Source organism: Acidobacteriota bacterium, assembly GCA_029861955.1.
Taxonomy (GTDB): Bacteria; Acidobacteriota; Polarisedimenticolia; order Polarisedimenticolales; family Polarisedimenticolaceae; genus JAOTYK01.
This window is the reverse complement of sequence record JAOTYK010000006.1, coordinates 1-115,343: the sequence shown is the minus strand read 5'-3', so window position 1 is coordinate 115,343 and position 115,343 is coordinate 1. Positions and strand designations below refer to the sequence as shown.

The following is a 115,343-nucleotide window of genomic DNA, read 5'->3' as shown; positions in this document are numbered from 1 at the left end:
AGATCCAGGACCTCAAGGGCCGATAGTTGGCCAATATCGTCGGGGAGCTTTTCGATACCGTGTCCGGGGGCTCTCAATCGGTTGAGATGAGTCAGCTCGAGGATCTCATCCGGAAACGTGTCGAGCTTGTTGCCGTAGGGCATCAGGAACAGAACGAATCCCTGTGTCGAGGTATGCATGACCTGGTTCTCGTACCGGTTCACGACACCCTCATCGGTTGCCTTCTCGGTCGCGATATCCTGAACCAGACGTACTGTCGCCTGCTCGAGATGAACAGCAGAGAGCGTTTCGTACCGCTCTCCACCGAAGACGGTGAGCGGAATTTTGCCCCGGTATCGATCCGCCAGGTCCAGTCGGTGCTCGGTCTGCTCGGCATCAAAGACTTCGGAGGACTGCCGCGCTTCGCGCTGCCTGCGCTCGGCGATGCGCGCCAGTAGATCGGCGTTCCCCGTTCCATTCGAGCGGCTGACAGTCGCGCCCCACATCCGTGACGAGGTTTCGAAACTCCGCTTGGCCTCGATGGTCTCCCCCATCATCATCTGCGCAACGCCGATGTTCGCGTGAAGCCGGGCGGCGACCTTGCGACTGATGCGCGCCTGTTTGTCTTGCATGTCAGCCTGATCGAGTGCCTCTGTCCATCGTGCAATCGATGCTTCGAGGCGCTCACGACCTGTTGGTCCCAGGACCAACGCACCATCGTTCAGCCCTCGATAGATCGTTGCCGCTCCCCCGGCGGCCGTATTCTCCTGCTGATAGTCGTGACGTTTGTCGCGGAAGGAGAAAAGGGGAATTTTGTCTTCGCGAACGACCGCGAACAGAGCCTCGTCGACCGTCCGTTCAGAGATCGTTCTGTACAGGTCTCGAACGTCGTTATCGATCTCGCCGGGAATGCGTTTCATGCCGACGGCCCAGTCTTCATCAAGCTGTGACTGAAGCCAGTAACGGCATTGGTCGTAGCCGAAACGCACGTGCCCATCGTGAGGGTCCAGTCGTTCGGAATGAACGACCGACCCGTCTCCGGATCGAACCACGATGACGGCGCCGTCAGTGTGGTGCGGGATCTCGTAGTAGTGCGTCGGAACCTCGACGGCGTCCTTGAGACTCTTGCTGCCATTGGGCCTACACCAGGTCTTGGTCGTGCGGAGCTGAGGTTCACCTATCTCCGGCACGTCGTGAGCAACCTCGACGGTTAGCGTCCCGTAGTCGATGCGATCCACATCGAGCAAGGGCATCTGTACGGTTCGAACTTTGAACGTCTCACGTTCGAATCGGGTCGCTGTGGCAGGGGTTCCTGCGGCGACGAGGGTCGCAGCGCAGAACACGACAAACGCTTTCATGGTCAGGCCTCCGGGTCACTAGTCGGACCGGGCCAAACATAGGTTGCGCTTGAGGGCGAGGCCAGTTTGCGGTCGTTCCCGACTTTACGTGGCGGCGGCCACCTGAACGATGCGATCCTCGTCCTGACACCAGGCCGTCAGCGTTCCGCCGTAGACGCAGCCGTCGTCGAGTCCGAGGGTGCGAGCCGTGCGGTAAAAACCTCGGCGAGCCCAGTGCCCGTGAACGACGAGTGTGGAGCCGCGATAGAACTGATCCCAGGGGCGGAAGCCCTCGGGGCAGTCTTCGGGGAATCCGGTGAAGCGGACCTGGTTTCCTGCCGCGTCGCAGCATCGGAGACGCGTCGCGAGCGCCGTGTCGTTGGACGACAACCACGCGTCGTCATGTGCCTGATCCGGCGACTCTTCTCCGTTGATACGCCGAGCCACAGCCTCTAGATCGAACCACATCGGCGCGATCCCCCCGTGGACGAGCCAGACGGAATTATGGAGATTCTCGGCGGGAAGGTGGACGAGCAACGGCAAACGTCTCAAGCCCGCCAGAAGAGCGTCGCAATCGGGCGAACCGAACACGTCCTCGAGGGTGTCAGGTTTTCTCGGAATCGAACCGGCGTGGGCGCGCAACGCATACACATCGTGATTGCCAAGCACTCCGCGTCCACCCAGGTCATTCCACAGGCGCAACGCCTGGAGCGAATCGGGTCCACGGTTGACAATATCTCCTGCCGCCCACAGCTCGTCTCTGGCCGGGTCGAATCGAATCTCCTTCAGGAGCTGCTCGAGTTCGCGAGCACAACCCTGAATGTCTCCCACCACCCAACGCATCGGACTCTCCACGGAACGGTCAGTGAATCTGGATCGCTTCCAACTTACAATGGATCGAAACGGAGACGTGATGAAAACCGTAATCTTGATGCGACATGGGGATGCCGAGGCGAACGGCCCGGGTGGCGACGACGAGTGGCGCCCACTGAGTTCACGGGGACATCGTCAGGCCAGAGATATCGGACGGCAGTTGGCCCACCTCGGCGTCTCGTTCGATCTTGGGCTGGTCTCTGGCGCCACTCGGACCTCGGAAACCGCCGACGACGTATTCTCGGTCGCCGGGCGTCCTGCCGTCGTCGAATGTGATCGCTGTTTCTACGTCGGTGGCCCGTCAACCTGGACGGATCGCCTACAGACCCTGCCGACCGACGTCGCCACGGTCATCTGTGTCGGACATCACCCATCGATGGGGATGCTGGCCTCGATGATCGGTGGTCGTCGTGTTGCCTACGAGACCGCAACCACGGTCATCGCGGGCCTCGAAATATCGGACTGGACGTCAGTGTTCCACCCCGACGTGACGGTCGAAGCAAAGGTCCTTCGCCCCGAACGCAGCTAGCGTCGACGAGACTCGGGGCCATCTTCGACCTCGACACCGGGATCGTCGTCTTCGAGGATCCGTATCAACTCTACGTCGAAGACCAGGTTTCCCTCGGGCCGACCCTCAGCTCCCGCGTACGCCAGTGCCTCGGGGATCCACATCCGTCGCTTCTCACCCTCAACCATCCGAAAGACGACGTCGTTCCAGCCAATGGGCGTCTGCTGCCCCAATTTGAAGACACCGGCCCGGCCGTGGCTGTACGACGAGTCGAACATGGTCCCGTCACTTGTCCATCCCGCATAGATGATCTCAACTCGATCACCCTTTCGTGGATGACGGGTCCCGTGTCCGTCGGCCAGGATCCGATACGGAACACCGAGCGGTGACTCCGCGGACTGAGTCGGAGCCATGAAAACGTCGACGGGAACATCCGGACGGGACATGACCTGAATCATGATGACATCGATGATCAGGTCCCCCTGACTGTGGATTCCGATACTCTGAAACTCACCCGCCAGTTCCTTGGGTGCCCAGAGAGTTCGCCGCTCGCCGGGAACCATGGTGGCGAAGCTCTCTGCGAACACGGGAACTGTGGCGTCGATCTCGAAATTAGCCGCCTTACCGTCCAGCACGGTGCTATCGAGTAAAACCCCATCTCGATTCCAAACGGCGAAATCGGCCAGGACCATGTCGTCGCCCTGAGGCGACACGCCGTCGTCGGGGCGCTCGACAACCAGCCATGACAGCCCGGTCTCGGACTGCTGAACGCCGTGCTTGCTCTTGCGGCGCGGCATACGAAGCGGTTCCGGGGACGGAGGGGCGAAACGGGCGTGCTCGATCTCGAACTCAATCATCACCGGCACGTCGAGTGCCATGGTGTTGCGCATCGCCGTCGCCGATGCCGGCAGCCAGGCCTGAACCTTGTCGCCGACGCGACAACGCTGGACGAGAGCCGAGAGTCCGCTCATGAGACTGTGAACGTCGAGACGACGCCCATGGGCGCGCCCGTCGGTCGTCCCCAACGTCGTTCCGTCAGGTGTCCAGGCGCTGTACTTCAGCCAGATACGATCGTTGGGGCCGATGGATCGGTCTCCGTCTCCATGCACGGCGTGGACGTACCTCACGCGCTCCGACGATTGCTTCGCATCGGCAGGCGGATCGAGCAGATTGTCCGGCGGCGGGATCTGTTTGGAACCCGGCCCGGAATTTCGGAGGCTGCCGGGATCCTTCAGCGTAAGTTTGCCACGCCGTGGCGGTTCCGCCCCCTGCACGCCGACCGTGATCGCTGCCGAGAGGAAGAGTAGGAATAACGAACTGGTCACACCGTGCCGTCTCATCTGGATACTTTGCCCTCGCTCAATCGATTGTGCAACCCGAACTCATCAAGTCAGCGTCGGTCAGTTGACCCCCGAATGGCTCCGGGAGTGAGCGCGGTAGTCGAGCGCCAGGCGGATCAGCTGACCGATCGATGCAGGCTTGACCCCCGCTTCCCGATTCGCGGCCCCGATCTCAAACGCGAGGCGCCACTGCTCGAACAGCGTCCGCCACGCCTCGAAGACCGATATACGAGGGTCGTAGATGTGGGTTGCCTCGGACGTCACACCGTTCAGCTCGATCACGCGGATGCCGGTACCGGAGGAGAGCGCGGCGGCGTCGGGGACGATCACATCGTAGCGTCCGAAGTAGAACCCGTCGTAGGTCTTGCTGATGCGATCGATCTCTCTCGTGAGTTCTTCCCCTCCCAACGAGCGGCCGTCACGGAAGATTGCGCCGCGGCAATGGGTCCCCAGTTGGACCAACGGCAACCGTTCGCCATCGTGGAGAACCTGCGACAGGCGTTTCGCCTGCGCGGCAAGATAACGATCGGCGAGGGCAACGGCCCGCGAATCCCGGAGGATCAACTGCTCGACGGTATGGACACCATCGCCGATGACTTCCGGGATCGTCTTGTCGGTGATCGAGAAGATCTGTCCGGTCTCGTCTCCCGGGCGGCGATAGTAGAAGACACCGAATTCGTGGCCTTCGATGAACTCCTGCACCAGCGCCGCGGAGGTCATCGTCTCGAAGTACGACTGGACTTCGTCGTCCGATCGGATCACGGCGACACCCGATCCCCGTTGCCCCGCGTCCGGTTTGAGGATGACGGGATAGTCCAGCGAGTTCGCTTGCATGAACGTGGCGACGATGGCCGATCGCTCGTGGGCCTCGCCACCGGCGGGAATCCAGCCGGTCTTCGCGATGGACGCGCCGGCGTCGGAAAGCCCTTGCAGGATTTGCCATTTTGACTCGGCCACGAACCCCGATGCCGGCATCGCCGGGTTGGTCGATGTGAAGAGCAACGGACCGCGGTAACGCACGCCGAGGTAAACGAGATACAGGATCACGGGCGGGTAGAACAGCCACGGTGGCCAGAACTCCCAATGCGTCCAACGCAACCATCTCCCCCGCCACATCCGGCGTCCCCGCCAGCTGAAGAGTGGGACAACGACCCGAACGACGATGAACATCCAGAGCCCCAGCAAAGCGGTACCCGGGAGGAGCCAGCGCCGAAGCCCTTCGAACCAGAACATCGCCCGCTCACCGAGCAGCACGGCGCAGAAGACCAGCAGGGGTGTCCAGATGGCGACCGCCATGAAGAAGTAGGTCGCGAACCAGAGGAAGCGTGTCTTCAGGACGCCGGCGGTGAAATAGGTCGGAAGCCGAGTCCCTGGGATGAACCGGCTCACGAAGATCACCATCGGGCCCTTCAACTCGAACCACCTGGACGAGATGTCGATCTGCTCGTCGCGAATGAACCACCGCAGGGGTGCCCGCCGAACAGCCGCGCGACCCAACCAGCGCCCCGCGAAGAAGAGCAGTAGATCGCCCAGAAAGATGCCCAGGAAACACGCGAGGCCACCGGCCAGCCAACCGACCCGACCCTGCGCGATCATCAGTCCCGTCGCGATACATGCAAGATCTTCCTGAACAAACGTCGCAAGCACGATCAACGAGAGCGCGATCAGCAGAGCGGCACCGATGAAGGGTGGAGCCGATGCGGGATCCCACGGTCTGGCTGCGGCGGCGAGACGGGAAGCCGTAGCGTCGGCACGGTGGGGTGCTTCTCCGATGGCGACTCGATCGAACCACCGCCGGAGCTCCCCGGCAGTCTCCGCAGGCTCTCTGAAAACCATGAAGTGATCCGAGTCGGTCATCACCAACTCGCTCTGCGGAACGATCCGGTGGTGCTCTTCCGCAGCTTCCGGCAGGACCAGGAAGTCGTTCCGGCCGTGCAGCACCAGAAGCGGGGGCTCGAAGCGTTCGAGGATTTCGCGAAGCGGACGCTGATCGGTATCGTAGAAATTTCGAGCGTAGGGTCTGCCAAGAAAGACGCCGTCGAGGAGACCCATGTGGGGCAGGCCTTCCTGGGCCATCCAGATCGCCGACAGCTGGGCACCGTGAACCGCGTGATTAAGGTCGTAGCGCCCAAACAACTCCAGCTCCTGCACACCGATCGCGGAGATCAGGACAAGAGACTCTACTTGCCTGGGACGTTCGTCGTAGAATTCGAGAGCGACTCCACCCCCCATGCTGAACCCGACCAGATGGGCTCGGGGGATATCCAACCGGTCGAGGAGTTGCCCGACGTATTCGGCGTGGGCGGCGATGGAATAGTCGGGCACCCATGCGGCGGACTCTCCGAACCCCGGAAGATCGACGGCCAGGATACGATGCGTCTCGGTCAGCAACGGTGTGACGCCGTCGAAGACCTCCTTTGAACCCGGGCTACCGTGGAGCATGACGATGACCGGTGCCGAGGGGTCATCCCTCGGCCCTCGATCGGTGTAGACCAACCGGGTCTCCCCGGCCGATCGCTCATCGCCGGCGACCGTCTGAACGTCGATCTGTCGGGATTCCGCGCGAGGCTCGAACGGAGCACGGTGTATCCGACGAACGCCGTGAGAGATTCCGAGCGTTACGAGGTAGAGCGCCAGGAGCCAAACGCCCCAATCCCGTTTCCTGTCTGCCATAGACAACTGCTGGCGCGGTGCGGGCTAACCGGCAGCTCTGTCCGTGGACTGCCAGTGGCTCAGCGTCGACGGCGCGATACCGAACTCTGAGAACTCCGCTGTGGGCTTCCAGCCAAGTCGAACCAGGATCGACACGATCAGCGCGAAGTGATGGATCGTGTGACTTGCAAGGAACTGGAGTTCGCGCTGAAGCGTCGAACCGCTCCAGTCTGCGTCCAGCGCGTCTGCGGAATGGGAGTCCGATAGTACTTCAAGGCTCTTGCGAGCCATGTCCTGATGGATTGTCTCCAATTTATCGGCGAGTTGACGCATGCAATCGGCGGCAACCGCCCGGTCGGTCTCGACTCGGGGGTCTCGCTCGCGTTTGGCGTAGTTGATCCGGCCGCCGTCCATGTCTCGCACAAGACACGCGTAGAAATCGATACAGTGCCGAAACTGCCCCCCGACACCACCTCGGAAGAACGTGTCGGGTTGCTCGGTGAACATTGGGTCGTCGAGCTGCTCGATAAAGGTCGCCCCCTGCCTCAGGCAGCGGATGTTTTCTTCAGCGGGATGATCGATCAACCTCATCGTCCTCTTTCCTTTCCCTCAGACCACGGGTTCGAATGACTCCGCCACCGCGTTGCGGAGAGCTCTCGCCAAGGCTTTACGGTCCGTATGCTCAATCGGTTCCGCAGCGAAGACCACCTCGGCATCGATCGACCGCACGGCCAGCATCCCCCACAAGTGAGGGAAGAAGGGTGCATCTCCCCACCAGCAAACTGTCGTGGACGCCGGCGGCGAACCAAAACGGGTCTGATAGCGAAGGGCAGCGTAGTGTACTCCGCGACCACTCCGGGCCGGTAACTCCAATAATGACGGGCGGAAGCGTACCACCTCGTCCCCCTTCGTGCTTGTCCCTTCCGGAAACAACACCACACCCCGACCGCTTCCCAAAACCGCCTCAATTCTACCCATGGTTCGCGGAAGATCCCGTTTTTGCTCCCTGTCCAGGAAGATGGTCCCCACGGCGGCGCACAATCTTCCGATGATCGGCCAGTTTCGCACGTCGGCCTTGGAGACGAACACGCATGGAGCCAGGGAGGCCATGACGACGATATCGAGGTAGCCGAGGTGGTTGGAAACAAGGAAAAACGGAGGTGCAGGTGGAGTACCGCGGAGCTTCGGCCGCACGCCGATCACCCAGCAGGCGACACGAGCCCACTGGCGGAAGGCGAAGGTCGAAGCTCGGTCACGGATGCGGGCGGACCGCCCGGCCCCGGGGACCATCCAGGCCACGATCCGAATCCCGAACAACGGCACGAGCAGCAGTCCGATACTGACTGCCAGAAGAACCCCACGAATGGATGCACGAAGGAACGTCACGAATCGTGTTGGAAATACATCCTTCTGGTGTCGTCGTCGATATCGTCGGTGGACAACAGAACGAGATAGTCGATGGTCTTGAACTCCCGGTCCAGAGCCGGCGGTCCGCAGACCTTGGCCCCGTAACGGAGGTAGAGTCTGAATAGCTTGGGAAGATCGACGGCACGGTCCGACCACGTCTCGCTAACCGTGAAGTCCGAGCCGTAGCACTCCCAGCCGGATTGTGGATCTACACGATAGGCGTCGTGAACGAAACCGTTCTGTTCCAGGTACTGCATGACCCGATAACCCTCAGACGGCTCCTGGCTTGTCAGGGAACAACAGCCAAACAGCGAACTCTTGTCGTTGTGCAGCATGTACGCTGCCAGTCCTTTCCAGAGCAGAAACAGGACCTGGCGATTTCGATAGTCGATATGGACCGCGGCTCGACCGATCTCTATCGATCGGGTCCGAACCTCGTCGGGAAGGCCACCGAGGTCGAACTCTCCGGAAGAGTAGTAACCTTCGTATTCGCGCGCCATCTCATCGGTCTGCATTCGATAGGTGCCGATGATCCGATCGTCCCGCTTATCGACCACGATCAGATGATGATTGACCACGTCAAATCGGTCGGCATCGCGTCCCGTTTCAAACGAGGAGTCGAGTCCCTCGCCGAGCTCCACATTGAAAATCTCGAAGCGAAGTTGCTGGACGAGGTGAAGCTCTTCTTCGGTGTTGGCGAACCGCACCTCGAAGTGCTTGGTCTCGGAGACCGTGCCTGGTAGTGCGTGCGGGAACACCGGATAGGTCGCGACGTCTGACACCTGATCGTTACTCCTTGAGCGGTCTTGAGACCCTCCCGACCCGCCTAGAATACCCTAGAACAGCCGCCCGGAGGCTTATGATGGGTTCATGCAGGCATCCATGGCACCCGTCCGACCCGGTGAGCGGTGGGAGATCCTCGACCTGCTCCGTGGGTTCGCGCTGTTCGGGATCCTCGTCGTCAATTCGATGCTCTTCTTCGGCCCCCTCCACGACCTGGTCCTCCCGGACCCCACGTGGGCACGACCCGCGGATCATTGGGTGCGGAGCTTCGTAACTATCCTCTTCGAGGGGAAGTTCTACACGACGTTCGCGTTTCTGTTCGGGGTGGGCGCTGCGCTGCAATACCGTCGCTGCCGGCGGCAAGAGCGGGCGTTCCTTCCGTTCTTCTGGAGACGCATGTCGGGACTCCTGTTGATCGGTCTGATCCACGCAACGATGCTGTGGTTCGGGGACATCCTCGTGATGTATGCGATTTGCGGTTTTGCGCTGGCCGTGCTGGCTCTGCTCCCGCAACTCTTTCAGCGGCTCCTGGCACTGACCCTTGTCCTGTTACCCATCGCGCTAACGGTCTTAATCGTTGTCTTGTTCGCTTGGATGTCGGCGATCGATGAGACCGGTGACCTGGCGGCGATCCAGGCAGAACAGGTCGAGACGAACCGATGGCTTCGTGATCACGCCCTTCAGACCTACCCGGGCGGGTCGTGGTCGGAGATCCTCGAGGTGCGCCTCGCCGAACTCGGGGCCATCTACCAGTTCTCGATCGTGCTGTTGCCGGCGATTCTCGGACTGATGCTGATCGGATTTCAGTTCGGTCTTACCAATTTCTTCCGTGACGTTTCCCGGTATCGCGGCCGACTCATGCGCTGGCTTCCGGCGGCGGCGATCGTCGGCCTGGGGTTGAGCATCTCGCTGGGTTGGGCCGAACGGAACGGCGACCCGATGGGCGCAGATGGCTACTCCGTGCTCACCGTGGTGGCCATGCAACTTGGAGCACCCGCGCTTGCCGCGACCTACGGGATCGTGATCTGGCATCTGCACACGACGACGGTCTTCGGATGGATCGGACCGCTCCTGGGCCCGGTGGGTCGGATGGCGGCAACGCACTACCTGCTGCAGTCGGTCGTCATGACGACGATCGCCAATTCATGGGGCCTCGGACTGTACGGGCAGATCTCACCGGCAGCAGGGATTGCTGTCGCAGTGGGTCTCTTCGCGGTGCAGATCTATCTCAGTCAACTCTGGATGGCGCGATTCACGATGGGGCCGGTGGAATGGGTGTGGCGTGTCTTGACTTATGGGACTCGACCGGCTCTGCGACGTCCGTGCTAGCGTGACGCGTAACGGAGGCAACCGTGACAGAACGATCCGCAGACAAGCGAGACGGTGCCCCTCAGGCACCTGCGCTCGAGGGTAACCACAGCAAGGTCATTCGCTTTGACGGTCAGTTCGGCTGGGAGGGCGTCGACCTCGAGGACTACAAGTCCACCACCGAGAGTTGGCGTGGCGTGACGCGAACGGAGTTGGCCGGCAAACGTGGCGAGTCGCCGAGGTTTCACGTCCGTTACTTCGAGATCGCGCCCGGTGGCTTTAGCACGCTCGAGAAGCATCAACACGAACACGTCGTCATCCCGCAGCGCGGCGTGGGTGAGATTCAGTTCGGCTGCTATCAGTATCGCGTCGGCTTCGGCGACGTCGTCTACGTCGCACCTGAGGACCCACACCAGTTTCGCTGCCCCGAGGACGCCGACGAACCCTTCGGCTTCCTCTGTATCGTCAATGCGGAGCGCGATCGCCCCCAGGCAGTGGACGGCATGGGCGCCTGCCACATCTGCGAATAGCCCGTTACAACCTGGTAATCACCGAGCCCTACGCTGCGATATTCCGGTCTTTCCGGGCTGGTTGCCTCGGCCGATTCCCGACCGTAGATTCTGAGCGGAGATTCAATTTCGTCAGGAATCTGCCGGACGGCGACCTGTGGGCACGGAGAATAACGATGAGAAGACAGGATGGCTTCAGTCTCCTGGAGCTACTTGTAGTCGTCGCGATCATCGCAGTGTTGTCGGCGATCGCCATTCCCATGATGCGAAACGCCCTGACCAGCGCGCACATCGGCGCGGGTGCGACGGACGCGCATGTCATCTACACGGCTTTCAAGAGGTACCACGTGGACCACAGTGGTTACCCCTACGCGAGCACCGCGCCGGCGTTTGAACTCAACTCGTTCGAACCACTCGTCAGCGGCGGCTACTACGATGGCCGCGTCCTTTCCAGACTCGTCAATCAGGAAGCCGACGGCTACGACTCCCCGGACGATGACTACGGTCCGAACCAGGAGTTCTGGCTAGAGCTGACGCTTGACTACGATACTTCCGTTCGATTCCTGATCTCGGACTCCGATGACGCCCCTCTTGGCGGCGGGGCCTGGCATGACGGGATCTTTCTCTTCCGGAACGGCGTCCTGACGGAACTCTGATGTTCACGATCGACAACGAGAGAAACGCACTTCTGGCGCCCTACCTGGCGCAGCTGTTCGACCAGTTTGGTGCCGCGCCGACATCTCCCGAGGCGGACACCGCGTCGGATCTCGCCGATATCTGGGAGACCGAGATCATCCGTCAGGTGGTCGAGTCGGAGGAGGGCGACGGCTGGACGCAACTCGTTGTCGAGGGAACTGCCTGGAGAATGAAGTTCGACGACGAGGCGGAACAACTCGAGAACGACCGCGAGAGTCTCGCTACGAAGGACGTCGATGCGCTGAACGCCCAACTGATGACCAATGCCGCTATCGGCATGACTCTGATGAAAGAGACCCAGCGCGTCATCGACGGGATGATCCTGTCAGGACACTTCGATCTGGCAAAACGGGTCTCGAACTTCCGCAATCGGATGGGTCAGACTCTGAACCAGATCGAGCATTGCATCGGGCCGTCGGCCTACGCGGCTGCGGAATTGATGTCAGAGAGCATGACCGTACCGAAGCCCGACACGAAACTCGTCAGCAGCGTGATTCGCGAATCCCATCCATTGGGTCATGGCGCGAAGCGGGGAGCGAGGTGGGAAGCGAGGCGGGAAGCGAAGCAGGAAGAGACGCAACAAGCGAAGCAAGAAGAGAAGCAGGAACAGAAGCAGGAAGAGAAAGCTCGAAAGGCACTACCAATCGAACGTCTCCCGACGATCACCTACGACGACGAGGAGACGCGCTCGCATCTCCCCAAGATGCTGATGGTCCTCGGCGTACTCGTCGCGATCTGGGGTGTCTTCGTCCTGCCGAAGGCGACAAGTGACGGGATTCCGGTCCTGACGATGGATCAACTTCCGCGAAACTCTGCGATCGTCCGAATAGAAGCTCGTCCCCCAAGCCTGTTCTTGGCCGTCTCCGACGACGAATGGTGGAGCATGGCACGCGCGGAGCGCGAGGAACTCATGACGGAGATCGGCGCGACAGCGTCGGTTGCAGGCTACAAAGGGGCCCAGTTCTTCCTCCACGACGGGACGACGGTCGGCCGCTGGCTGGAGTCGACAGGGTGTTGGTTAGCCAAGCCGATCAAGCCCGGGTCGAAGGTTCGTAGCTAGCCCAGCCCTTTCTTCCGTTCCGCGACTCGTCTAACCTATCGACTCAACATCAGGAGTCGATCCCATGCCAGGACCGTACGTCGAACTCATGCTGCTGCTTCGTGAGCAAGCGCAACTGACCTCTGTCTACAACCTGCTGAGCTGGGACCAGGAGACAGGGATGCCACCCCGGACCGCCGGGCCGAGGGCGGAACAGTTGTCTCTTGTGGCACGCCTGGCCCACGAGTCGGGAACCTCGCCCCGTATCGGAGAGTTACTGGACCTCTGCGACCAGGATTTCGACACTGGCGACGATGAGAGGAACCAGCGCCGCCAGGCCAACCTTCGGGAGATCCGGCGGGACTATGAGAAGGGATTGAAACTACCCCCCTCCCTGGTGGCAGAGATCAGCGAGACGAGTTCGCGGGCCATGGAAGTCTGGAAGGTCGCCCGGGAGCAGGCGGACTTCGACACGTTCGCTCCACTGCTTGAGAAGCAACTCGAATTGACTCGTAAGAAAGCCGAGCTCCTGGGAACGCCCAAGGGCGGTGAGGCGTACGACGCTCTTCTCGACGAGTACGAACCGGGGATGACGGCCGTCGACGTCGAGGCGATGTTCGCGCCGCTCCGACGCGAGTTGGCACCGTTGATCTCCGCGATCTCGGAATCGGGGCACGCACCCGACCAGACGGCGAACGAGATCCCGTTTCCGCTCGACGCGCAGCAGGTCTTCAATGCTCGGGTAAGTGAACGACTCGGTTTTTCGTTTGACGCCGGACGCTTTGCGGTATCCGTCCATCCGTTCTCTACTGGGATCGCTCCGTTCGACACCGGGATCACGACCCGCTACTCCGAGACGCAGTTTGCCGAAGCCCTGGGTTCGACGATGCATGAGGTCGGACACGGCCTCTACGAGCAGGGCCTACCCAAGGACAAGTACTGGGGACAACCGCTCAGCGAGTCACTGGGTCTCGGGATCCACGAGAGCCAGTCACGGCTCTGGGAGAATCACGTCGGGCGCTCGCTCCCCTTCTGGCGATGGTGCCTGCCGTTCGCCCGTGAGACGCTGGGCTCGGCGTTGGACGGTCTCACGGCGGACGATGTCCATCGCACGATCAACACCGTTCGGCCGCACCCGATCCGTGTCGAAAGCGACGAGGCCACTTACAACCTGCACATCATGATTCGATTCGACCTGGAGCGAGCGATGTTCCGCGGGGAGCTCGCCGTCGCCGATCTTCCGGATGCGTGGAACGCGCGCATGGAGTCGGACCTGGGTCTGATGGTGGAAAACGACACTCAGGGATGCCTCCAGGATATTCACTGGTCGATGGGATCGATCGGCTACTTCCCGACTTACACGCTGGGAACTCTGTATGCCGCTCAGTTCTGGGAGACGCTCTGTGAACAACTTGACGACGTCGATGGTTCGATGGAGCGGGGCGAGTTTGACGGCATCCTGGATTGGTTGCGCAGACATATTCACGGGTTGGGCCGTCGCACACCGTCCGCTCAGCTCTGTCACGATCTCACCGGAAAACCGTTGGGGCATGGTCCCCTGATGCGTCACCTGACTCACAAGTACGGCGAGATCTATGGCCTCGGAGACGACTTCTCGTCGTGATGCGATGAGCGGACCGACCGGCGATCGAGTACGCATCCTGGGTGCCGCGCTGCTGTTTTCTACCGGCGGCGCCATTATCAAGCTGACGACGCTCAGCGGTTGGCAGGTCGCCTGTTACCGATCTGGCCTCGCGGCGCTAGCCCTCTACGTTTGTGTCCCCGGCTGGCGACGCGGCTGGCGTCTCGATCAATTCGTCGTCGGCACCGCCTACGCCGCCACGATGATTTTGTTCGTCTGCGCGAACAAACTCACGACGGCCGCCAACACGATCTTCCTGCAATCGACGGCACCGATCTATCTTCTGTTTCTTGGGCCGCTGGCTCTCCGCGAGCGAATCGGGCGCGGCTCCTTGATTCACGCCGGCATGCTGGCCGTCGGGCTTGGACTATTCTTTCTGGGCAACGAGGCGCCGCAGGTGACTGCTCCGCGACCCTTGCTGGGAAATATCCTCGGGGCGATTGCGGGAATCACCTGGGCACTCGCAATCGTCGGGTTGCGCCGGCTCAGTGTCGCCGGTTCCGGCTCGACGGAATCGGGAAGCGGGGCCGCAGTCATCGTCGGCAATGGCCTGGCGTTTCTGTTCTGTCTCCCGTTCGCCGCCGGTGGGCCGGCCCCGTCGGGCCTGGATCTGACGATCGTCCTCTACCTCGGGTTCTTTCAGATCGGACTGGCCTACGTCTGGATGACTCGAGGACTTCGCGGAGTTCCCGCACTCGAAGCCTCCCTGCTGTTGATTCTCGAACCGGTGGCCAGTGCACTCTGGGCGTGGTGGATTCACGGCGAACGTCCGGGAGATCTGGCGCTTGCGGGGTGCCTCCTGATCCTGGTCGCGACGGTCCTCCACACCGTTCGGAAGCGCTAACTGCGGAAACGTTTGCAACCGGGAGCGGGGTCCGCTATGACGGGTGCATGAAACGGGAAGGCTTCAGCGATCTCCGCACGTTTCTCGACCGCCTGCGACGAGACGGCGATCTGGTCGAGGTCGACACCCCCGTCGACCCCGCACTCGAGATTGCAGAGATCCATCGACGGGTCATCGCCGCCGGTGGACCGGCGCTCCTTTTTCGCAATCCGAAGAATTCGGACTTCCCGTTGGTCTCCAACCTGTTCGGAACCCCCGAGCGGGCGATGTTGGCTTTCGGCGATCGCCCGCTACGTCTCGTGCGTCGCGTCGTCGAGTTGGCCCAGACTCTCTTGCCACCGTCGTTGGGAAAACTCTGGGGTGCACGCGATTTCATGCTTGAGATCCCGAGGGTCGGCACTCGATCACGTCGTACGGGGCCGGTCCTCGATCGCACCCATGACGGGGTCGACCTGACCCGTCTACCGGCGCTGACCTCCTGGTCCGACGACGGCGGCCCGTTTCTCACGCTTCCGCTCGTCTACACGGAGCATCCCTCCACGGGCATTCCGAACCTCGGCATGTACCGCATGCAGATTCACGACGAGCGCACGACCGGAATGCACTGGCAGATCGGTAAGGGAGGTGGGTTCCACCATTCCGTTGCAGAGGCGAATAACGCGCGACTCCCGGTGACCGCCTTTCTGGGCGGCCCCCCCGCACTCATCCTCTCGGCCATCGCGCCGCTCCCGGAGAACGTACCGGAGATTCTCCTCGCCTCACTCATCGCAGGCGAACGACTGGCGACCTGTCCGGGGCCGGCGGAGCATCGGTTGCTCGGTCAAGCGGAGTTCGCCCTCGTCGGCAGTGTTCCGCCACAGATCCGTCGAGACGAGGGACCGTTCGGGGATCACTACGGCTACTACTCTCTCAGTCATCCCTACCCACAGTTCGAAGTCTCGCATCTCTGTCATCGACAGGACGCCGTCTTCCCCGCGACGGTGGTCGGGAAGCCACGACAGGAAGACTTCTTCATCGGCGACCTCCTTCAGGATCTCTTGTCACCGCTGTTCCCGCTGGTGATGCCCGCTGTCGAGGATCTTTGGTCCTACGGCGAGACCGGATACCACTCCCTCAGTGCGGCGGTGGTCAAGCAACGTTACAAGCGCGAGGCGATGGCCTCGGCATTTCGCATCCTCGGCGAGGGTCAACTCTCGTTAACGAAGTTCCTGCTCGTCACGGATCGTCCTGTGGATCTTCGAGACTTCCGTGCGACCCTCACTCACGTTCTCGAACGCATGCAACCGGAAACGGATCTCTATATTTTCCCCAATCTCTCGATGGACACGCTGGACTACACCGGTCCCCAGGTAAACGAGGGCTCAAAGGGTGTCCTGCTCGGTCTGGGAGACCCACGCCGCGACCTACCGACTAGATTCGAACCGTCTACACCAATCCCGACCGATGTCACCGATGTGCAGGTATTCTGCCCCGGCTGCCTCGTGATTGGAGCGCGAGCGCGTCGCGAGGACCCCGCCGCCGGTGAGCGGCTCGCGGCCCACGCGGCGTTCGCTGATTGGCCGTTGATCATCTTGTCGGACGAACCTCGACGGGCGGCGGCCAGTTCGATGAATTTCCTCTGGATGACGTTCACTCGATTCGACCCCGCGGCCGACATACACAGCGCCGGTCACTCCATCGTTGCAAACCACGTCAGCCATCACGGCCCGCTCCTGATCGATACGCGACTGAGGGATGAGTTCCCCGACGAGTTGTTCTGCGATACCGAGACGGCGACTCTCGTCGACCGCCGTTGGAGCGAGTATTTCCCGGACGGCATGGAGATGGGAGATTCGGCGGCCGCCCATCTCGATCCGCCGCGTACACGGAGTTGAGGATGCAGACCCACGCCATACGAATTCACGAAACCGGCGGCCCCGAGGTCCTGCGCTGGGAATCCGTCGAACTCTCCGAACCGGCCAATGGGGAGATCCGTGTCCGACAGGCGGCCATCGGACTCAACTTCATCGACACCTATCATCGCAGTGGCCTCTATCCGTTACCGACTCTTCCTGCCGTTCTCGGGCGCGAGGGTGCGGGAATAATCGAAGCCGTAGGAGTGGGTGTGGCGGCCTTCCAGGTTGGCGACCGCGTCGCCTATCCGATGCATCCCGGCGCCTACGCGGAACATGTCACCCTCCCGGCGGATCGTGTCGTTCCGTTACCCGATGAGGTGACGTGCGAACAGGCGGCGGCGATGATGCTGAAGGGATTGACGGCGCACTACCTCCTGCGACGAACATTCCGAGTCGAGGCCGGCCAGACGATTCTTTTTCATGCGGCGGCCGGCGGCGTTGGGTTGATCGCGTGTCAGTGGGCCCACGCACTGGGCGTCGAGGTAATCGGGACGGTCGGCTCCGAAGAAAAAGCGGAACTGGCGCGGAATCACGGCTGCCGACACATCATTCGGTATGACCGCGAGGACTTCGCTGAACGTGTCTCGGAGATCACCAGTGGAGTCGGCGTTCCGGTGGTCTACGACTCTGTGGGCGTCGATACCTTCGAACGATCGCTCGACTGCCTGGCACCGCTTGGAACCCTCGTAAGTTTCGGCCAGTCGTCGGGTGCCATTCCGCCCGTCGATCTCGGCATCCTGGCCGCGAAGGGATCGTTGTTCGTCACTCGTCCCACGCTTGCGACATTCATCGCGGACACCATCTCGCTTCGCCGTGCGGCGGCCGAGCTTTTTGAAGTCGTCGCCATCGGCGACGTCAAGGTCGAGATTCGCCAACGGTACGCCCTTCGGGAGGCCGAAACGGCCCATCGTGACCTCGAAGCGCGGCGAACACGCGGATCGACGATTCTGACTCCCTAGACTCATCGCGGTCTGGTATCGTGACGGTGCACGCACGGGAGAAACATCTTGATAGCATCGATGACGCGCCCAACGCGCGGTATTTTGTTGGCCTTGGTGACGGCAGTGGCCCTACTTGCGGTCCTGTTGCTAGGTAGCTGTGACAGTCCGTCAACCACGGAGGAGGCTGCCGGCGCCGTGCTTCCGGAGCTACAACCGATCCCCGCAGATGCGGAACAGTTTGCGATCGGTGGAACCAGCGGCGTCTTCTTCGCGGCCGCATCCGAGCGCACGAAACCTCTGGCGTCAGCACGGGGGATGAACGGCGCGCTGGCGCTGACGACCGGAACAGCCGATGGTGCCGTGCTGCAGTTTGACTTCGATCCGCGAACGATCTCGGGTATGAGCGACGACGCGGCCGCCGCGTTGGGCGGAGCGGATTTCCTCGAAGCCGGCCGGTTCCCATCGGCATCGTTCCACTCGATTGACGTTCGGACCGCCGACACCGGATTCGAGGTAGAGGGCGTTCTTGAGCTGCGTGGCGTCAAACAACGCGTGACCTTTCCTGCCCAGATCGTCGTCGGCGAATCCCAGGTCACGGCCCAGGCCGAATTGGCGATCGACCGAGATTTGTTCGGTCTGCCCGCCGGGCCCGACCCGGAGCTGATTCTTCGGCTTCACCTCGAGGCTTCCCGGCTTTCGACGTCCTAGCGGGCAGGAACACCCACGTCAGAATTCTGTCGGCCGATACGGGCTGGATGGGGTCTGGCGTATTGTCCAATTTGTGGAATGGCGGTATAGAAGCACCGGAAGAGATCCGTTTTCGTTCGTTTTACGGAGAAACCATGCGCAAGACCCATCTTCTGTTCATCGCAATTCTGTCGACGCTGCTCCTGGCTAACTCGGCGAGCATGGCTCAGGGCGTCTGCGATGGCGTCTCCCCGACTAACAACCTCACGATCGACAGCGTGGTGGTCGCGACGGGTCTCTCTCAGCCGTTGCTGGTAACGGCCCCTCCCGGGGACACTGATCGAATTTTCATCGTCCAGCAACACGGCGTCATTCAAGTCAAGCAGCGCGGCACCGCGGCGAATGCCCATACGACGTTCCTGGACATTCAGACACTGATCAACACGAGCGGCAACGAACGCGGACTTCTGGGGATGGCGTTTGATCCCGACTATGACATCAACGGGTACTTCTACGTCAACTACACACGGTCCGGTAGCGGCGCCACGGTCGTTGCACGATTCAGCGTGACGGTCGATCCGGATGTTGCCGATCCAGCGTCCGTCGTTTCTCTTCTTACTTTCACACAGCCTCAGTCGAACCATAACGGCGGTCATCTAGAGTTCGGCACCGACGGATTCTTGTACATCGGTACCGGTGACGGTGGTGGAGCAAACGATGCGGGTACGGGGCATGCCAGTTGTGGCAACGGGCTGGCAACCGACACGATGCTCGGCAAGATTCTTCGCATCGACCCCACTCCCCTCCCTGGCGACGAGGGTGGCGACTGTGGCGGCGGTGCGGCCCTCTACGGCATTCCCGCGACGAATCCGCTGGTCGATGGCGCCGGCGGAGACTGCGACGAGATCTTCGCGTGGGGTCTTCGCAACCCGTGGCGCTTCGATTTCGACGGGAACGGTGATCTCTATATCGCAGACGTCGGTCAGAACTGCTGGGAAGAGGTGGACTACGCGACGCCGGCAGACGCCGACGGCAACTACGGCTGGCGGAGCAAGGAGGGGCTGGAGTGCTTCAACACGTCCAACCCGTTTGACTGCAACCCCGTGTCGGTCGTCGGTTGTTTCGGCGCACCGGCGTGCACGGACCCGAGCCTGATCGACCCGGTTCTCGTCCTCAATCACTCCGGACCCTGCTCGATCACTGGTGGAGGTGTCTACCGTGGCTGTCGGATGCCTCAACTGGATGGGTACTATTTCTACGGCGACTATTGCGCCGGAATCGTTCGCTCCTTCGAGATGGACAACGGTATTCTCAAGAACCCCATCGACTGGACTGCCCAGGTCGATCCCGGCGGCACGCTCCCGTTCGATCTGACCAGTTTTGGATGGGATGGCCAGGGCGAGATGTACATCATGGATCGCGATGGGTCCGTTCTGAAGATCGTCCCGCCGTTCACTGCCCTGGAGGTCGCCGGCAATGGAGTACTGGGGGCGGACCAGTTGATCCTTGGTGCCGCGGGCAACTGGTCATGGGAAGACCTGGAATACAACACGATGGTCCCGACCGAATACTATCGTGTCTATCGCGGCACGCCTGACAACGACTTCTCCTGCATCCACTCAACGCTCGCAAACAACTGGGCGACGGGCGACGTAACGAATCCGAACCCCGGCGAGTTGTTGGCTTACCTGGTGACCGCCGTCTCGGGATCCGATGAGTCGAAGAGCGGAGACCCGGATCGGTCGCTGATCAATCCCTGTGCGGCGCCTTAGGATCCTTCAGCCAGGAAAAATCCGTGTTCCCACCGCTGAGGATGGCGCCGAATCGCATCCCGGCGATGGAGTCCCTCGTTCTTCGTAGCGCGGCGAGTACCGTCGCCGCGGAGGGCTCGACGACGATTTTCATTCGCTCGACGATGGTGCGATTGGCGTCGATGATCTCGTCCTCCTCCACGCGGATGATCTCGACCCTGCGATCGGTCAGGATGGCGAACGGCAGCGCTCCCAGGCCCGTCAGGAGACCGTCGGCACATGAGTCCGGGCGGTCGGGTGCCGGCTGACGCCGGCCGGATGTCAGAGACCGGTAGGCGTCGTCCAATCTGAACGGCTCGGCGCCGAGAATTTTCGCCCGGGGCAACAGCGCCGAGACTGTCACCGCCGTGCCGGAGAGCAATCCCCCCCCGCCTACCGGCGCGATCACCCCATCCAGCTCACCTAGCTCCTCGATCAACTCGAGAGCTGCCGTTCCCTGCCCGGCGATGATGGCCGGATCGTCGTAGGGATGGATCAGCGTGCGGCGGGACTCAAGCCTGATCTGTTCACAGATGGTCGGGCGATCGGCCTGCGGACAGAACACGATTTCTGCACCATAGCCACGCACGGCATCGATCTTGATTTGAGGAGCCGTATCGGGCATCACGACGATACATGACACGCCGAGGGCTCCTGCGCCATAGGCCAGGGCTGCTCCGTGATTGCCGGACGAATGCGTAAGGACACCCTGAGCGCGTTCGGCCGGGTCCAGGGAGAGGATCGCGTTCAACGCACCGCGGGCCTTGAAGGCACCCACCTTCTGGAAGTTCTCGCACTTGAAGAATACCCGTGCACCGAGTTCCTCATCGATCGACCGGCTACCGAGGACTGGAGTCCGGTGGATATAGGGGCGGATGCGCTCGTGGGCCGATCGAACCGCGTCGATATCGGGCGTCTTCATCGGCACAGTCTAGCGGGATCCGGGGCCTCGACTCGCTCCAACACCAACACCCCACGCCAGGCCCAATGCCCCAACGCAGGCGCCACCCGAAGGAGACCTCGATCCAACGGCTCGAGCAAGCGTAGCAACCTGCGGTGCCAGTGGACACTCCGCAGTCGAAAGAGCACCCACCACGCGGGCAACGAAACAAGCGTGTGGGCACTCTTCTTGACGGTACGCAAACCATCCGAGTGTCCACGAAGCTCCGACCAACTCAGGTAGTTGGCGTAACGACTGTGCTCGGATGCATCGACCCGATTGCGAATCCATGCCAGCGCAGGGTTCCCACGTAACGCCTCGACCAACACGAGTCGACCTCCCGGTCGTAGCACGCGGGCGGCCTCGCCCTGGATCGACGAAGGGTCGTTGTACATGAGGACATCCTGTGCAACGATCGCATCGAATGTCGCCGCGCGGAACGGCAGCAGGTTTGCGTCCGCCGCACACGTCAACACGCTTCCCGTGCCGGACGACTGCCGCCCGAATCGTGTCTGAGCGACCGCTACGCGTCGTTCCGCCAGATCGATCGCCGTGACATCCGCACCACGATCGCGCAGATCGGAAGCAAGGCCCTCCACGCCGCAACCTAGTTCCAGGATTCTCTGAGCGGCGATCGGCCGGAGGGCCTCGACGGCGGCCGTCAACGCCGACCCACGACTGGCCCGTGGCGGGGCGTCGCCAGCGTCACCGACATGATTCCATTCAAGGGGATCCAGCCGTGCGTTCCAGAATCGACGTAGAGCGCCCCGATCCGGCGTGTCCGACCGCTGCCTCAAGCGTCGTCGATTCCAGTCTCCGTCTCTTCGATCACGCGATCGACAACGGCCTCCAGGCTGCCGGTCTCCTTGTAGACCGCCAACTGTCGATCTGCGCTCGTGCCGCGTTCGAGAATTGTGTGAACGTAGTCGACTTCGTCGCGGATTTGAAGCTCGTCTACAACGTCATCGACCAGTGCGAGGATCTCGTGAACGAGTTCACGCACCGGGAGTTCAGATTTGCTGCCAAAATCGATCAGGCTCCCTTCGATTCCGTAGCGGGCGGCTCGCCATTTGTTCTCGGTCAATAGGTTTCGACGATAATCACGCCACGAGAGGTTGGCCCTGTGAAGCTTGATGAGTTTCGCGACGATCGCCAGCTGCAACGCCGCGATACACATCACCTCGTCGATCCGCGTGCAGATGTCAGAGTAGCGAAACTCGACGGTTGGATATTTCGGATTGAGTCGAATATCCCACCAGATCTTGGTCGCCTCGTCGATACAACGTGTGCGGAGCAGCGTGTCGATGAACTGCTCGTGCTCGGCCCAGGAATTGAAGCTTGGCGGTAGCCCGGACCGTGGCAGATTCCCGAGGATGATCGTGCGATAGCTACGAAGACCGGTATCCCGTCCATGCCAGAACGGCGAGCTGGTCGAGAGCGCCAACAGGTGAGGCATAAAATAGCGAGACTGATTCATGACATCGACGCGCAGCTCGGGATCATCGATGCCGACATGGACATGCATACCGAAGACGAGCATCTGCCGTGCGACGTCCGCCATATCCTGTTCGTGGCGTGTATACCGTTCGCCTGCGGTCACCTTCTGTTGGCTCCACTGCGAGAACGGATGGGTTCCTGCCGCGGCGACACGCAATCCCTGCTTCTTGGCAAGACCGATGACGGTGCGCCGGAGACGGGCGATTTCTGCGCGGGCCTCACGCATGTTGCTGCAGATGCTGCTGCCAACCTCGATCTGAGAAGTAAGAAATTCCGGTTTGATCTGGTCGCGTAAGATCACGCGACCCTCGTCGAGGAACTCCTGGATATAGGACGTCAACTCCCGCGTCTCGGGGTGGATGATCTGATATTCTTCTTCAATCCCGATGGTGAGGTCCGGGAGACTCATGGCGATGACCCCTCTCCAATTGGAGCCGGAGTGTAGCACGGCCGGACAAGGAGAATCGCGAGGAGACGCGACACGTGGCCGGAAAAGCTAGACGAATTCTGATCGGTTGTGGGATCGGTTGCGGTTCGCTGATTCTCATCACGATGATCGCCGTCATCTCGTTCATCGTCTGGATCAACCGGCCCGGAACGATCCCCGATCACGACGAGCGGTTCGGGCCGCAATCGACCGCGTTCGTCGAGTGGACACTCGATCTCGATGATCCGGGAACGGCCCGTGTCATCGACGAATTCATGACCGGGGCCGAACAACTCAATCAAAACGTCGGCGGTGATTCGTCCATCGCACAGATGTTCATTGCGATGCAAAATCGCGGCAACCGGAAACAGATAGATAAACTATTTCCCGCTCTATTCACGTGGGTCCACGACTCCGGCACCGACGGCGAAGATCTGATCACGATCAGCGCACGAGGGTTTGGCAATCAGCTTCGTTTCATGGATTGGTTGGCTGGACTATTCGTTGCAAATGACTCGGACGATGTCAATCGTTATCGCCAGGAGACCATTTACCTCCTTCCTCAGGCCGGACTCCGATACAGCGCCGGATTCTTGCGTCGAGCCACACTGTTCATCTCGAGAGACCTTGAAGCCGCGAAACGCACGATCGATCGTCTGGATTCCCTTGAGGTACACGAGGGGCCGGTGCAACTCGACGAGTGGCTGGATCGGATCTCGGGCGACGCGCGCATTCGCGGCGCGATCCTGAACGTCGACGGCGACCTACAGGCCGTCTGGGAATCGATTCTCGGGCCGGATGAGAGCATCGACTGGGATCGGATTCGTGCGGTCGTCGTTCACGGTGGATTCGACGAGCAGACCAATCTTCGTCTTCAACTAGACTTCGTGTGTTCAACGACTGGTTGTGACGGCGTGGACCTGTCGTCGCTATCTGACTCGATGAAACTCAGCATCGGGAACGCCAAGATAGAGGTCGATACGGAGGAAGCAGGACCGGCGGATGCGCGACGGGTGACGGTGCAGATCGCAGATGCCAGCGGCTGGGTTCGCGGGATCTTCGAGCGCGAAGGGTCGGACTAACCGTCCTTGCCACCGAGATCGTCGAACCGATCGAAGTGCATCGAAAAAGTGGCTCGCCCACGGGTCAACGAACGAACGTCAGTGGAGTAGCCAAACATCTGTCTCAGGGACACCCGCGCCTCGACGACTCGGTCCGCACCCCGGGACCCGATCTCCTGAATCACCGCGCGTCGCGCCTTCAAATCGCCGATGACGGCCCCGAGACTGTCGTCATCAACGACCACCTCCACATTCATGATCGGTTCCAGTCGAAGCGGACTTGCCTTGCCAACCGCCTGACGGAACGCCTCACCGGCTGCCACTTTCAGGCCGATCTCGGGCTGGGACTCCTCGCGAAAGCCGACACCGAGCAGGGTGACGTGCAGGTCCTCGAGCGGATAGCCGTCGGGGCCCGCGTTGGTCGCCTCCTCGAGTCCGGAACGGGCCGCCAGCAAATAGGCCGGCGGGATCGAGTCGTCGACGACTTCAGATTCGAAGTGAACGCCTTCGCCTCGACCTAGCGGCTCGATCCGACAACTGACCTTGCCGAAGAGCTGCGCCTCCTTGAGTTCTCGCTCGAAGACCGAAACCCCCTCGGCAGCCACACGGATCGTCTCGCGGAACACAACCTGAGGCTTACCCACCGACGCGTCGACGCCGTACTCTCGCTTGAGTCGATCGACGATGACTTCCAGATGCAACTCACCCATGCCGCTGATGAGCGTTTGCCCCGTCTCGCTATCGATACGCACGCGAAACGTCGGATCCTCCTCCACCATCTTGTTGAGGGCATGGTCTAGTTTGGCTCGAGCGGCCTGGGTACGCGGCTCGATGGCGATCGAGATCACGGGCTCGTAGGAGTCGATCCGTTCCAGAAGGATCGGCTCATCGGGATCGCAGAGACTGTCGCCGGTAGTGGCCAACTTGAGCCCCGCGGCGGCGACGATCTCGCCGGCGACGGCGTGGTCGAGCCGCTCTCTCTTGTGGGAGTGCATGCGAAAGAGTCGGGCGACCTTCTCCTTCTTGCCTTCGCGGACGTTCAGAACCTCCCCACCGGCGATCAGCTTTCCGCTAAAGACACGGAGAAAGACCAGCTTGCGCCCATCGTCAATCGCAACCTTGAACGCCAGTGCCGCCAACGGGGCCTTGGCCAGCGGGGGACGCTCGAGCGAGGTCTCCGGATCCGAAGGGTCGATACCCGCGACCGGTGGAAGGTCCTCCGGACTGGGCAGATAGTCGATTACAGCATCGAGGAGCGGGCGAACTCCACGATTACGAAGGGCCGCCCCACAAAGAACGGGAATCATCTCCAGCGATAAACATGCACGACGGAGAGCTGCGCTGAGTTCTTTCTCGTCGAGGGGCTGGTCATCCAGAAACTTCAAGGCAATCTCGTCGTCGACGTCGGCTATCGCCTCGATCATTACGTCCCGTGCCGCCTGTGCCTCGTCTTTCAACGCGTCCGGTATCGCCGCAACGACATCCGGTTCCGTGATGTCACCGCTGGAGTAGACGGCATGCATCGCGATCAGATCGACGGCACCCTCGAAGGTATCCTCGGTGCCGATCGGTATCTGGACCGGCACTGCAGGCCCCTTCAATCGTTCTCGAATCTCCGCGACGACGGCGCCGAAATCGGCGCCCACACGATCCATCTTGTTGATGAAGGCGACCCGCGGAACGCGGAACTTGTCTGCCTGTCGCCAGACGGTTTCGGATTGTGGTTCGACGCCACTGGAGGCACAGAACACGACCACGGCGCCATCGAGCACCCGAAGGCTACGCTCGACCTCCATGGTGAAGTCAACGTGACCGGGTGTGTCGATGAGGTGGATCTCGTGATCGCGCCAGGGGATGGTCGTCGTGGCCGCCGTGATCGTGATGCCACGCTCTTTCTCCTGCGGCATCCAGTCCATCTGCGATTCCCCGTCATGAACCTCGCCAACGCGATGGATCTTTCCGGAGTGATGCAGAAACCGCTCGCTGACGGTCGTCTTGCCGGCGTCGATATGCGCAACGATCCCGATGTTGCGGACATGCTGGATTCGAGACACGAACAACTCCACGCCCGCCGCCCCTGGGCCTGCGGGTCGTCGCACATTCTAGAGGATTCCGGTTGGCTTGGCGCGCCCGCTCAGGTTTCCAGACCGGACTCGCTGGCGGTGATCGTCCGAAGGGCGATCGCGCGGAACTCGCGAACCTCCTCGACGCCCTCATGCTGGTCGAGATGGAGGTAGAGCTTGCGGAGGTAAGCCAGTCGATGGCGATCGGGAAGGTCCGGCGATCGCTTGCGAGCGATGCAGTGGCAAAGCCACTCCGCCTGGAAGGTCGTTAGCTGAAGTTCCCTCGGCTTCGAGATCCTCATCGCCGCGTTGGCGAAGCTCTCCGCCTCGTCGAAGGCGGTACTCTGGAACGCGATCTTGCCCAGTGCAACAAGCCAACTGGCCTCGAGCGACGGCTGCGAATGTTCGCGGGCCAGGTCGACGGCCCGACGCACCCATTTCCGGGCCTCGTCCGTTCGTCCCATCCCCAGCCAACACATCCCGATGTCCCCTTCGATATGGGTCATGTGGCTCGTGTCGCCTGCGGCTCGCGCTTGCTTGCGCGCCTCGAGGAATGATTGTCTGGATTCCTCGAACTCTTCCGAGATGTACTGGACCCGTGCCCGGACCATCCAGGCCCAGCCCTTGGTCTGTGGCCCACTCTCCTCGGAAAGTTCGATTGCGCGACGAGCGGCGTCGCCTGCCAACGGAAGAAGGCCCCGCTGGCACTGGAGATCGCTGAGAGCGATGTACGCCTCGGCCTGGATTCGCTTGTTACCGCTCGACAACGAAATCGCTTTCTCTGCGGTCGCGATGGCCGAGAGCAGGGCACCGGCTCTCTTCAGTGCCGTGGCGCGCTTGACCTCGACGGCCGCGATCCGATGCGCCAGCGGCTCGTCGGCGTCATCCTTTTGTAGGGCGAGGATCTCGAGCATCGCATCGTAGATGGAGATGGCCTTACGAAAGTCGCCGGTCCAGAACGCGTCGGCCGCCTGCTGGTTCAGGTCAGCAAAATCGATATCGGTCGCGTCGATCGGAACTTCCGTCGCCAGTCGCGCCCGCTCGACCAGTTGCTTCGGGTCGACAAAAAGAACGTTGGACAGCGCGAGCATCGCTTCCATGCCGGGGAAATTCTGACCCCGCTCGATGGCGCTGATGGCGGCCCTGGAGAGTTGCCACGGGCCGTCCTTGGTCATGGCGGCGACCTGCTCCTGAGTCAGCTTCTGGGACTGTCGGGCCGAGCGCAGAAATGCCCCTACGGCCTCCTGGGCCGCGATAGACCTCCCGGCAGGATCGGTCGCCGAAAAGCCCGCTGGACGATCCGAAGTCGCTCCGTCGGATCGCGTGCGCACTTTTCTGGCGGGCCGATTCTTCTTTCCCGTCGGCGAATCTCCGTCCACGGGTTGTCCCCTCCGCGCGAAACACCTACAAAGGTCAGGGTAGGAAATCCCGCTGCGGTCCCTTGGAGTTACCCCAAGTTCCGTGGCAGGTCAAGTATTCCGCGGTCCGCCCCCGGGAAGGACGCGGAAAGTCCACGTTTTAGCGTGGTTTCTTGGGATATGAGATCGCTCCCGGTGGGTAGAAGCAGGCCAGCCGCGACTACCTCGATACGTCGGTCCACTTGTTGTGCGTTCGGAGTCGAATCTCCGCGTTCTCCTCCCAGGAACGGGCGCACGGCAGCGGTCGTCCTCTTGCCGGGACCTCGGTTCAGAATCGAGGTTCCGGCGTTCTTTTTTTAGGTTAGCGACGGAAGTTGGAACCGACCGAGAGTTTTCGGTACTGTCTTCATCATGGTTCAACGGACGCGTCTCCTCTTCACGTTGCTCGCGATTGGCGTTCTGCTCGTCTCGTGTGGCGATGATCCCCTCCCACCCGAGGAAGACGTCGCGGAAGGTCCTCGCGATCTTCCGTCTCTCCTCGCGGCGCCGCCGCCGGAGTTGGCCGAGCTGGCCGCACAGGTTCGCAACAATCCCGACGATCCCGATTCCATCCGGCAATATGCGAGACGTCTCTACTCCTCTGGCGCCCGAGAGGACGCGTTGTTGTTCTTCGAGAGAGTCGTCGAGATCGACGCGGACACGGAGGGACTCACGGATCTCGGGCTGGCCTATGGATCGCTGGGTCGTCTTGACGAGGCCGAACAAGCCTACCGACGCGCCCTGGTCGACGTGCCTGACAACCCGGTGCTTCTCCACAATCTTGGGAACATCGCCTATCAGCGAGGCAACTACCCACTGGCCTCGCAATTCTACAATCAGGCCATCAGCCATCGCCCGGGCTACCTCATGGCGTGGTTCCATCTGGGAGACGCGTTCCGCATGGGCGAGCGATATCGGGAAGCCTATCGCTGCTACGAGCGGGTCCTCGAACTCGACCCACAGGATGAGAAGGAACTCGCCGCGGTCGATGACGCGCTCTATCGGTTGGGCGCACTCGATTTACAAATGGGTGCGACGGACCGAGCGCTGACGTTCCTAGCCGAGCTGGTCGAATTGAATCCAGAACATCCAAAAGGCCACTACGCGCTCGGACAGGCCCTGATGCAGGTGGGTCGCGTCGAGGAAGCGGAGGAACACCTGCGAATCCACCAGGAGTTGCAAGCGGCCAGACCGTACACGTCGCCGGCGGCGATGGAGGAGTAGGTGCGCCCCCTTCTGATAGCAGCCCTGATCGCATTGGCCGCCGACGCCATGGCCGCCGATCTGCGGTTCGTCGATGTCACCGCGGAGGCCGGTGTCGCCGTGAAGAACGTGTGTGGCGAGTCACCGGCCAAGAAACGATGGCTCGTCGAGGCCATGGGTGCCGGGGCGGCGTGGTTGGACTTCGATGGCGATGGAAATCTCGATCTCTACGTCGTAAACGGATCAACCTTCGACCGACCTGCCGACGGCGGTGAGCCGAACCGCCTGTTCCGTGGCGACGGCCAGGGAGGGTTCAGCGACGTCACCGCGGCCGCCGGCGTGGGCCATCGTGGCTGGGGTTTTGGCGCCGCGGCAGGCGACGTGAACGGCGATGGGCTCGTCGACCTGTTCGTGACCAACCTCGGTCCGAACGTCCTGTATCTCAACAAGGGAGACGGCACGTTCCGCGATGCGACAAAGGCCTCCGGAGTCTCCGGAGACCAGTGGTCCAGTTCCGCGGCGCTCTTCGACATGGATCTCGATGGTGATCTGGATCTCTACGTCGGGAATTACATGGTGACCGACCCGAAGCTCGTACCCGCTCGCGGCAGCAAGAATGCCGACCACTGTCAGTACAAGGGCATTGCCGTCGCGTGTGGCCCACGGGGCGAACGGCCGATTCAAGATCAACTCTATCGGAATAACGGCTCCGGTGTCTTCACCGATGTCACCGCTCGGTCGGGGGTCTCGCTCGAGACTCCGCGCTACGCGCTTGGTGTCGTCACGTTCGACTACGACAACGACGGGGATCAGGATATTTACGTCGCCAACGACAGTGTCGCCAACTCCCTGTGGCGCAATAACGGCGATGGCACGTTTAGCGATCAGGGGCTGCGGTCGATGGCCGCACTCAACGCCGATGGCCGAAGTCAGGCTGGAATGGGAACCGATGCAGGCGACTTCGATGGCGATGGTTGGATGGACGTCGTCGTCACAAATTTCGCCCACGATCTCAACACGCTGTACCGCAACAAGGCCGGAAAGTTTTTTGTGGATGATTCACAATTGGCCGGCCTCGGGCCGACCTTCCTCACGTTGTCCTGGGGAGTCGGGCTCCGGGACTTCGATCGCGACGGCGATCTGGACCTGATGATCGCCAACGGGCATGTCTATCCGGAGGTCGACGGGTACTCGGTCGGCACGAAGTTTCGACAACGGAACCACCTCTTCCTCCAGACCGAGGGAAGGCTGAAACCACACAACGCCGCTGACGGAGATGGATTCTCGCTGGAACGATCGTTTCGTGGCGCTGCGTTCGCGGATTACGACAACGACGGCGACATCGATATCTTTCTGACAACGCTGGACGAACCGTCCGTTCTCCTGCGTAACGAACTTGATGACGACAGCCGGTGGTTCGGGGTGAGACTCATCGGCGAGAAGAGCAATCGGAGCGCCATCGGTGCTCGCGTCCGGCTTCGGGTCGGAGAGCGCAGCTGGGTTCAGGAGCGCGTGGGTGGAGGCTCGTATCTCTGCGGCTCCGATCCACGAATCCTGATTGGACTCGGCGACCTGAAGCAGCCGGTCTCCGCTGAGATTCAGTGGCCCGGTGGTGGTCGAGAAACGATCGCCGATGTGCCGCTTGGTCGCTGGCTGACGTGGCGCGAGGGCGAGAATTCGCGCTGATCCGGGTCGAATCCGACGCCCTTGCCTCACTGCACCCGGGGCCCCATCTTTTCCGTAAGCGCTGAGCGGGCCAGGTCCGATCGCGCCCCCCTCTTCGGCACAACGGGAGACGCAAGAGATGAAACGAAACGTGATGACGATTCTGGCGTTGTGGGTGGCTATCGCGGTCACCCCTGCCCTCGCCGCGGGCCCCATCGACGGCGAGATCGGCGCCATCTGGTGGGCCAACGACTTCGAGACGACGGGGGGCTCGACGGTGGTCTCCGGAGATGCCGGAGCGCCGGGCTATCGTGCGGAAGTCTGGCTATTCGAGGACTACGGATTACGCGCAGGGCAATACCGCTCGTCCCTGGGTGACTTCTCCTTCGATGATGCCGAATCCGTCAGCGTCGATTTCCTCTGGCGGGTACTCTCGCCCACCGAGAATAACTTCCTGGCGGTCGGCGCCGGATGGCAAGACATGGACCTTGCGACCGTCGGCTTGGCGGGCGACACGTCCGGCGCTCGTTTGACTGCAGAGGGGCGCGCCGCTGCCGCAGGATTTGTCTACGTCTACGGACAGGTCAGCTACCTACCGAGTCTCGCGGACGCCGATGCGACGATCATCACGGACGGCACATTCGAGGATCTATCCGGTATCGAGACCGAGGTCGGGGCGTCGTTCAAACTTGCACCGTTCGTCTCCCTCCGTGCCGGTTATCGCTCGCAGACCATCGACTTCACGCGGACGGGTTTCGTACCGCTACCGGGTCAACCGACCTCGGTCGACGGCGAGATTGAGTCGTCCGGTTTCCTCGCGGGACTGACTGTCCGATTCTGAGCGCGGTCGACAGTCTCGATCACAGCCCCTACGATGAGGGCCATGGCCGAGCTCCTGCAGATCCGAGATCCCCTTCGCTCCCTGGCGCGTACGATGTCGAGGACGATCGAGACGTTCGACCTGATCCGTGATGGCGATCGCATCCTTGTCGCCATTTCCGGCGGCAAGGACAGCTACACCATGCTGCAACTGCTCGATCGTGCTCGTCGTCGTGCTCCAATTCGGTTCGAACTCGTCGCGTTTCATCTCGACCAGAAACAACCGGGGTACGACGGAGCGCCACTGCGAGCCTGGCTGGAGGCGGCCGGCATCGAATTCGTGATCCATGGGGAAGACACGTACAGCGCGGTGCTCACGACACAGGAGCGGACGGGCGAGCATACGTATTGTCGTGTCTGTTCTCGTCTGAGACGGGGAATTCTCTACGAAGCGGCCGATCGGTTGGGCTGCAACAAGATCGCACTGGGTCATCATCGAGACGATGCCATCGAGACGCTTCTTCTAAACCTGTTCTTCTCGGGTCGGCTGCAAGCGATGCCGGCCCGCTACACGACCAACGACGAACGATTCGAAGTCATCCGCCCTCTCATCGAGTGCTCGGAGAGTTCCATTGCGGCCCACGCGGAACAGGCCCGCTTTCCGATTCTGCCTTGCAACCTTTGCGGGTCTCAGAGCGATCTCAAACGAGTCGAGATCAAGCGCCTGCTGACGGACCTCGAAGAACGCATCCCCGATCTTCGCTCCGTGATGACCGCGGCGCTCAAGAACGTGCGTCCAAGTCATCTACTGGATGCCGAGGTTGCAGAAGCCTGGAGCCGATCGGCCGATCAATACGAGCCGCGTCGCTAGCCCGCGCGAGCTTCCAGCAAAGCATCCGCCAGCGAACGGAGGTCTGTGTACTCCCAATCGGGAACCGGCGAGTTCGGTCGGGGTTCCGCTTGACGGTTGATCCATGCCGACGGCAGTTCTCTCTGGTTGGCAGGCTCGATATCGTGGAACAGACTCTGCGCGGCATGGAGCCAACTCCTTGCGCCAATCTTCTGCGCCGCGGTCTCGAAGTGTGCGGGCCCCGGTTTGTAGCCCCGGACCTCCTCCGCGGTGACTCGAAGATCGATCGGAACACCCAGAGACTTCAGCGTGCCGTCCAACAACTTGTCGTCGACGTTCGAGAGGATTCCCACCTCGATCCCGCTGCCACGTATGGCGCCTAGCGCAGCGATCGTATCGGGAAACACGGGCCATGTCGGCAGGCTATCGGCCAGGAACTCAGCCTCGGCCCCAGTGAGCGTCCAACCCAGGCGTCGACCGATCTCCATCGCAGTGAGACGCAACACGTCGCGATAGGAGCGATAGGCCCCGGCCTCGAAGCCGGCCTCAATCTCGATGTAGTGATCCAACACCTCGGGGACGTTCACAACGTGCCCTGCTCGCCCGGCTACGGTGCGAAACGCGTCTGCGATCCCGCCACGCCAATCGACCAGAGTCCCGTAGCAGTCGAACGTCACAACGTCGAAGACGGGTAGTCTCGCCGACTCCATCAGGGTTTCTCGAGGACCTCTTCGACTGCAGCCACCAGCTCGTCCATCGAGAACGGCTTTCGAAGCACCCGGGCCGCCCCTAGTACCTTCGCGCTGTTGAGGAATACATCGTTGGGCGCGCCGCTTATCGCGATGAGTCGGATCGACGGGTGGCTCTTCCGCAATGAACGAATGACCTCGATGCCGTCGAAGTCGGGCATGAGGATGTCTGAAATGACAACGTCCGGTTTGAACTCGTCGACAATACCAACCGCCGCCGCCCCGTCTGCGGCGTCGCGCACCTCGTACCCCGATTGTTCCAGCCGAATCCGCACGAGCCGACGAATCATCGGCTCGTCGTCGACGATTAGAATCGTTCTGGACACGCGAGTCACCCCCAGTTTTCCCGATCTTATGCTATGGCCCTTCTTATCGAGGGAGAACGACCGGAGACGGCGTCACCACCCGCTCGACCGGATTCTCGCCTAGCATCTCAAGTAGATACGCAACGGCGCGCTCGAGGGTGGGGTCCTGGCCCTGACTCACGAGAGTCGGATGATCGACAACCTCCTCATCCGGTGCAACGCCCTCGTTCTCGACAGCCCAATTTCCGTCGGTATCGATGAACCGAAATGTGGGTACGTTGATGGACCCGCCGTCGATGAACCCGGGATTGCCGGAAAGACCGATGAGCCCTCCCCATGTCCGTGTCCCCAACAGTGGGCCAAGTCCGAGCTTCTTGAAATAGTACGGGAACGCATCTCCGCCGGAACTTGAATAGTGATTCGTCAGGCAGACCTTCGGACCGACATGCGAATACTGAGGCGTCGGGTTCGGCTCTACCCCGCGAAACTTCCAGTAATTGAGACGCTCTCTCGTGAGCAGTTCGACCATTCGATCGGGAATGAAACCACCACCGTTGTAACGAACGTCGATCACCAGGGCGTCGCGATCGGCCTGCGGGTAGAAATACTTTCGCAGTTCGCGATTTCCATCGGTGGCGGTATTCGGTAGGTGGATATAGCCGACTCGACCACCGGAAAGACGATCGACGAGATCGCGACGGGACTGGGTCCATTTCAGGTATCGAAGGTTGGTCTCTCGGGCCAACGGGCGAACGATTTCGACACGTGCCCCCTCTTCTTTCGGTCGATCGTTGACGAGCAATTCGACCTGATGCCCCGCGGTCCCCTCCAGAAGTCGATAGAAATTGTCGACTCCCTTCGTGCTGACGCCATCGACGGCGAGGATCCAATCGCCCTCGTGAACGTTCACGCCGGTCTCCGTCAGGGGCGAACGAAACGCGTCGTGCCAGTTCTCGCCGGGGAAAACTTCGGCGACCCGATAGAAACCTGACGGTCCTTTCTGGATCTCCGCCCCGAGAAGGCCTCCGTCTCGACGCGGCACGGTCGGCATGTCTCCGGAGTTGACGTAGTAGTGACCGGCGTTGAGTTCCCCACCCATTTCGCCGAGGATATAGTCGAGATCGGCGCGATGATGCACATGCTCGACCAGAGGTTCGTACAGGTCGTGAATGGCATCCCAGTCGACGCCATGCATCTCCGGGTCGTAGAACCAGTCCCGTGTAATTCGCCACGCGTCATTGAAAATCTGAAGCCACTCGGCAGCCGGGTCCACGCGTGCCACCAGTCCGCTCAGATCCAGGCCCCCGGATGACGCGTCCTGCCCGGCCTTTCGATCGATGATCCGCCAGTTCTCACCCTGAGCGACCAGGAGCTTCGATCCGTTGGCGGAAAGCGCGTAGTTCCCGCTGCCCTCGAGGATCGTCTCGGTCTCCTCACTCTCGACGTTGAACTGTCGGATCGACGGAGGCGAGTTTTGGTCGAATTGCGCGAACACGAGTCCGTCTTCGGTTCCTGCCAGGCTTCCGTAGTTCCCTGCCGACGCGGGAAGCGCCACCACGCGATGTGCGATTCCTTCCACATCGATCGTGACACGCACGTCCTCGCCCTCCGCCTCGTCGTCGTCGGCCTCCTCCTCTTCCGATTCCTCCGATTCGGTGAACGGCTCCTCATCGCTTGTTGCCTTGAGGAGCGACGGACCGTCGCTACTCAGTGTCGCCGCGTAGATCCTCGTCGGTCGTGTGTAGAAATAGTTGAACTCGTAGCCGCTGAACGTGAGGTTGTAGTCGCGGTCGGAAAGGAAATAGAGAAAGTCGCCCTTTCCTCCGAATACCGGCTGGTAATCATTGGTAAATTCGTCCGTCAGGCGATGTTTGTCTCCGGACTCCAGATCGTGGACGTAAACCGATGAGAACTGGCTGGCGTCGTTCTTCGTATAGGCGAGCCAGCGGCTGTCGGGAGACCACGAGTAGCTGGTGATGTCGTTGTAGTCGGAGTGATCGACGTCCGTCACCCTTCCGGTGTCGATCGTGACGTAACGCAACCGTTGGCTTCGGTCCCCCCACGCCAACATCTTCGAGTCGGGGGACCAGACCGGCGGGAATCGCCAGACGTCTCCGCCGCTGGTTACCCGACGCTCCTCCCCCTTGCCGTCCTGTCGTCGGACATAGATCTCGTACTCGCCGCTGCGGTCACTCTGGTACGCGAGCAGACGACCGTCCGGCGACCAGGCGGGGTGCAGCTCCCGGACCCCGGCAGATCGCGTGAGATTCCTCGCCGAACCATCTTCGGCCGGGACGGTGAACATCTCGCCGCGGGCCACGAAGACGGCGCGCTTCCCGGTCGGAGAGATATCGCCACCGGTGACCCAGTCCGACACATTCCGCAACCCGGCAATCGTACCGACAAAGTTACCGTTTAGCCGGATGTCGATCCGCTCACTCTCATCCGCGCCCGGATCGAAGCGGTGCAGACTGCCTCCCGCCTCGTAGACGACCTGCTTCGGCCCCGCACTGGGCCACAACACATCGAAGTTTTCGTGGTTGGTCACTCTGCGAAGATCTTCGCCTGACGTCGTCATTGCGTAGAGGTTGAGCCGCTTTTCTCGATCCGACGTGAAGTAGATGCTGTCTTCGACCCAGACGGGTTGGTTGTCCGTGGCGACGTGATCGGTCAACTGGCGCGCATCGTGCGATTCCAGATCGAAGATCCAGACGTCCTGTGCACGGCCGCCTCGGTAACGCTTCCACGTGCGAAACTCGCGATCGATGGGGGTGTAGACGTACTGTTTTCCGTCGGGCGACAACATGCCGCCACCCGTCTCCGGGACGGCGAGCGGTTGCTCCATACCCCCATCGACCGGAACGACGTAGGGGCGCCCCAGTCGAACACCCCACGGCAGCCGGTTGGCGCGAAACACCACGTGCTTCCCGTCGCGGGTCCAGTCGAGAACCCGGTAATCGAATCCACCACGCGGTGGCATGGGCCCCACATCGTTGTAGAAGGTCAGCTGTCGCTGGTTGCTCCCATCCGCATCCATGACCCAGACCTGGCGATTTCCGGAGTACTCGGCGGAGTAAGCGACCCGGCTTCCGTCCGGCGAGAACTTCGGAAAGAGCTCCTGGCCCGTGTGTCCGGTTAGTCGATGGCCCTCGCCTCCTCGGCTACTCGCTATCCAGATGTCTCCCGCGTGCACGAAGACGACACGATCGCCGTGGATGTCCGGGAAGCGCAGTAGACGGGTACTCTGTTTGTCCGCTGCATGGAAGGACCCGGTCACGAGCCCAATTGCTATGACCATCACGAACCGGGCGGCCCACAGGGCGGTGGCCCTGCGATCTTGGAAACGCATCGTTCATCCCCTTATGGTCTGGGTACGTACCGCACGGCTGGCGGAGTCACCCGCGGGGATGATACTAGAGTGAGACGGTGGGCCGCCTCTCGATCAGGTCCGCTTCTTACGCTTCCGAGCGGCGGCGCGATGCTGCCTGCCGAAGAAGACGTTAATCGGATTCGACCGCGACAGGAAGGGCACGGTCAATCGCTGACGATGTCCTAGGCGTGCCAACTGGCGTCGAAGCTCGGTGTGCTTGGGTTCCTGGCGCAGGCCGCTGATGACGGCCTCGTGAGCCTTTCCGCGGAAGCCTGCGGCCAGGAGCGTGTGGCTCAGATTGAGATACAGATCCGGGTTGTAACGCTCGATCCGTGTGGCCCGTTTGCAACAGCGAACGGCTTCATGTCTCTTGCTCCGAGTCTTGCTCAGACACAGGCCGTAATAGCTGAGGTAGCGAGCCTGAGGGTCCTTGACGTTGAACCGTTTCTCCAGCGAGACGGCGGCCTCAAAAAAGGCGAGCGCCTCGCGCATTCGGTTCTCCCCAAGCGCAGTCACCCCGTGCTCAAAACTCTCTTCTGCAGCGCGCATCAGCATCCGACGGTCCCTCCACCCTCTTGTATCAATTCCAATATCGGCCCCTGCGGACGGACGTTCCATACCCGATTTCGTGGGCTGAATAACGGAATCGTGACCGCGCCTGGAGAATTTCGGAACCCGTCACGGAATTCTCCCGTATCGTCTAGTGACACGTGGAGCGGAGAGTCAAGAAATGACACAAGAACCTAGGCGTCTATACCGCAGCCGGCGGGGCCAGATATTGGGCATCTGCGCCGGTCTCGGAGAGTATTTTGACCGTGATCCGGTTCTGTTCCGTCTGGCGTGGGCCGTCGTGACCCTGACGACAGCGGTGGTCCCCGGTCTTCTGGCCTACGGGGTTGCCTGGCTCATCATGCCGGCCGAGCCGATTCGTCTGCCTCGCTCGACGACCGCCGCGCCGTCCTTCGTCGATCCGCAACCGTAGAGCCGATCAGGCGAATCGGCGGCTCAGGTGATGAAGGGCCTGGCGCTGCCACCATTCCCATTGATGATGGGAATCGCGGCCCCAGAGATCGCATTCGTGTGGAATGTCCTTCGCCTCGAGAAGGCTGGCGAGTTGCTGGGTCTCCTCGATATTGCCGTCCTCCCATCGGCCCTGCCCGCAGACCAGACTTAGATGGGTATGACGACGTATGGCTTCGAGTGGCTCGCCTTCGAGTCCGGGAACGTACGCGAGCGGATTCGAAAAATAGATGTCGCCGTCGGAATACCCGTCGGTAAGCCACGTGGCATCGTAGCGACCACTCATACAAAGTGCGTACTGGAAGGTCTGCGGGTTCTTCAGTGCGAAGTTGGCAGAGTAGAGAGCTCCGAGGCTTGTGCCGGTAACGGCGATGGGGATCTGTTCACTCTTACAATCTTCACGAATCAACTCTGCCAGCTCTTCGTTGATGTAACTCTCGTATGCACGATGGCGGGCCATCCTCTCCTGCGGCGAACCTTCCTTGCGGGTCCACGCCTCGGCGACGTTGGATTCTGTGCAGAACAGCTTGATCTTGCCGCCGTCGATCAGATCGGAGAGGGCGTCCACCATCCCATTGGCATCCCACTCATGGGCCATGCCGGCTGCCGACGGGAAGACGAGCACCGGCATGCCGAAGTGCCCGAAGCGCCAGAGGTGAACGCGGCGACCCATCGCGGCGCTCTCAATCAACTCGTGCTTACGAAACATCCGTCCTCTCCGCTCCTGGGGTTCGGGGCGACACCTTACACCAGCGTCGTGTACCGCGCCCGACGACCCGGTCAGTCCTGCAATAACTTGTCGAACTGAAACTTGCGACCGCCCAGAGCGGCCCACGCGGCGAAAACGGTCAGTGCAGCCGGCAACAACAACGTCAAGTATGCGGTGGACGCGTACCACGCCCCTAGGTTGGCCGTCAGCGGAATCGTCGACAGGATATTGGCGCTGATGATCGTCACCGCAGCGGCCAGCAGTCCGCGACGGACGATGATCGTCACCAACATCAACCAGACGAGCGCCGAAACGACGATCGTCAACGTGATCACGAGCGGATCGGAGATCGTGGTCAGGGCCCCCGCGGCCTGAATCACCGTCATCATTACGAAGGTGGCGGCGACAGAGATCTTTCGCCCGCGAAAGACGATGCGAAAGATGACCAACAGGAACAGAACGGCCACCGGGAGGATCATAGCCTGGCGCACCTGACCGATCGTGATCCCCATGGCCTGTCGGTAGCCGTCAAGCGCGGCGACGCTTACGGCGCTAGGAGCGATCGCCGTCTTCCCGAGCCACGACGGCAGGAGAGTGGTCAGGCTCCCAAGAACGGACATGATCGCGCCGCCCGCGACGCCCACGAGGAGATCTCTTCCGACCCAGGGATCTTTCCAGCGTCCGGTCAGGAGCCTGGTCCACGAAATCAGGGTGTCCGGCCACAGCTTCCGCATGTAGGGCTCGACGGCCACGTAGAACGTCCAGACCATCGCTCCGAGAAACAACGACGTCTTGATAGCGTCGATCAGGAGGAACAGCTCAGCCCCCACGGTGGCCACGTGGTGGGCCACCAGGAGCCAGGTCGCCAAATTCACGCCGACCATGAACAGTGCCAACCGCAAAGCTCCACGTGTGTCACTGCGTCCAAGGCGAATGTGTCGGCGAGCGACAAGTCCTGCGATCAGCACCAGTACCGCGACAATCGACAGAATCACGATACCGACCGTCTGATTGGCCCCTCCGGTGGTCTGGGCGGTTCGCGTTCTTTCGGTCCAATCGGCCGTCACACGCATCCAGTTGACCCGTCCCGCCGTGGCCCCGACATCCACATGGACGATCTCATCGTTGTCGGGATAGTGTGCCGTCCACGCTTTGCGCACGTCGGCATGAACCACCGGGCTCCAGACCGGGGCGACCTCCTGCAGCGTTTCGAGGTCAAGACCCGCGAGACTTATCGGCTGAATCCAGTCGGGTTCGGCAATGTCGACAGGCTCCTCCTTCCCGCCCTCGCTCTCGTCGGGAGTTCGCTCGTCGGGAACCGCGACGAAACTGAGGAGTCGTCCGCTGCTGTCGGTAGTGACGCTGATCATGCCGGCCAGCACGAGAGGTGGATTGGTTGACGACGGAGCGCCGGCTGCTCTGGACGCGACCAGCCGATTCGGGCTCTGTCGATAGATAAAGATCAGCGGCGATGGTCGAACCATGTGAAGGTCACGCCACGCGTCGCTGCCACTCAATGTGTCGGTTCGGTCGTTTTGATAGTCGTTGTCGTAGGCGTAGCCGCCGATCCGATCCAGCGCAGCGTCGCTATAACCCATCTCCGTGATGATGTTTCGCGCATCGGCCATCAACGCAGCGGGTGGTTTGGCCTCGGGGAAGAAGTTCGGTAACCGGAGCTGGTCCGACATCCAGATCAGCATCGCCAACGCAACGAGCGAGGTTGCGACAAGCCCCAGGACGATACCGGGATGCAGTCCCTCGCTACGCCCCGCATCCGCCACCATTTCTGGAGACGGGGTCTCCCCTGCCGCCAGGGCTGCAGCCAGCGGATCTCCACCCGGCAGTGACGCCGCGACGTTCAGGGCGGACGCCGGTCTCCGTGACGAGTCCTTTTCAAGACAACGCAGGATCGCCTGCTCGACAAGCGGGTCGATATCCGGCACAAGCGTGGTGGGCGTCGATGGCATGGACTCTTGTTGCAGCCGGCTGATCTCGGCGACCGAGGATGCGTCGAATGCCTTGTCCCCGGTGAACAGTTCGTAAAGCACGAGGCCAAGTGCATAGACGTCACTCTGGACCGTGACTTCCTTGCCGGAGAGCTGCTCGGGAGACATGTACGCCGGTGTCCCGACACGGACTTCATTGCCGGAGAACTCCTCCGCGAGGCCAGCCAGCCCGAAATCCGTAATCCGGACCTGACCGCGCCCATCCAGCATGATGTTGGCCGGCTTGAGATCTCGATGAATGATTCCCTGCGTGTGGGCGGCGTGAAGCCCCGCGCAGATCTGACGCGCGATCTGGGTTGCCTTGTCGCTTGAGATCCTGCCGATGCGACGGAGCAGCGTCGACAGATCTTCGCCGTCCACGAATTCCATCGAGATGAAGTGTTGGCCGTCGATCTCACTGATGTCGTAGACACGACAGACGTTGGCGTGGGAGACCTGACGGGCGATGCGGACTTCGTGAAGAAACCGCCGGAGTCGATCCGGATTTTGCGCCAACTCGATCGGCAAGAATTTCAGCGCGACCGATTGGCCCAGCTTCACGTCGTCGGCCCGATAGACCTCCCCCATCCCTCCCTTGCCCAGCGGGCCGATGATGCGGTAGCGGTCTGCCAGCAGAACACCCGGTGCGAACCGGTCCCCGGCGGTCGTCTGAATTCCACTCACCGAGGACGTGGTCGAGGAGATGCTGGTCTGGGTGATATCGGCCGAAGTGGGGACGTCGGCTCCGCAGTTTCCACACGATGTCGAATTGCCGGTGACAGCCGATCGACAACTCGGGCACGATCGCATGAACTGGCTCATCGCTGTTGAACCCGGGAGCCACCCACAACGGCCAGACGCTGCCCCTCGTCGAAACGGACCCAGCACTTCGTCCCGCCGTCGTAGTCCGGCGCCTCCAGAAGCAACGACGCCGGCTGCCCGCCGACGGTGCATGGACGCTCCGACGCCGTATCGAGACCGCGCCAGGTGCGGATGAATGGGTTCTGCTCCCACTCCTCACCGATGGTCGAGGAATCGGTGTGTCCGGGATACACCTCTGTTCCGTGAGGCAGTCGCATCAGGATGTCCATGATCGAGTACTGAAGATCCTCAAACGAGGCGTGACCGGGTCCGACCGTTCCGCCGACGGTTCGTCGAAACAGGGTATCGCCGGTGAACACGCGCTGCTCGTTGACGAGATACGCTAGTTGCCCCACCGTATGGCCGGGAGTGAGAAGCGCGCGGATATGTAGATCCCCCACGACGAGCTCATCGCCGTCCTCGAGTTGTTGGTCCAGGCGACCGAATAGCTCTCGCTCGTTACGATGGCCGCAGACGGGACAACCAAATCGATCGCGATAGGCATCATTGAATTGGACGTGATCGATGTGGTGGTGGGTGCAAAGGACGTAGGTCAGTTCCAGTCGGAGGCTCTCGAGCTTGTGCACGATCGGCCCCATCGGACCGCCGGTGTCGATGAGCACCGCCTTCCCACCGGGACGATCCGCCAGGAGATAGGTGTTCGATAACCAGCCGTCGCTCATGCTCTTTTCGACGATCATCGAACGTTTACCCTCACCCAAGTGCGCGCCAATCTATCACGACACGCTGATTTCCCCGTGGTCTCGGTGCTATTGTGGGTCAGCGGACGTTGCACACCAGGCGGAATCGGACCGGACCATGAAAGTCCCTCTCGGCGAGAAGCAGGCGCAATCGGTTCTGCTGGTACGCGCATTCGAGGAATCGGATCGCAAGGGGCAACTCCTCACCGAGAATCTCCGATCCGGCGCGACTCGACGCGCTTTGATGGTAACCGGGTTCTCCAGGTCGGGTCCGAAAACCCAGATGGCTGACTCGGTTCGCAACAGCGAGACCATTTCCCGCCGGGCCCGCATCATCTACGAAGCCCTACGACGGCGAGTTCCGATCCTGGTCTCGATCATGCATCTCGTTCGACTCGGTAGCGGAACCACGCCCTCGTTGCTCGGACTATCGCTGCTGCTTGGCATTCTCCTCATGCGCGTGGCAACGCGGGACGGGATCGACCTGTTGGCCTGGCCGATCTACCTGCTCCTATTCTGGAACCTGCTGGCCTATTTCATGATCTTTGTGATGGAGCTTCTCCGACGATGGGTTACCCAGGTCCACGCCGCCAGCGAGAGAATTCGTCATCGACTCCTGCGTCGCGGTATTGCCACGTACCTCGCGGCGACCTTTCTGCGGTGGGCGTTGTGGCGACGGTTGCAACGATGGAAATTGAGTCACGACGGTAATCCACGTCGAAGAGAGATCGTCACACGGGCGGTGATCCGGTTCGCCGCACTCTGGCATCGACTGGCCGGCGACCTGCTTTCGGCGCGAGTACGAGAGCTTCTTCACTGGTCGGTGGTGTTTCTCGCTATCGGCATTTGTCTCGATCTTCAGATTCGGGGAAGTGACTCGGGCGCGAGGATCAGTTGGCACGGCTCGTGGTTGGAGGTCGGGCACGCCCACGTGTTCCTCGAAACGGTCCTCGCTCCGGCGTCGTGGATCACCCGTTTGCCCGTGCCGGATCTGGCCGCCGTCTCCGCGCCGGGAGACGTCGGGCGCTGGGTTCTTCTGCTCTCCGTGACGCTCGCCCTTTTCGTCATTCTCCCGCGAACGTTGCTTGCCATCGGTGAACGACTGCGATCGCGACGGCTTGCGGCGGGTCTCGGCGTCGATACCGACGACGGGTACTATCGTCGAGCGTTCGTGGAGTGGCGTGGTGACAGCTCGAGAGCCGTCATCCATCCGTTCGGCTATCGCCCGCCACCGCCGACCATCCCGTCCGTCAATGCGGTGCTCTACGATCTACTCGGAGCCCGCGCGGCCATTCAGTGCGCCGAGCCTGTCGACTCCACACGCTTCCAGACGATGATCCACGAACTTCGATCTGCGGGCGACGAGCGTCGTCGTACGCGGGTCGTACTGTTCAACCTGTCTCAGGACCCGCATCCCGAGATCCACGGTCGGTTTCTCATTGATCTCAAACAACGCCTCGAACAAACGGGCGAGAGGCTGTTGGTTCTCGTGGATCCCGCCCATGCTCTCCAGACGCGCACGCCGTCGCGGGAGAGGAAGCGCCGCATGGAGATCTGGCGCTCGGTCATCGCCGGAACGGGACTCGAGACAGAGGAATTGAACGTCGGGCGACCGACGGGAGACGATTGGCTGGGGCGGGTCGCCAAGAACGCGTGGCTCCCCGCATCCAACCCCTAGCGACCAGGATCTTAGGACCGTCCCTTCGACGGCGTCGTTGCTCCGCCCTCGGGACGCGAGTCCTCGCGAAAGTGACATCCTCGACTGGTTGGATTGCGGCCGGCCGCGCGGGCGATCACCGACGCCACCAGTACCGAATTTCGCAACCCGATCAGATCGTCGGTGAGATACGCGCGGCCGTAGAATTCCTCAATGTGGAGGAGGAGTCTCTGCAACTCGCGGTTGGCGCGATCGAGCCGATGGGCGTTGCGAACCAGGCCGACGTAGTGCCACATGACGTTGCGAATCGCCTGAAGATCGACCTGGATGAGGGCTGGATCGGCCTCGTAGGTGAGATCGCTCTCGTCCCATTCTGGAATCGTGCCGGTGGCGGTTCTGGGCAGCGACGGCGCCTGCCGAATGTGTTCCGCGGCTTGCTGCCCCCACACAAGCCCTTCGAGAAGCGATGTACTGGCCAGTCGATTGGCACCATGAAGACCGGTGCACGCGACCTCACCTATCGCATAGAGATTGCCCAACGTGGTGCGGCCATGGAGATCCGTCAGGACTCCGCCGCACGCGTAGTGAGCCGCGGGGACGACAGGGATCGGCTGGCGGGCGATATCGATGTTCACGGTCAGGCAGGCGGCATGAATCCAAGGGAACCGTCCACGAATGTAGTCGGCGTCTCGCTGCCCCGCGATATCGAGGAGAACGTACGGATGATCGCTCGCCAGCATCTCGGCGTAGATGGCCCGTGCGACGACGTCGCGGGTCGCCAACTCCAACTTGTCGGGTGCGTAGCGAACCATGAACCGTTCGCCGTCGGGAGTTAGCAGCCGTGCTCCTTCACCCCGGACAGCTTCGCTGATGAGGATCTTCATCACCCCGGGCATGTGCAGCGTCGTTGGATGAAACTGAACATACTCGGAATTCACGACGCGTGCTCCGGCGCGATAGGCCATCGCCAGACCGTCACCACGGGCCCCCGGTGGGTTCGAGGTATTGAGATAGATCTGCCCGAGCCCTCCGGTAGCAAGGACGGTGGCATCCGCTACGATCGGCTCGACCCGTCGCGCTTGACTATCGAACACGTAGGCACCGCGGCAATCCGGTGGATCGTAGACGGCCAATGGGTCGCGAGAGTGATGAGGGAACGTCAACAAGTCGACGGCGGTGTGGGAGGTCTTCAGTTCGACGTTGTCTCGCTCGGACAGTGACCGCAATAGAGCCTGCATGATCGCGCGGCCGGTCCCATCGCCGACGTGCAGGATGCGACGCTGTGAATGGGCAGCCTCGAGTCCATATTGCAGACTACCGTCGTCCGCCCGATCGAAACCGACACCGGCCTCATCGATCAGGACGGACTGCAGAAGTTCGGGACCGCGCCGCGCAAGTAGATCTGCCGCGCGGTCAAGAGTGAGCCCTGCACCGGCCTTGAGAATATCGTCACTCAGCAGAGGCGAAGAATCGCCATCGCCGATCCCGACGATGCCGCCCTGTGCCAGGCTGGAGTTGCAGTCCTCGGGTTCGGCGGCACGAGTCAGAACGGTGATCTGTCGCTCGCCGTCTCGGGACAACTCGAGCGCCGCGGTCAGACCCGCAAGCCCCGAACCGATGATCAGGACATCTGTTTGGTGGGGCATTCAGGTCCCGACGTCGCCACACTCGGTGGCACCGCAAGCATTTTTCTGATGGACACCTCGGCACGTACGCGGATGTCGTCGGGAACCTCGATCTTGTAGCGATCGTACAAGAGAGCGTCGCGGGTCTCCTCGAGTGTGATCTCGTTCATGTGTGGGCAGCGAACACTACACATGCGTAGCATCTCTTTATCGGGGTTGGCGCCGGCAATATTATCGCCCATCGCACATTCGGTGAGGAGAAGGTAGCGACCGGCGCTGGACTCCTCGACAGCCTTGATCATCGCGGTCGTGCTTCCCGAGTAATCCGAGGCTGCAACGACCTCCGGGCTGCACTCGGGGTGCGCCAGGATCATCGTATCCGGGAACTGCTTGCGGACGTTCTCTATATCCTCGACGGTAAACTTCTCATGAACCTCGCACCGACCATGCCAACCGATGAGATCCGGTCGTGAATCCTCCGAGACCACTTCGAAGCTGCCGTCTTTCGCCGGCAGCAAGATGGTCTTGCCGGTTTCGATCGCGACATTTCGGGCGAGGAACTCATCGGGGAGGAAGATGACCTGATCCGAGTCCAGACTCTTGACGACCTCTGCCGCGTTCCCCGACGTACAACAGACATCCACTTCCGCTTTGACATCCGCATACGTATTCACGTAGCAAACCACGGGAATATCAGGAAACTGTTCTCGAATCCGACGGACGTCTGCTGCCGTGATGCTCGAGGCCAACGAGCAGCCTCCGGCGGCAGACGGCAAGAGCACCGTTTTTGTTGGACTGAGGATCTTCGCGGTCTCGGCCATGAATCGAACACCGCAGAAGACAATCACATCCTGCTCGACCGCGGCGGCACGTCGGCTGAGTTCGAGTGAATCCCCACGAATATCCGGAACGGAATGAAATAGTGCCGGCTCCATGTAGTTATGAGCAAGGATGACAGCATTGCGTTCACGCTTGAGAACCTCGATCTCCGCCGCGACCTCGGCCTTCATTCGCAACTCGAAGTCAGGCATGACATCGGAGAGGCGCCGCTTCAGATTCTCGTAGATCGAGTCGATCATTTTGCTCCACCATCCATCTAACGAAAGTACCAAAGCGGGGTACGGATCGCAATTTGAACACCGTTATAATCCCCTCGCGATACGGTGCCCCTCTGGCGAGGTTTATCGTGGAATAATAGACCGTTTCCCTGAGGAGCCGAGATGAACGTTCTGGTGGTTTCGCCGGGTTATCCCGGCGAGGTTGGTTACTTCACACGTGGCCTGGCTGCGACCGGCGCTCGCGTATTCGGGATCGGTGACCAGCCGCGTTCAGCACTCGCCGAAGAAGTTCAGGATTGTCTCACCGCCCATCTTCATGTGCCGAACCTTTGGGACCTCGATCAAACGGCCCAACGGGTTACCCACGAGGCCCACTCCAACGGAATCCGTTTCCACCGCATCGAGTGCCTGTGGGAACCCGGCATGATGCTGGCGGCGAAACTTCGTGAGGTCCTCGGGGTCCCCGGCCTCAACATGGTGCAGACCCATCCGTTCCGCGACAAGGAGGCCATGAAGCAGACGCTGGATGCGGCCGGGATCCGGACGCCGCGTCATCGGCACGCACGGACACTCGACGAATGCAGGGACGCCGCACGCGAAATCGGTTACCCGCTGATCATCAAGCCGATCTCCGGCGCCGGCTCGTCGGACACGCATCGAGTGGATAGCGACGATGAGTTGTCGCGCGTTCTCCCCTTGCTGGGCCACGTGGAAGACGTCAGCGTCGAGGAGTTTATCGACGGCGAGGAGTTCACATACGACACCATCTGCGCGAACGGGGAAATTCTCTACGAGAACATCGGCTACTATCGTCCACGCCCACTCCAGCAGAAACAGTTCGAGTGGATCAGCCCAAGTTGCGTCTGCGTTCGGGACATCGGCGTCTCCCATCTGGCGGATGGACGACGCATGGGCCACGAGGTCATTGCGGCGCTGGCGTATGACACCGGATTCACCCACATGGAGTGGTATCGAAAGGCCGATGGCGAAGTGGTCTTTGGCGAGATTGGCGCTCGACCGGCCGGGGCACGACTTGTGGAAGCGATGTGTTTTTCAAGCGACGCCGATATCTTTCGCGCGTGGGCCGAGGCGATCTGCCACGGGCGCCTGCTGCATCCGGTTGAACGACACTACAACGCCGGGATCGTGTTCAAGCGTGCCCGTGGCGAAGGAAGGATTCGACGGATCGACGGTGTCGATAAGATCCGCGAAGAGTTCGGTCATCATCTGGTGAAGGTCGACCTGCTACCGATCGGAGCACAACGACGGGACTGGCAGCAGGCACAGATCTCCGACGGCTATCTCATCGTTCGTCACGAGGATCTCGATGCGACGTTCAGCATGGCCGATCGAATTGCCGATGAGGTTCAGCTGTACGCGGAATAGCGTCGTCTCTAGACTGGAATGGTGGCCGTACCGTTGTCCGCCTGCCCGCCGCGATGCTGACCGTCGTGAACGCGGACCCACACGCCGAATACGAATAGGTAGACGTGGTCTCTTCTCATGACCGGCCACTCTCGACCGTCGGTCCAGCCCCCGGACGTCGACGGATGCATCGTGTAACCGGTGGTCGCGCGCGCTACGAACGGATAGATCCAGCGTTCGGAATAGCCGATCGCGATGCAGCGCCGACAGAGGTGCGGGTCGGAGAACGCGCTCCAGGACTGCTCGTCGGCGAACATCTCGCCGTTGTATGCCGAAAATGTCCTTGCCAGGTCATTCTGCTTGTGAACGCTGAGCACCGACGCGATTCGCGGGTGAACCATGAATCGGCGGGCCGGCAGTCCATCGTCGACCAACAGATCGCGATCGGACCCGACGTTCACGAGGAATGCAAGATCGTCGGCCACCATTTCGGGCATTCTCCGAATCAGTGCACCGCGCCCGACCCATAGCCACAGACCGGCCTGGACCAGAACCACGATCAGAAGGACTTGAGCCACGCGGCGAATCGGGCGACGCCGCCGCGTCTGATCCCGTCGCTCTGGCTGCTCTTCGCCCTCGATCATCGTGTCCTCCTGGTGTTTGCCATTTTAGACCGTCTGACCGGTCGCGCTGTTAGAATCCTTCGAGGGGAGGTCTCGATATTCGAATCTCGCACCTAGTTGCCGTCGGTCTCGGAGGTGGGGTCGGCTCGATCCTGCGGTTTGCACTCACCCGGCTCGCCGAACGTACCGTGATCGCCGCCGGTCTCCCGCTCGGAACGCTCATCGTGAACGTCACTGGCTGCCTGGGCGTTGGTCTCCTGTTCGGCTGGGCGCCGTGGCGTGGGAACACCGACCACGTCCTCCATCGTCTTCTTGCATTCGGGTTTCTTGGCGGGTTTACGACCTTTTCCGCGTTCGGCCTGGAAGCGGTGCAACTGGTCCGGCAGGGAGAGACCTGGCGAGCCGTCAGCCACATCGGGCTGCACTTGATTCTGGGTTTCGTCGCTGTGGCGGTTGGCTTGATCTGCGGAGGCCAACTGCGCGGTGGCGAGTGAGAGGCGCGCCCGTCGCCCACGGGGTACGATGAACAGATGAGCTTCGAGGACTGTGAATCGCCTTCCGTCCCGTGGAAGGTCTTGATCCAAACGACCGACGATTTTCATCTTCAACTCGTCTGTTCGCTTCTTGGAGTGGCCCAGATTCCTCATACCGCTCAGGGTCAGTCCGCTCTTCGCCTCTATCCGTTGGGTGCCGCAGGCACGAAGACGACGAATCGGATGCTTGGCGCGACGGTGAAGGTTCCGGAGGATCGGCTCGAGGAAGCACGCGCACTGATAAGCGAGCCCGCGGTGGACATCGAGGACCCGTCATGAAGCAACGACTTCGCATCGTCCTTCTTCTCTTGCCACTGCTGGTGATCGGGAGGGTCGTGGGTCAGGAATCACCCCAGCCGGACCAACGCACGATCGAAGAGACGATGCGACAGCTCGAACAGGATATTCCCGGGCCGACCATGCGACTGGCTGCCGGTCGCCAGGCCGATGGAACGACTGACGTCAACGCCGTCCAGAGATTTGTCGAGTCGATGGTTGGAGAGACCTATCAGCGGGACGGCAATCGTACTTACTTCAGGTTGGCGGACAGCGAGATTCTTGTGATCTGCGATCCGGATGCGAACCGAATGCGCGTCATGACGCCGGTAGCCGAGGCGGACGGTCTATCACCGAACGACGTGGTTCGGATGCTCGAGGCCAATTTCGACGAGGCGCTCGACGCAAGGTACGCGCTCTGGAGTGACGTCGTGTGGGCGATCTTCGTTCATCCGCTTGCGGAACTCACACAACTCGAGTTCACAAGCGCGGTTCGCCAGGTGATCAACCTACAATTGAACTACGGAAGCACTTTCAGTAGCACCGATGTACAGTTCGGCGGCGAGACGGAAACGCCCTAGCAGCCTCGGGAATCTACCTTCGCCCCCGACGGCGAATCGGGGCACGCGTCGAGTCCGTCGTAGACTCCGTCGCCGTCGCCGTCCAGCGGGCAGCCGTTGCGATCGACTTTGGCGCCTGCCGGTGTTCCGAGGCAACGATCCATGCCAAGTCCGTCATGAACGCCGTCGCCGTCATCATCCCGCGGGCATCCGTCGGCATCGACTTCAACACCCTTCAACGTCCGGAGACACTTGTCGGCGCTATCCAGGACGCCATCCTCGTCGGCATCTCGCGGAGTGGCTAGACGCCCTCGCGTCGGCAGCAACGAGGCCGGGACGGGAGTTGTCTGCGGATAGTTTGGCGTGATTGCCGGGCACCCGAAACGATCAACGCCGGTCCCCGCCGCGGTGTGAGGGCAGCGATCTCGGGAGTTGACGACGCCGTCTCGATCTCCGTCTCGGACTCCGCCGACGGTCCACCCCAGACCGACCAGAGCGTCGATGGTCGTCAGATCTTCCCCGACAAAACCGTCCTCGGCCAGACTGCGGGAAACTCGGAGCTCCCAGCGTAGGCCGGCTCTGCGCCCGACCGGGACTCGCTGGCCGATGCCCGCCGATGCGACGCCAGTGGTGAAGTCAAGCGCGTTGTCGAACGTCAATTCGGACCAACCCCAGCCGGCGGAAACAAACCAGCGCGAATACCCGTCACGTCCCCACGTGTACGCGATCGCCGCTCGGCCCGTGATCGAATCACCGTCTCCGCGGAACCCGACGGTCGTGAACTCCGAAAGCAGCAGGTCCGTATACCAGTCCCAGTTCTTGAACAACGGCCCGGAGAGAAACGCGCCGAACGAGGGCTCAAAACTCTCCGCGCCGTCGCCCACGACGACATCGTCCGACTGGGTGAAGCTGCCGAGCACACCGATCTCAACAGGTGCACGATCTTGCGCCGCCATGGCCAGAGTGGATACCGACAGACCGGCTAAAAGCATCCACAGCAACGATCGTGTTCTCAATTTCGACATCGGCGAGGCTCTCCAGTGAGTGATGTGAGGAGGATAGCAGACCTCCGTGACCCCTATTCTACGAGTGACGACGGGAGTCGCGGAGATGAGAGCAGATCGACGAACACGCTCCATCGAGAGGCGGCCTCTTCTCCGCCCTCCCGCTCAACAAACGCCCGGACCATGTCCTGACCTAGGTTGTAGTTGATCACGTAGCTGCGGTACTTATCGATAAAATCGATCCGCTGTTCGGCTCGCGCCCGCGGCATCATCGCGTAAGTCGTCATCCAATCGATGGCCTCCTGGCTGGAAATAGTCCCATCCAGATAGTCTCGAGCCGCTTCGTTGCCTGCGTGGGCCAGCAACTCCTTGGCCTCTTCGACGGCGTAGTACGTCTCGACTCGTGTGGCATCTAGACCAGCCTTCGGGAACAGGACCTCACGCTCGTATTCGATCCGCTGGTCCCCCGGAAACGCCATCGTGATGCCGAAGTTGGCCGTCCCCTCCGCGATCAACGACTGCGGGCTGAAGAGCGGGTAGATTGAGAATTCGATCCATCCATTTTCCTTCAGCAACGTCTTCTCGAGTAACACGTTGTAGACGTGATGACCCGGATAGCCCTCGTGGCAGGCGAGATCGATGGCGCGATCGATATAGATCGGGAGGTCGGTATTGACTTGAATCAGGCTTCGAAACTCACCCTGATACCAGTTGTACCCACTCCACGCCTTGTCTGTCACATACTCGATCGTGAAACTCTCATCGGGCGGCAGATCTACATGGACCGCGGTTCGTTCGCGACATGCGTCGATCGCAACGCGAAAGACCTCGTCCAGTCGGTCCGACGGGATGATGAAGTCGTTCTTGAACGCCTCGTAACGATCGATCAATTCCCCATCACCCGGAAGCAACGGGGCCAGCCGATCGAGAATCGCCTGGTAGTACTCGGCACTACGTCGCGGTGCCACGGCGTCGTAGAGAGCCTTCGACTCTTCATCGAAGGTCAGCACCTCGCCGCGCAAGCGACGAGCGTGGGCCTCGAGGGCGCGCAACTGACCACTGAGATACCGCCGACGCAGATCGTCTGGACCGGCGAGGTCGGCCTGAAGTTTGCCGGCCTCGTCAACGATATCGTCGAGTGTGCGACCCTGCTCATCGGCTCTCCACGCCTCGGGCCCGTGGTAGGCGTCGACGTAATCCCCGTCATGCTCGCCAAGGGCCAAAACCAACTTCACGTAGGATTCTGCGATGGTTTCCATATTCACTCGGTCCCCGCCACAGGATGTCACGCCCAGCAGGGCAACGCCTATCAGGACGGAGGAGAAGATCGACAGCGGGTGCGACGTGGAACGGTTCACTTGTTCGGCTGCGGCGTCGTCCGGAGGTACGGACGCTGCTCCTCGTGACCCTTCGGGAAGAGTCGCTCGATATCTTCCTTGTCCGTGATCGAGGGAAGGATGATGCAGTCGTCGCCATCGTTCCAATTCGCCGGTGTGGCGACCTTGTAACCATCCGTCAACTGAAGGGAATCGATCGCACGCAGGATCTCACCGAAGTGGCGCCCCGTGGGAGGCGGATAGGTGATCGACGCCCGAAGCTTCTTGTTGTTGTCGATGATGAAGACGGATCGGACGGTGAGCGCCGGATCAGAGTTGGGATGGATCATCTGGTAGGCGGTGGCGACGGTCTTGTCCTCGTCCGCAAGGATCGGAAAGTTCATAGTGACGCCCTGAGTTGCCTCGATGTCGCCAATCCAACGACGATGAGCATCCACACTGTCGACACTGACCGCCACGACCTTGACGCCGCGTTGATCAAATTCGCCCTTCATGCGGGCAACCTGACCGAGTTCGGTTGTACAGACCGGCGTGAAATCCTTGGGGTGAGAGAAGAGAACCGCCCACTGGTCGCCGATCCACTCATGGAACCGGATCGAGCCCTCTGTCGAGTCCTGTGTGAAATCAGGCACGATGTCGCCTAGCAATAGTCCCATGACGATCTCTCCTTAGTGCTTACTGGCTGTCAGGTCTTGAAGCCCGTCCGAGCGGCGAGTGTAGCGCGGGCAAGGGCGTTTGGCGACAACAGGACCCGCCCCCGAGTCTCTACAACTCGAAAACGCTGCAAAAGTATATTTCTTTGCAAACGGCCGCGGAAATGAAGGATTGTCGATGGTTCGGGTCCGATTCGTCCGTACTTCTTACCCAAACCCCGGGGGGACCGGTCCGTGCTTCATCACATCATCCTGGCCGTACGTTGCGTTCTGTTTTTCTTCATCGGGATCTCTCTCTGGGTCACGGGAACGCTATTCCATGGATTCCTGTGGTGGACGCTGGGTCTTGCGGAATTACCGCGCTACCTTCCGTTTGCGAACCTGATGTTCCTACCGGTCGCGTTCTGGTTTAGTTGGCAAATCGTTCTCGGAACGAAACTGCTGACCTGCCCGAGCTGTAGAACGGACCAGGAACTCGCGAGTACCGGCCCGCCCATCGACGATCGACGCGCGGCGGCGTAGCCAGAAGAAAAGGCCGGACCCCGAAGGGCCCGGCCTCTGTCATTCCATCGCGCTTACGAACCGTCTACTCGTCGATCGGCTCCATCGTCAACGGGTCTCTCAGGGGAAGCGCGGTCGCCTCTCCGCCGAAGAACTGCGCCATCGATGCCCGCCCGTCGGCGTCTCCCGGCTTGATCGCTTCCCAGTCACCGATGATCAACATGACCAACTTCTCGGGATCGAGATGGGCGCGCGCCGCTTCGCGGATCTGCTCCCGCGTCACCGCCCGCGCGCGGTCGCGGTACTTCGTCCAGTAGTCTGCCGGACGGCCGGAATACTCGCCCGAAGCGAAGATGCTCGCGACGGTGGACGGGGAATCGAAGTTCCCCGGGAACGCATCGACCAGTGAGCTCTTGGAGATCGCGAGTTCCTCATCGGTGACCTCTTCGTCTCTCATGCGCCGCATCTCCTCGAGGGCGATCTGGGCGGCGAATGCGACCGTCTCGCTCTTCGACTGATAGCCCATACGGAAGACGCCTCGCCAGTGCTGGGACATCCCGAACGATGACCCGGCACTGTACGCCAGCCCTTCGTCCGACCGAATTCGCTTCACCAGACGTGACGTAAATCCACCACCTCCGAGGATGTCGTTCATTAGCGTCAACGGAAACTCGCGGGCGTCGTCCCAGCCGTCGCGTTGCACACCAAGGTGTCCGATCGTCACGCGACCCTGAGGGATATCTTTCTGGACGTAGTAGAGGCCGGGTTTCGGAGTGTGTGTCGGAGCCGGCGGCGGCCAGGGCACATCCATTGCCTCGACGTCCCATTTAGCGATCTGAGCGTTCAGCTTCTCGATGATCGCCTTTGGCTCCACGTCCCCCGAGACCGCCCAGATCATGTTCTGCGGTCGAAAATACTTCTTGTGGAATGCGACCAGATCTTCACGGCTTAAACCGTCAAGATCCGCCTTCGTTAGAACCTTCGCCGTGAAATGGTCGTTTCCTCGGATCAGCCAGCTCCACTCTCGATTGGAGATTCCCGCTGGGTTGTCGTTTCGTTGCTTCAGACCCTCGAGTCGTGAATCGAGGCTTACCTTGAGTCGTTCTTCCTCGAAGCGAGGCGTCTTGAGCATGTCGAAGAACAGGTCGAGGCTCTCATCCAGAGCGCCGGTGATCGAATTCATCGAAGCGCCGCCACGAGTTCCCCCGACAAAGCTGCTCATGTTTGTCGCAAGGAACTCGATGCGTTCGTCGAACGACTCGGCATCCAATTCCCCGGCACCGCCCTGACGCATGATCCGTCCGGTCGTCCCGGCGACACCCATCTTCTCTTCCAGGTAGCTCCCGGTTCGAATCGTGACCGAGATATTGACCAGAGGTAGAGATCGATCCGGTGCGATATAGATCGAGGACCCGTTGGCCAGCTTGTGCTGGTAGTCCGCAACATCCGGAACCTCGAATTTCAACGGGCCAAACTTCAGTTTGTCGGGATGATCGACAATCTTCTTGTTGTCCTTGGCCGGGAGGCCGGACACGGCGAAGACAATGGCAAGACAGGCTCCTACGACAAACGACAAACGCTTAAGACTGGTGTGCCCGATCATTGCTCACTCCCCTCTTCGGAGCGAAGCTCCTCGATGCGAGCCCGGATATAGGACTCCATGATCTCAAACGCCCGGGCCATCGGTGGAGGTGCCTGGGTCTTTTGTTGCTCAATCTGTCCCAGTATCGTCGTGAGCTGCTCGGGATCACCCATGCTTTTCAGTTGCTTTAGCTGCTGGCGAAGCGGACCCTGCAACTCCGGTTCGAGCTCTGCGAGCTCCGGGAACTCCTCGTCACCCCCGCTACCCGCCTTGCGGTAGTACTGAGCCACGGCCCGATTGTCCTCTGCGAAATACTTCTCGGCGACCCGTTTGACGTCTTCGGCCGTCACGGCCAGCGTCAAGTCCGACCAGACGTTCATGTACTCCCAATCTCCGAGACCGTCATAGAACATCAACTGCAATGCCAGAAAGAACGGATTCTCCAGGTTGCGATACGCATCGGCTGCGATCCCGTTCTTGACCTTCTGCAGTTCTTCCGCAGGAATGGGTTCTTCAACAATCTTGCGAAGTTGAGCGTACCAACCATCCTCGAGTTGCTGCGGGGTCGCATCCCCCTTGGTCTGGGCGCCAAACGAGAAGGCTCCACCGTACTTTCGCGAGTCCTGACCGGCGAATGCCGATGCCGCGATCTCGCTATCCAACACCATCGACTTGTAGAGCCGACCGGTGCGACCGTTCAGAAGGCCCGCCAGCACGTCGAGCGCGTAGGAGTCCGCGTGCATGAAGGGTACCGTGTGATAGCGCACCTCGACCTGGGGTTGGCAGTCGCATTCGGCCTGCATCCGCTTCTCGGCCTTCTGCTCCATCTCGAGCGTCACGACATCCGGTGCCTTGGCGCCGCGATTCGGGAGTCGCCCGAAGTACTTGTTGGCGAGCTTCTTGACCTCATTGACGTCAAAGTTGCCAACGAGAGCTGCCGTAAGGTTGTTGGCCGCGTAGTACGTCGAGAAATACTCATCGGCCTCTTGCTTGCTGATGACACGGAGATCCGAGGGCCAGCCGACGACCGGCCAGTTGTATGGATGAGATTGCCAGAACATGGACTCGAACTGCTCATCGAACTCGCCCGTCGGAGTCGACTCGGTTCGAAGTCGTCGCTCTTCATACACCACGTCCCGTTCGCTATAGAACTCACGCATTACAGGCGAACTCAACCGATCCGACTCCATCCAGAACCACAGTTCCAGCTTGTTGGCAGGAACGGTGATGAAATAGAGAGTCAGATCATTGGTTGTACCGGCGTTCATCCCGGTCGCGCCGGCCTTCGTATAGATCTTGTCGAACTCGTCCTTGATCATGATCGAGCGTTGTTCCTCGACGAGGGCCTGGAACTGCTCTTCGAGCTTGATCTGTTCTTCCGTTCGGTTCTCCGGCGCAAACGGATCTTCGATCTCGCCGCGCCGCCAGCGCTCGCGCTGATCTCGATAGATCAAGCGAATCTGCTCCTGAAGGCGCTCCTGTTCTTCGATGATCTCGAGATCCCGTTCGATGTCGGTCGTGCCGATCGTCGTGGTTCCCTTGAACAACATATGTTCGAACAGATGGCTGATTCCGGTAATCCCCGGTCGCTCGTTGGCGGAACCCACATGTGCAACCCACCCGGCTGCGACGGTTGTCTTGTCCGTTCTCGGCACGAGCAGGAATTTCATTCCGTTGTCGAGCTCGAGAATCTCGACGGGCACCTTGGCCTCGCCCGCGGCGTGACCGATGCCGATCGCCGAGACGATCGCCATGCAGGCGATGACGATGGTCGGTAACCATCGTGATGCTCGGTTGGTCATCGTACTTTCCCCCTGAGGCATCGCCGGTGAATCCGAGTGGACCCTACGATGTCTCGGTTTCGTAAATCTATTCGTGTGGGACGGGTGCAGGATAACAAGGCAGGCGACTGCGCGCCGCAGATTCACCGCAGCAGGCGCTCCAGGAGCTTCTTTTTCAGCTGTTTGCGCTTGGATTTGCGCAGTTGCGAGGCATCGACTGAGACGTCTGGAGCCACAACCGAGCCCTGAATCAGCACGGGCAGTGAGATTCGGCCCTCCGAGTCTTGCAAGGCCTCCAACTCACCGTACTCCTCCAACCAGCGGGCGCTTCGTTCCGGAGAGAATTTAGCCACGATGGCCAGATCCAGGTGATCCTGGAGGGGATCGAATGTTCCACGACCCTCCGAGATCAGATCACCTGCGGCCAGCAACAGGTGAGAGATTTCCCATGGCATCGAACCGAAAGCGATCGTCGCGGCGAGTTGATCGATCAGGGGTGGCTCGCCCGTTTCATCTGCTGTCTCCTCGCTGTCGTCCGACGGTGTGTCATCCCGATCACCAAGAAGATCCTGCAGCGCTCCCAGCGATGCCAGTTTGGCTTCGACTCCCTCGCGCACTGCGTTCTCCAGATCCCAACCCGGGAGGTCGACCTCCGTCGAGAGGATCGAGAGACCGCCACGGAGAGCCGACGCATCGAGTTCCCCCGAGAGATCGAGGCCGAGATCGAGGTCCAGCGCGGTGACCCCCAGGATTTCACTGTCAGGATCTGCCATGAAGCCGCCGATCAATTTTCCCAGGACCGCCGCCTCGACTTCGCCGTCGAAGCTGAGCAAGCCCGGCGGCGCGATCGCATCGAGATCGGCCTGCCCTAGCAGCTTGCCGCCGGCGACGGTGGCATCGATGACGCGAGTCGTCAGTTGGCCGGTCTCGTCAAGTTCGAATTCGGCACGGACATCGTGAAGCGCCGGAAGCGGGTTCCCGGGCGTCACCTCGGCCGCGTGCAGTTGCCCCGCACCGGTTAGCACGACGCTGCCGTCGCCCTTCGTTCGCAGGGCGAAGGTGGCCGTCATCGAGCCGGGTGGCGACACCGGTACCGGAAGCGGCATGACGGCGTCACTCCATAGAATCAGGGACTCCAGAGATGTCTCCTCGAGGCTCAGATGCAGATCCATGACCGGTTGCACGCGACCGCTGCCGACGATGCGGACACCGGACCCCTCGATCTCAACGCGATCGAGCATGAGCTGCCCATCTTCGGTCACGAGGGTGAAGTCGGCACGGACGTCTTCGAGGGGTTCGATACCGTCCAGCATCAACAGCGGTCGGACTTCGATCTCTCCTGCGACGGAAGACGGCCAATCGATGTCGATCATGCCGTCGATCCGTGTCTCGCCGACAAAGAGCCCGGAACCAAGCCACGGTTCGAGCAATCGCGCGTCGATCTTCTCGAGGGTGATGGAGAACGGACCTTGTGGATCGCCCTCCACCCGCACGCGGCCACCGTCATCGGGTAGACCCGCGGACCCTTCGAAGCGGTCCTGTTCGACATGCCACGCGACCACGACATCTTCCAGCGTCACCAGGCTGGGGGTGGTTGCGTTCCGATCGTCGAGGGTTACATGACCACGAATGAGTCGGACCACCGAGATCGTCGGTCCTTTGGCCGTCTCGTTCTCACTCACGACCGCTGACGAACCCGTAGCATCGGGAGTCCCGTCCGTGTCGTCAGTCTGTTGTGGTTGCGACGAGGAGGTCGACGATGGCTTGCCCGGCATCGGCCACTCTTCGGTTCCTGCCCCCTTGACGAGCGTCACGTTTGGCTTGTGGAGCGTGACACTGCGTATTGCGAGATCTCCACGCAGGAGTCGGAAGAGCGCGACACGAATGGAGATCCGTTCAACGTCGACGGCGGATTCGCCGCGGGGATCGTGAAGACGCGCCGGAGCCACCGACAGCGAACCCTTCCAGATCGAAAAATCGATCTCACCGATCTCGCACGACCAGCCGGTGGCATCCGTCAAGCCGCGCTCGATCCGGCCACGAAAGGATTCCGGATCGACCAGCATTGATGCCGTAAATCCAATGATCAGGATCAATACAAGAAAGGCCCCGGCCAAGAGGATCCATCGTCGCCGTCGTGCCGTGGGTTTGCCGCGATCTTTCATGGGGATTTCTCGGTAAGCAGATCGATCGCGATCAGGCGATCTCTGCCGCGCAGGAACAAGAGACCATGGGACAGGACCGGAGCGTTCCAGACCGGTCGCCGCAATAGCGACTGTCCGTCCTCCGCGAACCGCCAGGTGTTCAGCTTCTCGTAACTCTCCGCCTGAGCCTTCACGAGATGGACCTCACCACCCTCCTCCGCAACAACCAGGAGATCATCGACGAGTAAGGCGGTGGATCTCTCGAGCAACGGAGACTTCCAGATCAGTCTTCCGGTCTTCCACTCGATAGCACGAAGGTGGACGTCCGCCGTCCCATAACCATGGATACCAAAGAGACGACCGTCCCGATGGATAGGGGTCGACCAGTGACTCAGCAGACTCTTGTCACGCCTGGCGTCCTTCCAGACGACCTCGTAGCCCCCGGGTCGCACTCGCAGGAGCGCCGAACCCGGCCCGTACGCCTCGCTGATCAGCACCTCGTTGCCGACGACGACGGGATTGGCAGCATTGACACTCAATACCCGGGAGGCACGCCACGGGAATTCGAAATCGATCGCCCCGGTCGTGGGATCGAACGCGATCAGTCCCCCGCGGGCAAGGACAAACGCCCAGCGGCGGCCATCGATGGTCGTGAGCACCGGGCTCGCGTAACTTGCCAGCTCGTTACTAATCGCGTAGCGGGTCTCTCCGGTCTTGCGGTCGAACGCAACGACACCACTTCCGTTCCCACGAGTCTCACCACTGTCGAAGGGTGGGCTATCGGGAGGACTCCCGCCGACAGGAACGATCAGTAGGTCGTTCTCGATCACCGGCGTGCTTCCTACGCCGAAGCAGTTCTGGACGACACCGAACTTTGCGGTCGTGTCGATCTCCCACAGCAGCCGGCCGTCATCAGTCGAATGGCTTCGCAGCCGTCCTTCGACGCCGAACGTGTAGACCCGGCCGTCCGCGATGACCGGTGAGCTGCGCGGCCCGTTACTGAACTGATACGTATCGACATAGTCCGTCGGGTAGCGGCTCTCCCAGATCGTCCTGCCACTTGACGCGTCGATGGCCCGCAGCCGGGCCTCGGCATCCACGCGGTCAAAGAAATAGACCGTGCGGTCTGCGATCGAGGGGGCGGCGTACCCCTCGCCTGCCTCGACGTGCCAGCGTACCGGCGGCGTCTCTTTCAGGTAGCGCTTCGGCAACGGCCCTTCTTCGGAGACGGGACGACCGTTCCGACCAAGGAACCCGGGCCAGTTCTCACCCTTGGCCAGGGGTAATCGGGGATGCCTGACCTCGAGTTCCACGTCATCGTCCGAATGAACCACCGGTGCCCCGCACCCGATCGTCGATGAAGGCGTGAAGTCGATCGACGCCAGAAGCCAATTCTCCGCATCGTGCCTGGCGTCGAGGGTTCGACGTCCGCTCTTCAAGGCCGCCCGACAGAATGTCCGTTGGCCCTCATCGGTCTGCAACACTCCCGCAACGACCGAGACTCCGTCGTCGGTACGAAGCAGTGTCCCCGTCTTGGCGACGATTGTTGCCGCCGGCAAGGACTCCAGCCCGGGGAAGTTCTCGAGCGTGCCGGGATCGCAGCCGTTGGCGGGAAGGAGGTCGGCCAGTTCCGAATCGTGTTGCGCTACGAAGGACGCGTATGCATCCAGCAGAGAAACGATGGAATCGCAGCTGAGCCGATTAGTCTCCAGACCGGAGAGCGAACCGACCTCGACACGATCCTCGGACAGATTCAATTTGCTCGTCAGAAACCGCCCGAGCTCGGCCGGCTGCCCCAGCGTGTCGGACAGACGATCGATGTCGTTGTTGGAGTAGCTCGTAAAACGCTTCAGGAGGATCGGTAACGGGTTGGACCGATGCACGATCGATGCGGACAACCCATCGATCGGCGGTTCGGCAGAGAGCCCGACCACATCGCCAGCGAATCGAATAGAGGGAAACGACTCGAGCGAACGTCCGCTCCTACCCGCAAACTCTTCGAGGCCACGACGTGTGGAACGATCCCAGCGGTCCGGGTCGAGAGCATCCCTGAGTCTCCGGCCCATCGTCTCGCCGCGTAGAACGGAATTCGTCTCGTACGGGATCCCGCCCTCCCAGCCCATGTAGAACTTCGGCGTCACCCTCAGGTCGCCGGTCACCCGCCGGACGCCGAGCCGTGCCAGCGCCTCGGCAACAAGCCAGCCATTCTCGCCGTGAAAGTCCGGATCGCCACCGCCAAGGACCACGAGGTCGCCGATGAGAGTGGATCGCTCGCGATCGATCTCTCCGGCCAGAAAGAACCGCGTCTCGAATCGATGATCGAAGCCCAGCGTCTCGAGGGCCCACCAACTGGTGGCGATCTTCAGCACGGACGCCGGATTCAGTAGACGGTCGGAGTGCCGGGAGTCGAGAGTCTGACCCTTCGTGTCCTGAAGCAGCCAGACATCGTGCGAAGACGGCGCGGCCGCCACTCCCACGAGCGACGAGAAAACCAAGAGGGAACAAAGGACAATGGGCCGCACGACCGCCTCCGGAGTCCGCCGACTAACGCTTGAGTACGACGATCGCTCCGATCGTAACCGCGACAGCGAGAATCGCAAGTGTGATCTTGACCCAGCTGACGGGTCGCGCACCCTGAACCTCCCCGGTTGCCGCGTTAATCACGATCTGAAACGGCTTGTTCCTGTAGCGCAAGACCATCATCCAGACCGGTAGAAGCAAGTGCGTGAAGGTCATGGCCTCGTATCGAGTGTCGATCGAGTGGACCTGCTGAACGTCGCCGCCGATTCGACCGCGCACGTCACTGCGGAGGGCGGCATCAATCTGTGCCTTCGCGTCGACAAAACCCTCGTCGAGAGGGATGTCATAGGTTCGCGCCTGAAACCCGGAGAGAAACTCCGGTCGATAGGGACGACAGGATTGCAGAGGCCACGGCTCGAGTTTCTTCAACCAGCCGTCGGGTAAACCGCGGGCCGCGACCGCAAGGACGTCGTCGAAGAAACGACTGAAGGTTCCGCTTGCCGGCGACCAACGTGTATGGCGAACGCGGCGACGGTTCTTTCCGCTGCCGACGGATACGTAGTAGTGATCGCCACGCATTCCCTCGTACTGATTCATCGTCATCGAATCGTAGGTCCAGTACGGCGTGTAGACCCCGTTGAACTGCCCCTGGTCGCTGCGCTTCTTGAAATCGTTGGGTGCGAACCAACGGCTGCGCACCCATTTCCGGAAAGCCTCACGGGCGGCGTCGCGGGTCACCTTGAAGGGCAACACCCCGTCGGTCGGAACCCGACTCTCGGCCTCGTGGACGTTGTCGATCTGGTGCGGCGCACCGCAGTAGGCACACTCCGAACTTGTCAGGGTGCCCTGAAAACGGATTCTCGCTCCGCAATCGTCGCAAGCGACCTCCTTGAACGCGGTGACTTCCTCTTCGTCGTTACGAAGTTCGGCCAATCGCGACAGGGTCTCGTGATAATCCTGCTCCTCCGGCGAAAGTTCCCCGTCAACGGACAACTCACGAATCGACCCGCAGAAATCGCAACGTAGATGCTGGGTCGCGATATCGAAAACGGCGTCGGCGCCGCAGGCCAGGCACGGGAACTGACGACCTTTCTCAAGGCTTGCACTCAATCGAACAAACCGATCAACACGTCCATCACGTCGAACGTGGTGGACGCGCTCTTGGGATCCGTCTCGCGCTTCCGCGCCTCGATCTTGTCGAGTTGTCGCTTGAAGTTCTCTTGTCGTTCGGCAAGCCGCTGTTCCTCGGCAACGACGTTTTCCTGGTGCTCCGGCCCGCCGGCGCGAAGCCAGGACAGGACTCGACGGAGTTCGCCACCATCGAGCCAGACACCATGCTCCTTGCACGTATCAACGACAACGCCGGATCGACGACCGTAGTTCACACGGTTCATCAGGTTCTTGCAGACGGGACACGGGACGTAACGAATTTCCTGCATGTCATCCAGCGGTGTCTCTTCTTCAGCGATGCGCTGCAGTCGCTCGCGATCGGCCAGAGGCGAGGAACCGGAGTCGTCCCGCAGGATACGATCCAGCTCACCGGGATCGAAGAACAGGCCTAGGCAGTTGCCGCACCGCTCGATCGGGAACGGTGCCGACCGACCGATGTCGATGGTCGGCATCTCTTCCGAACAACGCGGGCACGGGCGCGTACTCTGCTCGTCGTCTCTTGGCGTCCGGCGGGCGCTGCGTAGATCCAACTCGTTGGCGGTCGTGCAGAATCGGCAGATGATCGACTTGGCGTCGAGCGGTGCTCCGCAACTCGTGCAGTTCATCGGTTAATCCGTCACGCCGGTGGCGGCGGTGGCGGGGGCGACAACTGGGATGACAGACCTGGCACTCGGCCTGCCGGCATCCAGTTCGCCATTCCCGCGCTCCACACCAGAGTCTCAACGGTGACGATTCCCGCGGCGATCCGCTCCTGCATCTGCTGGATAGAGAATGGGCCTATCGATTGACCCTTCTCGACAATGTGGAACATCGCGGTCGGAACGTTCGGGGGTGCGCCGCCGCCCCCCTGAGCGTTTGCCGCGCCCATGCCCTGCATCATCTGACTCGCCATGGCGAAACCCATCCCAAGTCCCATTCCCTCGGCAGCACCGCCGCCCGACGGGTTCTCCGCGGCCGCCGTCATGGCGCGCCCCATCTGGAACTGCTGGAACCGACCCATGTCGCCGATGACGCCCATGCTCGATCGCGTATCCAATGCCTTCTCGACCTCCTCGGGGAGCGAGATGTTGACGATGAACAGCTGCGGAATATCCAGGCCGTACTCATCGTCGACACGCGCAACGACTGCAGCACGCAGCGTTTCCGACATCTCCTGATACCTCGACGCCAGATCCAGAGCCGCTATGTCGGACTTCCCGATGATTTCCGCAAACGACGTATTGATGAACGAGCGAAGAAGCTCGTGGATCTCATCCGCCTCGAACGAACCGTCGGTACCGACGAGTTCCTTGAGTAGCGCACGGGGCTCGATGGCCTTCAGAGCAAACGTACCGAAGGCTCGCAGACGGATCGGACCGAAATCGGGATCCCGCAGCATGATCGGGTTGGGGGTTCCCCACTTGAGCTCGGTGACCTGCCTTGTGGTGACGAAGTAGACCTCCGACTTGAATGGGCTATCGAACCCGAACTTCCAACTCTGCAGCGTGCTGAGGATCGGAAGGTTGTCTGCCGTCAGCGTGTAACTGCCGGGCTCGAAGACATCGGCCAATTCGCCACGATGAACAAAGACAGCCATCTGGCCGGGCCGAACGATCAGCGCGGCACCGTTCTTGATTTGATTGTGGTAGCGAGGGAAACGCCAGACGAGTGTGTCACGGGTGTGATCAACCCATTCGACGATATCGACAAGTTCGCCGCGAAGTTTGTCCAACAGACCCATCGTGATTTCTCCTTGAATTCCGAATTGCCGGTGCGATCGGTAGATTTCTCGTTACGCAAGCCTAAGGTTGACAGGCAGAGTCCGTCAACCCGTCGAGCGCCGGAACCGCCGCATCGCGGGGGAATACACGGCAGACGTCGCGTTATTCGGTCAGGAGCTCCGACCGACGACCTACGAGCAGCACCTGAAGATCCGAGACGTTGGTTCCCGTGGCTCCACTCACGATCAGATCGTCCAGCGACGCGAACACGGCATGGGAATCGTTTTTGTCGAGACTTGCCCCGCAATCGATGCCTCGTTCCCGAGCCCGGGAGACCGTCGAGCCGGTGGCGAAGGCTCCGGCCGCCTCGGTGGGACCGTCGACTCCGTCGGTGTCCATGGAGGCCACCAGGGTCTCCTCCAGGCCATCGATTCCGATGGCGGCTGCAAGCGCCAGTTCCTGATTGCTCCCGCCGTGCCCGTCACCACGAAGGGTCACCTGACTTTCCCCGCAGCAGACCATGCAGCGGGCGCCGTCGGGAGGACCGACGCTCGTCGCGACCAGGCGTGCGGTAGCGGCAATGAAGCGCCCCGCCTCGCGGGCCTCGCCGGCGAGGTTCGGAGAGAGGATCTCGGTCTCGTAGCCAAGCCGAATCGCTTCCGTTGCGGCGGCGCGGGCTGCGGTCCAGCCGTTGCCGATTACGCGAGTGCGCACCCTGGCAACCACTGAAGGGGCGAGACCCGTGGGCTTCTCCGCCTTGCGTTCCCGAAGGAAACGCAGGATTCGGGTCGGCGTCCGACCCTCGAGTCGATAGAGCCTCAGAATGTCGAGCGCTTGACGGGGGTGGGTCCGGTCGGAGGCCAGGGGGCCCGACCCGATGACATCTTCCGCGTCGTCGATGACGTCCGAGAGGATCAGACCCAGGGCCGTGGCGCCGCCGAGGGCGGCTGCCAGGCCGCCGCCCTTCAGACGGCAGAGCTGCTTCCGCACGCAATTCAGCTCGTGGATCGTCGCTCCGGAGTGGTGCAAGGCGTGGATGGTCTCCCGCACCTCGTCATGACCGACACCGTCGCGTGGCATCTCCATCATCGACGAGGCCCCTCCGGACAACAGCAAGACGAACCGATCCGAGGGACCGCTCGCCTGCGCAAGGCGATAGATCTCCTCGCCGGCAGCCACCGACTCCGGGCCCGGAAGCGGATGGCTTGTGACGTGATGACTCAGATTGCCCAACGGCTGCGTCGGCAAGCCGGAGAGCGTGCAGACGATCGCCGCGTCGACATGGCGATCGATGGCCGAGACGAACCCCTCGTACATCGATGCGGCGCCCTTGCCCACAGCGACGACATGGAGTCGCCCGTCTCCACCGGGGAGCACGCCAGTGCCGTCCTCTTGCAACGCCCGCCGTACCAGGGCGGCCGGCTCAACAGCGGAGACCGCCTCGCGCAGTATCTGCTCGGCATCTCGGCATAGGGCTTCTTCAACGATCTGATTCATGACGCCGCCGGATGGTACACCGGCAGGCCCGGTCGTAGCTCACCGGGCGAAACCTCGAACCCTATGACAGAATGTGGTCGAAATCGGAGCATCGAATGGCAAGCAGTACCGTCGAGGACTACCTCAAGCGAATCTACCTTGAGGAACAGAATCAGCCCGGGGAGCTTATCTCCACCGGTCGGATCGCGTCGGCTCTTCTTGTTGCGCCGGGAACCGTGACGGCCATGATGAAGGCTCTCGCGGAGTCGGGACTCGTCGAGTATGAACCGTACATGGGGGTTCGTCTGACCCCTGCGGGTACGAAGCTGGCGACCCATGTGCTTCGTCGTCACCGCCTGATCGAGCTGTTCCTCGTGGAGTTCATGGGTATCGACTGGAGTGAGGTCCACGGCGAGGCGGAGGTCCTGGAACACGCATTCTCCGACCGGTTGATCGAGCGGATGGATGAGATGCTGGGCTTCCCGTCTGTCGATCCCCACGGGGACCCGATCCCTAACGCCGGCGGACAGATCGAGACGGTCGACTACTCGGATCTTCTGGATTGCCCGCTGGGTGAATCGCTGCGGGTGGCGCGGGTCGTCGATCAACGTGCCGAGTTCCTGCGGTTGCTCGAATCCCACGCCCTCGTGCCGGGTGCGACCGCCACGGTCGAGAGTCGGGATCCGGTCGCCGAGACTGTCAGAGTCGTGACGTCGAATTCCGATGGCCTCCAACTCGGCTTCCAGGCGGCGTCGAAGGTTCTCGTCGTTCCCGCGGGATAGCCCTGAACAATCAAGGGCTGAACGAAAAAGGGGTGCCCGGTCAGGGGCACCCCGCGAATCGTCATTGGGCGTGAGTCACTAGTATCAGTTGCCGCCTCGCTCACGAGCCTCGTTCACCGTGAGAGTTCGGCCCCCCATCTGATGACCGTTCAACTCCTCGATGGCAGCGTTGGCGTCATCCTCGTTGCCCATTTCAACGAACCCGAAGCCGCGCGGGCGACCGCTCTCACGATCGGTCACCAGATAGATCTCCGAGACACTGCGGCCGTTTTGCTCGAAGAGCGCGCGAATCTCGTTGTCATCGGCGCTGAAAGGAAGGTTGCCAACATACAATCTCGTTCCCATTCCACGGACTCCTATCGCCCTGTTTGCGGCGATCGATACACGGGACCGGCCACCCGAGCCAATCGACAAAGATCCTGGGGACGACCAACCATTGGTCGCAGCACACCAAACTCTCGGGCAATAAACACTGGCCGACTCCTGAAGCTACGCTAACGAACCGTTATGGGGAAGTCAATTGGCTTCCCGATCCCGGCCGTCTCAGTTTGAATACATGTCGATGACGCGGGTGATCGCATCACTACAGACCGGGCAGAACCCGACCTCATCGCGGGTAAACATGATGCAGTCGGCGGTAGGTCGATAGAGGCCCCTGGCCTCGTACATCGCTCCCTCGAAGGCACCGACTTTCCTCGAGAATTCGTGCTCTTCCAGCATCGAGGTGAACAGCTCGCGTTCGTCATCAAACAGCCCCTCCAGTACGTCCTCCGCCGCGCCCTGGGATCGAAGCATCCGGCGACGCTCCTGACTGGCGTGTGAAGCCTCCTCGTAGCGTTCCTTGGGCCACGGCGTCGGCAATGGCGTCGCCGCATCGACACGTTCGCCCCACTTGAGAGCGGCGGGATCCAGGAGCGCCGTCACGTTGGCTTCCCACGGCTCGACACTTGCGGGCACGAACTCGTCGTAGGCCACATCGGATGTGTAGTACTCGTCCGCCAGCCCGGCGAAGTGGTGACCGAATTCGTGAATTACGAGGTAATCGAAATACGACGATCCGCTGGCCGCCGTCGAATAGAGACGGAAGATGCCGCCACCTCCATACTTTCGTTCAGGGGCCAGAATCAGGACGAAGTCGTAGGGAACCGCCGCCGCGACATCTCGCCATCGTCGATCATCCAGCGTCAACATGTAACGCTCCGAATCGAAGGAGTTGTAACGAGCTCCCAGCGGTGTATCTCTAAAGACCCCCGCTCGAGGTCGTGAGATCCCACGTTGCGTCGCCGGGGTGAAGACGGAACGCACGTTGAAGTCCGACTTGCGCGAGCGAAAGGGCTCGACCGAGAACAACGCATCGGTAGCCTGCTGTACATCGCTCTTGAAACGCTCCGCGTCGTCGTCGGTGTAGCCGTCGCCGAGGATTACGAGATCCACGTGGTTCGCCGGCGCACCGTTGTCGAGAACCACGCGAACCCCCGCCGCATCTTCCGGCTGTCGTTCCGGGCGATCCACGAATCGGGATGTCGGGTCGACGTCGAGGGACCAGACTTCCTGAAAACTCATCGTCGCGTCTCGCTTACGAATTCGGAGTTGGAACGGTGCGCGCGGTTCCGGAATGCGAACGGCCTCCTCAAACGCACGCCACTGACCGCTCCGCGCCTCGCCGGTGGTTTCCCACTCACCGTAGATACTGGCGAAGCCCCGGCTGTACAGGAGACGTTGACTGCCGTGATCGACGACCTCGATCCGGTACTTGCCCAGGTTGGTGGAGTCCAGCAGTTGGGTCCGGCTCCCGGGCCACTCCCCCTCCACTCGGATACGGCGCAACGCAAACTGCTCGTCCGTGGCCGTCCCGGTGTGGACGTAATCGATTCGCAGGGTTCGCCAGACGAAATCGTCCGGACCGTCGGCCACGGCCACCGTACTCACGAGTCCTACCAAGACCCAAAAAGCCCATTTTTTTAGCACTTTCTACTCCTCCGGCGATTTCGCCGAACCGTAACGGGTTTCGGGGGCACGCCGATTGCCGGTTGCCGGGCCGGAACCTATGTTTTGCCCTGTGTGGAGGTCGCGGAGCCCAAGGCCCGTCGCCACCATCTCGCATGGGGCCAGTGCAAAATGACGAAGCAGACCATCCTTTTAATCGAGAACGACCCGTCTGCGATCGAGGGAACCCTCGAGGCATTTTCGGACTCCGGTCTCAACGTCCAGATTGCCATGGACGGCGAATCCGGGCTCGACGCCTTTCGGGAACTCCATCCAGATCTAGTCATCGTCGAGACCATGGTACCCAAACGGAGCGGGTTCGACGTCTGTCGGGCGATCAAGGCCGAAACCTCGGGGGCAGGAACTCCGGTCATCGTCACTGCGGCGACCTATCGCGGCGACCAGTTTCGGACGAAGGCGCTGACCGAATTCGGTGCCGATGAGTATTTCGAGAAGCCCGTCGACCCCGCCGCCCTCGTCGAAACCTGTCGGCGTCTGATTCCCGACCCGGGCAGCACGACCGCGTCACAGGTGACAAAGGCCGCGCCGAAGAAGAAGACCCACAAGTCGTTGGCGCTGGATCATCTCTCCGAAGACGAGATCATGAATCAGCTCGACAACATGATCGATTCAATCGTCGGCGACGAGACTGACGCCGAGGCCGAACCCGAGGCCGAGGACACACCGCAGGCGACGCAGGAGTCGCACGAGCTACCGGCCACCCCCGCCGTGACTCCCCCGCCAGCGCCGGCGGTGAGCAAAGACGCGGAGCGCGAAATCGACTCGGCTCTGCACGCACTGATCCCCACCGACGCCGCGCGTTCCGTCGCACCGCCCGTCCCCGAGACCAGCCCCACCGCGTTCGAGGACGCCGTCAAGGATCTCGAGCTGGAAGCCGTCCGAGATCGATCCGAGTCAACACCATCCCCGACTCCCCCCTCGCCCCCCAACCGGATCGGGCTGTGGGTCGGGATCGTCGTCGTGTTGGCAATGATCGCCGGCGGCGGCTACGTCTTCCTCTCGCCGAACTCGACACCGGAACCGCCGTCAAGGGAACCGTTCCAGGCGGAACCGGTACCGCTGCTCGCCGCGAAGGCCGAACCCCTTTCGGAGGACAAGGTCGCCGAACCGATCGTAGAGAAGCCGGTCCAGCAGGATCCGGCACCCGTCGACCCGGCACCCGTGGACGTTGCACCCGTCGACGTTGCACCCGTGAAGGTCACGCCGGCTCCTCGTAAGACGCCGGTCCGGAAATTCGTGCGGAAGACACCGGTCGCGGTCGAGACTCCCAAATATCTCGCGGAACCGATTGCGAATCCCAGCGTTTCGAACGCCCAGCTACAGGACCTGACCGCGGAAGCTCTGGACGCAGAACTCGAGGCGATCGAACTCACGCCCGAGGCCCCAAGAACGATTCGGGGTGCGCTCGTTGAGATGGGATTGGTCGATGTCAAGCCCACGCTCGTCCATCGTGTTTCCCCGACCTATCCCCCGCTTGCGCGACGGATGCGCCAGGAAGGCGTGGTCACGTTGACAGTGCTGGTGAAGGAAGACGGAACCGTCGGCGACATCCTGAATCCCGCGGGCACCAAGGGGTCGATGCTGGACAAGGCCGCCATCGATGCCGTGCGGGGTTGGAAATACGAACCGGCCACCAAGAACGGGGTCGAAGTTCAGACCTGGCTCCAGGTTCGCATCAAGTTTGCTCTGTAGCGGGAGTTACTTCCCCGGAGATCGGTCGGTCAAGCCACTGCCGCACCGCCGCGGGCTCTTGGTGGGTTCCGAGCAGGTACATCAGCTTCACAACGGCCGCGTCGAGGGTCATGTCTGCGATCCCGACCGCCCCGGCCTCTGCAGCCGCACGACCTCCCGAATAACGACCCAGGTCCACACGGCCGTGCGCGGCCTGGGAGCCGATCGCGACCACCACACCTGCGGACGTCAACTCGCGGATAAGATCCTGTAGGTCGCTCTTCGCCAGGGCGATGTTCCCGGTTCCGAAGCCGACGAGCAGGACGCCGCGGGTCTCTGCGTCGATTACGGATCGAGCGGCCTTGATCGACTGACCGGGCACAAGACGTAGTACGACGACTCGCGGGTCGAACGACCCCTCAACACGAAACTCCCCCGTCACGGGCCAGGTCGGCTGAATTTGGCGGACCTCCGCGCCCACCTCGACGAGCGGGAGTGCGTTCGGCGACGAGAACGCGCCGAACGCGAACGAGCTTGTCTTCGTCGCTCGATTGCCTCGAAGAAGGAGTCCGCCGAAATAGATCCCGACCTCGGGGATGGCCCGGGTCGCCAGATCGACGGCGCCGATGAGGTTGGCCCGCCCATCGGTCTTTATGTCCGCGAGGGGGCGCTGTGACCCGGTCAGGACCACCGGGAACGGCAGCCCCCGTAGGACGAAGGACAGCGCGGCCGCCGTGTAAGCCATCGCATCCGTCCCGTGCGTGATGACCACCCCGCGGCAACGGTCGGCGCAGCGGTGGATCGTACGCGCCAGCTCCATCCAGTGTGTGGGGGTCAGATCGCAGGAGTCGATGTTGTAGACGACCTGAGCCTCGATCTCCGCAATCCGCGATAGCTCCGGCACGTGCTCGAGGACGGTCGTACCGAATTCGTCTGGCGCGAGCGCACGGTCGGGTTCGCGGGGCCGCATACCTAGCGTCCCGCCGGTATGAACGATTCTGATCGTCGGTTTCATGCGGCCAGTGTAGCCGTTCCGGGCTAGTCCCAGTGGAAGGCGACGTTAACCAGGCCCCGTCGCGCCAGCAAGTCGCCACCGAAGGACTGCCAGTGCTCCTCGTCCAGGAGGTTGGCGACGTTGGCACCCACCGAGATCGTATCGTTGATCTTGAAGTTCCAGTTGAAATCGACGGTCGTGTAGCTCTCGACAGAGCCCTGGAACGGCCCGACCACCCAGAAGAAGTCGTCCACCCAGCGAGCGCTTAGATCGGCGGAATGTCTGGAGTCCACATAGCCGACTCCCAGGACAAACTTGTGCTCTGGAGAATTTGGCGACAGTTGATCGGGACTAGCTCCGGCGGTCTTGATATCGAAGTCGAAGTACGAATACGCGGCATTCAACGACCAATTGCCGTTGAAATAGTGATTCAGACCGATATCGAGTCCCTGGGTGTCGACCTCGCCAAAGTTCGTGTAAGTGAGCGCTCCCAGGATCGGTGCTCCATCAAAGTTATTGGTCAGGAGACCAAGGCTTGGATTCATCATTGCGGCGGCTGCCAGCGTCCCGAGCAACGTGGCCTCCGCCGTCGGTGTCAGGCCGGCAGGCGCCTGATAGGGGCCGAAGTCGGGATTGACCCGGCCGCCGGGACCGATCTGCGAAACCAGGTCGGTAATGAAGTTTTCGTTGTTGCTGCTGTAGTAATCGACGGTGAAGTAGCTGTTCTCACCAAGGATGCCGCTGTAACCGAATTCGATTGTCTTGATCTCTTCCAACTCGAGATCGTCGTTGCCCAGAGCGTAGACCGGTGTCATCCCGTTACCGAAGCCGCAGTCGACCGGCGTGGTGGGCATTCCCATGCTGTCGGGGTTGGCCGTGCAGATCGGCTCGACTGCGGACAAATCGACAGGTAACGCCACCGACGCCTGCAGGAAGAACTCTGAGTAGTTGGCGACCTGGAAGGCCTCGTTATAGGTGAAGCGGAGTGTGTGATCCCGGGAGGGGCTGAAGACCAGAGCGGCCTTGGGCGAAACCTGGGAATCGTGCAACGTGCTGTCGTCCCACCGAGCCGCGAGAACCACCTTGACCTTCTCGTTGGCGCGAATGTCGACCTGAGCGTAAACCGCCTGGGCGTCTGCGCTCACCGGCGCAAACATCAGAGTCTGCCTGCCGGTTGCGGGATCCAGACTGTCGATGTCCTCATCCGTATGCGATGCACCCGCGACGACCCGGAAACGGTCGTCGCCGAATTCCCAGTTGGTTTGAACCTCGAATTGAATGCGTTCCGTGTCAAGCGCCACGTTTTGCGCGCTGGCGAGCGCTAACTGCTTATCGGCCTCTCGAGCCGTGTAGCTCGCCGTTATATTCAAGTGCTCGCGGTTGTAGTTGAACCGGGCCCACGGCCGCTTGACATCGATTAGCTGGATACGACCGATGCCCGATTGAAAAACGGGTCCCTGGACATCTGCCGTCCCGCCCTCGAACGTGAGGACACTCTCGTCGTTGAAGTACTTGTCGAATCGAACACCACCGAAACTGATCTCGTCGTCGTCCGACAACAACAGGGGCAGAGGCTCCTGTGGCAGACAGTTGGTCTGGCCGCTCATCGTGCATGGAACGGAATACTCGGCCGCGCCGTTACGCGAAACGGTGAAGTCTCCGCTGTTTCGGATTCCGCCGGCCACCTTGTAATACCAACCGGCCCCCGCTTCGTTCGCGAAACGAAAGTCGACGTTGGTCGTCGACAGTTCGCCACCGGAGATACGCACGGTTCCGCCCTGACTGTGGCGGGGCGACTTCGTCGACAGATTCAAAACGCCGCTCGAGGCGTTGGCGCCGTACAACGCAGCACTGGGCCCACGGACGAACTCCAGGCTCGCCAGATCGTCGAGCGGAAACGACACGGCAGCCCACTCTTGAGCACCCAGGAACGGTACCGAGGCGTTGCGACCGTCGATGAGGGTTGCGACTCGCCGATTCAGCGAACTGTTGAAGCCGCGAGTGTTGAAGTTGTAATCGTAGATCCCGCTCTGGGTAACCTCGGCGCCGGGAGTGAATTCCAGCAGCTTGGGCACCTGGCCATGGGACGCCTCGCGTTCGATCTCCTGCTCACTGATGACCGAGATCGAAGCCGGCGCCTCGACGATGCGTTCCTGCCGTCGGGATGCGGAGTAGACCGTCAGCGACTCGGCGTAGGAGATAGACCAGTCGACCGTCTGCCGGATCTGAGTCTCCTCGCCGGCTTTCACGACGACGTCCTCTGCGCCGGTGCTCTGATCGCCGAACGTAAACGTCACGGCGTAGGTGCCGGCCGGAACACCGGAGAAGCTGAAGTTCCCGTTGTTGTCGGTCAACGTTGCCGCGGAGGTCTGCGCGATCACCACCACCACGCCACCCACGCCGGACCCGTCTTCGCGAACCACTTGCCCGCCAATTCGTCCAGTGGACTGCGCGACGACAAGCGTCCCGAACAACACGATAAGAATCAGGAAGCCCAGTACACGACGGGTGGCCATGGCGATCTCCTCATCAGCTTCGTCACCTGAGTGGTGGACGACGCCGAAGTATAACTTAAGGAGACCGGTTATTCGTCGCGTGTTGCCCAGCGCTCTATGATTTGACGGAAAGCGTCGGGCTTGATGGGTTTCGAGACGTAGTCGTCCATACCCTGTGCGATGCAGTGTTCACGATCCCCCATCATCGCGTTGGCGGTCATCGCGATGATCGGTAGGTGGCGACTGCCGTTGGATTCATCCTCCCGCGCGCGAATACGTGCGGTCGCCTCGTATCCGTCCAGCTCCGGCATCTGGCAGTCCATGAACACGACGTCATAGTTGCACCGTCGAGAGCGTTCGACGGCGGCGAGACCGTCCGCGACCACATCGACGTCGCATCCGAGTTTCTCAAGAATCAGCTTGGCAAGACGCTGATTGATGCGGTTGTCCTCGGCGACGAGGGCGCGCACGCGTGGCCCTGCGCTCTCCGGATCCGCTTTCGGATTCGTGACCGTCTTCTCGTCCGATAGAGAGTCCTGACGGGCGAGCATCTCGGCAAGGGTATGTCGGGTTACAAGATCCAATTTCGATCCGGCGCACTGTGCGCCCCAGATGATCCCCAGCAAGTCCCGCAGTTGGTCATACATTACGGGCTTCAGCAGATAGCCCACGAAGCCGGCTTCCGTTAGGCGGCTGGCGTCCCCCTGTCGACCGACGGAGGTCAGCATCACTAGCGCGACGTCCCTGAGACGTAAGTCGCTCTTGATACGACGCCCCAGAGACTCTCCATCTTCCTCGGGCATCTGGTAATCGATCACGGCGATATCGAACGGCTCGTCCCGGAATTTGGCGTCGAGCAACTCGGTCATCGCGTCATCGGCGTTGGCGACGTCAACGTCGAGTACCCCCCAGTCGGAGAGTCGTTCGTGCAACATCCGCCGATTGACGTCGTTGTCATCAACGATTAGAACTCTCCGCCCCCTCAGGTCCGCCAGCGGCAGACACATCTTGACGGGCGTGTGATCGATCTCGAGAGGAACCTCAAACCAGAACGTGGACCCTTCGCCTTCCGTGCTCTCGATGCCAATCTCGCCACCCATCAATTCGACGAGTTGCTGGGAGATCGAGAGCCCCAAACCGGTCCCCCCGAAACGACGCGTGGATGACGCATCGACCTGGGTGAACTTCTCGAAAACGGACTTCAGCTTCTGGGTCGGAATACCGATTCCGGTATCCCGAACCGACACGCGCAACTGGCTGGTTTCGCTCTGCCGTTGACGTTCCTCGACGCGGATCAGTACATGCCCTTGCATCGTGAACTTGAGTGCGTTTCCGACAAGATTTGTGATGATCTGGCGTATCCGTCCGGCATCGGCGACGAACCGTCGGGGAGCATCCTGGACATACTCGACGATCAGTTCGATCCCTTTTTCTGCCGCGTGCGGGGCGAGGAGATCGGTGACCTCCTCCAGGGAGACGCGAAGATCGAACGGGATCGGCTCGAGGTCAATTCGTCCGGCCTCGATCTTCGAGTAATCGAGAACGTCGTTGATGATCGCGAGCAGACCGTCTGCCGACTTCCTTACGGTCTCGGCGTATTCCCGTTGTTCGGCACCCAGGTCCGTATCCAGAAGAAGTCCTGTCATGCCGACGACGCCGTTCATCGGAGTTCGGATCTCGTGCGACATGTTGGCGAGGAACTGGCCCTTCGCCGTCGCGGCCTGTTGCGCTTGCTCAAGTGCCTCCTCGAGCGCGGCGTTGGAGCTCTGAAGCTTCTCGCTCTGCGTCGACAGTTCACGGGTGCGAGTGCCGACCATTCTCTCCAACGAACGATTCGTCTCGACGAAACGACGGGTCCTCCAGCGATAGAGGGAGCTCGCCACGCCGAACACCCCGATGGACGCCAGGGCGTAGAACCAGGCGGTCATCCAGAACGGTGCCTTGATGGTGAAAGCCTGCGACACCGGCTCCTCGCTCCACACTCCCTCACTGTTGGCGGCCAACACCTTGAATGCATAGTCGCCGGGAGGAAGATTGCTGTAGGTCGCGGAACTTGCGTCGGTGGTCGCTAGCCAGTCGTTGTCGAGTCCCTCCAGCTTGTACCGGTAACGGACCCGATCCGGTGCTGTCATCGAAATACCGACGAAATCAAACGTTACGTGGTTATCGCGATAGCCGAGCTCAAGATCGTTCATCACCGCGATCGGCTCTAGAAAGATCTGCATGCCGGCGATGTGGGTCAGCGGCGGTACGAGGTTGCGACGATAGGCTCCCGGAGAGTATCGGGTGGCGCCGTTGATCGTGCCGAACAGGACGTCGCCGTTGGCTGCGTGGGTCACCGCGTTCACGTTCGCCTCGATGCCCCAGAACCCTTCTTCCCGGCCGAAGTAGACGAAACTTTCGGTCAGGCGGTTGTACTTGTAAAGGCCATAGTTGGTACCCGCCAGGATCGTGTTGGTCGCATCACACGCGACCAAATAGACATTCTCTTCCTGAAGGATTGAACCGGTCGCGATATCTTCGAATCGTTCTCCGTCAAATCGGTAGAGGCCGCCATCGTCGGCGGAGACCCAGATGAACCCATCGTGATCCTCTGCGATCGAGTTGAGTCCCAGATGATGGATCCCGAACTCCTCGCCATAGATTTCGAATCGACCTCGCGCGCGAGGAGTCTCGCCGGGAATGAACTTCGCAAGACCGAGATCGGTGGCACCGACCCAGATCGTGCCGGCGCTGTCCTCGAAGACGGTGTAGACCGCAGCGCCGTCGGAGTCATTCGTCAATCGGTAGTGCTGGACGTCGCCAATTCCCTCACGGAGATCGCCGTCCGGATGGGGAAAGACACGAACGACCCCTTCCGTCGAACCGACCCAGAACTCGTCTTGACTCGACGAGCCGCGTGCCCGGATCAGCGATAGGAGGTTCAACGTGGGGAACCCCTGTGCAGGACCCACCAGATCGACACGCCCTGTCGTCGGGTCGAATCGATTGAGGCCACCGCCCTTGGTGGCCAGCCACAGTTTGCCGTGGCGGTCTCTCGCGATGGCCCTTACGGAGTCTTCGGACAATCCATGGTGCGTGTTGTAGACCTGGGATTCGGACGATCGCTCTCCCGCGATGGCGGGTCGGAAATGGATCAGCCCACCGTCGGTGCCGAACCAGAGAGTGCTGTCCGGGTCTTCCAGAATCGACCAGACACCCAACTCCAGCGGGTTGTCGCTGTGTCGCGTGGTCTCGAACAGTCCACCCATGTAACTCGAGATCCCTCCACCGAACAGCGCAAACCAGACGTTGCCCTCTCGGTCGACAGTGATCTCTTTTACGTGGTCGTAGCTGAGTCCCTCGTTGACGGAGAACGAGCGCAGATTGACGGGGCGACCGGAGTCGAGTCGATCGTCAAACGCCCATACGCCTTGCGATTCGGTCGCCACCCAGATCGTCGTCCGTCCATCGCCGCGGATGTCCTCGATTCGCGACTCCGGGAGACCCTCGACGTTCATCGCTGCCGGTGGCCGGCCACCGGGCTCGTGACGGCTCAGGCCCGGGAGGAACCAGACCCCATGTCGGCTCGTGGCAATCCAGCCGTTCCCACGCTCATCGATCCAGATGGCTCGGACGGTCTTGCCGCGGAGACGTCGTAACGCCGTGTTAACCCGATAGAGCGGAGGGAAACGTCCGTCGGACGCCGAACCGACATCCGCGATCCAGAGACCGTCATCGGTTCCCATCCAGAGTCGTGTGGGAGCCGTCCCGGGCCCGAGGGTCAGGGCGTGAACCCTTCGCGGAGAGCCGGGTACCAGTTCAATCGATCGCTGCTCAGAACGTCCTCGCCACAGTCCGCCACCATCGGTGGCGATCCAGACGTTGCCATCGTGGTCTCCCACGAGATCGGCGACTTCGTCGTCGTCCATCGCTGTCGCTCTCGGGTGAGCGACGAAAGCGGAGCCATCCCAGCGGGTCACGGAGCCACCGGGGTGTCCAAACCAGACCTGGCCGTTCGCGTCAACGGTACTGGCGGTCACGATGTTTTCGGCCAGCCCGTCTTTCCGGGTGAAGTTCTCGAACTGCCGTCCATCAAAGCGAGAGACGCCGTGGTAGGTCCCGGCCCACAAGAATCCGTGACCGTCCTGGACGACCGTCTCGACCTGCGATTGGGACAGACCGTGTTCGACGGTCAGATTTCGGAAGCTGGCGCGCTGAGCCAGCAACGGCGTGAAGACGATCAGAAGACCGCCGACCGCCCAGAGCGCCCAGAGCGCCCGGGTCCTTTGTAGATCTCTTGCCATCCAGGGTCCTCGCCGACCGATCGGAGACACCAACCGGGCACCCGGTCAAACTTATGGATCTGGAGGCGCGAAAACCAGCTTGAGGGAGCGGTTAGTTGAGAATGTACTTATAATAATTTAACTGGTCATGAGGGCGTGCCACTGGTTCCAGCCCAGGAGCAGACAGAGCCCGATCACCAGGACCGTGAGCGCATTAAAACCCCGGGAATTAACCCCCTCGGGGCCCAGCAGTTTCCGATCGTTGCCCAGCACCAGGAGGAGGATCGCCACCATCGGCAGGATCGCTCCGTTGAGGGCCTGCGCAGCGACGATGACGGGTACGGGCCGGACCCCACTCAGGGCGACGCCGGCCCCGATCGCCAGGATCGTCATCCAGACCCCTCGGAAATGAGTCCCCGCGAACGCCCAGCGCTTCGCACCTGCATCGCCGACGAGGCTTCGTACGGTCAGCGCGGCAGCCCACGGAGCCGTCACGGCAGACGTCAAACCGGCGGCCATGAGGCCGGCGGCAAACAGGCCCCGTCCTGCGGCCCCCCAGCGATCTCCGAACAGGTCTCCCAGGACGGAGAAGGAAAACGGGCCCTCGAGTCCTGACGCCGCCACCATGACCGACATCGAGATCACTCCACCCAGGCCGACGGCGATGGCAATGCCCCATCGGGTGTCGGCCAGGTCCCGTCCGCGCGCGACGCCGGATCCGAGAAAAAGGTTGTAGGGCACGACGGTCGTGCCCAGCAGCGCGAGGATGAGGGTCTCCGACCCCGGAGGCACCGTCGGAATCAACCCATCCTTCAACAGCTTGCCCACCCCGGGGTCGGCCGAGATCGCAAGGCCGACGAAGGCGAGACCCATGATCGCCACGAGCGCGGTGAGACCTGCGGCGATTCGTCGTGGCGAGCCGAGAGCAAGAAGAAGACCGGCGAGCACCACGACGACGCCGGTCATCCACGAAGCGTTCAGCGGAAAGACAGTGCCGATCCCGGCGACGGCACCCAGGAGGTTACCGGCCTGATACGCGGTGCAACCGATGACCACAGCCGCCAGGACAAGAACGACCAGAACTCGGCGCAATCCGTCGGCCACCGCAAGGTCCGAACGAAAACAGGTCCCAAGTTCACGCCCGGAGAGAATCGTGATCCGGGCACTCATCTCCTGCAGGACAAAACAAGCGACCACCGAGAACGTCATCGCCCACAACAGCGTCGAACCAAACTTGCTGCCGGCGGACGCGGCCGCCGTTACGGTGCCTGGCCCGATGAATGCAGCCACGATGACCGCGTTGAGGACAACGGCGGCCCACCGTCGACTCATCTACCATTCTCGACGATCAGCGCCTGCCACAGGTGGCTCTCACGAATGGCGTTGGCAAATTCGTCGTGACCTGCGTCGTTCCAATGGGCATCCTCTTCGAATTCGAACCGTTCGGCGGTCCGGCGAAACCTCTGTACGAAACGTGGCTGCATGTCGAGCATCTCGAAGCCGGCACTGGATCCACGTTCGAGAAGGTAGCGGCGCATCAGCGCGAAGTAACTACTCGAAGCTTTCTCGAGCTGACGGTCCTCGTAGAGTTGAGGGCGGATCCCGTCGACGACGATCAGGACGCGCTCGGGAGTCACTCCCGCGGCAGCCGGAAGTCGCGCAAGGAACGTGTCGACCGCACGCCGTGAATCCTCGACTCGTTGTTGTTCTGCCGCGGCGACGGTGTTGCCGACCCAGGAGTCCGAACCCGAGCCCCTGGCCGCAAGCTGGGATCGCACATTCAGGATTTTAAGGTTGGCCACGAGATACATCCCGAGTCTGGATCGCCGCACCAGATGTCGTGCGGTACCGATCTGGAGCGGCTGAAGCTCGAGTGAAAGAGAACCGTCGGGCTGCTCGCGAAAGTAGTGGAAGCCCGGGTCCTGCTTGTACTGCGCGAGGCTCTCGTCGAAGTCGTTTCCAACCACCAGCACGACGTAACCATCGGCACCGTATCGGGCTCGAATGTCCCCCACCTGCGCGAGGTATTGGCTAAGCGGTGCTCCGGAAACACCGAACGAATAGACCGCACCGGTCCCCTCTACCTCCCGTGCCAGACGCCCCGCCGCGGTCGACTCCCATGGGACCATCGCCGCCTCGATGTAGCTGTCCCCCACGATGGCCAGAAGCGGATGAGGCGCCTCGGAAGAATAGTCGAGGTCACTGACGTAGCCGGCGTTGTTGGTGTGAATCGGGTTGGCCAGCGTCATGCGCCAGCCGTGAGAGTAGTAGCTGTCTCGATTGGGTCGAAAATGCAGGATCGGATCGTCGGTCGTCACGGCCTGCGCCGCCAGCCCCCGATTCACCGGCAGCAGTCGGAGCCCCAACTCCAGAACCGCTGAGAGTAGGATCGCTGCCAATCCCGCCGCCGCCAGCCGAAAGAGACAACCCCTCAGCTTCCGACGTATCGAACGGTCAGAGATCGCCGATCTCACGAAGCGCCGCCTCGATCTGTTCATCGGACATCGTGGCGCTGTTGGCCCGTAGCGTTCCGACAAACCCTTCGCGCTCGATGGTCGACTCTTCGTGGTCGAACTCCTCGCTCACACAGGCGGGGTGGACGTTGGCGACCGCGGTGCGGATCTGATTGCCGAACTCGATCCCGCGGCCCATCGCCACCCGGAGGGACCCCTTCTCGATCTTCTCGCCACAATGCTTGCAACGAGCCCGCCCCGAAGGATCCAGTTCGACGTACGGCGGCGTCTTTCGCTGTTTGCGTTTTTCCTCCGCCTCCTCCTGGAGCTTCGCCAGCTGTTCGAGGGGCGGAAGCTTGGGCGGAGGCGTCTTCGCGTGCTGCCAGGCCTCCTCGCGATAGGCCTCCTCGACGCGCTCGAACTGGCGACGGGCAAGACAGTTGAGGTGATGCCAGAGATAGCCCACCCCGAACGGACCCTCGATCAACACACCGACGCGGAGAGCGTCCTTATTGATGGTCCGACGACAGGTCTTGCACTTCGATCTCCCGGACCGAGCCCCCTCGATCACGTACGGGGGCTTCTCGGGGGGTGTCTCTACGGGGGGTGTTTCTGACATCGAGGATCTCCCTGACTCCATTGGGCCCGCCCTTTGTAGCACGAAGGGACGGACGTCGTCAGTGGAACAAAAACGGGAGTCGCGCGTATCATCGGGCATCCGTAGTGCCAGGAGGGTCGCCGAATCGTCTCGCAAACCCGGGGGCACGCGGGAGAGGTCCCGTCTCCATGCGCAGATATCTACGTTCTTTTCTTGTGCTTTGCCTCGTCGCCGGGACTGCGGTAACCGGGCTTCTGGCCGGTATCGATGCTCGGATGCTCCGCCAGCCGGATGTCTCCGATGATCAGATCGCGTTCGTCTACGCCGGAGACATCTGGCTTGTGGCCAAGACTGGGGGGCAGGCGCATCGGATCAGCACGCCCGCCGGCGAGGAGCAGTTCCCCCGTTTCTCGCCGGATGGCGAGTGGCTCGCATTCACCGGAAACTACGACGGCAACCAGGATGTCTACGTCGTTAGAACCCGCGGTGGCATTCCGAAGCGGCTGACGTTTCACCCGATGGCCGACCGAGTCCTCGGCTGGTACCCCGAAGGTAACGCGATCCTTTTCGCGTCGGGACGCGCCAGCGGGAAACAACGCTTCAATCAGTTCTACCGGATCTCACCGCGTGGCGGTCAAGCGACAAAACTCCCACTGCCGTACGGCGAGTTCGGGTCTCTCGCGAGTGACGGCAAGCAACTCGCCTACACCACGGTGACCCGTGACTTTCGTACGTGGAAGAGATACCGCGGGGGCACCGCACCAAAGATCTGGTTGTTCGATCTTGACTCGAAGCAGTCCAGCACGATTCCCAACGAGGGATCGAACGACAGTCTGCCGATGTGGCACGGGGACACCGTCTATTTTCACTCGGACCGTGGTCCCGACCGCCGAGCCAACATCTGGGCCTACGACACCACGAACGGGACAACACGCCAGATCACCAAGTTCCGCGACTTCGATGTCCGCTTCCCCGCAATCGGACCTGGCGATATCGTGTTCGAGAACGGCGGCCGACTCTACGTTCTGAACCTGGCTACCGAGGAAACCCACGACATTCGTGTCGAGGTGCGGACCGATCGCGCGACCCTCAAGCCGCGAACCGAGAACGTCGCCAACTACGTACGACAGGCCGACATCTCACCCAGCGGCAAACGGGCGGTCATCGAGGCTCGTGGTGAGGTCTTTTCCGTTCCTGCGGAACATGGACCCATTCGCAACCTCTCCAATCGGTCCGGGTCGGCGGAGCGCTATCCGGCCTGGTCACCCGACGGGAAGTCGATTGCGTTCTTCAGCGATCGGGACGGCGAATACGATCTCTATCTGGCGGCTGCGGATGGCCGCGGCGAGACCGAAAAACTTGCCACGCTAGGACGTGGCTTTCGGTACGGGGTCACGTGGTCCCCCGATAGCAACAAGATGATGTGGATCGACCAGGCGATGAAGATGCACGTCTTCGATCGTGAATCCGGGAAGGTCAAGGAGATTGACCAGGCGTCGACGATGTTCCATGGCGCGCTGGCCAACTTCTCGGTGAGCTGGTCGTCTGACAGTCGATGGCTGGCGTACGATAACGATCTAGGCCTCCGATCGAGGGCGGTGTTCCTGTACGACACGGAAAACGCTGAGCGGCACCAGGTCACTTCGGGGTTCTATACCGACACGAGACCCGCCTTCGACCCCGACGGCGAGTACCTGTTCTACCGCAGCAACCGATCGATGACTCCGATCTATAGCGATTTCGACAACGCCTTCGTCTACGCGAATTCTTCCCGCCTGATCGCAGTCCCGTTGAGGAACGACGTCTCGTCCCCCCTCGCTCCACGCAACGACGAGGAAGAGATCGAGGATGAGTCCGACGAGGAATCGACCGACGACGATGACGCAAAGGACGAGGACGACGAAGAGGACGAGGAGGACAAGGGCGTAGCGATCGACCTTGAGGGCTTTGAGCGCCGAGCGGTGGTCCTCCCCCCGGAGGCGGGCAACTACGGCAACCTGGCCGCAGTCTCCGGCAAGTTGGTCTACATGAAGGGTGGAAGAGCGGGCGGCGGCCCACAACCCGGCGGAACGATCACCTACTACGACCTGAAAGAGCGGAAGGAAGAGACCGTCTTCTCGCCAGCCGGCGGGTTCACCGTGTCGGCGGACGGCAAGAAGATCCTCGTCGCCTCATCCGGAAAACTGGCGATCCTGGACCTGGCGAAGGGGCAAAAGATGGAGAGCCCTCTGGACCTCTCTAAACTAGAAATGCAACTCGACCCCATGGCCGAGTGGAAACAGATCTTCAGTGATGCCTGGCGAATCGAGCGGGACTACTTCTATGACCCCGGGATGCATGGCGTTAACTGGAACAACATGCGTCGTCAGTACGGAAAACTGATCGGCGATTCGATGACCCGTTGGGATGTCAACTTCGTCATCGGTGAGCTGATCGGAGAACTCTCGGCAAGTCACGCGTATCGAGGAGGAGGAGATACCGAGCGCGCCGACAACAAGTCGGTCGGACTCCTCGGTGCGGACTTCGTCATAGAGAACGGCGCGTTCCGGATCTCCGCGATCCTCGATGGTGCGGTGTGGGATGCCGAGACTCGATCCCCGCTACGCATGCCCGGTATCGATGTCAACGTCGGCGACTACGTGTTGGCGGTAAACGGGATCGCGCTGGACACGGACAAAGAGATCCACGCCTCGTTCCAGGGTCTCGGTGGACAAACGGTGGAACTGACGATCGGTGTCACTGCAGATGACGCCGAGCCGCGCCACGTCCTGGTCGAGACGGTTCGAGGCGATGCGCGGCTACGCAACCTCGCGTGGATCGAGGCGAATCGGCGACGCGTGGACGAGGCGACGGACGGCAGGGTCGGTTACCTCTACGTCCCGGATACGGGCATCAATGGTCAGAACGAATTGATGCGAATGTTCCAGGGTCAGTGGGACAAGGACGCGCTCATCATCGACGAGCGGTTCAACGACGGTGGACAGATCCCCGACCGGTTTGTCGAGATGCTCAACCGTCCTCTCTATAACTGGTGGGGTGTACGAGACGGTCAGGACTGGCAGTGGCCACCGGTTTCGAACCTGGGTCCGAAGGTCATGCTGGTCAATGAGTGGAGCGGTTCCGGCGGGGACGCATTCCCCTTCTATTTCCGCGAGGCGGGACTGGGGCCTTTGATCGGCACACGAACCTGGGGCGGCCTCATCGGGATCAGCGGGGCTCCCGCACTGGTCGACAACGGAGTCGTTACGGCCCCGACGTTCGGGATCTACAGCACCGACGGAGAGTGGATCATCGAGAACCACGGGGTCGATCCGGACATCGAGGTGATCGACGACCCGGCATTGATGTGGGACGGCGGTGACCCTCAGCTCGAACGGGCGATCGAGGAAATCCTCGGCGCTCTCAAGAAAAACCCGCCGGTGACACCGATTCGCCCGGCCTACCCGAAGCGCTAGCCGCGCTTTTTTCCTCATCGATACGGCGATCCGTGAAATCGGATTCGTGCCGTGTCTATGGGGATCGGGGTACCCGGGGGCGAGGCGGACATTGTCCTCCCCGCCTGCTTCGTCTCCGGGTTTTTACTGAGATCGCTGGAGGCTGAGGTAGCCACGACAGATGAGTCGAGTCAGTTCGGCCAGCAGGACTCGCGGGAACGAGTAAGAGCGGCAGGAGTCGACGTAGGGCCCAAGACACCAGATGACGACGTCGAGCATCGCGCCACGGCTCGAGTGGTAGATGTAGAGATTGAGTTCTACAAACCCCGATTGCATGCGATTCTCCCTTTCCTTGCCCCTCTATCTACCACCAAACGCGGACGTTGGCAGCCCCGAGACTTTACCCGTGTCCGTTGAATTGGACGACGACGAACCGGACAGTCCGGAAAACACCGCGTCGGTAATGGAAAAAGACGATAGCCCTGACGCCTTGGACAAACGCCTAGAAGTCAAACGCGACCCCGAACTGGCCGATCACATCCGGTGAACCGTCGGCGAGACCGGCGCCGATCGCCGTGCGAAGTTTCATGTTCTCGACGGCCCGCCAGGTCCAACCGACAAGAACCTGGGCTTCGTCCTCGCCGCCCTCGAATCGGGCGCCCTCGAAGCGCGCTTCGAGGCTGACGCGAATCGTCTCGCGAAAGGCCATCATCCACGCGGCACCTGCGACAGGCGCGACTTCACCCTCGAGGGTCGCGGTTCCGATCTCGGAGTTCTCGTTAACCCGAACACCGTAGTGCAAGGACCACGCATGTCGGTCGCGGTTGAAACGCGTCGCTCCGAAGATCTCCGATCGCATCGCATCGAAACCGAGTCCCATATCCTCGTCACCTGTCGGCAGCGTGATGACAACGCCAAACGCCGATCGAGGGGCACGTGCAGACGCACGATTCACAACGAATTTCCCCCACACGTCGGTGTCCATCAGACCACCACCGTCCGGGCCAAAGTCGTTGTCAACCGCGCCATAGCCGATTCGGGCCCCGAACTCGACCTGCGGCATGCCCGTTGGCTGGATCGCCACGATCGCTTCGGAAAGAAGATGGGACGACATGTCGAATTCCCGGGAGCGAACCGCCAGCTCGAAGCGACTCCTCTCCGGCAGCTGTGCATCTTCGACGAACGCGGTATAGAACCGGTCCGTGCGATTGAGACCCTCGTCGATCGCGACGCCGGCAACGACCGGAACCTGGATATCGATCTTGGTTGTATGGGCGACCACTTGAAGTGGGTAACCCACCAATTCGACGCGCACCCCGTTCGCGGTGATGACCGAGAAGGGTGCGTACCGCCCACCGGCAGGTACGGACATGACGTAGCGCCCGTTCGCGCCGGTGGGGAGGCTCATCACGACCGAGCCGTCGTCGGCGTTTCGAAGCACGACGCGACAACCGTTCACCGGCTGAAAGTTCTCGTCGACAACCGTTCCGTTGACGACGACCTGGGCTTCGGCGAGTCCGATTGACACGGAGCCCAATACGACGACCAGGCCTCCAACTAGGAGTACGAGCAACGATCGGACAGCAGAATGATGCATGGTTTGGCGCGGCCTCCTGGCACGAGGAATCGGTGAAATCCCATTCTATCAGCCGAACTGGGCCACTTCGAATCGATCCTCTCCCGGCGGCGGTGCTGCTCGGCCGATGCTATCTTTCAGGAACACAGGGAATAACCGCCCAAGGGTGAAGAGGACAGCGATGATCAGGTTGACCGACGCAGCGAGAGAGAAGTTTCTGGAAATCGCCTCCTCGGAAGGCAAGACGGATCATGGCCTGCGCGTCATCGTGCATGGAGGCGGGAGCCCCCGTCCGGAGTTTGCGCTGAACTTCGTGGCCCCCGCAGACGTGGCCGATAGCGACCAGAGCTTCGAGCAGGACGGGGTCCGACTTTACGCCGACAAGACGGACGTTCACTTCCTGGAAGATGCGGAGATCGATTTCGTCGATGGACTCAAGGAGAGCGGGTTCAGGGTGATCGCTCCGAACGCCGGCCTGAAGCGTCCCGAGGGTCCGCTCGCGGAAGCGGTCCAGCGTGTGCTCGACGAGAAGATCAATCCGGGGGTCGCGTCCCACGGAGGAATGGTGGCGCTCGTCGCTGTCGAGGACGGAGTGGCCTACCTGAAATTCGGCGGTGGATGCCAGGGCTGTGGTCAGGTTCAGGCGACCCTTCAGGAAGGTGTCGAGCGAGTCCTATTCGAGGACGTTCCCGAGATCACCAAGGTGATGGATGTGACCGATCACGCCGCCGGGACCAACCCCTACTATCAGCCCTGACCGCGTTTCCGGTCGAGTGTTTCACGGACCGTCGTGCACCGCGTCGCCGGTGTTAGCAGCTTGTGAAGCAACGACGTGGCGCGCGAGCGAAAGACGATCCCCCTGACCCGAATAGAGTGCCCCGGGTACCCACCGGCAAGTTCGCCTACGAAGTGGGCGACGGCGGTAGGATTCCGACGGAAGGACGGGTATTATTCGCGGACAACAGGGACCTGGAGGGCCAATGTATCCCCAAAAGACGATCAGCTTCGACGAGTTGGCCAAGGAGACCTGGAAGAACTTCTCGAGCCTGGTGGTCATTCACGGGAGCATGGCGGGCGGCGCTCTGCTTGTCATCAACGCCATTCTGATCTCGCTCCTCCCCGTCTATCGCGACAACATGAACGCGTTCGGGGGTCCGCCGGAGACCATCGACGCGAACTTCTTTCTGCAGATCTACGGGGCGACACTGGCCCTGGCCCTCGTAGCGTTCGTCATGGACGCCTTCTTCATCGTGCGTTCCTACGACGTTCTCGAGAATCGGCTGCCCGACTCGGCGCAGGCGGCGGCCCTTATTCTCCGCCGACTCCTGCCGCTGCTCGTCGGTGGATTCCTCATGTTCCTGATACTGATTGCCGGCTTGTTCCTGTGCTTGATTCCGGGGATCATCGCCGCAGTCTGCCTGTACCTGATGGTTCCGTTGATCGTTCTCGACCAATTCGGACCGATTGACTCGATACGCGAGAGCATTGAGCAGACCCGGGGAAATCGATGGCAGATCTTTTTCTCGTTCCTCATGGCGATTGTCATCGGCTTCGTGGTGCAGATCCCGACCTTCGTTGTCACCTTTTGGTCGGAATCGCCCTGGCTGACGATCTTGGTCTCGAGTGCGTGCCAGGGGGTTCAGATGACATTCAACGCGTCGATCCACGCTGTCGTCTTCGCTCAAATCCGACGTCTGAGCACGGGCGCCGTTTCCGACGACGTAATCGCGACCTTTGAGTAGGTCGCTCCTGATCGCCGGGCTCGCGTCCCTGGCAATCTTCAGCGGCGCGCTCGCCGAGACTCCCCGATCGGATCTCGATGCAGTCTTTGAATCCGAGACCTACCAGACGGATCTACCCGACAAACCGGTGCTGGATGATGTTGACCCGCCGACGTTTCTTTCAGCCCTCGGCCCGGTCATGCGACTGGCGATCTGGATCGGCATCGCGCTGATCGCCATCCTGTTGATCGCAGCGATCGTGCGTCATGTTCAATCTCGGGCGCTGGAGCGGTCGAACATAGAGCCCCTCGAGTTGCCCGACGAAACCGGCGGGCCGGGAACGGATCTAGCCACCGTGGAGCGTCTTGCTGCCGAGGAACGCTACGACGAGGCCATCCACCAACTTCTCCTCCTGGCGATCGAACGGCTGCGCACCGAGCTCTCGCTCTCGCGCGACCGATCCGCGACCAGTCGCGAACTGCGGGCTCGATTGCCGCATTCGTTTGCGGGACGACGTTCCTTCTCGGACCTTGTCCTCGCAGTCGAGCGCTCCTATTTCGGTGGCATCGCCGTGTCTCGGGAAGACTATCGAACTCATCTCTCTGCCTTTCGTAACGGAGCCGAGACGGTCTGATGCGCGTCGACGGGTCAATTTTTTCGAAGCGAGTCATCGTCATCCTGACGACGATCTCCGTTGCAAGCTTCCTGCTGGCCTTCTTCTTCGCGGGTCGTGGCGACGATTTCTTCGACTCTCCGGATCCGCGGCCCAACAGCTATAGCGTCTCTGCGGTCGGGCACCGAGCCTTTCACGACTGGGCTATCAAACGCGGACTGGAGGTCCGAAGACGCAGAAGTGACATGATCTCATCGGCTGCACCGTCGTTTGCCATCGTCTCGATCGCGCCGTCGCTCAAACTCTGGAAGCAGGAAGTCGATCCCTCAATGAGTACGTTGGAATTGGATGCCTTCCAGGCCTCCGCTCCTCTCGTCATCGCGCCCCACAAGTGGTCGGGCGTCGCGCCTCCCAATCAACGTTGGATTAGTGCCGCCCGTCGCGAAGCGTCTACGAACGTGTTCGCCGAGGTCAACGAGTTCCTGGTCTACCTGGAACTGCCCCGTCTCGCGCTGGTCGATGTCGAGACGCTGACCGGCTGCCGAGATGAGATGGGGAATGAGTACGAGGTCGATATCCCACGCCCCCGAGTGTGGGAACCCCAAGAATCGTTGCGGCCAACCGTGTCCTGTCACGAAGGTGTGTTGATCGGCAACTTTCCGGCGGGTGAAATCACGGCAGAGCTCTATCTGATATCCGACCCGGATCTGATCAACAACCACGGTATCGGTCGCGGCGAGCATGTCGAGATGCTTGATGCTTTCCTCGGCACGCAGCTACAACTGACCGGCGTCGAGATCGACGAGACGCTTCACGGCCTGTCGCGGCAGCCGTCGCTGATCGCGGCGTTGTTGAGTTTTCCGCTTGTCTTCCTGACGCTGCAGGGACTCCTGACCCTGGCAATCGTGGTGTGGCACGGCGTCTTCCGCTTCGGTGCCCCGTCTACAACTTCCCCGGTTGGAGCCGGACGTGGAAAGGAAATACTCATCGACAATGCGGCGAATCTCCTCGATCTTCGTGGACACTCACAGGCGTCACTTCACTTTTACTATCGCTCCAGCCTTCGCTTGGTTGGACGGACGCTGTTTCTCGACGATGACCTCTCGTTTGCCGATCTTGAGAAACGTGTCTTGAATTTAGCGACAAGTCGACCGGGTGGGCACGTCATTCACTCGATTCGTCGATCGATCGAAAACTATTCCGAAGCGTCTCGTCGCTCCGAGAGGGCGGTACGAATCGCGCGCCGACTGTTCAGGTGGCGAGAGAGGTTTATGCATGACACTTGAATCGATCCAGACCCAATTCCAACAGCTTCAGGAATCCATCGACCGGGTCATCAAGGGAAACCGAGAGACGGTCCATTTCCTCCTGGTAAGTTTGCTGGCCGAAGGCCATGTGCTGCTGGAGGGCGTTCCGGGCACGGGCAAGACGATGCTCGCCCGGGCCTTCGCCGGCTCGCTGGCGATGCCTTTCGGACGCATCCAGTTCACACCGGACCTGATGCCCGGCGACATTCTTGGAACAAACATCTTCAATTTTCAGACGAATAAGTTTGTGCTGACGCAAGGACCGATCTTCACATCATTTCTTCTTGCGGACGAGATCAACCGGACCCCTCCCAAGACACAATCAGCGCTTCTGGAGGCCATGCAGGAGCGGTCCGTGACGATCGACGGCACTCGACACGTGCTGCCGAGAGATTTCATGGTCGTCGCGACGCAGAATCCGGTGGAGCACGAGGGAACCTACCCGCTACCCGAAGCCCAACTCGACCGGTTTCTCTTCAAGATCGCCGTCGGGTATCCGGAGTTTGAGGAGGAGCTCGACATGGTCCGGGTCCACGGACACCACGCCGTCATCCCGTCCCTTCAGGAACTCGGTCTGCTGCAACTCGTTGACAGTGACTGGCTGGCGGCTGCGAGGGCGTTCGTCGCGCAGCGCACGCTTACCGACGAGCTCGTCGACTACATCGTCCGACTCGTTCGCGCGACTCGAGAGCATGCGGCATTGCAGGTTGGGGGCAGCCCGCGCTCCGCGAACATGTTGGCAATTGCCTCTCGAGCGATGGCGGTACTGGACGGCCGTGACTTCGTCATTCCGGATGACGTAAAACAACTGTTCCTGCCTGCGATGCGTCACCGGGTCGTTCTGTCGGCTTCGGCCGAGGTCGAGGGGCACACGCCCGACAGCGTCCTCTCGACGATTCTCGTCGAAACCGAAGTACCACGCTGAGGGTCTGGTGAGGCCCACCCGTCAATGTCTAGTTCTCTTCGCCGGGGGTTTCATCCTCGCGGCAGCTCCGTTGTGGGTAGGGAGTGGACTCTGGGTGCTGTGGGTCGCGTTTTTCGCTTCGATCGTAGTTCTGTGTGGGATCGACTGGATTCTGATGGCGAACGATTCAAACGTGCGCCTCCACGTCTCTGCGCCCGAGCAGATTCCAATCGGCGAATCGTCGGTCCTCGACATCGTCCTGGCACCGAGCCACCGCGCCCTTCATCGTCTCGAGATTCTCCCCGAACTGTCCGCAGGGCTCCATGAGTCCAGCACCGCACGGGCAACTCGCTCCGAGGACGGATACAACGCAAGCTTCGACCTGAAGCCCCTTCAACGCGGGCGGGTTTCCATCGACGCAGTCTGGACGAAACATCGAGGTCCGCTCGGGCTCATGGAATCGCAGCATCGTCATCCAGTCGAACAATTCGTCGACGTTACGCCAAACACGCCAGCTGTCCGAGCTATCGCTCTTCGTTTCGAATCGGACCCGTCGCTGCGAGCCGGTTTGCAGGTCGAAAAATTCAAGGGCGAAGGAACTGAATTCGACTCTCTACGAGAGTTCGTCAAGGGAGACGACCGTCGGGCCGTCGATTGGAAGGCGTCGGCACGTCACGCGAAATTGCTGTGTAGACAGTTCCGCGCCGAAACAAACCACCAGCTAATCATCGCGGTCGACTCGGGTCGCCTGATGAACGAACCGATCGATGGGGTGACCCGACTCGATCACGCGATCAACAGTTCGCTGCTGCTGTCCTACGTCGGGTTACGGACCGGTGCACTTGTCGGTTTCTTCTCCTTCGGCGCTCGTCCCGGCGCGCTGCTGGCGCCCCGCAGTGGTGTTGCTACACACCAGGAGATCACCCGAGCCAGTGCGGCCGTCGAGTATTCCCGAGACGAGACCAACTACACCCTGGGCCTGATGACCCTCGCACATCGGATCCGACGCCGAAGCCTGATCGTTTTTCTGACCGACTTCTCGGATACGATCACGGCGGAGTTGATGGTTGGAAACCTCAATCGACTGGCGAGGCGACATCTGGTCGTGTTTGTCACGCTTCGTGATACGACGATCGAGTCAGTCGCATCCGACTACCCCGCCGACTCTGTCACGCTTCATCGCTCGATGGTGGCCCAGCGCGTCGAGGAGGACCGTGCGGTCGTCTTCGGTCGGTTACGGCGCATGGGTCTCCTGACCATCGACACGCGGCCGGAACTGGTTGGTAGTCGACTCATCAACGAATACCTCGATGTTCGTCGTCGGGATAGGATCTAGCGACGATGGAAACGCTGCAGCTTCAATCCACGCAGTTTCGCGCCGAGCGCGAGGACAGCTGGTACGAGCTGGAGTCACTCGTGGGACGGGCGGAGCGTCGCGGGCTTCGCAACCTGACCCGTGATGAGCTGGAGCGACTCCCGACCCTCTATCGAAGTGCCGTGAGTTCGCTGTCGGTGGCCCGCGCGATCAGTCTCGATCGCAACACACTCGATTACCTGGAAGACCTGGCCCGTCGTTCCTACGTGGTGATGTACACGGTTAAAACGCCGCTTTTGACCGCGGCGGTCAATTTTATCTGGTACGGATTTCCTCGCACAGTCCGTCGACGCTGGCGACAGCTCGCCCTCTCCACCGCCGTCCTGGTGGCCGCGATCTTCTGTGGTTACGTCCTGGTCTCGTCGGATCCGGAGGCCTACTACTCTATCGTTCCCGAAGAGTTCGCCTCGGCCCACGATCCTGGTGCCAGCACGGAATCCCTTCGTGACATTCTCTACCCGCCCCAGTTTCGCGAATCGGACGAGGAAGCTGAGACGGATGCGGAGGCCGGCAGCCTGCAGGTGTTCGCCTCAATACTCTTCACCCGTAATTTCAAGATTGGCCTACTCTGTATTGGCCTCGGGTTCGCGGCGGCGGCTCCGGTCTTCTATCTCCTGTTCTACAACGGGCTCCTGCTGGGTGCGATCGGTGCCATCTACTCATCCCACGGACTTGGCCCGGATTTCTGGGCCTGGGTTCTGCCCCACGGTGTCACGGAACTCGGCGCGGTCTGTCTGTGCGGGATGGCGGGCATGGTCCTGGGCCAGGCGGTCGTGTTCCCCGAGAAGGAGGGCCGACTCGAGACCCTGGCCGCACGTGGGCGAGAGCTCGCCTACGTGACAGTCGGCGCGTTGATCATGTTTCTCATCGCGGCGGTCATCGAGTCGTTCTTTCGGCAGTTGGTTCAGGACATCGTGATTCGTTGGACGCTTGCCGGAATAACTCTCGTGATGTGGGTCTGCTTTTTCTGTTTTGCGGGGAGAGGCCACAAAAGTGCAACTCGCGGCTGATCGCGTCATCGCCATCGAAACGCCTGATGGCGCGTCGATCGATTTTGAACTGCCGACCGTAAGCGAGCGGTTTGTCGCGTTTGTCATCGACCTGATCTTCGCCCACGCGGTCTGGCTCCTCATCGCCCTCGGCGCAGTATTGACGGGAGACGAGACGGTGTTTGCCGCCGGTCTCGTAACGGCGTTCATGATTCGGAACTTCTATTTCGCCGTCATGGAGTTGGCATTCTCCGGCCGGACGGCAGGGAAGATGATGCTGCGTCTTCGGGTCATCGCTCGCGATGGGGGGCCGCTCACGGCGCAGGCGGTCCTCGCGCGAAATCTGACGCGAGACCTCGAATGGCTACTACCGCTGGTGGTTCTGATGAATCCTTCCGTCATCGTCCCATCGGGTCCTCTGTGGGGAAGACTCCTTGGCGGTCTCTGGTTCGGATCGTTCATGTTGCTTCCGCTCTTCAACCGCCATCGCCTGCGAGTAGGCGATCTCATCGGCGGGACCCTGGTGATCAAACACGGTCGGCGAAGACTGGACGACGATCTGACAACGAACCAACGTGTAGACGCCCCGACCGTACCTCAGTACCGGTTCTCCCAGCGCCAACTCGAATACTACGGCGTCCTGGAGCTTCAGACATTGGAGAAGGTGCTTCGCCTGGAGGGCAGCGAGCACGATGCGGTTCTGAGTCGTATCGCCGAGAAGATCTCGAACAAGATCGGATGGGACTATCCGATCCCGAACCCGGAGTGGTTCTTGCGCGACTTCTATCGTGCCCAGCGTGCCCACCTGGAACAACGAATGTTGTTTGGGGATCGCAAGGAAACGAAGGCGGACTAGCCGACCGTCGCGGCGGTCGCCTCCTGCATACCCTGGGCCTTGTTCAGGCCTTCGTGCATGTACTCCTCGAGTGGCGAGCCCGCACACCGTTTCAGGAGATAGTCATAGACCCGTGCGGCGGCGTCGGGTTTCTGTCGCTCGTTGAGGATTCGGTCGGCGACACCCAGCATGCCTCTGACGGACCGCAATTCACCGGCATCTTCATCGATGACCGTGGAGTAGGCCTTCGCCGCACCCGCTAGATCACCGGTTCGATCGAGGGCGATCGCAATCGACACTCGCTCTTCGCGATTCAGCCCCAGCCGCTCGAAATGTGCCTTCATGACTGAAAAGATCTCTGCCGAGAGGTGGATGTGGCCGCGTTCGAAACAAAGCGGCAACGCCTCGACGGCCATGGCCAGTCCCGCATCGATATTGCCACCCTTGTATTGACAGATCGCCATCGCCTGAAGGACCTGGGGATGGGGTGCGTAGGTTTTTCGCAAGGACTCCAACTCGATGATCACACCCTGGGGGTCCGTCTGGAATCGTCGAAGCGCCCGATCCACGCGCTGCTTTGCATCGAGCAACGGTGGGAGCTTTCCTGTCGCTCCCGGAATGGGAGACGGGTCGGCGGATAGCGGGACCGGCACGGGTGCCGACGGCGTGGCCGACGCGGGTGCTGCTGTCTCCGGCATATCAATCGGAGGCGCGGGTGGCTCCCCGGGGTCGGGCTCACGGTCCATGAGCGGCGGCTCGGTGCCCAGCTCCCCGCAGGCGAAGAAACCCGAGAGCCGACCCAGCAGATTGACCATCAGGCCAAACAGAAATGCCCCGGCGATGGCCGTCGCCACGAACCCGAGCTTGACGTTGAGCATGAACGCGCCGGCGACCGGAAGTACGGCCAGCAAGAGAGCCACCCCGAGGGCTCCGCTATAAACCGAGTACAGAGAGAACAGGTCATTTCGTCGACCGGCGAGGTTGGCGTGCCAATGACTGGGTGAGAAGATGTCGCTAAACCCGTCGGCAGTGACGGAGACCACTAGAAACAGGGGGGGTGTTAGCGTCGAGAGCACCAGATAGATCCCGAACATCGCAAGAATCTTCGGGCCAGCCATCCCCATCGCCGCTGCGGCGACCTGCTCGCCCTTCAGACCGCCGAGGAACAACGGCACGGCCCACAGGGCCGTGAGCATGAGGTAGCGGAGTGCGACCTGGGTCACGTGCCCCCACGAACCGCCGGCACCGGAGAAGACGGTGCCGTTCCACTCGCCGTAGAGACCATTGACCGCGTAACGAGCGAGGAACAGAGCCACGAGTATCTGAGCAACCGGGTTCGCGATCGCCGGTGCCTGGGTCACCGCCGCGATGAAGACCACGATAGCAAGGGCGAACCCCATCGCCATGCCGCTGATCAGGCTCGAGAGCGAAAGCGATCGATAGAGTACCGTCCCGGCGACGCCGCCGAATTCCGTCCAATCCCTCTGTTGCATCGCGTCCCCCACGGGACCCTTCGACCCCGGGTACTTTTCCCCCACTGGGGTCTAAACTTGGGTTCCAGAGTTCGGTCCGTCCAGTCGAGGCGACCGACGGCGCAGAGAGTGGGGCAATGCAACTGAATCTCAGCCATTTTCGTATCGCAGGACTCATCTCGGGGATCATCGTCGCCGGCTTCTGAATGCTGGAGGTCGCGTCGATGGTCAACAAGGACGATCAGATCGTCGATCGCATCGTGCTGATGCAGTAGAGGCCGGTATACTCCCGGAGATTCAATCTGGGAGGCCTGAATGCGGTTCGTCCTGATCCTTGCAATGATCGCCACGTTTGGTGGGGCTGCGGTCGCCGCTCCCCCCGCGTCGTCGCCGAGCGAAGTCTCGCCCCTCGATGTCGGTGCGTCGGTCCCCGACGTTCAGGTCCGTGATCGCTCCGGCGAGTTCGTCGATTTCCGGGCGTTGATCGCCGGGCGACCCGCCGCAATCATCTTCTATCGAGGCGGCTGGTGACCGTACTGCACGAAGCAACTAGGTAAGTTGCAAGAGGTTCACGGCGAGCTGACGGAACTCGGTTTTCAGATCATCGGGATCAGTCCCGACCCGTCGGAGACGATCGCGTTGCTCGAGGACGAGAACGACTACGGCTATACCCTGTTGTCCGACAATGGGTTCGATGCGATCCTGGCCTTCGGTCTTGGCTACGAGGTCTCGGAAGAGATCAAGAAGAAGTACACGGGCTACGGTATTTCGTTTTACGCGCAGTCAGAGGGTGCCCCCGTCCTGCTTCCGGTGCCGGCGGTCTATCTGGTCGACACGAACGGCGAAATCGCCTTTCGGTTCTTCGACGCAAATTACAAGGTGAGGTTGGATGCAGCGGAGTTGCTCGCGGCGGCAAGGCTCATGTCACAAGCGGACTGATCGACGGATCGAGGCAACCCGGCGAGTCGCGATTGCCGTGATCCTGTTTCTTGTAGGGGCTTCGTGCCGGACACCGGATGAGGATCCGCTGCTTGCGTTCCCGACCGAACCGCAACCGGGACAGTTCCATGGGCTCAGCTATCCCGCTTCGACGGTCGAAGAGTTAGCGGCGCCGACACGACCGTTGTGGCTGATCGCCGTCGATGGTGCCAGCTGGGATCTCCTGGACCCTCTTCTCGAGAGTGGGCAACTCCCCCACCTGGCATCCCTGATCGATCGAGGTGCGCGAGGCACGCTCGTCTCGGAGGAACCGACGATCTCCCCCGCACTCTGGGCGACCATCGCGACCGGCACGCCTCGTTTCGTCCACGGAATCCTGAACTTCGTGGAGAAACGACCGGGGCAGTGGCGTGGCGAAACCGCAGGCCCACTCCATCGGATGACCCCCGCTATCTGGGAGCACGTCGGTGCCGCCGGCGGTCGGTCATCGGTGATCGGGTGGTTCGGTTCGTACCCCGCCGAACCGATCGCAGGTATCTATCTTTCCCGAGGATTCGAACCGGGTCGGATCGAACCGCTCCAGGTGCATCCACCGGCTCTCGTCGGTCGTTTCGACGAATGGGCGATGGATACGACGATTCCTGACACCTCCGAGTTCATCGCCCGCAGCATGCGAGAGGATGCAAGGAACGTCCTCGCCCTCCGCAGTCTTCCGGAAGCAGACAGCGCCGACCTGGTGGCGGTCTATCTATCCGTGATCGACGTGGCCCAGCATGTTGAATGGCGTTACATGGACCCCGGAAGCGACGTCTTCCCCGGCTCGTCAACAACCCAATCCGATCGTGCAGACAGAATTGCGACGGCCTATCGCTTCGTCGATGGGTTGATTGGCCAGTTGTTGGAGCGGATGCCCGATGAGGCGAATCTGCTGCTGGTCTCGGACCACGGGGCAGGGCCTCTACGCCTACAGGAGGCGTTTCATCTGCAGCTCGAGATCCTGCTGCAGGACGTCGGCCTGATGGATGCGGATGCCCCTGAAGAGGGTGACGCCTGGGCGCTGAGCGCTCCGTATCGTCATGACAAGAGAATCTGGGTGACCCGCGACGACACCCGAGCCGACGAGCTATCGGACCGACTCCGCTCGATGACCACCGACCTTGGTGAACCGATCTTCGAATCGATTATCGATCACAGCGCCCAATCCGGCTGGACGCCGGATGCGCCGGCGCTTACGGTTCGATTCTCTCCACAGGCGCTGGTGGCCCGGCAGGTCGCCGACGGAGACACGACCCATGACTTCTCACCCGTCCGCATGCGACACGAAGATGTGTCGGGCTCCCATCGTCTCGAGGGGATCGTCGTCGCCGCAGGCCCCGACATCGTCGCCGGCAAGATCCAACGCCCGCTGACCCTCTACAACATCGCACCGACGGCACTCTATCTTCTTGGGCTGCCGCAGGACCGCAGGATGTTGCGATGGGCACCCGCCGATGGCGGTGTGGCCGAAGCGCTCGTTCTTCCCCGGACGCTTGCCGGTCGCCCCCCGGTCATGGTCCCGACCTATCCGGGGACCGAGCGCTCATCGGATAAGGTCCAGGAGACGTGGAAAATCCTCGATGACAGCCCCAACAGGGAGCAAGATCTGGAGAGACTGCGAAGCCTGGGTTACATTCGATAGATGGATCGCACTCACCGAATCATCTTCGGCGTCGTCGTGATCGTCCTCGCTCTCTCGTCATCGGGGTGGTGCGACGGTGAGCAGGCGGACGCGTCCCTGGCTCGAGCGGTCGTCAGCACCCACACCGTACAGGACTCGCGACTCGACGAGGTCTCGGGGATCGTCGCCAGTCGTCGTCATCCCGGTTACTTCTGGACCCACAACGACAGCGGAGATCGGCCGCTGCTGTATGTCATCGACGTCCGCGGGGCCAACGTGGCGACGTTCGAACTTGACGGCGCGACAAACGTCGACTGGGAAGATATCGCCCTGGGTCCCGGACCGAAACCGAAACGGGACTACCTCTACGTCGCCGACATAGGCGACAATGCGGCCCATCGAAAGAATGTCGTCATTTACCGAATCGAAGAACCTGACCTGGAGTTCGTAAAGCCGGGCGACCACCTGGTGGAGCAAGAGGTTCAGAAGCTCTCGTATCGCTATGCCGACGGCGCACGAGACGCCGAGACACTCTTTGTCGATCCAGTGGATCGAAACATGGTCATCATCACAAAGCGCTCACCGGAGGTTCATGTCTACCAGACCTCGATCGACGGCGACTGGTCTGCGGATCGAGAGCTGGAGCGTCTTCGTCGGATCCCCTTCACCAACATTGTCGGGGGTGATCTCAGTTCGGACGGAACGGAGCTCCTGCTCAAGACCTATACCCACGTTCTATACTGGCGCAGGGAGTCCGGGAACAGCATTGAGCAGCTATTCGACGTCACCCCGCAGGAGCTTCCGTACCGGTTAGAGCCTCAGGGCGAAGCGATCGCGTGGTCCCATGACGCCACGCGGTACATCACGCTCAGCGAAGAGCGCGGCGGAATCGCGGCGGTGCTGTACCGCTACCCGATGGACGACGGTCTTCGCGGCAACTAGGTGCCGCCCTCCAGGATCTCTTCAGACGGATCCAACTCCAACCACAAACGTGCGCTGATCCGATTGACGAAGATCATCTCGAGCCAGTACGGAGCAAGAAGCAGCAAGCCCGCGATCGGGAGTTGCCAGAGCGCCAGTTGGATTCCCGTCGCGACGAACAGCAAGATCGTTAGAGCAACTAGAAGCGCGCCGGGGATCGTCGCGATCAGCATCGCCAACCCCAACGCCAGGGCGGTAAGGAGATTCTGACCAGAGGCCGCCATCCCTTTCGGCTTGAGATCGCCGACCCCGACCCAGGCGGGAAACAGCAACGTCGCCAGATTCTGCAGCGAGCAAATAAGAAACGTCGCGGAAGCCGCGACCGGCCATAACGACACCAACCCCAGAAGCATCCACACCAGCGTGCTGGTCTCGGTTCCACCCAGGGAATCCGGGCCGATCTTTATGTTGTGCTCGATCCCATGCATTCGCTCGGAGAGTTGTGCACCTACGACGCTGGCCACCCCGAGCAAGCCGGAAAACAGGGCGACCGCCGCGCCGACGATCGCCGGCGACGCAACCTCGGCCCAGACCAGCGATCGTGCGCCGATGGGCCAGGTTCTGAGCATCTCGATGTGGCCGAGTTCGCGACGAAGGTCATTTCGCCCGCCCATCGCGGAGATCAGGGGCATGAAGAAGAAACCCCAGAGCGCGAAGACGACCGCGATATTGTAGATCCAGGGCGGGGACCCGATCAGCGACGGAACGACCGCCCAGAAGACGAGCACCAGCACGGCGAGCGGGATCAGCCTTACGAAACGAAATCGGGAGATCTGCATCAGGTTCTTCCATGTGAGCGCACCTGCCGCGGGACCCCCGGGGCGTAACCGGTAGACAGCGGATTCCCGCGCGCCGCGTCCCGTCGTCCGCCTGCCGCGTGCCTTGTCGCGACGGGCCTGAGCCACCTCCGCCTGCCTGAGCGACGGTTCTTCGAAGGGCGCACGAGACCGAACGATTCCCTCGTGGAGGACAACCAGGATCAGAAGCGGGACGATCGCTGCAACGAACAACTCGCCCTAGCTTTCCGTCATCAGCGGGCCGGCAACCCAGAGGAACGGCTTGAGGAGGATCGTCAGCACAGCGTCTTGCCGGGCGGATTCGAGTACATCGAGGATGTCTTTCAGTCTGGCGTTCCCGCCGTCCATGACCGTCAGGAGTGTCTGTTGCACTTCCACGACGACCCGCCGCAGCCGGAGCACCAACACGATTCCGTACGTCGCCGCGACGGCCATCGTGATCCCGTAGCCGACTCGAACCGCGGAACCACGCAAGGATCGGAGACGAAGGAAGTGCATCGCACGAAAGCGACTGCTCCACTCGAAGATCGAGAAGATCAGCCAGATTGAAATCCAGCTGCGTGCGAATCCCCCGCCGGTACCGTCACTCGAGAGTAACGAGATGATCGTTGCCGTGAGAACGATCGGCACCTGTGCACGAAGCATGACAAGTTGGATCAGGTTCCGTCGTGTCACCGGGGCGGGCAACAGGATGTGAAGCTCTGCCTGATGGAACGGTAGACCCAGCTTTCCCAACGGCACCACCCACATGACCGTGAGCACGATCGCAAAGAGGATCGCGGCCCCGAAACGGATCAACGGAATGAATCGCTTGAATTCGTCCACGAACCCCATGAACGCCAGATCATCGACATTGGTGAGGATCGGCCGCACACCCACCAGCAGGACCCACACGACCAACACGAGCGATCCGACGGCGTACTTGGGCTGACGGATCTGGCGCAACCAACGCACTGCCCTGCCACGAAGGGACCGGCCGGCCAGGTAGAACAGGGTCCTCACTCGTCGGCATCCGTCTGAGTCGCCCGCAGGAAGACCTCTTCCAGGTCGGCAGACTCTCCCAACTCCGGCAGCAGTCGGGTTCGGATCTCGTCGAGCGAGCCCTCCGCCAGTTTCTTCCCTTGACGGAGAATCAGGATCCGATCACAGAGTTCCTCAACGAGTTGAAGCATATGAGAAGACAGGATGACCGAGACACCGGTCGACGCCGCCTCCCGGATTCGCTCCCGCATCCGTCGCATCGCCAGGGGATCGAGCCCCGTGAGCGGCTCATCGAGCACCAATAGCCGAGGCTCGTGCAAGAGCGCCATCGCGACCAGGAGCTTCTGTTTCATTCCACGGGAGAGTTCAGACGGATAGGCAAGACGTCGATCATCCAGATCGAATTCACCTAGGAGTTTTTCGGCGCGCTCGTGGGTTTCTCCCACGTTGTAGAGACGTCCGATGAGGGACAGATGATCGATGACGGTCAAATAGTCGAACAGTTTCGGTTCATCCGCGACGTACGCGAACTGTCGCTTGGCCTCGATCGGATGCTCCTGCAGATCGAAGCCGCCGATCGTGATCTTGCCGGTGGTCGGCGGGATGATCCCGGTCAGGCAGCGAAGCGTGGTCGTCTTGCCCGCACCGTTGGGACCGACGAGACCCACGATCTCCCCGGGAGCGATCGAGAAACTCAGGTCCGATACCGCGTGAAACTCACCGTACTTTTTCGATAGGCCGGATGCCTCGATCATGTCTCTCTCCTCTCCGCTCACTCCCCCTCTGTTTAGCAGCTTCCGGGGCGTGAGGGAATCGATACCGGTCGACAGACCGAGGATACCGTTGATCGGCTGTCGCAAGCCGCTGAGCGGTGAGCGCTCCGGCGGCATGGATTGAGCGTGGCAGGTCAGGGTACACTGGGCCGGCTTCGTCCAACGCGGCTCGCGTGATGCGTGTCCTGGCGACGAACCCGGTGATCACATCGAATGGGCTCCGACAGTTCCAACAATCAGGAGAGTCTGGGTCAAACCGTTCTCGACGATATTCGGAAGACCTCGATCAAGCGGCGGTTCTGGCAAGAGCTCACGGACCTCTACGATTTCTACCTCGACGAGGAGAAGCGTACCGAACTGGCCGATTACGGACGGATCCGCCGGGCGTTCATGGTGCTCGGCTGGCTGCTGAAGGGTCTGCTGTTCAAGCTGTCTCCGGCGCGACGTCTGGCGCTCCTCGCCGCGCTCCTGTTCACCGTGGCCGCACAGACCTCACTGACACTCTTCGAACGGAGGATCAGCGCCGACCTCCGCCCCGCCGGCTTCATCGTCCTTCTGGTCATCCTGATGCTGGAGTTGAAAGACAAGTTGTTGGCCAAGGATGAGATCCAGGTAGCGCGTGAAGTTCAGCTGGCGTTGCTACCCAACAGCCATCCCAAGATCCCGGGCTGGCAGATCTGGAGTTACTCGCGGCCGGCCAACGACGTCGGTGGCGATCTCGTCGACTATCTCGAACTGGGAGGGTTCCGCCACGGAGTCATTCTTGGAGACGTCGCCGGGAAGGGTCTTGGAGCCGCCCTACTGACCGCAAAGTTGCAGGCGACTCTGAGTGCACTGATCACGGACGCGGCATCGCTGGACGAACTTGGCGCACGACTCAACACGATCTTGGTCCGTGACGGGATCGACAATCGATTCGCCACGGCATTCTACGCCGAGATCGAACATGACTCCGACGACATCCGGTACCTCAATGCAGGCCACAACCCGGCGTACGTCATCCGCGAGGGCCGCCTGGAGACGCTCGGGGCTTCGGCTATGCCGTTGGGGATGATGCCGGGTACTCAGTACCGTGAGGAATCCGTGCGAATCTGCAAGGGCGAACTCCTCATCATCTACTCGGATGGACTGACCGAGGCCGAAGACGAGGACGGGCAGGACTTCGGGAATGACAAACTCGAGGCGATGCTGCCGGACCTGCGCGGCCTCACGGCGGAGCAGGCGGGCCGCAAGGTACTGCGCGCGGTCGATCGCTTTCTGGCGGATCAGCGGCCGGGAGACGACCTCTCGCTGGTCATTCTCGTCCGAACCTGACCTTAAAAACCCCGATCAACTTGAGAGACCTCCGCGGTTGGGGCAAGATTAAGGGGATTACTAAATACACGGGGCCTAAGCGAGAGACCATGAACACCACGCGAACGATTTGCAACGCCGGCGCAGCGCTTCTGATCGTGCTGGGTCTTTCTCTCTCGGTCCCTGCACGATCCGAAGAGTCCCCCACCGGGGTCGCGACGAAGAGTTGGCAGACCGTCGTTCAGAAGATGGGTGGAGCCGAGCCGGACTTTTCGTCGATCGAGGCCCGCGGGAACTTTGTGATGTCGTTCGGCGATCAGGTCACGTCAGTCCCGCAACAGTTCCTGTACCAACTCCCGGACCGGATCCGTTCGACGTCGTCGATAGGCGGCGGCGAACTCGTCGTGATCGTCAACGGCGACTCGGGCGTCACCAGGGTCGGCGACCGAAGTCTGCCCATGGTCGATGGCGCTGCTCGCGCACAGATCGATGAACTGCGGCGTTCTTTTTTTTCGTTGATTCACAATGCGGGCGACCCCTCGCTCTCCATCCAGAAGAACGCGACGCTGGATGGAAACGGTTGTTCGTGGCTTGAAGTCTCCCTGAAGCCGATCCAGTCGAGTCTGTGTGTGTCCGACAATGGCACGATCGTGCGACAGACTCACAAGGGCCGCCATCCGATTCAGCAGAGCCCGGGAACCCTCGCATTCGAGTACGGCGACTACCGCGACGTCGAGGGGCGCTGGATTCCTCATCGGTGGGAGGTATCCTTTGACGGATCGTCGGTCGGGCGAGTCGAGTTGGATTCGATCACGTTCAAACCGTCGTTCGACGACCAGACGTTTCGCGTCGCCGAGTGACGTCTGATCTCCGCTATTCGACGATTCTGCTGGATGTCGGAGAAACGCTCATCACCGCGGATCCCCCGTTCGGTGTCGTCTACTCACGGGTCCTGGCCGCTCACGGAGTCACCGCCGAGGCGGATCAATTGCGGCGTGTGATTCAGGAACTGTGGACGGCGATCCCACAGGACCTACCACCGGGCACCGATCGCTTTCGCGTCTTTGGCGGTGGTGAGGAAGAGTTCTGGAGACGATTCGTTCAGCAAGTGGTCACCCGTATTGCGGGTCGCCCCCTTGCCGATGAGAAGGCGAATCAGGCGTTGACCGAGATACGCGAGGCCTTTCTCGATCGTAGGGCCTGGTCGGTCTTCGATGACGTGATCCCGACGCTCGCCGCCCTCGATGAGCAGGGTGTGCGACTCGGGGTGGTATCCAACTGGGACTCGAATCTACCCCGCATCCTCGACGCGCTCGATCTTCACGACCCGTTCGAGACGGTCGTCGTCTCTCACCTGGAGGGAATCGAGAAACCGTCTCCGGAGCTGTTCATGGTTGCATTAGATCGACTCGGCGTTCGCCCGAATGAAGTGCTGCACATCGGCGACATGCCGGACCTGGATGCCGGCGGGGCCAGCGCCGCCGGAATCGACGCCATGGTCGTCAATCGACGCGGCCGGTTAGACGAGACGACACCGGGGGTTCTGCCCGATCTCTGGCGGCTTCCGCAGATCGCCAGATCGGGCGCGCCGATCTATGAGTCCCGCTGACCGACGCTAACTCACATCAGGCGTTCGCGTATTTCGCGCATCTTGGTCGGGAAGCTATCGTCCGTCGTGAGCAGGACCGAATCGATCACGCCGTCGCCCCGAACCACCAGAATCGTCGGTGTCGACGTCACGCTGTAGAGCGCCGCGACCTTCTGGTCGCTATCTACGAGCGTCGGAAACGAGAAACTGTTGGCCTCACAGTATTCCTTGGTCTTCGTTCGTACGGCGTCGTTCTTGACGAACGCTGCGCTGACGACATTGAATCCCGTCCCGTTGCCCTTGAACCACTCGCTGATCTGCGGCATCGTCTTCCTGCAGTGCGGACAGTCCACCGACCAGAAGATGAGGAGATTGACCTTCTCCTTCTGGATCATGCTGGACCAGCGTTGCTCGACACTTGTCGAGATCAGAGGTGCCTTGAAATCCGGCGCCGGCTGCCCCACCAACTCTTCAACCGCGGCGTAGTAGTCGAGGAACCCGTACGTGCCGAGCTTCCCGCTCTCTGCCAGACGTTGAACCGCCGCCTCGACGGTTAGCTTGTAGCCGATGACCTGCTTCAGCGAGGCGCCATTGGACAATCGAAGCATGCCCTTGCCGTCGATCAGTGTGAGATTCGGCACCGACTGAACCCGCAATTGCTGCCCGATGCGAAACTCGCTGTCATCGAGAACGGGAACCGTCACCCCGTGTTCCGTCGCCCGCGTCTGGACGACACTGGCTTCGAGCCCCGGCTTCGGAAGCGTCACGGCTATCAATGTGAGTTTGTCGGGCCCGCCCGCCGCGGCGACGAGGGACTGAACTTGCTTGAGCACTTCATCGGATCTCGCGTGCCCGGGAATCCAGTAATACAACGCGAGTGGGGTCTTGCCGATGTACGTCGCTAGATCGATCGTCGCCGGGCCGCCCGCTGCGGTGTTGAGATTCTTGTACGAGTAGGCCGGAAACACCGACTCCATGGTGGCGGGTTGTACCCGCGGAAGTTGGGGTTGCTGGGTCTTTTGCGCCTGCTCGGCCGGTTGAGCCTGTTGGGTGCGTTGCGTCTGCTGGGCCGGGGTCGCCGGCTCTCCGCCATCGACCGGCTGGGCGCACGCGGTCATACCGCCGAAAAATGTGCCGAACAATACGGCGATGAGCGACACGGATGGACGAAAGACCTTCATCTAATTCCTCGTTGGACGACCGCGAACCGCAATTCAATATTTCGCTATCAGTATAGGTTAGGGTCGGTCAACACGCCTGCCCACCCGGCCTCCGAGGAGCGGCTATCCGTCGGGTGGGGCGTCGAGATGATGCAGATCTTCCGGGCAATCCACGTCGTTGGCCCCTGCCGGCCAGACAACCCGGTGGAGCCGATCTCCTGCGCGTTCAAAGATCTGCCGAGCTCCGGTATCCCCTCTCAGACTCCTGAGGTCGTCCAACCACGACACGCCGAAAACCGCAGGCGTCCCGCAGGTCTCGGCGTACTCACACGCGGTGATGCGATCGGCGTGGTCGTCGTGCGTCGCCAGGAGACGCCCGAGAACCGAGGCATCCAACGCCGGCTGATCGCAAACAAGAAGCAGGACCGATCGGGTAGATCCGACCTGGGGTCCGAGCGCCGCCACGCCGGTCCGTATGCTGGATGCGATCCCCCGCTCCCACCGGGGATTGGAGACCGTCAGCACGTTCTGACCGGCGAGAACCTCGAGGACCTGCGACTCGCCAAACCCGGTCACCACCACGATCGGTCGGCAACCCACTTCGCGAGCGGCCGTCACGGCGCGCTGAACCAGCGGCGTTCCATGGTGGGTCAGAAGCGGCTTGATCTGACCGAGTCGCCTCCCCCCGCCGGCGGCGAGCAGGATCGCCGCCGTCATCGAACCTGGTGGAGCGATCGTCGTCGCTCGCGAAGGGATTCACCCAGTCGCCCCGACAGCACCGCGCGGGCCTCCGCGAGGATGGCTAACGCGATCTCCTCCGCCGTCTCCGACCCGATATCCAGACCCGCCGGTGCGTACCAGTTCGTCGGCGGATCGTCAGCTCGGAACACATCGTCGTCGATCAGTCGGTTACGCAGTTCTTTCGCACGCGCGATGGGTCCCAGAGTTGCCACGTAGGGGATGGCCGTCGGCAACAACTGCTTCAAGATCTCCAGGTCGTTGAGAAAATGATGGGTCATCAAGACGACCGCCGTCGCGCGATCAACCGGGAACATCGACGGGTCCAAGTTTGAGACCGGGACACACGAGACTCGATCCGCCGCCGGAAATCGATCGTCGGACGCGTACGCCGGACGTGCATCCTGAACCTGCACGACCCAGCCGCACTCCGCGGCCAGTCGGACGAGGGGCCGGGCATCGTCACCCGCGCCGAACACCACCAGGTTGGGTGCCAACTCGACATACTCCAGCAGGACGCCGACGCGCCCCGCGTCATCCTGGTAACGAATCGATCGGGTTCGACGCTCGTTCCAGACGTCATCGAGTGCGCTCTGAAGCGTCGGCGACGGCGACTTCGATAGAGCGATGGGTTCGTCGGACGAGACCAACAACTGGCGCAGGCCCACGGAGATCGGTCCCGCCGGTGGGGCATCAAACACCGTCGCGACGACCCCGCTGCGACGTGCCTCGCGGCATGCCGCGATGAAGTTCAGGTCCCCGGGCAGCTCGGCCTCGAGCGGCTCCAGGAGGATCTGCACTTCACCGGGGCAACCCGACCCCGATCCCCAGAGAATATCGTCGGGAGATCGAAGATCGTAGGTCAGCGTCTTCCGCTCCCCACTGCGAAGCACCTCTCTGGCCTGTTGATCCAGCTCGGCGTCAAGACAACCGCCGGTGATCGCCCCGATACGATCGCCACCCTCGAGCCACAACATCCGTGCCGACGGCCGGCGATACGCCGACCCTTCGACATGGACGATGGTCGCCAGCACACCCGTTCGGTTCGACTCGATAGCCGCCCGATACGCGTCGATGATCTTGCCGACGTCGGTCAAGTGGGACTCCCCGCTAGCGTCAGCGCATCCTCTCGAGATAGCGAAGTAGATCACCGTCGGTTCCGAGTAACAGCGTGGTGTTGCTGTCCAGTGTGTTCTCGAGAACCTCCATCGATTTCATGAACCGATAGAAATCCGGATCCCGGTTGTACGCCGCGGCATAGAGATCTGCGGCCTCGGCGTCCGCCTTGCCCTTGATAATCTGCGCATCGCGGTAGGCCTCGGACTGGATCTCCTTCAACACCTTGTCCTTCTCACCACTGATGCGAGCGGCTTCGCCCGCACCCTCGGCTCTGAACTTCTCGGCGATCCGATTCCTTTCGGAGATCATTCGAGCGTAGACCTCTTGACGGACCTCGTTGACGTAGTTCAGGCGCTTGAACCGGAAATCGAGGATCTCGATGCCGAGATCCCCCACGCGGGTCTGTGCGGTCGCGAGTACTTCCTCGGTCAACTTGCCGCGACCAAAGGTGATGGCCTCGATCACGCGATCGTTGCTTTCCACCAGATCGTCGTTGGCCTTGAACTCGCGGTTGGTGCTACGCACAACCTCGATCAGGTGGTATCGCGCAATCGTGTTACGCGTCTCACCGTCGAGGATATCGTCCAGACGCGACTGGGCACCACGTACGTCTCGCAGACGCTGGAAGAACTTCAACGGATCGGTGATTCTCCAACGCGCGTAGGTATCGACGTAGATGAATCGTTTGTCCTTGGTGGGAAGCTGATTGCGATCGCCGTCCCAGGCAAGGAATCTCTTCTCGAATCGATTCACCGTGTCGACGAAGGGGAATTTCAATTTCAGGCCCGGTGTCGTGATCGGCTCGCCGATCGGCTCACCGAATCTCGTGATGACGACCTGCTGCGTCTCGTCCACCACGTAGAGCGAACCGGTGGCCACGATGACCGCCGCGACGACGAGTATGAATATGAAGAGACCACCTAGTTTCTTCATGGCTTTGTCTCCCCGCCGAGGTTCAGGAGCGGTAGAAGCCCCTTCAGGTCGGCGTCGATGACCACCTTGGTCTTGATGGTCGGGTAGATGTCCTGCATCGCCTCCAGATAAATACGACGACGTGTGACATCCGGCGCTCGCTTGTATGCGCTAAGCAGCTCGTTGAACAGAGCTGCATCGCCCTTTGCACGGTTCACCCGATTCGTGGCATAGCCCTCGGCTTCCTGAAGCACCTGCTGCGCTTCGCCGCGGGCACGCGGGATGATCCGGTTGAATTCGGAACGGGCTTCGTTGATCAGTCGTTCCTTCTCCTGCTGCGCCTGGTTGACCTCGTTGAACGACGGCTTGACCTCGTCCGGCGGGGTGACGTCCTGTAGGACGATCTGGTCCACCTTGATCCCGGTTTCGTAGCTATCGCAAAGTTCCTGCAATCGAACTTCGACCTCGGAGGCGATCTCCTGGCGACCGACCGTCAGAACTTCGGTGACGCTGCGGTCGCCGATGACCGCACGCATGATGGCCTCGTTCATATCGCGGAAGGTGTGACTGACCCGATCGACCTTGAAGAGATACTTGAACGGGTCGTCGATGCGATACTGGGTGATCCAGCTGACCTCGGCCACGTTCAGATCGCCGGTGAGCATCAACGACTCTTCCGCAAACGATCGGGAGTCGAACTGACTACGCGTGTCCGCCCGTACGGTACGGAAACCGAACTCTTGCTTGAGTTGTCTCTGGACTGGGACCTTCTGCACCTTCTGAATCGGTGCGGGCCAGGTCACCCGGAATCCCGGTTCGATCGTCCGGCTGTAGCTTCCAAACGTCGTGACGACGCCGAGCTCTTCGGGTTGGATCGAATGTCCCATCGAGAACACCATGACCAGGACCACAATCCCCAGGGCGGCGGTCAGGATCCATCGTGGTGAAAACTGGGGTGGCTTGAAGTTGGGCGGCCGAGGAACCCCCCGAATATTCGGATCACTCATACATCTTCTCCTTGGTGGGAACGAGGCTCAGTCTAGCAGTCGTCTCAAGGTGGGAATGAATCCCCCCCGACGATGAGTACCCGAGAACCGGGGCTTTATTTCATGCTGGACTGGGACCTCTTTGGGGTTTATGATTTATATGGAGAATCGGAATTTTACATATATGAACTGTCGGTGTAAGAAACTCGGGTTCGCGGTCGCGCTGCTGATCGGTGCGACGGCGGGTTGCGCCGGTCGACAGGCCGCCTTCCAACCCTCCACCGTTGGCGAGACGCTCCCGGATCGGGCTGGGCTGTACCACGACGTTCTGGCGGGTCAGACGCTCTGGCGCATCGCCACGGCCTACGGGCTAACGGTCGACGCGCTGATCGCGGTCAACCACATCGACACCGAAATCCCGCTCGAGATCGGACAGCCCCTCTGGATTCCGGGCGCACACACGCTTCGAGTGATCCCGGACTACCCCGCCGACCCTCGCGGCTCATCGACCGGCGAACGCCGCGTCGTCGAATCGATCGACGGAAACGAATGGGCGTGGCCCGTCCCGGGCGGGCGACTGATATCCGAGTTTGGTGCTCCGCGTGGGGGCCGACGCCACATGGGGATCGATGTCCAGGCGGGTTACGGGGCGAAGATCGTTGCGTCGCTCGACGGCCGGGTCACCTACAGCGGCAGCGGCATGCGTGGCTACGGAAAGACCGTGATGCTTGATCATGGCCACGGCCTACAAACGCTCTACGCACACAACTCGGAACTGCTGGTCCGAGTAGGTCAGCGCGTGACCCGCGGGACGCCCATCGCCCGATTGGGACAATCCGGCAACGCTACGGGCCCGCACTGCCACTTCGAATTGCGACGAAACGATGCGCCGATCGATCCGCTCCTGCTACGAATTGCCGGAGGACCCGGACGATGAAATTCGAGATCCGATGCGAACATTGCAGCAAGGGATTCCTGGTGGACGAACAATCGCTGGGTCAGGGGTTCCCCTGCCCGGATTGTCATTCGCCGATCTCCACCACGGGCGTCGCCGCGACGTCAGGTCCGGAAGCGGCAGCGCCACTCGCCTCTGCCTCCGCCACAGCCACAGCCACGGCGACGGAGACGGAGACGGCAACCCTCGCTCCGCCGGCGGTGGGTCAGGTGGTTTGCCCCCGCTGCAGCCTCCACTTCGAACCGGGCAGCCAGGAGTCACCCCGCGGGGCCCCGGCGCGCCCGACCGTGCTCATCGTCGAGGACATGGCATATTTTCGTGAGATCGCCAGTGATGCGCTTAAGGACAACTACGAAGTTCGGACGGCCGAGACTCGACAGCAGGCCTACGACATCCTTCGCGGCGGCGGCATCGATCTGATGGTGCTCGACCTCACGCTCGATGGCGGTGAGTCCGGAATCGATCTCCTCCGCTCGTTCCCGGAGAAGCCCTGCAGCATCCTGATCTACACCGCCAAGGACGAGTCCGAGATGTATGGCGACTCGTGGGATGAACTCCATCGCCTCGGCGCCGATGACATCGTCATCAAGGGTATGAATGTCGGGGAATCGCTCGCACGAAAGGTCGACAGCCTGCTAGGCATCGAACCCGACGGCGAAGAGTAGGCGTCAGCCCTGAAATTTGTGAACCGGAGAGCGCATGGCGTGGGGTAGAGAATTGACGCCCTCCGGTCCACAAGTCGAAACCAGATCAGAAGCGGACCGAGACACCGACGCTCGCTGACGCGCCGCCCAACTCGATCTTGCCGAGCCCGGCGAAGTCGTCGTTCAGGGTGTCGTCGGACCAGGTGTATCGGCCCTCGCCGAGGATGTTGACTCGGGGAGAAATGGGAAACTCGAAGCCTGCCAGGACGTGGGTCTCGAATGCCGTTCCGCGATCGGCGAAGACGCCAAACACGATGGGCTGCGCCGGGTCATCGAAGTCGATGAAGTCACCGAATTCTTCGTATTCCCAGAAGTTGATCCCGGCACCGGCGCCGACGAAGAGCATGGGGCGCGTTTCAAACTGACCCCGCCCGCGATTGCTGAAACGACCGCCGGGGATGAACCGTACGTCTGCCGTCAGTGGCACGGTCGCCAGGCGAGTGTCATGGAAGATCGGAAAGCCCGCTCCATCGGTGAACGCCTGGTACTCCGAGAGGACCGTCGCGTCGAAGAAGTCGAGGTTGACACCGAATTCGAGGTGGTTACTCCAGCCGTACAGGTAGGTCACACCGAGATTGAAATCATCGAAATCGCCCGCGTTCAGCGTGAAGACATCTTCGTTGTCGTCCCAGAAGTCTCCACCACCGTCCGGCATGAACGCACCGACGCGAACCTGAAAACCGCGGTCGGGGCGTCCTGCGGAGATCGGATCTGCCAACGCGGTGGAGAGGCCCATCAAGGCCAGGGCGGTCACTGCCAGGATCGGGATAGTTCGTCTCATCGTTCTTCCTCTTCGGGCGCTCCATGCGCCGGCTAGCAAGTCGATGAACTCATATTGCAAGGGTCGGGCCAGCCGCAGAAGTGGCCTATTCTCGGGGAATTGGGCGCCCGTCGGTGGGGAGGTGTCGCCCGGCGGGGACAGTCAGTTCTCTCTGGGTATCAGTCGGATTCTTCCGGTGGCGCCGTGCGGCGCTCCTTCGGAATCACCGACGCGACATCGATGGCGGTCTCGACTCGACCGAACGGCGCGGCGATCTGCACGCCCTGTACGTGGGGGAGCAGCTGTTCCAGCATCTCCTGCGCGATCTGCGTCCCCTCGTAGCGGGCAGCCTCCCGCGTCTCGACGCCTCGCATGCGCTCAAGGATCCAAGCCGGGACGTTGACCCCCGGCACCTCGTTGTTCATGAACTCGGCATTTCGATAGGAGACGAGCGGCCAGATCCCGGCGATCACCGGGATGCGGACATGCTTGACCTGCTCGAGGAACGACAGGAGTGCTTCCGTATCGAACACCGGCTGAGTGATGCAGTACTCGGCACCGGCCTCGACTTTCCACTCGAAGCGAGCGATCTCGCGCTTCAAGTCCGGGTAGCAAGGATCGACTCCCACGCCCATGCAGAACGCGGTCGGCTCCCCGATCTTATTGCCACCCACGTCAAGCCCGTGGTTCAGACGGCTGACCATGTTCGTGAGGCCGATCGCGTCCACGTCAAAGACCGCCGTAGCGTCCGGATAATCACCGAGTTTGGGCGGATCGCCCGTGATCACCAGAAGATTGCGGAGTCCGAACGAATGGGCACCGAGGAGATCGGATTGCATCCCCAGGAGGTTGCGATCGCGGCAACAGTAGTGGATCAGAGACTCGATCCCGATCTCGTTTTCAAGTCGAACGGCCATCGCCATCGGACTCATGCGAGCAGAGGCCCGGGGGCCATCCGGAATGTTGATCACATCGACTCCGGTCTGATGGAGGCGAGCGGCACCCCGCAAGTTGCGGGTCAGGTCGTGTCCTTTCGGCGGCAGCATCTCGACGCTGACGACCGTCGTCCCGGCGGCGATCGCTTTCGCGAACCGTGATCGCTGGGTGAACGGAACCGGCTCAACCGCGTCGTCGTGGGATTCCGTCTCTTCGACCGTCACGGTCGAACGACGACGGGCGGGTTCCTCGGCTCGCACCGCACGTCGGATCGCTTTCAGATGTTCCGGCGTGGTTCCACAGCACCCGCCGACGATCCGTGCGCCGGCGCGGATCATCCGTCGCGCGAACGTGGCCATGTACTCCGGGCTGCAAAGATAGAAGTTCCGATCTTCGACGACACGGGGCTTGCCGGCATTGGGTTGCGCGATGACCGGCTTGTCGACCAGATCGATTAGATTCTCGACAGCCTTTAGCATCGCCGCCGGCCCTACGGAACAATTCACGCCAATCGCATCGACATCGAGCCCGTTGAGTCGCGGGCCGAATACCGCCGGTGGCGCACCCTCAAGACTGGTCCCGTCGTCATCAATCGTGAGCTGGGCCACGATCGGTAGATCGCTGAGGCCGCGTATCGCTCGAATCGCCGCCTCGATCTCCGTGAGGTCCGAGAACGTTTCCACGGAAAACAGATCGACCCCTCCGGCCAGCAGTGCGGCGACCTGTTCCCGGAAGAACTCACTCGCCTCGTCGGTCGATGTAGGCCCCCAGGGCTCGATCCGAACACCCAGCGGACCCATCGCTCCGGCCACGAGGATCTTCTCGCCGGCGGCCTCCCGTGCCAGCCTGGCACCGGCCTCGTTGATCTCGGCGACACGGTCCCCGAATCCGTGCTGATCCAGTTTCGGGCGGGTCGCGCCGAAGGTATTGGTCTCGATGACATCGACGCCGGCGTTGACGTAGCTTCGATGGACATCGAGAACCGACGACGGCGACGAGACACACAACTCGTCGAAGCACCGATTGATGAAAACACCCTGGCTGTAGAGCACGGTCCCCATCGCGCCATCGAAGACGACGATACGATCGGCCAACCAGCGACGGAAATCTCGGGACATGAAGGACTTATAAGGCGATTGGAGCGGCGGGTCAAACCCCATGACACGGAAAGAGCCGGGCCCTTCAGGACCCGGCTCTCGAATGAACTCTCTAGCTGTGGACTCGGGTCTCTATTCGAGAACTCGAACCACGACGCGACGATTCTGTGCTCGACCTGCGGACGTCGAGTTATCCGCGACCGGCTGGGACTCGCCCATCGAGATCGTGTTCATCGCATGAAGCGGAATATTACCGTGGCTGGCGAGGTAGTTGCGAACGGCCATGGCCCGCTTCTCGCCGAGGCTCACGTTCCACGCCTCGTCACCTGTCGCGTCGGTATGACCCTCGATCTCGATGTAGACGGCCTTGCCGTAATCCTTGATGTTCGACGCGAGGTCATCGAGCACCGCGGCGGCCTCGCTGGGGATCGAAGCTTCGCCAAACGTGAAACGGACACTGTCATCCGTCAACGTCACGCTCCAGAGCAAGCGACCGCGTTCCGCACGCTCGGCAACTTCGTACGCCGTATCGGCACGACCCATCGCCTGCTCACCGGCCTGACGAGCCTTCGCGGTCTCGCCCTCGAGGTCGCTGATCTTCTGATCAGTCTCCGTCTTCAGGTCGCCAATCCGTCGTTGGTTGGCCTCGACGCTGCTCTCGACAGTGCCGACGCGGGTGTCGTTCTCTTCGACGTTCTTTCTGAATAGTTTTTTCGTCACGCAGCCCTGCCCCGCCAGCACTGCAGCGGCAAGGACGGCGATCAGGACGGTATGTCGACGCATCATGGGACTCCTCATCCGTGTAGGGAACTTGACCTTTAGGACGCAGCACCGGGCACCGGCGTCTGGGGCAACTCTAACGGCCACCGCCGTTTGTTGCAAACCCCTGCGGGTGAGGGCCTAGGGCTGGGCGTAGTAGCCGGTGCGGGTGTGGACGATTCGCTGTTTTCCGGCCGATAGTTTGATCTTGCGGAAGGAGCCGTCCCAGAGCTGCCGGGTGGGGCGATAGCTCACGACATACTGGGTCCGCAGCTCCGACTGGATTCTCAGAACTGCCTCTTTCAGGTCACTTGGATCATGAACGACGAAGAGATTTCCCCCGGTTTCCTCGGAGAATCGGGAGATAGCCTGCAGGCTCTTCGGGACGTAACCACGAGGCAGGACTCCGGAGGAGATCGAGGAGAAGCCGATCGTGTAGATCGGCACCGGGACCCGTCGAGCCAGCGCCACCGCGCTGAACTTGTCGAGTTTGCTGGAATTATCGTTTCCGTCGGTGATCAGGACGATCGCCTTCCGCCCCTCGACGGAGCCATCGACGAGGCCGGGAGTGGCGGCGATCGCGTCGAAGAGAGCGGTCTGTCCGTACCCCTCCTGAACCCCGAGTCGGCGATCGAAGTTATCGATGTCGCCCGTAAACTCGGTAATCCACGTGACCTGGCGATCGGCAAACCCGATCAACCCGAATCGATCGTCGGACTGCAGCGAATGGACGAATACCTGGATCGCGTGTTTGGCCTCTTCGAGCTTCTCCTCCTGGGCCATGCTGCCCGACAGGTCCAAGAGAAACGCCAGGGAGATCGGGACATCCTCCTCCGTGAACAGGTGCTCGATCTGCTGTGGGACACGGTCCTCGGAAAGCGCGAAGTCCTGGAGGCCGAGCCCTTCGACGACCCGACCCTTTTTGTTGGTCACGACGACCGGTAGAAGCACCAGGCGAACGTTGTCGGTCTCGGTGTGATGGAGTGCCAGCAACTCGTCGATCCGCTCATCGGAGATCGCCGTATGACTCGCGATCCCCCGTGGGCGACTCTCGGGGGAGACGGACTTCTCCGCCGGCGGATCGGTCGCCATGGCCCCCGAAATCGTCGTGAGTAAGATCAGGGCCAAAAATCGGGCAATCATTGCGAACTCCGTGAAAAGGGGCCGGGGCCCGATCGAGCGGCCGATCGACGTCCCTCCCCCCATCAATATATGCCGACCGTCCCGGATGGCACGTGGCGAGCACCGAATCGGTCATCCTGCATCGATGCAGCAGAATCGGCCTCACCCCCCCCCTCAA

At 61.4% G+C, this 115,343-nt stretch carries 98 protein-coding genes and 1 pseudogene (1 of these 99 running past the window's edge); 42 read left to right on the top strand and 57 right to left on the bottom strand.

The features are described 5' to 3' along the window. Both OES25_04330 and OES25_04325 read right to left on the bottom strand, forming a co-directional pair. Window positions 1-1,337, bottom strand: partial view of a leucine-rich repeat domain-containing protein gene (locus OES25_04330; protein MDH3626866.1) — the 5' portion only. Its footprint begins 214 nt before the window's first position; only the first 1,337 of its 1,551 coding nucleotides appear in the window; the start codon lies at window positions 1,335-1,337; the stop codon falls past the left edge of the window. An 84-nt stretch (window positions 1,338-1,421) separates the two neighbouring features. Next, the gene (locus OES25_04325) at window positions 1,422-2,159 is read right to left on the bottom strand and encodes a metallophosphoesterase (GenBank protein ID MDH3626865.1); all 738 of its coding nucleotides are present in this window, start codon (window positions 2,157-2,159) and stop codon (window positions 1,422-1,424) included. Window positions 2,160-2,229: 70 nt separating this feature from the next. Between OES25_04325 and OES25_04320 the strand changes: the two genes are divergently transcribed. Further along, window positions 2,230-2,718 (top strand): histidine phosphatase family protein, encoded by a 489-nt coding sequence (locus OES25_04320; GenBank protein ID MDH3626864.1) that lies wholly within the window; start codon window positions 2,230-2,232, stop codon window positions 2,716-2,718. Here the strand turns inward: OES25_04320 and OES25_04315 are convergent. The 5 genes from OES25_04315 to OES25_04295 are packed head-to-tail and all read right to left on the bottom strand — an operon-like array spanning window position 2,715 to window position 8,878. Then, window positions 2,715-4,037, bottom strand: a complete 1,323-nt coding sequence (locus tag OES25_04315) for an FKBP-type peptidyl-prolyl cis-trans isomerase (GenBank protein MDH3626863.1) — start codon at window positions 4,035-4,037, stop codon at window positions 2,715-2,717. The two genes, OES25_04320 and OES25_04315, sit on opposite strands and share 4 nt — an antisense overlap. A gap of 60 nt (window positions 4,038-4,097) precedes the next feature. Then, the gene (locus OES25_04310; GenBank protein MDH3626862.1) at window positions 4,098-6,710 is read right to left on the bottom strand and encodes an alpha/beta fold hydrolase; all 2,613 of its coding nucleotides are present in this window, start codon (window positions 6,708-6,710) and stop codon (window positions 4,098-4,100) included. A 24-nt stretch (window positions 6,711-6,734) separates the two neighbouring features. Next, on the bottom strand, window positions 6,735-7,280 hold the full coding sequence (locus OES25_04305) for a hypothetical protein (GenBank protein MDH3626861.1): 546 nt from the start codon (window positions 7,278-7,280) through the stop codon (window positions 6,735-6,737). An 18-nt stretch (window positions 7,281-7,298) separates the two neighbouring features. Beyond that, window positions 7,299-8,075: a 1-acyl-sn-glycerol-3-phosphate acyltransferase gene (locus tag OES25_04300; GenBank protein MDH3626860.1), complete on the bottom strand. Its 777-nt coding sequence runs from the start codon at window positions 8,073-8,075 to the stop codon at window positions 7,299-7,301. Next, on the bottom strand, window positions 8,072-8,878 hold the full coding sequence (locus OES25_04295; GenBank protein MDH3626859.1) for a GNAT family N-acetyltransferase: 807 nt from the start codon (window positions 8,876-8,878) through the stop codon (window positions 8,072-8,074). The genes OES25_04300 and OES25_04295 overlap by 4 nt, the downstream gene beginning before the upstream one ends. Before the next feature lie 88 nt (window positions 8,879-8,966). On the opposite strand from OES25_04295, the gene OES25_04290 reads away from it, so the two are divergent. The 10 genes from OES25_04290 to OES25_04245 all read left to right on the top strand — a co-directional run bounded on the left by OES25_04290 (window position 8,967) and on the right by OES25_04245 (window position 20,212). After that, a complete protein-coding gene (locus tag OES25_04290; GenBank protein ID MDH3626858.1) occupies window positions 8,967-10,208 on the top strand; it encodes a DUF418 domain-containing protein in 1,242 nt (413 codons plus the stop codon). A 23-nt stretch (window positions 10,209-10,231) separates the two neighbouring features. After that, window positions 10,232-10,717: a cupin domain-containing protein gene (locus OES25_04285; protein ID MDH3626857.1), complete on the top strand. Its 486-nt coding sequence runs from the start codon at window positions 10,232-10,234 to the stop codon at window positions 10,715-10,717. A gap of 155 nt (window positions 10,718-10,872) precedes the next feature. Next, window positions 10,873-11,352, top strand: coding sequence for a prepilin-type N-terminal cleavage/methylation domain-containing protein (locus OES25_04280; protein ID MDH3626856.1), 480 nt, complete (start codon window positions 10,873-10,875; stop codon window positions 11,350-11,352). Further along, complete coding sequence (locus OES25_04275) at window positions 11,352-12,452, top strand: hypothetical protein (GenBank protein ID MDH3626855.1); 1,101 nt, start codon at window positions 11,352-11,354, stop codon at window positions 12,450-12,452. Before OES25_04280 ends, OES25_04275 begins: the two co-directional genes overlap by 1 nt. 64 nt (window positions 12,453-12,516) lie before the next feature. Beyond that, window positions 12,517-14,055, top strand: coding sequence for a carboxypeptidase M32 (locus OES25_04270; protein ID MDH3626854.1), 1,539 nt, complete (start codon window positions 12,517-12,519; stop codon window positions 14,053-14,055). 4 nt (window positions 14,056-14,059) lie between these two features. Beyond that, window positions 14,060-14,917: a DMT family transporter gene (locus OES25_04265; protein MDH3626853.1), complete on the top strand. Its 858-nt coding sequence runs from the start codon at window positions 14,060-14,062 to the stop codon at window positions 14,915-14,917. Window positions 14,918-14,964: 47 nt separating this feature from the next. Further along, a complete protein-coding gene (locus OES25_04260; GenBank protein ID MDH3626852.1) occupies window positions 14,965-16,791 on the top strand; it encodes a UbiD family decarboxylase in 1,827 nt (608 codons plus the stop codon). 2 nt (window positions 16,792-16,793) lie between these two features. After that, entirely contained in the window at window positions 16,794-17,771 is a 978-nt protein-coding gene (locus tag OES25_04255; GenBank protein MDH3626851.1) for a quinone oxidoreductase, read from the top strand. A 96-nt stretch (window positions 17,772-17,867) separates the two neighbouring features. After that, window positions 17,868-18,461 (top strand): YceI family protein, encoded by a 594-nt coding sequence (locus OES25_04250; protein ID MDH3626850.1) that lies wholly within the window; start codon window positions 17,868-17,870, stop codon window positions 18,459-18,461. A gap of 134 nt (window positions 18,462-18,595) precedes the next feature. Next, window positions 18,596-20,212 carry a PQQ-dependent sugar dehydrogenase gene (locus OES25_04245; protein MDH3626849.1) on the top strand — a complete coding sequence of 539 codons (1,617 nt, stop codon included), beginning with the start codon at window positions 18,596-18,598 and terminating at the stop codon, window positions 20,210-20,212. Here OES25_04245 and OES25_04240 read toward each other — a convergent pair. The 3 genes from OES25_04240 to OES25_04230 are packed head-to-tail and all read right to left on the bottom strand — an operon-like array spanning window position 20,190 to window position 23,076. After that, window positions 20,190-21,152 carry a threonine/serine dehydratase gene (locus tag OES25_04240; GenBank protein MDH3626848.1) on the bottom strand — a complete coding sequence of 321 codons (963 nt, stop codon included), beginning with the start codon at window positions 21,150-21,152 and terminating at the stop codon, window positions 20,190-20,192. The genes OES25_04245 and OES25_04240 overlap by 23 nt on opposite strands. After that, window positions 21,149-21,967, bottom strand: a complete 819-nt coding sequence (locus tag OES25_04235; GenBank protein ID MDH3626847.1) for a class I SAM-dependent methyltransferase — start codon at window positions 21,965-21,967, stop codon at window positions 21,149-21,151. The genes OES25_04240 and OES25_04235 overlap by 4 nt, the downstream gene beginning before the upstream one ends. Then, entirely contained in the window at window positions 21,964-23,076 is a 1,113-nt protein-coding gene (locus tag OES25_04230; protein ID MDH3626846.1) for a carboxylate-amine ligase, read from the bottom strand. The genes OES25_04235 and OES25_04230 overlap by 4 nt, the downstream gene beginning before the upstream one ends. Window positions 23,077-23,150: 74 nt before the next feature. On the opposite strand from OES25_04230, the gene OES25_04225 reads away from it, so the two are divergent. Continuing rightward, on the top strand, window positions 23,151-24,176 hold the full coding sequence (locus tag OES25_04225; protein ID MDH3626845.1) for a hypothetical protein: 1,026 nt from the start codon (window positions 23,151-23,153) through the stop codon (window positions 24,174-24,176). Here OES25_04225 and fusA read toward each other — a convergent pair. Then, on the bottom strand, window positions 24,173-26,209 hold the full coding sequence (gene fusA, locus OES25_04220; protein ID MDH3626844.1) for an elongation factor G: 2,037 nt from the start codon (window positions 26,207-26,209) through the stop codon (window positions 24,173-24,175). The genes OES25_04225 and fusA overlap by 4 nt on opposite strands. An 80-nt stretch (window positions 26,210-26,289) precedes the next feature. After that, window positions 26,290-27,597, bottom strand: a complete 1,308-nt coding sequence (locus OES25_04215) for a helix-turn-helix domain-containing protein (protein ID MDH3626843.1) — start codon at window positions 27,595-27,597, stop codon at window positions 26,290-26,292. Window positions 27,598-27,987: 390 nt separating this feature from the next. On the opposite strand from OES25_04215, the gene OES25_04210 reads away from it, so the two are divergent. The 4 genes from OES25_04210 (at window position 27,988) to ttcA (ending at window position 32,173) form a co-directional block, all read left to right on the top strand. Continuing rightward, window positions 27,988-28,839 (top strand): tetratricopeptide repeat protein, encoded by an 852-nt coding sequence (locus OES25_04210; protein ID MDH3626842.1) that lies wholly within the window; start codon window positions 27,988-27,990, stop codon window positions 28,837-28,839. After that, window positions 28,840-30,504 (top strand): CRTAC1 family protein, encoded by a 1,665-nt coding sequence (locus tag OES25_04205; GenBank protein ID MDH3626841.1) that lies wholly within the window; start codon window positions 28,840-28,842, stop codon window positions 30,502-30,504. A 118-nt stretch (window positions 30,505-30,622) separates the two neighbouring features. Then, complete coding sequence (locus tag OES25_04200; protein MDH3626840.1) at window positions 30,623-31,324, top strand: hypothetical protein; 702 nt, start codon at window positions 30,623-30,625, stop codon at window positions 31,322-31,324. Between the two features lie 42 nt (window positions 31,325-31,366). Continuing rightward, window positions 31,367-32,173 (top strand): tRNA 2-thiocytidine(32) synthetase TtcA, encoded by an 807-nt coding sequence (gene ttcA / locus OES25_04195; GenBank protein ID MDH3626839.1) that lies wholly within the window; start codon window positions 31,367-31,369, stop codon window positions 32,171-32,173. Here the strand turns inward: ttcA and OES25_04190 are convergent. From OES25_04190 to OES25_04175, 4 genes are all read right to left on the bottom strand, one after another. Beyond that, window positions 32,170-32,862 carry an HAD-IA family hydrolase gene (locus OES25_04190; protein MDH3626838.1) on the bottom strand — a complete coding sequence of 231 codons (693 nt, stop codon included), beginning with the start codon at window positions 32,860-32,862 and terminating at the stop codon, window positions 32,170-32,172. The two genes, ttcA and OES25_04190, sit on opposite strands and share 4 nt — an antisense overlap. Further along, a complete protein-coding gene (locus OES25_04185; protein MDH3626837.1) occupies window positions 32,862-33,227 on the bottom strand; it encodes a response regulator in 366 nt (121 codons plus the stop codon). The genes OES25_04190 and OES25_04185 overlap by 1 nt, the downstream gene beginning before the upstream one ends. 43 nt (window positions 33,228-33,270) lie before the next feature. Next, window positions 33,271-36,555: a PDZ domain-containing protein gene (locus OES25_04180; GenBank protein ID MDH3626836.1), complete on the bottom strand. Its 3,285-nt coding sequence runs from the start codon at window positions 36,553-36,555 to the stop codon at window positions 33,271-33,273. 93 nt (window positions 36,556-36,648) lie between these two features. Continuing rightward, window positions 36,649-37,068 (bottom strand): hypothetical protein, encoded by a 420-nt coding sequence (locus OES25_04175; protein MDH3626835.1) that lies wholly within the window; start codon window positions 37,066-37,068, stop codon window positions 36,649-36,651. Window positions 37,069-37,306: 238 nt separating this feature from the next. On the opposite strand from OES25_04175, the gene OES25_04170 reads away from it, so the two are divergent. Next, window positions 37,307-37,558, top strand: a complete 252-nt coding sequence (locus tag OES25_04170; protein ID MDH3626834.1) for a PspC domain-containing protein — start codon at window positions 37,307-37,309, stop codon at window positions 37,556-37,558. A gap of 6 nt (window positions 37,559-37,564) precedes the next feature. Here the strand turns inward: OES25_04170 and OES25_04165 are convergent, their stop codons facing one another. The 3 genes from OES25_04165 to OES25_04155 all read right to left on the bottom strand — a co-directional run bounded on the left by OES25_04165 (window position 37,565) and on the right by OES25_04155 (window position 41,873). Next, window positions 37,565-38,305, bottom strand: a complete 741-nt coding sequence (locus tag OES25_04165) for an alpha/beta hydrolase-fold protein (GenBank protein ID MDH3626833.1) — start codon at window positions 38,303-38,305, stop codon at window positions 37,565-37,567. Window positions 38,306-38,376: 71 nt separating this feature from the next. Next, window positions 38,377-41,100 (bottom strand): serine/threonine protein kinase, encoded by a 2,724-nt coding sequence (locus OES25_04160; protein MDH3626832.1) that lies wholly within the window; start codon window positions 41,098-41,100, stop codon window positions 38,377-38,379. Between the two features lie 8 nt (window positions 41,101-41,108). After that, entirely contained in the window at window positions 41,109-41,873 is a 765-nt protein-coding gene (locus OES25_04155; GenBank protein MDH3626831.1) for an MBL fold metallo-hydrolase, read from the bottom strand. 97 nt (window positions 41,874-41,970) lie between these two features. Here OES25_04155 and OES25_04150 point away from each other — a divergent pair, with 97 nt between their 5' ends. Then, window positions 41,971-43,530: a DUF2868 domain-containing protein gene (locus OES25_04150; protein MDH3626830.1), complete on the top strand. Its 1,560-nt coding sequence runs from the start codon at window positions 41,971-41,973 to the stop codon at window positions 43,528-43,530. Between the two features lie 11 nt (window positions 43,531-43,541). Here OES25_04150 and nadB read toward each other — a convergent pair whose 3' ends face one another. Next, the gene (nadB, locus tag OES25_04145) at window positions 43,542-45,155 is read right to left on the bottom strand and encodes an L-aspartate oxidase (GenBank protein ID MDH3626829.1); all 1,614 of its coding nucleotides are present in this window, start codon (window positions 45,153-45,155) and stop codon (window positions 43,542-43,544) included. Next, window positions 45,131-46,213 carry a quinolinate synthase NadA gene (gene nadA / locus OES25_04140; protein MDH3626828.1) on the bottom strand — a complete coding sequence of 361 codons (1,083 nt, stop codon included), beginning with the start codon at window positions 46,211-46,213 and terminating at the stop codon, window positions 45,131-45,133. Before nadA ends, nadB begins: the two co-directional genes overlap by 25 nt. Window positions 46,214-46,354: 141 nt before the next feature. Here nadA and OES25_04135 point away from each other — a divergent pair, with 141 nt between their 5' ends. Further along, a complete protein-coding gene (locus OES25_04135; protein MDH3626827.1) occupies window positions 46,355-47,578 on the top strand; it encodes an ATP-grasp domain-containing protein in 1,224 nt (407 codons plus the stop codon). 8 nt (window positions 47,579-47,586) lie between these two features. On the opposite strand, the gene OES25_04130 is transcribed toward OES25_04135, so the two are convergent. Then, window positions 47,587-48,201 (bottom strand): hypothetical protein, encoded by a 615-nt coding sequence (locus OES25_04130; protein ID MDH3626826.1) that lies wholly within the window; start codon window positions 48,199-48,201, stop codon window positions 47,587-47,589. Between the two features lie 92 nt (window positions 48,202-48,293). Further along, window positions 48,294-48,782, bottom strand: a complete 489-nt coding sequence (locus tag OES25_04125; protein ID MDH3626825.1) for a hypothetical protein — start codon at window positions 48,780-48,782, stop codon at window positions 48,294-48,296. Here OES25_04125 and OES25_04120 point away from each other — a divergent pair. Together OES25_04120 and OES25_04115 are read left to right on the top strand one after the other, a co-directional pair. Next, complete coding sequence (locus OES25_04120) at window positions 48,711-48,992, top strand: DUF2007 domain-containing protein (GenBank protein ID MDH3626824.1); 282 nt, start codon at window positions 48,711-48,713, stop codon at window positions 48,990-48,992. The two genes, OES25_04125 and OES25_04120, sit on opposite strands and share 72 nt — an antisense overlap. After that, on the top strand, window positions 48,989-49,570 hold the full coding sequence (locus tag OES25_04115) for a hypothetical protein (GenBank protein MDH3626823.1): 582 nt from the start codon (window positions 48,989-48,991) through the stop codon (window positions 49,568-49,570). Before OES25_04120 ends, OES25_04115 begins: the two co-directional genes overlap by 4 nt. On the opposite strand, the gene OES25_04110 is transcribed toward OES25_04115, so the two are convergent. The 3 genes from OES25_04110 to OES25_04100 form a co-directional block, all read right to left on the bottom strand. Beyond that, window positions 49,567-50,574 carry a thrombospondin type 3 repeat-containing protein gene (locus tag OES25_04110; protein MDH3626822.1) on the bottom strand — a complete coding sequence of 336 codons (1,008 nt, stop codon included), beginning with the start codon at window positions 50,572-50,574 and terminating at the stop codon, window positions 49,567-49,569. The two genes, OES25_04115 and OES25_04110, sit on opposite strands and share 4 nt — an antisense overlap. Window positions 50,575-50,627: 53 nt before the next feature. Next, window positions 50,628-51,812, bottom strand: coding sequence for a hypothetical protein (locus OES25_04105; protein MDH3626821.1), 1,185 nt, complete (start codon window positions 51,810-51,812; stop codon window positions 50,628-50,630). A gap of 95 nt (window positions 51,813-51,907) precedes the next feature. After that, window positions 51,908-52,546, bottom strand: coding sequence for a peroxiredoxin (locus tag OES25_04100; GenBank protein ID MDH3626820.1), 639 nt, complete (start codon window positions 52,544-52,546; stop codon window positions 51,908-51,910). A gap of 231 nt (window positions 52,547-52,777) precedes the next feature. Between OES25_04100 and OES25_04095 the strand changes: the two genes are divergently transcribed. Next, on the top strand, window positions 52,778-53,065 hold the full coding sequence (locus tag OES25_04095; GenBank protein ID MDH3626819.1) for a hypothetical protein: 288 nt from the start codon (window positions 52,778-52,780) through the stop codon (window positions 53,063-53,065). A 64-nt stretch (window positions 53,066-53,129) separates the two neighbouring features. Here the strand turns inward: OES25_04095 and OES25_04090 are convergent, their stop codons facing one another. The 8 genes from OES25_04090 to OES25_04055 form a co-directional block, all read right to left on the bottom strand. Continuing rightward, window positions 53,130-54,647, bottom strand: coding sequence for an insulinase family protein (locus tag OES25_04090; protein MDH3626818.1), 1,518 nt, complete (start codon window positions 54,645-54,647; stop codon window positions 53,130-53,132). Next, window positions 54,644-56,428: an insulinase family protein gene (locus OES25_04085; GenBank protein MDH3626817.1), complete on the bottom strand. Its 1,785-nt coding sequence runs from the start codon at window positions 56,426-56,428 to the stop codon at window positions 54,644-54,646. The genes OES25_04090 and OES25_04085 overlap by 4 nt, the downstream gene beginning before the upstream one ends. Before the next feature lie 122 nt (window positions 56,429-56,550). Next, window positions 56,551-58,572 carry a hypothetical protein gene (locus tag OES25_04080; GenBank protein MDH3626816.1) on the bottom strand — a complete coding sequence of 674 codons (2,022 nt, stop codon included), beginning with the start codon at window positions 58,570-58,572 and terminating at the stop codon, window positions 56,551-56,553. Continuing rightward, window positions 58,569-61,073, bottom strand: coding sequence for a D-alanyl-D-alanine carboxypeptidase (locus OES25_04075; protein MDH3626815.1), 2,505 nt, complete (start codon window positions 61,071-61,073; stop codon window positions 58,569-58,571). Before OES25_04075 ends, OES25_04080 begins: the two co-directional genes overlap by 4 nt. Before the next feature lie 22 nt (window positions 61,074-61,095). Further along, window positions 61,096-62,181, bottom strand: a complete 1,086-nt coding sequence (locus tag OES25_04070; GenBank protein MDH3626814.1) for a hypothetical protein — start codon at window positions 62,179-62,181, stop codon at window positions 61,096-61,098. Beyond that, entirely contained in the window at window positions 62,178-62,846 is a 669-nt protein-coding gene (locus tag OES25_04065) for a zf-TFIIB domain-containing protein (GenBank protein MDH3626813.1), read from the bottom strand. Before OES25_04065 ends, OES25_04070 begins: the two co-directional genes overlap by 4 nt. A gap of 11 nt (window positions 62,847-62,857) precedes the next feature. After that, window positions 62,858-63,961 carry an SPFH domain-containing protein gene (locus OES25_04060; protein ID MDH3626812.1) on the bottom strand — a complete coding sequence of 368 codons (1,104 nt, stop codon included), beginning with the start codon at window positions 63,959-63,961 and terminating at the stop codon, window positions 62,858-62,860. 142 nt (window positions 63,962-64,103) lie between these two features. Beyond that, the gene (locus OES25_04055) at window positions 64,104-65,438 is read right to left on the bottom strand and encodes a DUF4147 domain-containing protein (protein ID MDH3626811.1); all 1,335 of its coding nucleotides are present in this window, start codon (window positions 65,436-65,438) and stop codon (window positions 64,104-64,106) included. 95 nt (window positions 65,439-65,533) lie between these two features. On the opposite strand from OES25_04055, the gene OES25_04050 reads away from it, so the two are divergent. Beyond that, window positions 65,534-66,199: a metal-dependent transcriptional regulator gene (locus tag OES25_04050; protein MDH3626810.1), complete on the top strand. Its 666-nt coding sequence runs from the start codon at window positions 65,534-65,536 to the stop codon at window positions 66,197-66,199. A gap of 84 nt (window positions 66,200-66,283) precedes the next feature. On the opposite strand, the gene OES25_04045 is transcribed toward OES25_04050, so the two are convergent. Together OES25_04045 and OES25_04040 are read right to left on the bottom strand one after the other, a co-directional pair. Next, complete coding sequence (locus tag OES25_04045) at window positions 66,284-66,544, bottom strand: RNA-binding protein (GenBank protein MDH3626809.1); 261 nt, start codon at window positions 66,542-66,544, stop codon at window positions 66,284-66,286. 198 nt (window positions 66,545-66,742) lie between these two features. After that, complete coding sequence (locus OES25_04040) at window positions 66,743-68,128, bottom strand: IgA Peptidase M64 (protein ID MDH3626808.1); 1,386 nt, start codon at window positions 68,126-68,128, stop codon at window positions 66,743-66,745. Between the two features lie 189 nt (window positions 68,129-68,317). On the opposite strand from OES25_04040, the gene OES25_04035 reads away from it, so the two are divergent. Next, the gene (locus tag OES25_04035) at window positions 68,318-69,898 is read left to right on the top strand and encodes a TonB family protein (protein MDH3626807.1); all 1,581 of its coding nucleotides are present in this window, start codon (window positions 68,318-68,320) and stop codon (window positions 69,896-69,898) included. Here OES25_04035 and OES25_04030 read toward each other — a convergent pair. From OES25_04030 to OES25_04005, 6 genes are all read right to left on the bottom strand, one after another. Then, window positions 69,882-70,892: an asparaginase gene (locus tag OES25_04030; protein ID MDH3626806.1), complete on the bottom strand. Its 1,011-nt coding sequence runs from the start codon at window positions 70,890-70,892 to the stop codon at window positions 69,882-69,884. The genes OES25_04035 and OES25_04030 overlap by 17 nt on opposite strands. 23 nt (window positions 70,893-70,915) lie before the next feature. Beyond that, a complete protein-coding gene (locus OES25_04025) occupies window positions 70,916-73,387 on the bottom strand; it encodes a TonB-dependent receptor (protein ID MDH3626805.1) in 2,472 nt (823 codons plus the stop codon). Between the two features lie 68 nt (window positions 73,388-73,455). Beyond that, complete coding sequence (locus OES25_04020) at window positions 73,456-77,652, bottom strand: response regulator (protein ID MDH3626804.1); 4,197 nt, start codon at window positions 77,650-77,652, stop codon at window positions 73,456-73,458. Between the two features lie 117 nt (window positions 77,653-77,769). Further along, complete coding sequence (locus OES25_04015) at window positions 77,770-78,963, bottom strand: divalent metal cation transporter (GenBank protein MDH3626803.1); 1,194 nt, start codon at window positions 78,961-78,963, stop codon at window positions 77,770-77,772. After that, window positions 78,960-80,105, bottom strand: a complete 1,146-nt coding sequence (locus tag OES25_04010; protein ID MDH3626802.1) for a hypothetical protein — start codon at window positions 80,103-80,105, stop codon at window positions 78,960-78,962. The genes OES25_04015 and OES25_04010 overlap by 4 nt, the downstream gene beginning before the upstream one ends. Continuing rightward, on the bottom strand, window positions 80,086-80,703 hold the full coding sequence (locus OES25_04005; GenBank protein ID MDH3626801.1) for a hypothetical protein: 618 nt from the start codon (window positions 80,701-80,703) through the stop codon (window positions 80,086-80,088). Before OES25_04005 ends, OES25_04010 begins: the two co-directional genes overlap by 20 nt. A 167-nt stretch (window positions 80,704-80,870) precedes the next feature. Between OES25_04005 and OES25_04000 the strand changes: the two genes are divergently transcribed. Then, the gene (locus OES25_04000; GenBank protein MDH3626800.1) at window positions 80,871-84,137 is read left to right on the top strand and encodes a PDZ domain-containing protein; all 3,267 of its coding nucleotides are present in this window, start codon (window positions 80,871-80,873) and stop codon (window positions 84,135-84,137) included. Between the two features lie 123 nt (window positions 84,138-84,260). Here the strand turns inward: OES25_04000 and OES25_03995 are convergent, their stop codons facing one another. After that, window positions 84,261-84,452 (bottom strand): hypothetical protein, encoded by a 192-nt coding sequence (locus OES25_03995; GenBank protein ID MDH3626799.1) that lies wholly within the window; start codon window positions 84,450-84,452, stop codon window positions 84,261-84,263. 166 nt (window positions 84,453-84,618) lie between these two features. Next, window positions 84,619-85,644 carry a carboxypeptidase-like regulatory domain-containing protein gene (locus OES25_03990; protein MDH3626798.1) on the bottom strand — a complete coding sequence of 342 codons (1,026 nt, stop codon included), beginning with the start codon at window positions 85,642-85,644 and terminating at the stop codon, window positions 84,619-84,621. 229 nt (window positions 85,645-85,873) lie between these two features. Between OES25_03990 and OES25_03985 the strand changes: the two genes are divergently transcribed. The 8 genes from OES25_03985 to OES25_03950 all read left to right on the top strand — a co-directional run bounded on the left by OES25_03985 (window position 85,874) and on the right by OES25_03950 (window position 93,457). Further along, the gene (locus OES25_03985; GenBank protein ID MDH3626797.1) at window positions 85,874-86,449 is read left to right on the top strand and encodes a NifU family protein; all 576 of its coding nucleotides are present in this window, start codon (window positions 85,874-85,876) and stop codon (window positions 86,447-86,449) included. A gap of 223 nt (window positions 86,450-86,672) precedes the next feature. After that, window positions 86,673-87,434, top strand: a complete 762-nt coding sequence (locus tag OES25_03980) for a hypothetical protein (GenBank protein MDH3626796.1) — start codon at window positions 86,673-86,675, stop codon at window positions 87,432-87,434. After that, window positions 87,427-88,047: a DUF4129 domain-containing protein gene (locus OES25_03975; GenBank protein MDH3626795.1), complete on the top strand. Its 621-nt coding sequence runs from the start codon at window positions 87,427-87,429 to the stop codon at window positions 88,045-88,047. The genes OES25_03980 and OES25_03975 overlap by 8 nt, the downstream gene beginning before the upstream one ends. Next, entirely contained in the window at window positions 88,047-89,312 is a 1,266-nt protein-coding gene (locus tag OES25_03970; GenBank protein ID MDH3626794.1) for a hypothetical protein, read from the top strand. The genes OES25_03975 and OES25_03970 overlap by 1 nt, the downstream gene beginning before the upstream one ends. Then, on the top strand, window positions 89,302-90,258 hold the full coding sequence (locus OES25_03965; protein MDH3626793.1) for a MoxR family ATPase: 957 nt from the start codon (window positions 89,302-89,304) through the stop codon (window positions 90,256-90,258). The genes OES25_03970 and OES25_03965 overlap by 11 nt, the downstream gene beginning before the upstream one ends. A gap of 154 nt (window positions 90,259-90,412) precedes the next feature. Continuing rightward, window positions 90,413-91,573 (top strand): DUF58 domain-containing protein, encoded by a 1,161-nt coding sequence (locus OES25_03960; GenBank protein MDH3626792.1) that lies wholly within the window; start codon window positions 90,413-90,415, stop codon window positions 91,571-91,573. 5 nt (window positions 91,574-91,578) lie between these two features. Beyond that, window positions 91,579-92,622: a stage II sporulation protein M gene (locus OES25_03955; GenBank protein ID MDH3626791.1), complete on the top strand. Its 1,044-nt coding sequence runs from the start codon at window positions 91,579-91,581 to the stop codon at window positions 92,620-92,622. Beyond that, the gene (locus OES25_03950) at window positions 92,606-93,457 is read left to right on the top strand and encodes an RDD family protein (GenBank protein ID MDH3626790.1); all 852 of its coding nucleotides are present in this window, start codon (window positions 92,606-92,608) and stop codon (window positions 93,455-93,457) included. The genes OES25_03955 and OES25_03950 overlap by 17 nt, the downstream gene beginning before the upstream one ends. Here the strand turns inward: OES25_03950 and OES25_03945 are convergent. Beyond that, window positions 93,454-94,929, bottom strand: a complete 1,476-nt coding sequence (locus OES25_03945; GenBank protein ID MDH3626789.1) for a hypothetical protein — start codon at window positions 94,927-94,929, stop codon at window positions 93,454-93,456. The genes OES25_03950 and OES25_03945 overlap by 4 nt on opposite strands. A gap of 294 nt (window positions 94,930-95,223) precedes the next feature. Here OES25_03945 and OES25_03940 point away from each other — a divergent pair, with 294 nt between their 5' ends. From OES25_03940 to OES25_03925, 4 genes and pseudogenes are all read left to right on the top strand, one after another. Then, entirely contained in the window at window positions 95,224-95,439 is a 216-nt protein-coding gene (locus tag OES25_03940; protein ID MDH3626788.1) for a hypothetical protein, read from the top strand. A 15-nt stretch (window positions 95,440-95,454) separates the two neighbouring features. Further along, a pseudogene (locus OES25_03935) lies at window positions 95,455-95,847 on the top strand (redoxin domain-containing protein). 37 nt (window positions 95,848-95,884) lie between these two features. Next, window positions 95,885-97,525, top strand: a complete 1,641-nt coding sequence (locus OES25_03930; protein MDH3626787.1) for an alkaline phosphatase family protein — start codon at window positions 95,885-95,887, stop codon at window positions 97,523-97,525. After that, window positions 97,526-98,446 carry a hypothetical protein gene (locus OES25_03925; protein ID MDH3626786.1) on the top strand — a complete coding sequence of 307 codons (921 nt, stop codon included), beginning with the start codon at window positions 97,526-97,528 and terminating at the stop codon, window positions 98,444-98,446. On the opposite strand, the gene OES25_03920 is transcribed toward OES25_03925, so the two are convergent. From OES25_03920 to OES25_03910, 3 genes are read right to left on the bottom strand one after another with little or no spacing between them, the layout of a single operon-like run. Then, window positions 98,443-99,495: a hypothetical protein gene (locus tag OES25_03920; protein ID MDH3626785.1), complete on the bottom strand. Its 1,053-nt coding sequence runs from the start codon at window positions 99,493-99,495 to the stop codon at window positions 98,443-98,445. The genes OES25_03925 and OES25_03920 overlap by 4 nt on opposite strands. A gap of 6 nt (window positions 99,496-99,501) precedes the next feature. Further along, window positions 99,502-100,284 (bottom strand): hypothetical protein, encoded by a 783-nt coding sequence (locus OES25_03915; protein MDH3626784.1) that lies wholly within the window; start codon window positions 100,282-100,284, stop codon window positions 99,502-99,504. Further along, the gene (locus tag OES25_03910) at window positions 100,281-101,018 is read right to left on the bottom strand and encodes an ABC transporter ATP-binding protein (protein MDH3626783.1); all 738 of its coding nucleotides are present in this window, start codon (window positions 101,016-101,018) and stop codon (window positions 100,281-100,283) included. The genes OES25_03915 and OES25_03910 overlap by 4 nt, the downstream gene beginning before the upstream one ends. A gap of 231 nt (window positions 101,019-101,249) precedes the next feature. Between OES25_03910 and OES25_03905 the strand changes: the two genes are divergently transcribed. From OES25_03905 to OES25_03895, 3 genes are all read left to right on the top strand, one after another. After that, window positions 101,250-102,350, top strand: a complete 1,101-nt coding sequence (locus OES25_03905; protein MDH3626782.1) for a PP2C family protein-serine/threonine phosphatase — start codon at window positions 101,250-101,252, stop codon at window positions 102,348-102,350. 89 nt (window positions 102,351-102,439) lie between these two features. Further along, window positions 102,440-103,189 carry a hypothetical protein gene (locus OES25_03900; GenBank protein MDH3626781.1) on the top strand — a complete coding sequence of 250 codons (750 nt, stop codon included), beginning with the start codon at window positions 102,440-102,442 and terminating at the stop codon, window positions 103,187-103,189. After that, window positions 103,186-103,938, top strand: a complete 753-nt coding sequence (locus OES25_03895) for an HAD-IA family hydrolase (protein ID MDH3626780.1) — start codon at window positions 103,186-103,188, stop codon at window positions 103,936-103,938. The genes OES25_03900 and OES25_03895 overlap by 4 nt, the downstream gene beginning before the upstream one ends. 11 nt (window positions 103,939-103,949) lie before the next feature. On the opposite strand, the gene OES25_03890 is transcribed toward OES25_03895, so the two are convergent. The 5 genes from OES25_03890 to hflK form a co-directional block, all read right to left on the bottom strand. Then, entirely contained in the window at window positions 103,950-105,098 is a 1,149-nt protein-coding gene (locus OES25_03890) for a TlpA family protein disulfide reductase (GenBank protein MDH3626779.1), read from the bottom strand. Window positions 105,099-105,200: 102 nt separating this feature from the next. After that, the gene (locus tag OES25_03885) at window positions 105,201-105,794 is read right to left on the bottom strand and encodes a nucleotidyltransferase family protein (protein MDH3626778.1); all 594 of its coding nucleotides are present in this window, start codon (window positions 105,792-105,794) and stop codon (window positions 105,201-105,203) included. Beyond that, entirely contained in the window at window positions 105,791-106,912 is a 1,122-nt protein-coding gene (locus OES25_03880; protein MDH3626777.1) for an XdhC family protein, read from the bottom strand. The genes OES25_03885 and OES25_03880 overlap by 4 nt, the downstream gene beginning before the upstream one ends. 19 nt (window positions 106,913-106,931) lie before the next feature. Further along, complete coding sequence (gene hflC, locus OES25_03875) at window positions 106,932-107,867, bottom strand: protease modulator HflC (GenBank protein MDH3626776.1); 936 nt, start codon at window positions 107,865-107,867, stop codon at window positions 106,932-106,934. Next, on the bottom strand, window positions 107,864-108,853 hold the full coding sequence (gene hflK / locus OES25_03870; GenBank protein MDH3626775.1) for an FtsH protease activity modulator HflK: 990 nt from the start codon (window positions 108,851-108,853) through the stop codon (window positions 107,864-107,866). Before hflK ends, hflC begins: the two co-directional genes overlap by 4 nt. A 163-nt stretch (window positions 108,854-109,016) precedes the next feature. Between hflK and OES25_03865 the strand changes: the two genes are divergently transcribed. Together OES25_03865 and OES25_03860 are read left to right on the top strand one after the other, a co-directional pair. Then, window positions 109,017-109,769 carry a LysM peptidoglycan-binding domain-containing M23 family metallopeptidase gene (locus OES25_03865; GenBank protein ID MDH3626774.1) on the top strand — a complete coding sequence of 251 codons (753 nt, stop codon included), beginning with the start codon at window positions 109,017-109,019 and terminating at the stop codon, window positions 109,767-109,769. Further along, the gene (locus OES25_03860) at window positions 109,766-110,452 is read left to right on the top strand and encodes a response regulator (GenBank protein MDH3626773.1); all 687 of its coding nucleotides are present in this window, start codon (window positions 109,766-109,768) and stop codon (window positions 110,450-110,452) included. The genes OES25_03865 and OES25_03860 overlap by 4 nt, the downstream gene beginning before the upstream one ends. Window positions 110,453-110,537: 85 nt before the next feature. Here OES25_03860 and OES25_03855 read toward each other — a convergent pair whose 3' ends face one another. The 4 genes from OES25_03855 to OES25_03840 all read right to left on the bottom strand — a co-directional run bounded on the left by OES25_03855 (window position 110,538) and on the right by OES25_03840 (window position 115,186). Beyond that, window positions 110,538-111,272 (bottom strand): porin family protein, encoded by a 735-nt coding sequence (locus OES25_03855; GenBank protein ID MDH3626772.1) that lies wholly within the window; start codon window positions 111,270-111,272, stop codon window positions 110,538-110,540. 158 nt (window positions 111,273-111,430) lie between these two features. After that, window positions 111,431-113,305: a bifunctional homocysteine S-methyltransferase/methylenetetrahydrofolate reductase gene (locus tag OES25_03850; GenBank protein ID MDH3626771.1), complete on the bottom strand. Its 1,875-nt coding sequence runs from the start codon at window positions 113,303-113,305 to the stop codon at window positions 111,431-111,433. A gap of 111 nt (window positions 113,306-113,416) precedes the next feature. Then, on the bottom strand, window positions 113,417-114,070 hold the full coding sequence (locus tag OES25_03845) for an OmpA family protein (protein ID MDH3626770.1): 654 nt from the start codon (window positions 114,068-114,070) through the stop codon (window positions 113,417-113,419). A gap of 114 nt (window positions 114,071-114,184) precedes the next feature. Then, window positions 114,185-115,186, bottom strand: a complete 1,002-nt coding sequence (locus OES25_03840) for a VWA domain-containing protein (GenBank protein MDH3626769.1) — start codon at window positions 115,184-115,186, stop codon at window positions 114,185-114,187. Window positions 115,187-115,343 lie beyond the last annotated feature (157 nt).

Excerpts from the sequence above, each read along its gene's own strand:
- OES25_04175 (MDH3626835.1), bottom strand. The coding sequence starts at position 37,068 with ATGCGCGAGGCGCTCGCCTTTTTTGAGGCCGCCGTCTCGCTGGAGAAA.
- OES25_04035 (MDH3626807.1), top strand. The coding sequence starts at position 68,318 with ATGACGAAGCAGACCATCCTTTTAATCGAGAACGACCCGTCTGCGATC.
- OES25_04270 (MDH3626854.1), top strand. The coding sequence starts at position 12,517 with ATGCCAGGACCGTACGTCGAACTCATGCTGCTGCTTCGTGAGCAAGCG.
- OES25_03900 (MDH3626781.1), top strand. The coding sequence starts at position 102,440 with ATGAACACCACGCGAACGATTTGCAACGCCGGCGCAGCGCTTCTGATC.
- OES25_04245 (MDH3626849.1), top strand. The coding sequence starts at position 18,596 with ATGCGCAAGACCCATCTTCTGTTCATCGCAATTCTGTCGACGCTGCTC.
- OES25_04110 (MDH3626822.1), bottom strand. The coding sequence starts at position 50,574 with ATGTCGAAATTGAGAACACGATCGTTGCTGTGGATGCTTTTAGCCGGT.
- OES25_04015 (MDH3626803.1), bottom strand. The coding sequence starts at position 78,963 with ATGAGTCGACGGTGGGCCGCCGTTGTCCTCAACGCGGTCATCGTGGCT.
- OES25_04265 (MDH3626853.1), top strand. The coding sequence starts at position 14,060 with ATGAGCGGACCGACCGGCGATCGAGTACGCATCCTGGGTGCCGCGCTG.
- OES25_04005 (MDH3626801.1), bottom strand. The coding sequence starts at position 80,703 with ATGTCAGAAACACCCCCCGTAGAGACACCCCCCGAGAAGCCCCCGTAC.
- OES25_04045 (MDH3626809.1), bottom strand. The coding sequence starts at position 66,544 with ATGGGAACGAGATTGTATGTTGGCAACCTTCCTTTCAGCGCCGATGAC.
- OES25_04100 (MDH3626820.1), bottom strand. The coding sequence starts at position 52,546 with ATGGGACTATTGCTAGGCGACATCGTGCCTGATTTCACACAGGACTCG.
- OES25_03970 (MDH3626794.1), top strand. The coding sequence starts at position 88,047 with ATGCGCGTCGACGGGTCAATTTTTTCGAAGCGAGTCATCGTCATCCTG.
- OES25_03945 (MDH3626789.1), bottom strand. The coding sequence starts at position 94,929 with ATGCAACAGAGGGATTGGACGGAATTCGGCGGCGTCGCCGGGACGGTA.
- OES25_04135 (MDH3626827.1), top strand. The coding sequence starts at position 46,355 with ATGAACGTTCTGGTGGTTTCGCCGGGTTATCCCGGCGAGGTTGGTTAC.
- OES25_04280 (MDH3626856.1), top strand. The coding sequence starts at position 10,873 with ATGAGAAGACAGGATGGCTTCAGTCTCCTGGAGCTACTTGTAGTCGTC.
- OES25_04080 (MDH3626816.1), bottom strand. The coding sequence starts at position 58,572 with ATGAAAGATCGCGGCAAACCCACGGCACGACGGCGACGATGGATCCTC.
- OES25_03855 (MDH3626772.1), bottom strand. The coding sequence starts at position 111,272 with ATGAGACGAACTATCCCGATCCTGGCAGTGACCGCCCTGGCCTTGATG.
- OES25_03960 (MDH3626792.1), top strand. The coding sequence starts at position 90,413 with ATGGCGAACGATTCAAACGTGCGCCTCCACGTCTCTGCGCCCGAGCAG.
- OES25_03940 (MDH3626788.1), top strand. The coding sequence starts at position 95,224 with ATGCGGTTCGTCCTGATCCTTGCAATGATCGCCACGTTTGGTGGGGCT.
- OES25_04230 (MDH3626846.1), bottom strand. The coding sequence starts at position 23,076 with ATGAGTCTCCCGGACCTCACCATCGGGATTGAAGAAGAATATCAGATC.
- OES25_04125 (MDH3626825.1), bottom strand. The coding sequence starts at position 48,782 with ATGAAAATCGTCGGTCGTTTGGATCAAGACCTTCCACGGGACGGAAGG.
- OES25_04060 (MDH3626812.1), bottom strand. The coding sequence starts at position 63,961 with ATGGGTCTGTTGGACAAACTTCGCGGCGAACTTGTCGATATCGTCGAA.
- OES25_03980 (MDH3626796.1), top strand. The coding sequence starts at position 86,673 with ATGTATCCCCAAAAGACGATCAGCTTCGACGAGTTGGCCAAGGAGACC.
- OES25_03965 (MDH3626793.1), top strand. The coding sequence starts at position 89,302 with ATGACACTTGAATCGATCCAGACCCAATTCCAACAGCTTCAGGAATCC.
- OES25_04240 (MDH3626848.1), bottom strand. The coding sequence starts at position 21,152 with ATGAAGACGCCCGATATCGACGCGGTTCGATCGGCCCACGAGCGCATC.
- OES25_04115 (MDH3626823.1), top strand. The coding sequence starts at position 48,989 with ATGAAGCAACGACTTCGCATCGTCCTTCTTCTCTTGCCACTGCTGGTG.
- OES25_04320 (MDH3626864.1), top strand. The coding sequence starts at position 2,230 with ATGAAAACCGTAATCTTGATGCGACATGGGGATGCCGAGGCGAACGGC.
- OES25_04000 (MDH3626800.1), top strand. The coding sequence starts at position 80,871 with ATGCGCAGATATCTACGTTCTTTTCTTGTGCTTTGCCTCGTCGCCGGG.
- OES25_04200 (MDH3626840.1), top strand. The coding sequence starts at position 30,623 with ATGAAACGAAACGTGATGACGATTCTGGCGTTGTGGGTGGCTATCGCG.
- OES25_04325 (MDH3626865.1), bottom strand. The coding sequence starts at position 2,159 with ATGCGTTGGGTGGTGGGAGACATTCAGGGTTGTGCTCGCGAACTCGAG.
- OES25_03925 (MDH3626786.1), top strand. The coding sequence starts at position 97,526 with ATGGATCGCACTCACCGAATCATCTTCGGCGTCGTCGTGATCGTCCTC.
- OES25_04210 (MDH3626842.1), top strand. The coding sequence starts at position 27,988 with ATGGTTCAACGGACGCGTCTCCTCTTCACGTTGCTCGCGATTGGCGTT.
- OES25_04025 (MDH3626805.1), bottom strand. The coding sequence starts at position 73,387 with ATGGCCACCCGTCGTGTACTGGGCTTCCTGATTCTTATCGTGTTGTTC.
- hflK (MDH3626775.1), bottom strand. The coding sequence starts at position 108,853 with ATGAGTGATCCGAATATTCGGGGGGTTCCTCGGCCGCCCAACTTCAAG.
- OES25_04050 (MDH3626810.1), top strand. The coding sequence starts at position 65,534 with ATGGCAAGCAGTACCGTCGAGGACTACCTCAAGCGAATCTACCTTGAG.
- OES25_04315 (MDH3626863.1), bottom strand. The coding sequence starts at position 4,037 with ATGAGACGGCACGGTGTGACCAGTTCGTTATTCCTACTCTTCCTCTCG.
- OES25_04105 (MDH3626821.1), bottom strand. The coding sequence starts at position 51,812 with ATGGAAACCATCGCAGAATCCTACGTGAAGTTGGTTTTGGCCCTTGGC.
- OES25_04275 (MDH3626855.1), top strand. The coding sequence starts at position 11,352 with ATGTTCACGATCGACAACGAGAGAAACGCACTTCTGGCGCCCTACCTG.
- OES25_04065 (MDH3626813.1), bottom strand. The coding sequence starts at position 62,846 with ATGAACTGCACGAGTTGCGGAGCACCGCTCGACGCCAAGTCGATCATC.
- OES25_04055 (MDH3626811.1), bottom strand. The coding sequence starts at position 65,438 with ATGAATCAGATCGTTGAAGAAGCCCTATGCCGAGATGCCGAGCAGATA.
- OES25_04180 (MDH3626836.1), bottom strand. The coding sequence starts at position 36,555 with ATGCGTTTCCAAGATCGCAGGGCCACCGCCCTGTGGGCCGCCCGGTTC.
- OES25_03865 (MDH3626774.1), top strand. The coding sequence starts at position 109,017 with ATGAACTGTCGGTGTAAGAAACTCGGGTTCGCGGTCGCGCTGCTGATC.
- OES25_04090 (MDH3626818.1), bottom strand. The coding sequence starts at position 54,647 with ATGATCGGGCACACCAGTCTTAAGCGTTTGTCGTTTGTCGTAGGAGCC.
- OES25_03885 (MDH3626778.1), bottom strand. The coding sequence starts at position 105,794 with ATGACGGCGGCGATCCTGCTCGCCGCCGGCGGGGGGAGGCGACTCGGT.
- OES25_04255 (MDH3626851.1), top strand. The coding sequence starts at position 16,794 with ATGCAGACCCACGCCATACGAATTCACGAAACCGGCGGCCCCGAGGTC.
- OES25_04165 (MDH3626833.1), bottom strand. The coding sequence starts at position 38,305 with ATGTTTCGTAAGCACGAGTTGATTGAGAGCGCCGCGATGGGTCGCCGC.
- OES25_04190 (MDH3626838.1), bottom strand. The coding sequence starts at position 32,862 with ATGGAGTCGGCGAGACTACCCGTCTTCGACGTTGTGACGTTCGACTGC.
- nadB (MDH3626829.1), bottom strand. The coding sequence starts at position 45,155 with ATGCCCCACCAAACAGATGTCCTGATCATCGGTTCGGGGCTTGCGGGT.
- OES25_04130 (MDH3626826.1), bottom strand. The coding sequence starts at position 48,201 with ATGATCGAGGGCGAAGAGCAGCCAGAGCGACGGGATCAGACGCGGCGG.
- OES25_04305 (MDH3626861.1), bottom strand. The coding sequence starts at position 7,280 with ATGAGGTTGATCGATCATCCCGCTGAAGAAAACATCCGCTGCCTGAGG.
- hflC (MDH3626776.1), bottom strand. The coding sequence starts at position 107,867 with ATGAAGAAACTAGGTGGTCTCTTCATATTCATACTCGTCGTCGCGGCG.
- OES25_03845 (MDH3626770.1), bottom strand. The coding sequence starts at position 114,070 with ATGATGCGTCGACATACCGTCCTGATCGCCGTCCTTGCCGCTGCAGTG.
- ttcA (MDH3626839.1), top strand. The coding sequence starts at position 31,367 with ATGGCCGAGCTCCTGCAGATCCGAGATCCCCTTCGCTCCCTGGCGCGT.
- OES25_03985 (MDH3626797.1), top strand. The coding sequence starts at position 85,874 with ATGATCAGGTTGACCGACGCAGCGAGAGAGAAGTTTCTGGAAATCGCC.
- OES25_04310 (MDH3626862.1), bottom strand. The coding sequence starts at position 6,710 with ATGGCAGACAGGAAACGGGATTGGGGCGTTTGGCTCCTGGCGCTCTAC.
- nadA (MDH3626828.1), bottom strand. The coding sequence starts at position 46,213 with ATGATCGACTCGATCTACGAGAATCTGAAGCGGCGCCTCTCCGATGTC.
- OES25_03905 (MDH3626782.1), top strand. The coding sequence starts at position 101,250 with ATGGGCTCCGACAGTTCCAACAATCAGGAGAGTCTGGGTCAAACCGTT.
- OES25_04120 (MDH3626824.1), top strand. The coding sequence starts at position 48,711 with ATGAGCTTCGAGGACTGTGAATCGCCTTCCGTCCCGTGGAAGGTCTTG.
- OES25_04030 (MDH3626806.1), bottom strand. The coding sequence starts at position 70,892 with ATGAAACCGACGATCAGAATCGTTCATACCGGCGGGACGCTAGGTATG.
- OES25_03910 (MDH3626783.1), bottom strand. The coding sequence starts at position 101,018 with ATGATCGAGGCATCCGGCCTATCGAAAAAGTACGGTGAGTTTCACGCG.
- OES25_03840 (MDH3626769.1), bottom strand. The coding sequence starts at position 115,186 with ATGATTGCCCGATTTTTGGCCCTGATCTTACTCACGACGATTTCGGGG.
- OES25_03860 (MDH3626773.1), top strand. The coding sequence starts at position 109,766 with ATGAAATTCGAGATCCGATGCGAACATTGCAGCAAGGGATTCCTGGTG.
- OES25_03850 (MDH3626771.1), bottom strand. The coding sequence starts at position 113,305 with ATGTCCCGAGATTTCCGTCGCTGGTTGGCCGATCGTATCGTCGTCTTC.
- OES25_03955 (MDH3626791.1), top strand. The coding sequence starts at position 91,579 with ATGGAAACGCTGCAGCTTCAATCCACGCAGTTTCGCGCCGAGCGCGAG.
- OES25_04160 (MDH3626832.1), bottom strand. The coding sequence starts at position 41,100 with ATGCGATCGTGCCCGAGTTGTCGATCGGCTGTCACCGGCAATTCGACA.
- OES25_03995 (MDH3626799.1), bottom strand. The coding sequence starts at position 84,452 with ATGCAATCGGGGTTTGTAGAACTCAATCTCTACATCTACCACTCGAGC.
- OES25_04085 (MDH3626817.1), bottom strand. The coding sequence starts at position 56,428 with ATGACCAACCGAGCATCACGATGGTTACCGACCATCGTCATCGCCTGC.
- OES25_04020 (MDH3626804.1), bottom strand. The coding sequence starts at position 77,652 with ATGGCAAGAGATCTACAAAGGACCCGGGCGCTCTGGGCGCTCTGGGCG.
- OES25_04290 (MDH3626858.1), top strand. The coding sequence starts at position 8,967 with ATGCAGGCATCCATGGCACCCGTCCGACCCGGTGAGCGGTGGGAGATC.
- OES25_04150 (MDH3626830.1), top strand. The coding sequence starts at position 41,971 with ATGAAAGTCCCTCTCGGCGAGAAGCAGGCGCAATCGGTTCTGCTGGTA.
- OES25_04260 (MDH3626852.1), top strand. The coding sequence starts at position 14,965 with ATGAAACGGGAAGGCTTCAGCGATCTCCGCACGTTTCTCGACCGCCTG.
- OES25_04170 (MDH3626834.1), top strand. The coding sequence starts at position 37,307 with ATGACACAAGAACCTAGGCGTCTATACCGCAGCCGGCGGGGCCAGATA.
- OES25_03890 (MDH3626779.1), bottom strand. The coding sequence starts at position 105,098 with ATGAAGGTCTTTCGTCCATCCGTGTCGCTCATCGCCGTATTGTTCGGC.